This window comes from Xanthomonas sp. NCPPB 901, assembly GCF_056725085.1.
This window is the reverse complement of sequence record NZ_CM161511.1, coordinates 3,086,820-3,201,552: the sequence shown is the minus strand read 5'-3', so window position 1 is coordinate 3,201,552 and position 114,733 is coordinate 3,086,820. Positions and strand designations below refer to the sequence as shown.

Genomic DNA, 114,733 nt, shown 5'->3' with positions numbered 1-114,733 from the left:
GCCGGATCCTTCAGGCTGTCACCAGCCGCCAACGCAGCCTGATCGAACAGCACCTTCGCCAGATCACCGAAGCGCTCCCCATCGGCTTCCGCGTCCAGCTTCTCGATCAGCGGGTGCGACGGGTTGAACTCGAACACCGGCTTGCTCTCCGGCAGCTTCTGGCCGCTGGCTTCCAGGATCTGCCGCATCTGCAGGCCCAGGTCGCCCTGGCCGATGGCGAGGATCGCCGGCGAGTCGGTCAGGCGATGCGAGACGCGCACTTCGGCCACGTCGTCCTTGAGCACGTTCTGGATGCGCTCGACCAGGCCCTGCTTGGCCTTGGCGGCTTCTTCCTTGGCCTGCTTCTCCTCCTCGCTGTCGAGCTTGCCCAGGTCCAGGTCGCCGCGCGCCACGTCGACGAAGGACTTGCCGTCGAACTCGGTGAGGTAGCTCATCAGCCACTCGTCGATGCGGTCGGTGAGCAGCAGCACTTCGATGCCCTTCTTGCGGAACACCTCCAGGTGCGGGCTGTCCTTGATCTGCGCGTAGCTCTCGCCGGTCAGGTAGTACAGCTTGTCCTGGCCGTCCTGCATCCGCGCCACGTAGTCGGCCAGCGACACGTTTTGCGTGCCGTCGCTGCCGTGGGTGGAGGCGAAGCGCAGCAGGCCGGCGATCTTCTCGCGGTTGCCGAAGTCCTCGGCCGGGCCTTCCTTCAGCACCTGGCCGAAGTTCTTCCACACGCCCTGGTAGCGCTCGGCGTCGTCCTTGGCCAGCTTCTCCAGCATGTCCAGGGCGCGCTTGGTCAGCGCCGACTTCATCGAGTCGATCACCGGGCCGGACTGCAGGATCTCGCGCGAGACGTTCAGCGGCAGGTCGCTGGAATCGACGATGCCCTTGATGAAGCGCAGGTACAGCGGCAGGAACTGCTCGGCCTGGTCCATGATGAAGACGCGCTGCACGTACAGCTTGAGCCCGCGCGAGGCGTCGCGCTGGTACAGGTCGAACGGGGCGCGGCCGGGCACGTACAGCAGCGAGGTGTACTCCAGCTTGCCTTCGACCTTGTTATGACTCCACGCCACCGGGTTCTCGTGGTCGTGGGCGATGTGCTTGTACAGCTCCTGGTATTCCTCGTCCTTGATCTCGGTGCGCGGGCGCGTCCACAGCGCGCTGGCGCGATTGACGGTTTCCCACTCGGGGGTTTCCGGCGTGTCCTTGTCCTCGCCGTAGTGCTCCTTGGGCAGTTCGATCGGCAGGGCGATGTGGTCGGAGTACTTGCGCACGATGCCGCGCAGCTTCCAGCCGTCGGCGAAGTCCTTCTCGGCGTCCTTCAGGTGCAGCACGATGCGGGTGCCGCGCTCGGCCTTCTCGACCGTGGCGACCTCGAACTCGCCTTCGCCGCGCGAGGACCAGTGCACGCCTTCGCTGGCGGGCAGGCCGGCGCGGCGGCTGTACACGTCGACCTGGTCGGCGACGATGAAGGCGCTGTAGAAGCCCACGCCGAACTGGCCGATCAGGTGCGAGTCCTTCTTCTGGTCGCCGGACAGGTGCTTGAGGAAGTCGGACGTGCCGGACTTGGCGATGGTGCCCAGGTGCGCGACGATCTCTTCGCGGCTCATGCCGATGCCGTTGTCGTCGATGGTGACGGTGCCGGCCTCCTTGTCGAAGCCGATGCGGATGCGCAGTTGCGCGTCGCCGTCCAGCAGCTCCGGCTTGACCAGCGCCTCGAAGCGCAGCTTGTCGGCGGCGTCGGAGGCGTTGGAGATCAGCTCGCGCAGGAAGATCTCCTTGTTGGAATACAGCGAATGGATCATCAGCTGCAGCAGCTGCTTGACCTCGGTCTGAAAGCCCAGGGTTTCTTTTTGGGTTTCCACGCTCATCGGTAGGTGCTCCATGAAGGATGGGCGGCCGCGCGGAGGAGGGCGCGGCTCTGCCGGCCGACATGGTGGCGGCCGCGGCCGGCTTCAAGCGCCGCGCCGCGCATACGCCGGTCAGCGGGCTGGTCTATGATCCGGACCCCGTTTCCGCCGCCCGCCGCCCATGCCGTCCTTGCGTTCCCCGTCCCGCCTGTCCCGGCCCCCGCGAGGCCGCCGATGAGCCGTCCCGGCGGCGGCCAGGTGCGGATCATCGGCGGGCGTTGGCGCAACACGCGGCTGCCGGTGCCGGAGCTGGCCGGGCTGCGCCCGACCTCCGACCGGGTCCGCGAGACCCTGTTCAACTGGCTGCAGCCGGTGCTGCCCGGGGCGCGCGTGCTGGACCTGTTCGCCGGCAGCGGCGCGCTGGGCCTGGAGGCGGTGTCGCGTGGCGCGGCCGGCGCGGTGCTGGTCGAGCGCGATCCCGGCCAGGCGGCGCAACTGCGCGCCACGGTCGCGCGGCTGCAGGCGCAGGACCAGGTGCAGGTGGTGCAGGGCGATGCGCTGCGCTGGCTGGCCGAGGCGCCGGCCGATGCCGCGGCCGACATCGCCTTCGTCGACCCGCCGTTCGCCGCGGGGCTATGGGACGCGGTGCTGCAGCGCCTGCCGGCGCGGCTGGCGGCCACGGCCTGGTTGTACCTGGAGTCGCCGGCCGGGCAGGCGCCGGCGGTACCGGCGCCCTGGGCGCTGTACCGCGAGGGCGGCAGCCGCGAGGTGCGCGCTGCCCTGTACCGGCGCACCGCTGCTACACTTCCCGGCGACCTTCACGCGGTACCCGACGCATGACCGTGGCCCATAGCCGCATCGCCGTCTATCCCGGCACCTTCGATCCGATCACCAACGGCCATATCGATCTGGTCAACCGTGCCGCGCCGCTGTTCGAGCAGGTGATCGTCGGCGTGGCGCAGAGCCCGTCCAAGGGGCCGACCCTGCCGCTGGAACTGCGCGTGTCGCTGGCCCGCGAGGCGCTGGCCGGGCACCGCAACGTGGAGGTCCTGGGCTTCGACACGCTGCTGGCGCATTTCGTGCGCTCGGTCGGCGGCGGCGTGCTGCTGCGCGGCCTGCGCGCGGTGTCCGATTTCGAGTACGAGTTCCAGATGGCGAGCATGAACCGGCATCTGATCCCGGAGGTGGAGACGCTGTTCCTCACCCCGGCCGAGCAACACAGCTTCATTTCGTCCTCGTTGGTGCGCGAGATCGCGCGCCTGGGCGGGGACGTGTCCGGCTTCGTGCCGCCGTCGGTGGTGCAGGCGCTGGTCCGGGCCCGCCAGGCCGCCGCGCAGCGTTGAGCCGCCCACCATTCACTGACGACACAGAGGGAGCCGTTCCATGAACACCACCGCACGCGCGTTGCTGATCGCTTCGCTGGCCCTGGGCTTCACCGCCTGCAAGAAGGAAGAGGCCGCCAAGCCGGTCGCCGACGCGCAGCCCGCGCTGACCGCCCCGGCCAAGGACGACGACGCCGGCTGGAAGAAGTACCTGCAGGAAGTGGCGATCCAGAACATGGGCAACGTCACCAACAGCCCGTTCCTGTACTACCTGCCGCCGGAATCGGATGCCGATTTCCAGGCCAAGTACGAGCGCCAGGTCGAGAGCGCCACCACCGCCATCGGCCGCGGCATCCAGCCGGGCAACATGCTGGCGTTCGGCTCCTCGGCCTCGGCCAAGATGGCCGACCTGATCGCCGCCGCGTTCGCCAAGGTCGAGCCGAACACCATGAAGGGCGTGCGCGTGGTCTACATCGGCGCCCCGGCCGACAACGCCCGCGTCGAAGCCGTGGTCAAGCCGACCGGCGCCGACTACATCTTCGTCGAAGCCAAGTAAGCCCCGCGCGGACCGGCGCGCCGATGCGCGCCGGTCCGGCGATTCCGCGCCGCCCGCAACGGGCGGTCGCGTCGCGCGGACGCGCTGCCTGCCGTCGCGCGGTTGCGCACTTCCGGGCAGGGCACAGGCGATGCGGATCTTCATCACCGGCCCCACCGGCGCCGGCAAGACCACCCTGGCGCGCCGGCTGGGCCGCCGTCACGGCATTGCCTGCCATGCTCTGGACGATCTGCACTGGGTCCGCAGCGCCGAGGGCGACGTCCGTCGGCCCCTCGAGGACAAGCGGCCGCTGCTGCAGCGCATCGTCGACGGCGAGCGCTGGATCGTCGAAGGCGTGCAGTTCAAATGGGCCGACGCGGCGCTCGCGCGCGCCGACCACATCGTGGTGATCGACGCGGCACCCTGGCGCACCCCCCCTGCAGATCGTGCTGCGCCTCGGCCGGCAGTGGCTGGGCCTGGAGGCCGCCGCCTATCGGCCGACCCTGGCGCGGCTGCCGCGGATGCTGGCCTGGAGCCGCGACTACCACCGCGAGGAGCGCGCGCTGCTGCTGGCCAAGCTCGCGCCGTTCCGCGGCAAGACCCTGCTGATCCGCCACAGTCGCGCGCCGTTGCCGCCGCCGTTGGGTTAGCCGCTGTTTGACCAGTCGGTTGCCGGACCGCTCCATGCGGAGGATGGCGCCAGCAAGGCCTGCCGATGCGCGGCGATCCAGGCGTCGATCGACCCGGGTCGGAACGTCTCCAGTCCAGGCTGTGCCTGCAGCGGCGCGGCGAGCAGCGCATCGGCCTGCTGCGGGAACTCGGCGAAGAAGCGGAACTTCGATGCCACCACGCGTCCATGGCCGGCGCCCAGCGCCGCGTCCACCTCGCGCTCGAACACATCCAGCGGCTGCGCGCGATAGCACACCGGGCGGCCGAGCCCGGCCGTGAGCCGCTGCACCAGTTCCGGGCCGGTCAGGCTCTCGGTGCCGGCGATCCGGTAGCAGTCGCCGTCCGTGCCGTACCGCAGCAGTGCCAGTGCAGCCTCGGCGCAGGCATCTGCCGAGGTCCAGGCGATGCGTTGCGCGGCGGCGATCGGCGGTGCGAAAACGCCGTGTGCCACGATCTCGGTACGCGCCGAGGGCTTCAGCAGGTTGTCCAGGTACAGCGTCGGCCACAGGATCGCGCAGGGCAGGCCGGCGTCGCGCGCCAGCGCCGCGAGGTCGGCGTTGGTGCGCAGACTGGGTTCCGGACACGGCGCCGGCAGCGGCGCGCTGCTCAGCTTCAGCACGAATGAGGTCAGCCGCGCCGCGCGCGCGGCGGCCAATGCATGTCGGGCCCGCGCCAGCGTCGTCTCGCCGGGGCCGGCGGGCAACTGCAGCACCGCGTGGGCGACGCCGCGGCTGGCCGCGTGCACGGCGGCGGGATCGTCCAGGTCGGCTGCGACCACCTCCGCGCCCAGTGCCTGCAGCGCCGCGGTGGCCGCGCCTTCGCGGACCAGGGCGCGGACGGCCAGGCCGTGGCGGCGTGCGGCGCGGACCACGGCGGCGCCCTGCACGCCGTTGCCGAGATAGACGAGGAGGGGACCGGAAAGGGGAATCGGGGACATGCGTTGGCTCCTGCTGGAGGGATCCGCCGCAGCAAGCCCGGTCGAAGGCGGCCCACGGACAGACCCCGGGACGATGGACACGGGGACTGTCGGGGAATCGCGCGGCACGGCGCGAACAGAGCCTCTCCGCCAGCGCGGAGAAGGGCCTGGGCCTACCGAGACCAGGCCAGCCATTTTCGACGCGGCGACTCTAGGCGTGGCCGGCACCGGCGTCAATCGCCACGGGCCGTTCGCTTCGCCGGTCCGGCGCGGCGGCGATACAGCATTCCGTACTGCGGTGCCGCCTTCGCGGGGCCGTCCCGCCCCGATCCGGTAAACTGCCCGGGTCAGTGCCGAATTGCGCCACATGTCCCTCAAGATCAACGAGCTCTGCGTCAACTGCGACGTCTGCGAGCCGGCCTGCCCGAACCAGGCCATCGCCATGGGCGAGACGATCTACGTGATCGACCCGGCCCGCTGCACCGAATGCGTCGGCCATTTCGACGAGCCGCAGTGCGTGGTGGTGTGCCCGGTGGAATGCATCGACCCGGACCCGGCCATCCCGGAAACCCACGCGCAGTTGCTGGCCAAGTTGCAGCGCCTGCAGCGCGATCACCCCGAGTTGTACCCACAGGAGCCCCCCGCCGCATGAGAAGCCTCGTCCGCCGTGTCCTGCTGCTCGCCCTGGTCCTGACGCCGTCGGCGTGGGCCGAGGCCCCGGTCGCCGAAGCGACTGCCACCGCCCCGGCCGCGCATCCGCCCGGCGCCGCCATCGCCAGCGGCCACCGGCTGGCCACCGAGGCGGGCCTGCAGATCCTGCGCGAGGGCGGCAATGCCTTCGACGCCGCGGTGGCGGTGTCCTCGACGCTGTCGGTGGTCGAACCGATCAGCTCCGGCCTCGGCGGCGGCGGTTTCTTCCTGCTGCACGACGCCAAGACCGGCAAGGACGTGATGCTGGACGCGCGCGAGACCGCGCCGGAATCGGCGACGCCGGCCGCGTTCCTGGATGCCAAGGGCGAACTGGACCGCGATCGCTCGATCAACGGCCCGTGGTCGGCCGGCATTCCCGGGCTGCCGGCGGCGCTGGTGGAACTGGCGACCAAGCATGGCCGGCTGCCGCTGCGGCAGTCGCTGGCGCCGGCGATCCGCATCGCCCGCGAGGGCTTCCCGGTGTACGCGCGCATGGCCGAGGGCTACCAGTCGCGGCGCAAGGTGATGGAGCGCTATCCCGGCACCCGCGAGGTCTACCTGCGCAACGGCCGGCCGATCGCCGAGGGCGACCTGTTCAAGCAGCCGGAACTGGCGAACACGCTGCAGTTGCTGGGCGACAAGGGCTTCGACGGCTTCTACCGCGGCGCCACCGCCAGGAAGCTGCTGGCCGGGGTCAAGCAGGCCGGCGGGCGCTGGACCGCGGAGGAACTGGCCGGCTACACGGTCAAGGAACGCACGCCGATCCGCTTCGACTACAAGGGCTGGACCATCACCACCGCGCCGCCGCCGTCCTCCGGCGGCATCGCCCTGGCCAGCATGCTGCAGATCCTGGAGGGCTACGACCTCAAGAGCATGGACCCGGTGCACCGCGTGCACCTGACCGTGGAGGCGATGCGCCGCGCCTACCGCGACCGCACCTTCTTCCTGGGCGACCCGGATTTCACCCACGTGCCGCAGCGCATCCTGCTGAGCAAGGACTACGCGGTGGGTCTGCGTTCGGGCATCAACCCGGAGAAGGCCACGCCCAGCGACCTGCTGTCCGGCCAGCCGACCCCGCTGGAAGACGACGAGACCACGCATTTCTCCATCATCGACGGCGAGGGCAACCGCGTCGGCGCCACCCAGACGGTCAACCTGCTGTACGGCTCGGGCTTGATCCCCAAGGGCACCGGCGTGCTGCTCAACAACGAGATGGACGATTTCGCGCTGCGTCCGGGCACGCCCAACGCCTTCGGCGTGATGGGCTACGCGGCCAACGCGCCCAAGCCGGGCAAGCGCCCGCTCAGCTCGATGTCGCCGACCTTCATGGAGAACGCGGACAAGGCGATCGTGCTCGGCACCCCGGGCGGCAGCCGCATCATCACCATGGTGCTGCTCGGCATCCTCGGCTACGACGACGGCCTCACTGCGCAGCAGGTCGCGGCGTTGCCGCGCTACCACCACCAGTGGCTGCCGGACGTGATCGAAGCCGAGACCGGCACCTTCGACGCGGCCACGGCGAAGGGCCTGGAAGCGATGGGGCATGCGCTCAAGCTGCCCGGCGACACCGCCGAGGACGGCCACGGCTCCAGCCACGTCTGGGGCAACCTGCAGACGGTGGAATGGGACAAGCGCCGCAACGTGCTCAGCGGCGGCAGCGACCCGCGCAACCCCGTTGGCAGCGCCGAAGTGCTGCAGACCGCGCCGGCGCCCTGACGCGCGTTTTGCGAATTTCCCATCCCTAATATCGACTCCCGAATCCCCGCCCATGAAGCTCTGGTCCATCCAAGGCAACGCGCAGAAACTCGATGGCGGCGCGATGTTCGGCAACGCGCCCAAGGCGCTGTGGCAGCAATGGGCCGCGCCCGACGACGGCAACCGCATCGCGCTGGCCTGCCGCGCGCTGCTGGCCAGCCCGCTGGCCGGCAAGACCGTGCTGTTCGAGACCGGCATCGGCGCGTTCTTCGCGCCGGCGCTGCGCGAGCGCTACGGCGTGCAGGAGGCCCGCCACGTGCTGCTGGATTCGCTGCAGGACGCCGGCTTCGCCCACACCGACATCGACGTGGTGGTGCTGAGCCACCTGCACTTCGACCATGCCGGCGGCCTGCTGGCGCCGTGGCGCGAGGGGGCGGCGCCGGAACTGCTGTTCCCCAACGCGCAGTTCCTGGTCGGGGCGGCGCACTGGCAGCGCGCGCTGCAGCCGCATCCGCGCGACCGCGCCAGCTTCATCCCGGAGCTGCCCGGCCTGCTCGAGGCCAGCGGCCGTCTGGAACTGGTCGACGGCGCGTACTCGCGCGCGCTCGGCGAGGCGGTCCGGTTCCGTTTCAGCGACGGCCACACGCCGGGGCTGATGCTGGCCGAGATCGTCGGCCCCCGCCACGGCGAGGACGGCCAGGCGCACGGCGGGGTGGCGTTCTGCGCCGACCTGATCCCGGGCCGTTCGTGGGTGCACGTGCCGATCACCATGGGCTACGACCGCAACGCCGAGCTGCTGATCGACGAGAAGCGCGCGTTCCTGGAGGACGCGCTGGCGCGCGACGTGCGCCTGTTCTTCACCCACGACCCGGACTGCGCGCTGGCGCAAGTGCAACGCGACGCCAAGGGACGGTTCGGCACCGTGCACGAACTGCCGGCGCTGCAGGCGCGGCTGCTGGCGGCCTGAGCGCGATCGCGGCGTGTCCGGCTGATGCACGCCGGGACGCCGCGGGCGCCGCGTCAAGCCTGCCAGCGCAGGGCGGTGTTGGTCGGCGCACCGGCAGCGGTGCCGTCCAGCGCCACCGAAAAGCCGATGGTGGTGATGCCGTCGCGGTGCTGCGCGAACACGCGCCCGCCGTGCATGGTCGCCACCGCCTTGACGATCGCCAATCCCAGGCCGTGGCTTTCGCGGCTGTTGCTGCGGGCGGCGTCGCCGCGGTAGAAGCGGTCGAACAGGCGCTCCAGATGCTCCGGCGCCAGCGCCACGCCGGGGTTGGAGAAGGCGATCTGCGCCTCGCCGCCGCGCTGCGCGATCTCCACCACGATCGGCGCGGCGTTGGCCGAATGCTGGATGGCGTTGTGCAGCAGGTTGGACAGCGCGCGCCGCAGCAGCGACTTCTCGACCTGGGTGACCGCATCGCCGCGCATCTCCACGCGCAGGCCGGCCTCGTCCAGCAGCACCTCGAAGAACTCCACGGTCTTGCCGACTTCCTCGGCCAGCGACGCGTCCTCGCACTGCCGCGCGCGCTGGCCCTGCTCGGCGCGGGCCAGGAACAGCATGTCGGCGACGATCGCGCGCAGCCGCTCCAGTTCCTCCAGGTTGGACTGCAGCACCTGGCGCAACTGCTGCGCGTCGCGCTCGCGGGTCAGCGCCACCTGGGTCTGGCCGATCAGGCTGGCCAGCGGCGTGCGCAGTTCGTGGGCGACGTCGGCATTGAAGCTTTCCTGTTGCGCGTAGGCGGCGTCGAGCCGGTCGAACGCCGCGTTCAGCGAGGCGCCCAGGTCCTCCAGCTCGCGCGGCAGCCGCGGCAGGTCCAGGCGGCGCCGGTCGTGCGGGCCGATGCGCTGGGCGTCGGCCGACAGCCGTTGCACCGGGCGCAGGCCGAGCTTGGCGGTCCAGTAGCCCAGCGCGCCGACCAGCGCGGTGCCGGCCAGTGTGACCAGCGCCAGGGCGATGTCGAAGCGGCGCCGGGTCAGCGCGAACGGGGTGCTGTCCATCGCCGCGATCAACTGCACCGGCGGGCGCACCGGCGTGGCCGGCAGCGCCTGGCCGATGGCCTGCCACGCCTGCGGATGCGCATCGGCGATACCCAGCGCCTGCGCATCGCGGATCTGCACCAGGCCGCTGCGCCCGCGGGTGGCCTGCGCCATCGCCTCGGCGCCGCGTCCGTAGCGGAACGCCGGGTCCTCGCTCCACAGCCAGAAGCGCAGGTCCGGCACGCTGGACACGCTGGCCAGGCGGGTGCGCGCATGCGCGGCCAGGTCCGGCGAGCGGCTGTTGACCAGCATGTACTGCACCGCGTCCATGCGCGAGTGCAGCTCTTCGCGCTGGTGACGGCGCAGCTCGTGTTCCAGCACCTGGTGCAGCACCAGCCCGATCAGGGCGAAGCCGAGCAGCGCGGTGGCCGCGAACAGGCCGGCCAGGCGCAGCGCGATCGAGGGCCGCGGCGGCGCTTGCGCGCGCCCTGCCGCGCTCATCCGGGCGCGTCCTCGCGTTGTTCCAGCACGTAGCCCATGCCGCGCACGGTGTGCAGCAGCGGCGCGCCGAACGGCACGTCGATCTTGGCGCGCAGGCGCTTGATCGCCACTTCCACCACGTTGGTGTTGCTGTCGAAGTTCATGTCCCAGACCATCTCGGCGATCGCGGTCTTGGACAGGATCTCGCCCTGGTGCCGGGCCAGCGCCGCCAGCAGCGCGAACTCCTTGGCGGTCAGGTCCAGCCGCTGCCGGCCACGCACGGCCTTGCGGCTGATCATGTCGATCTGCAGGTCGCCCACGCGCAGCAGCGTGCTTTCCTGGGCGCGGCCGCGCCGCGCCAGCACCTGCAGCCGCGCCAGCAGTTCGATGAAGGAGAACGGCTTGATCAGGTAGTCGTCGGCGCCCTCGCGCAGGCCCTTGACCCGGTCCTCCACGCTGTCGCGCGCGGTCAGCATGATCACCGGCGTGGTCTTGACCGACCGCAGCGAGCGCAGGATAGCGAAGCCGTCCAGGCCCGGCAGCATCGCATCGAGCACGATCACGTCGAAGTCGTAGTGCAGGGCCAGGTGCTGGCCGTCGATGCCGTCGTAGGCCACGTCGACCGTGCAGCCCTGTTCGCTCAGCCCCTGCTGCAGGTAGTCGGCGGTCTTGCGCTCGTCCTCGACGATCAGCACCTTCACGGCTGCAGCGCCTGCGGCGTGATGCGATGCGCGCGCCGTGCCTGGCGGCGCCGCATGTACCAGCCGTGCAGGCGGTCCAGGTACAGGTACACGATCGGCGTGGTGAACAGGGTCAGCAGCTGCGACAGCAGCAGCCCGCCGACCATCGCATAGCCCAGCGGCCGGCGCAGTTCCGAACCGGCGCCGTGGCTGAGCATCAGCGGCAGGCCGCCGAGCAGGGCGCACAGGGTGGTCATCATGATCGGCCGGAAGCGCATCAGGCAGGCCTCGAAGATCGCATCGCGCGAGGACAGCCCGCGTTCGCGTTCGGCATGCAGGGCGAAGTCCACCATCATGATCCCGTTCTTCTTGACGATGCCGATCAGCAGGATGATGCCGATCATCGCGATCACGCTCAAGTCGTAGCCGCCGGCCATCAGGATCAGCAGGGCGCCGACGCCGGCCGAGGGCAGGGTGGAGAGGATGGTCAGCGGATGGATGTAGCTCTCGTAGAGCAGCCCGAGCACGATGTAGACCGCGATCAACGCCGCCAGGATCAGGTACGGCTGGGTCCGCAGCGAGGCGCTGAACGCCTGCGCGGTGCCCTGGAAGCTGCCGCTGAGCGTGGCCGGTACCCGCAGTTGCGCCTGGGCCTGCTGGATCGCGTCCACCGCATCGCCCAGCGCCGCGCCCGGCGCCAGGTTGAAGGAGATGGTCACCGCCGGGAACTGGCCCTGGTGGCTCACCGACAGGTAGCCGGTCTTGCTGGTGTCGAGCGAGGCGAAGGTGGACAGCGGCACCTGCCGGCCGCTCAGCGGCGAGGTCAGGTACAGCCGCTGGAACAGCGACGGATCGCCCTGCAGCGCCGGCGTCACTTCCAGCACCACGTGGTAGCTGTTGAGCTGGGTGAAGTACTGCGCGACCTGGCGCTGGCCGATGGCGTCGTTGATGGTCGCGTCGATCTGCTGCGGGGTGATACCGAAGCTGGCCGCGCGCTGGCGGTCGATGGTGATGCTGGCGATCGGCGCGGCGTTCTGCTGGTCGGAGGCCACGTCGGTGAGCTGCGGCAATGCGCGGAACGCCTTGAGCAGCCGCGGCGCCCAGGTATTGAGCTCGTCGAGGTCGGCGTCGGTCAGGGTGTACTGGTACTGGGTGCGGGCCAGGCGGCCGCCGACGTTGATGTCCTGTCCGGCCTGCATGAACAGGGTGACGCCCTGCACCTGCGCCAGGCGCTTGCGCAGCCGCGCGATCACCTGGTCGGCGCTGGCGGTGCGTCCTGCGTCCTTGGGTCGCAGCGCGATCGAGAAGGTGCCGGAGTTGAAGGTGCTGGCGCCGCTCTGCATGCCGAAGGACAGCACGTCCGGATCGCGGCGGATGATGTCGGCCAGTTGCAGCATGCGCGTGCGCATCGCCGCCGAGGACGAGTCCTGCGCCGAATCGGCGGTGCCGGAGATGAAGCCGGTGTCCTGCTGCGGGAAGAAGCCCTTGGGCATCACCACGAACAGCGCCACGCTGGTGGCCACGGTCAGCAGGAAGCTGGCCAGGGTCAGGCGCGGATGCCGCAGCACCGTCTCCAGGCCGCGCCGGTACGCCGCCAGCATCGCCTCGAAGCCGCGCTCGAACGCGCGCGCCAGGCGTCCCTGCGGCTGCTCGGCGTGCGGTTTGAGCAGGCGCGCGCACAGCATCGGGGTCAGGGTCAGCGACACCAGCAGCGACATCAGGATGGTCAGGCTCACCGTCACCGCGAACTCGCGGAACAGCCGCCCGACGATGCCGCCCATCAGCAGCAGCGGGATGAACACCGCCACCAGCGACACCGAGATCGAGACCAGGGTGAAGCCGATCTCGGCCGCGCCCTGCAGCGCCGCCTGCAGCGGCGCCATGCCGTCCTCGATGTGCCGATAGATGTTCTCCAGCATCACGATGGCGTCGTCGACCACGAAGCCGACTGCGATGGTCAGGCCCATCAGCGACAGGTTGTCCAGGCTGTAGCCGAGCACGTACATCAGCGCGGCGGTGCCGAGGATCGCCAGCGGCACGGTCAGGCTCGGGATCAGGGTGACCACCGCGCTGCGTAGGAACACGAAGATCACCGCCACCACCAGCGCGATCGACAGCAGCAGGGTGAACTCCACGTCCTTCACCGAGGCGCGGATGTTCTGCGTGCGGTCGGCGAGGATCTTGACGCTGACGCTGGGCGGGATCGACGCCATCAGCTTCGGCAGCGCGGCCTTGACCTGTTCCACCGTGTCGATGACGTTGGCGCCGGGCTGCTTGGTGATGGCGATCATGATCGCGCGGCCGTCGACGATGCCGCTGTCGGCGGGCGCGGCGGCACCGGCGTAGCCCCAGGCGGCGATCTTGGCGTTCTCCGGCCCGTCCACCGCGGTGCCGATGTCGCGCACGCGGATCGGCGCGCCGTTGCGCCAGGCCAGCACCGCCTCGTTCCAGGCCGCGCTCTGCAGCAATTGATCGTTGGTGGAGACGGTGAAGGCCTGGCGCGCGCCGTCGATCGAGCCGGTGGCCGCGTTCACCGTGGTGGTGGCGAGCACGGTGCGGACGTCCTCCAGGCTCAGGCCCAGCGCCGCCAGCTTGGCCGGGTCGGCCTGCACGCGCACCGCCGGCTTCTGCGCACCGTACAGGTTGACCAGGCCGACGCCCGAGATACGCGAGATCTGCTGCGCCAGCACGTTGTCGGCGTAGTCGTCGACCTTGGTCAGCGGCAGCACCTGCGATTGCACCGCCAGGATCAGCGCCGGCGATTCGGCCGGGTTGATCTTGCGGAAGCTCGGCGCGCTCGGCAGCGCGCTGGGCAATTGCCCGGACGCGGCGTTGATCGCGGTCTGCACGTCGAGCGCGGCGGCGTCGATGCTGCGGTCCAGGTCGAACTGCAGCGTCACCTGGGTCGAGCCCAGCGCGCTGGTCGAGGTCATCTGGCTCAGGCCCGGGATCAGCGACAGTTGCCGCTCCAGCGGCTGCGCCACGTTCGAGGCCATGGTCTGCGGGCTGGCGCCGGGCAGGTTGGCCGAGACCTGGATGGTGGGAAAGTCGACCTGCGGCAGCGGCGCCACCGGCAGCAGCGGCCAGGCCACCAGGCCCAGCAACAGCAGTGCCGTGGCCAGCAGCGAGGTGCCGATCGGGCGTTTGATGAAGGCCGCCGAGACGCTCACGCCTGCGCTCCAGCCGTGGCCGGCTTGGCGTGCTTGGCCGGCTTGGCTTCGACCACCTTCGCCCCGGGGTGCAGCCGGTACTGCCCGTCCACCACCACCCGCTGGCCGGCCTGCAGGCCCTGGCCGATCACGGTCTGGCCATCGGCCTCGTCCAGCACCTGCACCGGCTGCTCGCGCACGCTGCGGTCGGCACCGACCACGTACACGAACTCGCCGTCCTGGCCGCGCTGCACCGCCGCGCTCGGCACCACCAGCGCGGCGCTGCGCATGCCCAGGGTGATGCGCGCATCCACGGTCTGTCCCGGCCACAGCGTGTGCGCCGGGTTGGCGAAGTGCGCCTTCAGGGCGATGGTGCCGGTGCTGGTGTCGATCTGGTTGTTGAGCAGGGCCAGCGTGCCGTGCGCCAGCACCAGGCCGCTGCCGTGCTCGACCGCGTCCACGCCCACGCCAGACGGCGCAGCCTGCAGCGCGCGGTTGATCTGCTGGAAGGCGCTTTCGGGCAGGGTGAACTGCACCGCGATCGGGTCGATCTGGTTCAGTACCACCAGCCCGCCGGCATCGCTGGCGTGGACGATGTTGCCCGGATCCACCAGCCTTGCGCCGGCGCGGCCGTCGATCGGCGCGCGGATGGTGGTGAAGTCCAGTTGCACCCGCGCGCTGTCGATCGCCGCCTGGTCGCTCTGCAGGGTGGCGCGCAGTTGCGTCACCAGCGCCTTCTGCGTGTCCAGGGTCTGGCGGGTGGTGGCGTTGTCCTGCAGCAGTTGCGTGTAGCGCTGCAGGTCGGCCTGCGCATTGCCCAGTTGCGCCCGGTCCTTGGCCTGCTGCGCGGTGGCCGCGGCCAATTGCGCCTGGTAGGTGCGCGGATCCAACCGCGCCAGCACCTGCCCGGCCTTGACGTCCTGGCCCTCGGCGAAGCCCACGTCGATCAGTTGCCCGTCGATGCGCGAGTGCACGGTCACCGAGGCGATCGGCAGCACGGTGCCGATCCCGGTCTGGCGGATCGGCACATCCTGGCGCAGCACCGGCGCGCTGGTCACCGGGACCGGTGGCGTGGCGGCGGCCGGCGCCTGGCGCGGGCGCAGCCACAGCGCCAGCAGCAACGCGACCAGCAATGCGGCGACGACAAGCGGCCAGCGCCGCCGCGGCGTGGCGCGAGGCGGCGGCGGATCGGCGGGGCGGACGGGAGCGGCGGTCGACATGGGTTACTCCGAGACGACTGGAGCCGGCGTGGCGCCCGGCGAGGCGCCGCGCACGGCGGGGAGACGAGTGCTGTCCCAGTCGCCGCCCAGCGCGACCAGCAGAGCGACCTGGGCGCCGAACTGGCGCGCTTGCACCTGCAGCAAGCTGCGTTGCGCGTCCAGCGCATTGGCCTGGGCGGCGATCACCGCGCTGTACAGCGCGGTACCGGCCTTGTACTGATCCATCAGCACGCGCTCGGCCTGCTGCGCGGCATCGGCGGCGCGGCGCTGTTGCTGCTGTTCGCGGGCCAGTTCGCGGGTGGCGGCGAGTTGGTCTTCCACGCCCTGGAACGCGCTCAACACGGTTTGCCGGTAGCTCGCGGCGGCCGCATCGAAGGTGGCTTGCGCCTGCGCGCGTTGCGCGCGGCGCGCGCCGCCGTCGAACAGCGTGCCGGCCAGCGCCGCGCCCACCGCCCAGACCCGGTTCGGCACGCTCAGCAGCGAGGCCAGCCCGGCGCCGTCGTAGCCGCCGCTGGCGCTCAGCGACAGGGTCGGGAACCACGCCGCCACGGCCATGCCGATGCCGGCATTGGCCGCGGCCATGCGTCGCTCGGCGCCGGCGATGTCCGGGCGCCGCTGCAGCAGGGCCGAGGGCAGGGCCGCCGGGGTCGGCGGCAACGCCGGCAGCGGTGCGTCGCTGGCCGCCAGCGAGAACTCGGAAGGGGTGCGGCCGAGCAGCACCGCCAGGGCGTGGTCCAATTGCCGGCGCGACAGCGCCAGATCGGTCGACGCGGCTTCGGTGCCCTGCAGGGTGGCTTCGGCCGCGGCCACGTCGGCGTCGCTGGCGACCCCGGCGCGCAGCCGCGCCTGGGTCAGCCGCAGCGCGTCGCGATACCCGGCCAGGGTGCGCTGGTACAGCGCCAGGGTCTGGTCGTCGAAGCGCAACTGCAGGTAGTCGGCCACCACCGCGGCTTGCAGCGACAGCCGCGCCTGCGCCAGGTCGGCGGCGCTGGCCTGGGCGTTGTCGCCGGCCTGTTCGACGCTGCGCCGGACCCGGCCCCAGAAGTCCGGCTCCCAGCTGGCGCTCAGCCCCACGGCATCGGTGTCGCGCAGGTCCGGCTTGGGGGTGACGGTGCGCGCGCGTCCGGCCGAGGCCTGCACGCCCAGCGTCGGCGCCTCGGCCGCGCGCGCGCTGCCGAGCAGCGCCTGCGCCTGCCGATAGCGCGCCTCGGCCTGGCGCAGGGTCTGGTTGGCGCGGTCGGCCTGGTCGACCAACGCATCCAGTTGCGGATCGCCGTAGCGCGTCCACCACGCCACCGCCGGGTCGGCCGCGGCCGGCGCGGCGGGCGTCCAGTGGCCGTCGGCTTCCGCGAACGGCTGCTGCGCGGTGGCCGGCGGCGCCGGGCGCACGTAGTCGGGGCCGGCCATGCAGCCGCCGAGCAGCACGCTCAGCAACGGCGCACTCAGCCGCCGCGCGAGCGGCGCCAGGCGACGGGAAGCGGGTGGTGGGGGCAGGGCGATCACGGGGGCGGCGCCGGCAGCGGAAACGGGCCTTCACCGTAGAAGCCGCAGGGCAACCCCACGCTGACGCCGCGCTGACGGCGCTGTCAGCGAGGCCGCCTGCGGCCGTCGCCGGCCGGGCCGCAGGCCGTGCCCGGCATGCCTGCGACGTGGCGCTTGCAGCCGTCATCATGGCCGGCCAGTATCGGCGCATGAAGCTGCCCCATCCCCTGTCCTGCCTGTTCCTCGCCTGCGTGCTGCTGGGCGGCTGCACCTCGCGCGCCGACACCTCCGTGCCATCGCCGATCCGCCTGAATCAGGTCGGTTTCCTGCCTGCCGCGAGCAAGCTGGCGGTGGTGCCCGATGGCCACGGCGAGGCGTTCTCGATCGCGCGCGCCGACAGCGACGAGGTGGTGCTGCGCGGCACGCTCGGCGCCGCCGCGACCTGGCCGCCGGCGCAGCAGACGGTACGCATCGCCGATTTTTCCGCGCTGCGCACGCCGGGCCGCTACCGCCTGCGGGTCGACGGCCTGCCGCCGTCGGACAGCTTCGTCATCGGCGAGGACGCCTACAACGCGCTGTCGCGCGCCGCGCTCAAGGCCTACTACTACAACCGCGCCAGCACCGCGCTGGACGGCGCCTACGCCGGCCGCCACGCGCGTGCCGCCGGGCATCCCGACGACCAGGTGCTGGTGCATGCCTCGGCGGCCTCGCCGGAGCGCCCGGCCGGCACCGTGATCGCCGCTCCCAAGGGCTGGTACGACGCCGGCGACTACAACAAGTACGTGGTCAACTCCGGCATCACCGTCTACACCCTGCTGGCCGCCTACGAGCAGTTCCCGGCGTATTTCGCCGCGCATCCGGAAGGCATTCCCGACAGCGGCGGCGGGGTGCCGGACATCCTGCGCGAGGTCGACTGGAACCTGCAGTGGCTGCTGGCGATGCAGGATCCGCACGACGGCGGCGTGTACCACAAGCTGACCAACCTGGACTTCGCCGGCATGCAGATGCCGGACCAGGCGCGCGCGCCGCGCTACGTGGTGCAGAAGAGCACCGCGGCCACGCTCGACTTCGCCGCGGTGATGGCCCAGGCCAGCCGTGTCTATGCGCCGTTCGATGCGCAGTTCGGCGGCCTCTCCACGCGCATGCTCAAGGCCTCGCGGCGCGCCTGGGCGTGGGCGCAGGCGCACCCGGACGTGGCCTACCGGCAGCCGGACGACGTGCACACCGGCACCTACGGGGACAACCAGTTCGACGACGAATTCGCCTGGGCCGCGACCGAGCTGTACCTGGCCACCGCCGACGACGCGTTCTATGCGGCGGCGATGGCGCGCGACGTGCCGGCCAGCGTGCCGGACTGGCGCCAGGTCGGCGGACTGGCCTGGATGTCGCTGGCGCAGCACCGCGCGCGCTTGACCCCGCGCGCCGACCAGGCGCGCATCGCCAGCGAGATCGAGGGCCTGGCCGATCACCTGGTGCAGGTCTGGCAGGGGTCGGCCTGGCGGGTGACGATGCGCGAGGCCGACTTCCACTGGGGCAGCAACGGCACCGCGATGAACCAGGCGATGATGCTGCTGCAGGCCTACCAGTTGCAGCGCAAGCCCGAATACCTGCAGGCCGCGCAGTCGCAGCTGGACTACGTGCTCGGCCGCAATCCGCTGGGCATGTCCTTCGTCACCGGCATCGGCGCGCGCTCGCCGATGCACATCCACCATCGCATCTCCATCGCCGACGGCGTGGCCACGCCGGTCCCCGGCCTGCTGGTCGGCGGCCCGCAGCCGGGCCAGCAAGATGCCGAGGCCTGCAAGCACGCCTACGTGTCGAAGCTGCCAGCACTGTCGTACCTGGACAAGGAATGCAGCTACGCCACCAACGAAGTGGCGATCAACTGGAACGCGCCGCTGGTGTACGTGAGCGCGGCGCTGCAGAACCTGCAGCGCTGAGCCACCGCCGGCGCGATGGCGCCGCTCACCCCAGGCGGGTGCCGAAGATGCGGTCGCCGGCGTCGCCCAGGCCCGGCAGGATGTAGCCCTTGTCGTTGAGCCGTTCGTCGATCGCGGCGGTGTAGACCTCCACGTCCGGATGCGCCGCTTCCAGCGCCTGCAGGCCTTCCGGGGCGGCGACCAGGAAGATGCCCTTGATCCGCCGCGCGCCGGCGCGCTTGAGCATGTCCACGGTGGCGATGAGGGTGCCGCCGGTGGCCAGCATCGGGTCCAGGATCAGCGCATCGCGCTCTTCCAGGCGGCCGGTGAGGCGTTCGAAGTAGGGCACCGGTTGCAGCGTCTCCTCGTCGCGCTGCAGGCCGACCACGCTGACCCGCGCCGCGGGAATCAACGCCAGCACGCCGGGCAGCATGCCCAGTCCGGCGCGCAGGATCGGCACCAGGGTGATCTTGGCGCCGGCGATGCGCTGCACCTGGGTCGGGCCGGCCCAGCCGTCCATCGTGTGGGTCTCGGTCTCCAGGTCGGCAGTGGCCTCGTAGCCGAGCAGGGTGCCCAGTTCGGTGACCAGCTCGCGGAAGCCCTTGGTGCTCAGCGCCGCGTCGCGCAACAGGCCGATCTTGTGTTGCACCAGCGGGTGGCGGACTTCGACGATCTTCATGGGCGCGCTCGCAAGGGGGAGGCGCACAGTGTGCCGCAGCCGGCTCCGGCGCCGCCAGGTGTCCGATGCCGGCGCATGCCGCGCGCATGGCCTGCGACGCGCCGATCGTGCGCGTCGCAGGCCATGCCGAGGCCGGGCTCAGGCCGCGGGGGCGAGCACTTCGGCGGCGGGCGCCTGGGTGCGCGCCGCGGCGACGCTGCGGGTCACGCCCGGCGCCGCGTGGCCCGTGTCGATCTTGAACAGCGCCACCGCCTGGGCCAGTTGCCCGGCCTGGTCTTCCATCGACCGTGCCGCGGCCGTGGCTTCTTCCACCAGCGCCGCATTCTGCTGGGTGGCTTCGTCCATCTGGGTCACGGTCTGGTTGACCTGCTCGATGCCGGCCGTCTGTTCCTGCGAGGCCGCGGAGATCTCGCCCATGATGTCGGTGACGCGCTGCACCGAACCCACGATCTCCTGCATGGTCTTGCCGGCCTGGTCGACCAGGGCGGAACCCTCGGCAACGCGGCCGACCGAGTCGTCGATCAGCGTCTTGATCTCCTTGGCGGCATTGGCCGAGCGCTGCGCCAATGTCCGCACTTCGGTGGCGACGACCGCAAAACCACGGCCCTGGTCGCCCGCACGCGCGGCTTCCACCGCCGCGTTCAAGGCCAGGATATTGGTCTGGAAGGCGATGCCGTCGATGACGCTGATGATGTCGGCGATCTTCTTCGACGAGGCTTCGATCCCGCTCATGGTCTCGACCACCTGGCCGACCACGCTGCCGCCCTGCGAGGCCACCGAGGCGGCACCGACGGCCAACTGGTTGGCCTGGCGCGCGTGCTCGGCGTTCTGGCGCACGGTGGAGGTCAGTTCCTCCATCGAGGCGGCGGTTTCTTCCAGGCTGGCGGCCTGCTGCTCGGTGCGGCGCGACAGGTCGTCGTTGCCGGTGGCGATCTCGGTGGCGGCGGCGTTGATGCTGACCGCCGCTGTCTGGATGCGGCCGACGATGCCGGTCAACTGGTCGGCGGTGGCGTTGGCGTCGTCGCGCATCTGCGCGAACACGCCCTGGAAGTCGCCGTGCATGCGCGCGGTCAGGTCGCCGGAGGCGATGGACTGCAGCAGGGACGACAGCTTGCCCAGGTTGCGATCGCTGACCTCCATCATCGCGTTGAGGTCCTGCACCATCAGCCGGAAGTCGTGCTGGAAGCGGCCGGCATCGCCGCGGGCGCTGAAATCGCCGGCCGCGGCGGCCGCGGCCAGGCGCTTGATCTCGGTGTTGATCGCCAGCAGGCTGGCCTTGGCCGCATCCATCGATTCGTGCAGCACCGCGCGGCTGCCGGGCAGGCGCTGTGCGTCGCGGCGCAGGTCGCCGTTGGCGTATTCGTTGAGCACGCCGATGGCGTCGACAAAGGCGTCCAGGTGCTCGAACATCATGGTGTTGATGCCCTTGCTCAGCTCGCCGTACACGCCCGGGAAGTCCTGCGGCATGCGGTGGCTCATGTCCTTGTCCGCGTGCAGTTCGATCATCAACGCGGTCTCGTGGGAGAAGCGCTGCAACTGGGTCTGCATGCGGCCCATCGCCAGCAGCAGGCGGCCGGGTTCGTCGCGCGCGTCGGTAGCCACGTCGTTGTCCAGGCGCCCATCGGCGATGGCCTCGGCGGCGCGGGTGGCGCGGGCCAGCGGCACGGTGAGGCTGCGGGTGATCATCCACGCCAGCAGGCTGCTGACCAGCACCACCGCCACGCCGCCGGTGATGAGCAGGATGCGGCCGCGGTCCATTGCCGCGGTGGCGGTGGCATAGGCCTGTTCGCCGTTGTTGCGCTGCCAGACCGCATAGCCGCCGATCGCTTCGCGCCAGCGCTGGGTGGCCGGCGCCGCCTGGTACAGCAGCACCTTCATCGCATCGTCGGACTTGTAGGTCAGCCCCAAGTCCAGCACCTGCTGGTTGAGCTCGGTCGCCTGCGCGTAGGTCCGGTTGATCTGCTCGCGCAGGGCGCGATCGCGCGGGCTGGTAGTGGGGATGGCGAACAGCTTGTCGCAGTACTCGCGATAGCGGCGCAGTTCCTTCACCATGATCTTGGCGAAGGCGATGTTCTCTTCCTGCGTGGTCGGCAGCACGATGTTGCGCAACTGGATGCCGATGTCCGAACTGGCGTCGAGCATTTCGTTGGTGTAGACGATGGTGGAAACCGTGCGGCGGGCGACAGTATCCAGCTGGCTGCGCGCTTGCGAGAGGGTGAGCAGACCACCCACCACCAGCCCACAGGACAGCAGGATGAGCAGGCCGAAGGCGAAGGAGAGACGTCGTGAGACGTTGTAGCGATGCAGAAGAGCGGTCATGCTCTGGTCCTAGCAAGAGGAATGGGAGTACCAGGGGACGGTCGCGGCACTGATTGATACGAAATGCAACGAATATTTCATGCAATCGTGACGGAAGTGCATATTCGTCTACCTCGTCTCTCCGTTAGCGGCCAGTTGATTGAGATCTTTAATTGGATCGATTGAGATGGTCTTTCCATCCCAGTTGTGGCCTTGCGGACGCGCACGGCGCTGGGCCCCGACGAGCGCAGCGCAGGGGGCCATAGAGGCAGAGAAGCGCACCGGGCGACCCGCCGAGAGGCGCGGTCGACGCCGGTGGCGCGATGAAAACGCGCGGTCTCAGTCGCGGTCGTCGCGGGTCCACAGCCCGCCGTGTTCTGACTTCACCGGAAATTTCGGCACCGGGCCATAGGCCGGCGCGCACAGTGCGCGGCCGTCGCGCACATCGAAGCGGGCGCCATGCAGCACGCATTCGATGCTGCCGGCGGCGGCGTCGAAGGTGCCGGGCGACAGCTCGTAGTCCTCGTGGCTGCAGCGGTCTTCCAGCGCATAGAACTGACCGTCGAAGTTGAACACCACGATCGGCGTGGCGGTCACCTCGTCCCACACCGTCTTCATTTCGCCGGGCAGCAGTGCGCCGTCGGCGCAGACGAAGGTCCAGGTCTCGCTCATGCGGCACCGCCCAGCGGCTTTTCCAGCACTTCGAAGCGCAGGTCGTCGCGGCGGGGCAGGCCGAAGCGCGCATCGCCGTAGGGGAACGGCTTCTTGATCCCGGTGCGGCGATAGCCGCGGCGCTCGTAGAAGGCGATCAGTTCGTCGCGCAGGTCGATCACCGTCATTCGCATCAGCGGCAACCGCCATTCCTGCCAGGCGATGCGCTCGGCCTCGGCCAGCACGGTCTTGCCCAGGCCGCCACCCTGCGCCTGCGGCTGCACCGAGAACATGCCGAAGTAGCCGGCACCGTCCTCGTCGGCGACGTGCGCGCAGGCGATCAGCACGCCGTCGCGTTCGGCCAGCAGCACCAGGCTGCGCGGGCGCAGGATGTCCGCGCGCAACACCTCGCGGTCGATGCGGTTGCCGTCGAGCAGGTCGGCTTCGGTGGTCCAGCCAGCGCGGCTGCTGTCGCCGCGATAGGCCGAGGTGACCAGGGCGGCGATGGCGTCGATGTCCTCGACGGTGGCGGTGCGGAAGGTCAGGGTGTGCATGGCGCGATTTTAGGGCGTGCCGCAGGGAATGGGGAATGGAGACTCGGGAATCGAGATGCGCGCGCTCAAGGCGGGAAGGGCGCCTTGAGCACCACTTCTGCCAGGCGAAGTCCGCACGTGCAGTGCTTTGCCGATTCCCGATTCCCGATTCCCTACTCCCGATTCCCGGCTCCAATCACGCCAACAGCGTCCGCACCTTGCGCAAGGCCGCCACGAAGCGCTCGATTTCCTCGTGCGTGTTGTAGAACGCCAGCGAGGCGCGGCAGGTGGCGGCGACGCCGTAGAACTGCAGCAGCGGATGCGCGCAGTGCTGGCCGGAACGCACCGCCACGCCTTCCAGGTCGAGCAGGGTGGCCAGGTCGTGGGCATGCGCGCCCTCGATCAGGAACGAGACCACCGCGGCCTTGCCCGGTGCGGTGCCGAACAGGCGCAGGCCGTCGATCCGCTGCAGCTCCTCGGTGAGGTGGGCCAGCAGTTCGGCCTCGCGCGCTTCCACGTGCTGCAGGCCGAGCGTCTGCAGGTAGTCCACCGCCGCGCCGAGGCCGACGAAGCCGGCGATGTTCGGGGTGCCGGCCTCGAACTTGTGCGGCGGGTCGTTGAACACGGTGCCGTCGAAGCTGACTTCCTTGATCATCTCGCCGCCGCCCAGGAACGGCGGCATCGCCTGCAGGTGCTCGCGCCGCGCCCACAGCGCGCCGGTGCCGGTCGGGCCGCACATCTTGTGGCCGGTGATGGCGTAGAAATCGCAGCCGATCGCGGCCACGTCCAGCGGCCGGTGCGGCGCGGCCTGCGAGCCGTCGATGACGCTGACGATGCCGCGCTTGCGCGCCTCGCGGCAGATCTCGCGGACCGGGTTGACCGTGCCCAGCACGTTGGAGACATGCGTCAGGGCCAGCAGCTTGACGTCGGCGGTCATCGCCGCGCGCAGCGCGTCCAGGTCCAGCGCGCCGTCGGCGGTGATCTCGGCCACCTTGATGGTGGCGCCGGTGCGCTGCGCGACCAGTTGCCACGGCACGATGTTGGCGTGATGCTCCATGCGCGACACCAGGATGGTGTCGCCGGCGCGCAGTCGCGGCAGTGCCCACGAGTACGCCACCAGGTTCAGCGCGAAGGTGGCGCCGCTGCACAGCACCAGTTCGTCGGCGCGCACGTTGAGGAACTGCGCCAGCCGGGTCCGCGCGCCTTCATAGGCCTCGGTGGCCTCGCTGCCGAGCGCGTGCACCGCGCGGCTGACGTTGGCGTTGTGGCGGCGGTAGAAGGCATCGGTCGCGGCGATGACCTGCAGCGGCTTCTGCCCGGTGTTAGCGTTGTCGAAATACACCAGCGGCTTGCCGTGCACCTCGCGCAGCAGCAGCGGGAAGTCGCGCCGGACCGCGTCCCAGTCCGGCGCCAGCGGCGTGGCGGCGTGCGTGGCGGGCCCGTTCATGCCACGCCTGCGGCGCTCAGCGCCCGCTCCAGCCGCGCCAGCAGGAACTCGGCTTGCGCCGGCGCCAGCGCGCGCAGCGGCTCGCGGCAGAACGCGGCGGTCAGCAACTGCTGCGCGCGCTCCTGCGGCAGGCCGCGCGAGCGCAGGTAGAACAGCGCATTGGCGTCGAGCTGGCCGACGGTGGCGCCGTGCGCGGCCTTGACCTCGTCGGCGTCGATCACCAGCACCGGCTGGGTATCGATCTCGGCGTCGGCGGACAGCAGCAGGTTCTTGTTCGACAGCGCCGCGTCGGTGCCGTCGGCACCGTGGCGGATGTGGATGCCGCCATGGAAGGCCACGCGGCTGCGCCCGGTGGCGACGCCGCGCCACAGCAGTTCGCAGGCGGTGTCGCGGGCGATGTGTTCGATGCCCAGGCGGGTGTCGAGCTGGCGCCGGCCGTTGCCGAGCAGCACGCCGTTGGCGACCAGCCGGGCGTTGTCGCCCTCCAGGCGCACGTTCAGTTCGTGCCGGGCCAGCGCGCCGCCCAGTTCCAGGTCCACGCGCCGGTACTGCGCGTCGCGCGCCAGCACCGCGTCGGTGCGCAGCAGCGCGGTGACGCCGGCCGCGTCGTCCTGCACGCGGGCGTGGGTCAGCTGCGCGCCGGCGGCCAGGTGCACGTGCGCCAGGCTGTTGCTCAGGTGCGCGGCGTCGCCGGCATGCAGGTGATGCTCGACCAGCGCCAGCGCCGCGTCCTGGCGCAGTTCGATCAGGTGCCGGTGGTGCCAGGCCAGGTCAGCCCCGGCGGCGGTGGAGACGAACACCAGGTGCAACGGCTGCTCCACGCGCACGCCGGCGTCCACCCGCAGCACGCTGCCTTCGTCGGCGAGGGCGGCGTTGAGCCGGGCGAACACCTCGTCGCTGCGTTCGAAGCGGCGGCCGAGGAAGCGCATGGCATCGTCGCCGCTGCGCAGGATGGTCGACAGGCGCTGCAGCTCCACCCCGGCCGGCAGGCCGGACAGGTCCGACAGCGCGTCGCTGGCGCGGCCGTTGACGAACACCAGGCGCGGCGCCGGGATGCCGTCGAGCAGCGCCGCGTCCACCGGCGCGGCGGCCTGCGGCGCGGGCGCGAAGCTGCGCCGTTCCAGCGCGCGCAGCGAGGTGTATTTCCAGGCTTCGCTGCGCGGGCCGGGCAGGCCGTCGCGCAGCGCCTGCTCCAGCGGCGCGCGGCGCGCGCCATCGCCATGGAACGCGGCGGCCAGCGAGTCGAGCAGGGCGCTCATTGCAGCGCCGCCTCGGGCGCCACGCGCTCCTTCAGCCAAGCATAGCCGTGCGCTTCCAGCTCCAGCGCCAGTTCGGGGCCGCCGGTCTGCACGATGCGGCCGTCGGCCAGCACGTGCACCACGTCCGGCTTGATGTAGTCGAGCAGGCGCTGGTAGTGGGTGATCACCACGAACGCGCGCTCCGGCGAGCGCAGCGCGTTGACGCCTTCGGCCACGGTCTTGAGCGCGTCGATGTCCAGGCCGCTGTCGGTCTCGTCGAGGATCGCCAGCTTCGGCTCCAGCACCGCCAGCTGGAAGATCTCGTTGCGCTTCTTCTCGCCGCCGGAGAAGCCCTCGTTGACGCCGCGATGCAGCAGCTCGTCCTTCAGGTGCAGCACCGCCAGCTTCTGCCGGACCAGCTTGAGGAACTGCATCGAATCCAGCTCGGCCTCGCCGCGCGCCTTGCGCTGCGCATTGAGCGCGGCGCGCAGGAAGTAGGTGTTGTTCACGCCGGGGATTTCCACCGGGTACTGGAAGGCCAGGAACAGGCCGGCGGCGGCGCGTTCCTCCGGTTCCAGCTCGAGCAGGTCGGCGCCCTCGAAGCGCACGCTGCCGTCGGTCACGGTGTAGCCGTCGCGGCCGGCCAGCACGTTGCCCAGGGTGGACTTGCCGGCGCCGTTGGGGCCCATGATGGCGTGCACTTCGCCGGGCTTCACTTGCAGCGAGAGGCCCTTGAGGATGTCCTTGCCGGCGACGGAGGCGTGGAGGTTGTCTATGGTCAGCATGATATTGGGAATCGGGAGTCGAGAATGGGGAATAGGGAAGAGCAGGTAGAGGTGCAGCGGAAAGATGCGGGAAGAGAACCGATTCCCGATTCTCCATTCCCGATTCCCGGCTTCGCAGGCGTCAGCCGACCGAGCCTTCCAGCGACACTTCCAGCAGCTTCTTGGCTTCCACCGCGAACTCCATCGGCAGTTCGCGGAACACCTGCTTGCAGAAGCCGTCGACGATCATCGACACCGCGTTCTCCTGGTCGATGCCGCGGGCGCGGCAATAGAACAGTTGATCGTCGCTGATCTTGGAGGTGGTGGCCTCGTGCTCGACGGTCGCGGTGGGGTGGCGCACCTCGATGTACGGGAAGGTGTGCGCGCCGCACTGCTTGCCGATCAGCAGCGAGTCGCACTGGGTGTAGTTGCGCGCGCCCTCGGCGCTGCGCTCCACCTTGACCAGGCCGCGGTAGGTGTTCTGCCCGCGGCCGGCGCTGATGCCCTTGCTGACGATCTTGCTCTTGGTGCGCTTGCCGATGTGGATCATCTTGGTGCCGGTGTCGGCCTGCTGGCGGTGATGGGTCAGCGCCACCGAGTGGAACTCGCCCACCGAGTCGTCGCCCAGCAGCACGCACGAGGGATACTTCCAGGTGATCGCCGAGCCGGTCTCGACCTGGGTCCAGGTGATCTTGCTGCGCGCGCCGCGGCACTCACCGCGCTTGGTCACGAAGTTGTAGATGCCGCCGCGGCCTTCCTCGTCGCCGGGGTACCAGTTCTGCACGGTGGAATACTTGATCTCGGCGTCTTCCAGCGCCACCAGCTCGACCACCGCCGCGTGCAGCTGGTTCTCGTCGCGCATCGGCGCGGTGCAGCCTTCCAGGTAGGACACGTAGGCCTGGTCCTCGCACACGATCAGGGTGCGCTCGAACTGGCCGGTGTGGCCGGCGTTGATGCGGAAATAGGTGCTCAGCTCCATCGGGCAGCGCACGCCCTTGGGAATGAACACGAAGCTGCCGTCGGAGAACACCGCCGAGTTCAGCGCGGCGAAGAAGTTATCGCCGACCGGCACCACGCTGCCCAGGTACTGCTTGACCAGTTCCGGGTGCTCCTTGATCGCCTCGGACATCGAGCAGAAGATCACGCCCTTCTCGGCCAGTTCCTTGCGGAAGGTGGTGCCGACCGAGACCGAGTCGAACACCGCGTCCACCGCCACGCCGGCCAGCTTGGCGCGCTCGTGCAGCGGCACGCCGAGCTTGTCGTAGGTGTCCAGCAGTTCCTTCGGCACTTCGTCCAGCGAGGCGTACTTGGGCCCCTTGGGCGCGGAGTAGTAGCTCAGCGCCTGGAAGTCGATCGGCGCGATGTCCAGCTTGGCCCAGTGCGGCATCGGCATCTTCAGCCAGTGCCGGTAGGCGGCCAGGCGCCATTCGGTCATCCATTCCGGCTCGTCCTTCTTCACGGACAGGGCGCGCACGACGTCCTCGTTGAGGCCGGGCAGGAACGAATCGGATTCGATGTCGGTGATGAAGCCGGCGTCGTAGCGACGTCCCAGCCGTTCCAGGATTTCAGCGTTTTCGGTGGCCATGGGGCTGCCTACAGGTCAGGTGGTCGCGAACCGCACGGCGATGGAGCGCCGCTTGGGATCGCCGGAAGGGGGGAGGGGGTGGAGCATCTGCGCCAGGGTCACGCCGCGCAGCGCGTCGGCGACCACGTCGTTGATCAGCCGCCAGTTGGAGCGCACGCCGCAGGTCTGGGCGATGCTGCACTGGCTGCCGTGGTGGCTGCATTCGGTGATCGCCAGCGGGCCTTCCATCGCCTCGACGATCTGGATCAGGGTGATGGCGTCGGCCGGGCGCGCCAGCCGGTAGCCGCCGCGCACGCCGCGCAGGCCCTCGACCAGGCCGGCCTGGGCCAGCGGCTTGAGCAGCTTGCTGACCGTGGGCGGCTCCAGCCCGGCCTGTTCGGCCAGTTCGGTCGCGCTCAACACCTCGTTCGGACGCGCGGCGAGCACGGTCAGCACGACGGTGGCGTAATCGGTGAGCTTGGTGACGCGGAGCATGGCGACACGGTGGGAGTTCAATGCGGACCGAAATTGTACTCTTTTGCGCCGCAGCGTCCAACCGGGCCGTTCATCTTTTCTTTCGATCGCTGCGATTCGGACCCGGGCCGGGCAAGGAATGGCCGACCGCCGCCCGCGGGCTTGGGATCGCGGGCGATGTGCGCCAGAATCTGCGCTTTCCTGTCCGGATCGCCGCATGCCCCGCAAGATCGCCGCCCGCAAGTCCCGCATCCATGGCAATGGCGTGTTCGCCGTGCTGCCGCTCAAGAAAGGCGAGCGGATCATCGAATACAAGGGCCGCCGCCGTACCCATGCCGAGGTCGACCGCGACGAGGCCGGCGACGTGGAGACCGGGCACACCTTCCTGTTCACCCTCAGCGACGACTACGTGATCGACGCCAACTACGAGGGCAACGACGCGCGCTGGATCAACCACAGCTGCGCGCCGAACTGCGAGGCGGTGATCGTCGAGGCCGAGGGCGATGACCGGCGCAAGGACAAGGTGGTGATCGAGGCGCTGCGCGACATCAAGCCCGGCGAGGAACTCACCTACAACTACGGCATCACCCTGGCCGAGCGGCACACGCCGCGGCTGAAGAAGATCTGGGAGTGCCGCTGCGGCGCCAGGAATTGCACCGGCACCATGCTGCAGCCCAAGCGCTAGCGCACGGGCCGCCCCATGCACGCCGCGCCGACGCGCGGTTCACGGCACTGCCACCGACGCGCTTCTACGGTGGCACTCCCCTAGTCGAGGAGTGTCCCATGAGCGCAATGCCTTCCCTTGCCGGCAAGCAAGTGGCTGTCCTGGCCACCGACGGTTTCGAACAGTCGGAACTGCAGGAGCCCAAGCGCCTGCTCGAGTCCTGGGGCGCTCAGGTCGACGTGATCGCGCCGGGCGAGGCGAGCAGCATCCGCGGCTGGGACAAGAAGGACTGGGGCGACAGCGTGCCGGTGGACAAGCGCCTGCAGCAGGCCCAGGCCGGCGACTACGACGCGCTGGTGCTGCCGGGCGGGGTGATCAATCCCGACAACCTGCGCACCGAGCCGACCGCGATCGCCTTCATCCAGTCCTTCGCCAGCGCCGGCAAGCCGGTGGCGGCGATCTGCCATGGTCCGTGGCTGCTGGCCGAGAGCGGGCTGGTGCGCGACCGCCAGGTCACCTCGTGGCCGTCGCTGAAGACCGACCTGTCCAATGCCGGCGGGCGCTGGGAGGACCAGGAGGTGGTGGTGGACGGCAACCTGATCACCAGCCGCAAGCCCGACGACATCCCGGCCTTCGCGCAGGCGGTGGCCAAGGCGCTGGGCTGAGTCCGGCGGCGGCATGGCGCCGCCGCGGCGCGGCGAGTGAAACAGACAGACAGCAGAACGGCGGCCGAGGCCGCCGTTTCTGCATGTCTGTCCAGGGCAGGCTCAGGCCGTGCCGGAGCGTGCATCTACTGCGCGGGAAGCGCGCCGGCCGGCACCAGCTTGCTGATGTCCTGGTTGAAGCGCACCACCAGCGTGCCGTTCTCCACGCCGGCCGACTGGATCTGCACGTCGCCGAGCATGGACGTCAGGCGCGGATCGAGTTTGTAGATCGGTTCCTTGCGCGCGTAGTCCTCCAGCCAGGCATTGAGCAACTCGCGGGTATTGGCGTCGAGCTTGCCGCCGCTGGCGGCCGGGCGGAAGTCGTCGATGGTCGGGGACTGCAGGTGGAAGCTCTGGCTCTGCTGGTCGTAGCGCAGGCCGCTGGTCAGCAGCACCTGGCCCAACGGCGTCGGCGTGCCGCCGCCGGTGGCCATGCTGAGGTCGAACTGCATCTTCAGCCGGTCGCCCGGCGGCAGGCTCAGCTTCGGGTCGCGGACGGTCATCTTGATCAGCCCGCCCAGCGCCTTGTGCGTCTGCGGGAAGCTGCCGTCCAGATAGTGCTGCACGTCGGCGGCGCCGACGCTGACCTGGCGGCCCTGGATGGTCGGCTCGGCCTGCGCCTGGGCGGCGGTGGCGAGCAGCAGCAGCGCCGCGGCGCGCAGGGTGAACTGGCGGAGGGTCATCGAGCGGGCCTTGGCAACGGATGAGGATTTCACCATAACCGCGCGCGGTGAATGCGCGATTAGCGGAATCGCTGCGCTGGCGCCGCGCTGCTTACGCGGCAGGCGCAGGCGCCAGCCGCGCCAGCAGCGCGTCCAGCGCCGGCTGCAGCGGCGCCAGCAGCGCGCGCGCCTCGCTGTCGCTGCGCTCGCCCAGGCTGCGCAGCAACTGCGTGCCGACGATCAGCGCGGCACGCTCGTCGCCGCGCAGGCCCGGCTGGCGCTGCGCCGCCTCGAGCAGGCGCATCCAGTCCTGCCGGCAGCGTGCCTCCAGCTCGATGGTGCAGCGGCCCTGGCAGGGCAGGCCGTCGTCCTGGATCGGGGTGACGGTGACGCGGTAACGTTGGGAGGCGGTCATGGCAGTGGCGCACGCGAAGTGTGCCTCCAAGATAGGCGCGGCCGGCCGCCACCACGAGCCTACTGCCCGCGACGCTCTGTTCCAGTGCTTCCGTTCAGCGTGCCGCGCGCAGCAGCGGCAATGGGTCGTAGGCGCCGCCTTCGGCATAGACGCCGTAATGCAGGTGCGGCGGCGTGCCACGCGCGTTGCCGCTGTCGCCTACCGCGCCGAGCGGGTCGCCGGGCTCCACCAGGTCGCCGACCAGCAGCCCCGGCGCCCATGTCTCCAGGTGCGCGTAGTAATGCCGCTGCCGGGCCGGGCCCAGTACCCAGACCTGGCGGCCGCCCAGGCCGCGCTCGGCGATGGCGACGACGATGCCGCGCGTCGCCGACACCACCGGCGTGCCGCGGCTGGCGAAGATGTCCACGCCGGCGTGCTGGCGGTCGCGCCCGCGCGGCGCGCCGAAGGTGGCGGCGACGCGCCGCGGATCCACGCCCTCGACCGGCATGTGAAGCGCGGTCGGCGCCGGTTGCCGCGCCAGCTCCCAGCCGATCCGCAGGCGGTGCGCCCACGGATGCCGCCACGCCCAGGCGGCGGCCACCGCCAGCCCCGCCAGCAGCGCCACGCGCAGCAGCCCGCGGCGCAGACGCTGCGCTGGCGAAGGCGCGGGCGTCGCGGCCATGCGCTCAGTCCGCGTGCAGGGCGGCCGCCTGTTCCTGCAGGCGCTGCTTCAGGGCGTCGTCGATGCCGAGCTGCCGTGCCAGTTCGTCCAGGTAGCTGCGCTCCATGAAGCCCTGCTCGTCGGCAGCGAGCAGGCTGGCCAGATACATTTCCGCGGCCATCTCCGGGGTGGTCGACGCGCGCGCCACTTCGGCCGGATCCAGCGGCTTCTCCAGTTCGGCATGCAGCCACTGCTGCACGTCGGCGTCGTTGCCGTGGAGGCGGGCGAACTCGCCTTCGATCAGGCTGCGTTCGCGTTCGTCCAGGTGGCCGTCCGCCTTGGCCGCGGCGACCAGCGCGCGCAGCACCGCCTGGCTGTGCTGTTCCACTTCCAGCGGCGGCAGCCGGTCCAGCGTCTGCGGCTCGGGTGCGGCGGGGCCGATCTGCTGGCGCCGGTAGTCGCCGTAGGCGCGATAGGCCATCAGCCCCAGCGCGGCCAGGCCGCCGTAGGTGGCCAGCTTGCGCGTGGTGCGGTGCTTGCCGAGCAGCAGGCCCAGCGCGCCGCCGCTGAGAGCTCCCTTGCCGAAGTCGGCGTTGAGCAGGCCGCCCAGGCCGCCGGCGCCCGGTTGCGCCGGTGCGGCGGGAGCGGTGCCGCCGGTCTTGCCCATGGCCTGGCCGGCGGCACCTTGCGCCGATTGCAGCAGTTGGTCGAGGAAGCCCTGGAGTTTCATGCACGCGGTCCTGTCGAAGTGAACCACCGGTATAGCCGCCGCGGCCTTAGCGGCCCGTCAATCCGCCCGCGCGGGCCGCGCAAAAAAAAACGAGACGGCCGGGGCCGTCTCGTCGGTGTGCTTGCCTGGATCAGGCGACGCTGCTCAGAGCGCGGCGTCCTTGAGCTTCTTCAGCGGGCGCACCTTGAGCTTGGTGGTGGCCGGCTTGGCGGCGAACCACTGCTCTTCCTTGGTGAACGGGTTGATGCCCTTGCGCTTCGGCTTGGCCGGCACGCTGACGGCGGTGATCTTCAGCAGGCCCGGCAGGGTGAACGAGCCAGCGCCCTTCTTGCTGACCGAACCGGCCACGGCGTGCTCCAGCGAGGCCATCACGGCGCGCACGTCCTTGGCGATCACGCCGCTGGTCTCGGCGATGTGCGCCACGAGCGCGGACTTGCTCAGCACGTCCTTGATCGGCTTGGGGGCGGCCGGCTTGGCGGCGGCCTTGGTCGCTGTTTTCTTCACTGCCTTCTTCGGGGCAGCCTTTTTCGCGGTCTTTGCCATGATGTCCTGATTCCGTATTTGGTGGTGTTGGGTCGCGCCGACCCCGTCGGCATGGCGAAATGTAGGGCATGTGCTACGCCGCGCCAATAGGCCGGAAGTAAAAAAACGCGAATAACCGCCGCGAGCGTGGACTTTTTCGCCGTTGGCCGGCACCGCCACCGGCACATCCGCGCGGCGGTGCGGGGCATTTGCCGCTGTGCGCGCGGCGAGCGCGATCGTCGCGCGGGAGCACGTCTGCGTCACGCGGCCTGGCCTATGGTCCGCCCTCCACTCACCGACAGGAGCCTCGCATGGGCATTTCGCGTCACGCCACCGCGCATTGGGAAGGCGATCTCAAGACCGGCCAGGGCCGTTTGAACACGCCGCAGAGCGGTCTGCTGCAGAACACCCGCTATGCGTTCAGCAGCCGCTTCGGCGACGAGAAGGGCACCAATCCCGAGGAACTGATCGCCGCCGCGCACGCCGGCTGCTTCACCATGGCGCTGTCGGCCAAGCTGACGGAAGCCGGCTTCCCACCGACCGCGCTGGATACCCGCGCCGACGTCGATCTGTCGATGGAGGGCGGTCCGCAGCTGTCGCAGATCCGCCTGAAGGTCAAGGCCGTGGTGCCGAACATCGATGCCGCGCGCTTCCGCGAACTGGCCGACGACGCCAAGCAGAACTGCCCGGTGTCCAAGGCGCTGAGCGCGGTGCCGATCAGCCTGGAAGCGGAACTGGGCTGAGTCCCGGCGCGGCCCGGCAGCACGCCGGGCCGCGATCGCCTGCGCCGCGCCTGCGGCACCGCCCACCGCCCGCCTGCCACGCAGCGTCTTTGCGGTGTGGTTTCTCTTCCGGCATCGCTCTTCCGGCATCGGCGCCAAGGTCGGCGCGTAGCTGTCGCAACGCTAAACGCGTGCGCCGCAGCGGTCCCAATTCAGTCTGGTTTCACCGCCTCGGATCGAGCATGCAGTCGCGCGATCCACGCGCCTGGAACCATCGCCATGAACAAGCTCTCGACCCGTCTGTTGACCGCTGCGCTCGCTGTCGGTGTCATCGGCTCCGCCGCCGCGCAGGATTACGGTTACACCCGCTACGACGACTACCGCGACCGCGGCTACGCGACCGGCACCTACGACTATGCGCGCGTGGTGCGCGCCGATCCGATCCTGGTGCAGGTCAACGGCCCGCGCGAGACCACCGAGCGCTGCTACGACCGTCCGGCCTCCGGCAGCTACGCCAGCGACTACGGCTACCGTGGCACCGACGGCGGCCGCACCGTCTCGTCGGTGGTCGGCGGCATCGCCGGCGCCGTGCTGGGCAGCCGCGTGGGCGGCGGCGATGGCCGCTTCGTCGGCACCGCGGTCGGCACCATGCTCGGCAGCCTGGCCGGCCGCTCGATCTACGACACCAACACCCGCGCCTACGGCGGTGGCTACGGCGGTGGCGTAGTCCGCGAATGCGACCCGGTGTCCTACCGGACCGAGCGCTACGACCGCGTCGACGGCTACGACGTGACCTACGAATACGGCGGCCGCTACTACCACACCCGCACCGCCTCGCCTCCGGGCGACCGCATCCGCGTCCGCGTCGACGTGCTGCCCGACTGACCTGTTGCCCGATTGACCTGCAGGGCGCCTCGTTGCGAGGCGCCCTTTGTTTTGCGCGGCCGGCCGCGCCTGCGGGGCAGGGCGGCGGCCGCTGGCGATCACGGCCAGTCGATGCGGCCTTCGATCACCGTCTGTACCTGACCGCCCGACCACACCTCGCCGGCCTCGTCCACGCACAGCGTCAGCAGCGCATCGTGGCCGACTTCGCGGCCCTGGCTGGCGACGTAGCGGCCGCCGTGGCCGGGCAGGGCGGCGCTGTGATCCAGCCACGCCGCCAGCACCGCATTGGCCGCGCCGGAGGCGGCGTCCTCGAAGCGCCGGCCGTTGCCGACGAAGGCGCGCACGGCCAGTGCATAGGCTTGGCCGCTGGCACGCGCGTAGGCGAATACGCCCATGCTGGCGGTGCTTTCGGCCAGGGCGGCGATCGCGTCCCAGTCCGGCGCCAGCGCGCGCAATGCCGCTTCGTCGGCCACTTCCACCAACCACCAGCAGCGGCCGCCGTCCATGCGCACCGGCGGCAGCGCGCCCAGCGACCAGCCGCGCAGCGCCGCCTGCAGGCGCGGATCGGCGGCATCGGCGATCTCCGCCACCTGCGCGCGCGGGGTGCGGATGGCGATGCTGCGTACCCCGGCATCCACGTCGACCCGCAACGGCAGCAAGCCGGCGATGCCGTCCTGGGTCAGCACGCCGTCGCGCGGCGTGGCGATGCCCGCTTCCAGCACGACGTGCGCGGTGCCGACGCTGGGATGGCCGGCGAACGGCACCTCCTTCTGCGGGCTGAACATGCGCAGGCCGTAGCTGGCGTCCGGCCGCGTCGGCGCGAACACGAAGGTGGTTTCCGGCAGGCGCGTCCAGCGCGCGATGGCCTGCATCGTGGCGTCGTCCAAGCCATCGGCATCGAGCACCACGGCCAAGGGATTGCCGTTGCCGGCGCGGGCGGAGAAGACATCGACCTGGAAGAAGCGGCGTGCGGCCATGGGGGAACTCCGGACTGCGGTGGGGGAGGCCGGAGCTTAGCAAGCGATCTTGTCAGCGATCACCACTTGCACCAGGCCGCCGATCCACGCCTGCTCCCCGTCCGGTCAGGCACCACGCCCAGCCGATGGTCCAGTCCCGGGCCGGCGGAAAAGACGTCCAGCTGCGGGGAGTCGTGCGCGCTCATCGGCGCTCCGTTGGCAGTAGAATCGGGGGTTGCGCCTGCGCATGCCGGCCTTTTCCCCACATCCTAGACACCCCCACTCCATGCCAGCTTCCTCTCCTGCCGATCGTTGGATCGTCCTCAAGTTCGGCGGCACTTCGGTGTCGCGTCGTCATCGCTGGGACACGATTGGGACGCTGGCGAAAAAACGCGCGGAGGAAACCGGCGCGCGGGTGCTGGTGGTGGTTTCGGCGTTGTCCGGGGTCACCAACGAACTGACCGCGATCGCCGACGGCAGCGCCGACAGCGCGCAACGCGTGGCCGTGCTGGAACAGCGCCACCGCGACTTCCTGGCCGAACTGGACCTCGATGCTGAGGCGGTGTTGGGCGAACGCCTGGCGGCGTTGCGTGGCCTGCTCGCCGATCCGCGCGCGGCCGAGCGCACGCTGGACTGGCAGGCCGAGGTGCTGGGGCAGGGCGAACTGCTGTCCTCGACCCTGGGCGCGGCCTATCTGCGCGCCAACGGCCTGGACATGGGCTGGATGGATGCGCGGCAGTGGCTTGACGCGCTGCCGCCGCAGCCGAACCAGAGCGCCTGGTCGCGGCGCCTGTCGGTGTCCTGCCAGTGGCAGTCCGATCCGCAGTGGCGCGCGCGCTTCGTCGCCCAGCCCACGCGCATGCTGATCACCCAGGGCTTCATCGCCCGGCATGGGGACGGCGGCACCGCGATCCTCGGCCGCGGCGGCTCGGATACCTCGGCGGCGTATTTCGGCGCGCTGCTCGGCGCCAGCCGGGTGGAGATCTGGACCGACGTGCCGGGCATGTTCAGCGCCAATCCGCGCGAGGTGCCGGATGCGCGCCTGCTGACCCGCCTGGACTACTACGAAGCGCAGGAAATCGCCACCACCGGTGCCAAGGTGCTGCACCCGCGCTCGATCAAGCCGTGCCGCGACGGCGGCGTGCCGATGGCGATTCTGGACACCGAGCGCCCGGACCTGCCGGGCACCAGCATCGACGGCAACGCCCGCACCGTGCCCGGGGTCAAGGCGATCAGCCGCCGCAACGGCATCGTGCTGGTGTCGATGGAAGGCATCGGCATGTGGCAGCAGGTCGGCTTCCTCGCCGACGTGTTCGCGTTGTTCAAGAAGCACGGGCTGTCGGTGGACCTGATCGGCTCGGCCGAGACCAACGTCACCGTGTCGCTGGACCCGAGCGAGAACCTGGTCAACACCGACGTGCTGGCGGCGCTGTCGGCCGACCTGGCGGAGATCTGCCGGGTCAAGATCATCGTGCCGTGCGCGGCGATCACCCTGGTCGGGCGCGGCATGCGCTCGCTGCTGCACAAGCTCTCGGACGTGTGGGCCACGTTCGGCAAGGAGCGCGTGCACATGATCTCGCAGTCGTCCAACGACCTGAACCTGACCTTCGTCATCGACGAGACCGACGCCGACGGGCTGCTGCCGATCCTGCATGCCGAACTGATCGACAGCGGTGCGATGCCGGTGGAGGAAACCGAGGTGTTCGGCCCGCGCTGGCGCGAGATCGCGGGCACCGTGCGGCCGCGGCCGGTGCCGTGGTGGCAGGGCGAGCGCGCGCATCTGCTGCGCCTGGCCGAGGCCGGCACGCCGCGCTACGTGTATCACCTGCCGACCCTGCGCGAACGCGCGCGCGCGCTCAAGGCGATCGCCGCGGTGGACCAGCGCTACTACGCGATCAAGGCCAACACGCATCCGGCGATCCTGCAGACCCTGGTCGAGGAGGGCTTCGGCCTGGAGTGCGTCTCCCACGGCGAGCTGCGCCGGGTGTTCGAGATCGTGCCGGAACTGTCGCCGCGGCGCGTGCTGTTCACCCCCAGCTTCGCGCCCCGCGCCGAATACGAAGCCGCGTTCGCGCTGGGCGTGACCGTGACCGTGGACAACGTCGAGGCGCTGCAGCGCTGGCCGGCGCTGTTCCGCGGCCGCAGCCTGTGGCTGCGCATCGACCTGGGCCATGGCGACGGCCACCACGAGAAGGTCAACACCGGCGGCAAGGCCTCCAAGTTCGGGCTGTCGGCGACCCGCGTCGACGAGTTCGTCGAGGCCGCGCGCGCGCTGGACATCCGCATCGTCGGCCTGCATGCGCACCTGGGCAGCGGCGTGGAGACGGTGCAGCACTGGCGGCGCATGTGCGACGAACTGGCCGGCTTCGCGCGGCGCATCGGCAGCGTCGAGGTCATCGACATCGGTGGCGGCCTGCCGATCCCGTACAGCGCCGACGACGAACCGTTCGACCTGGACAGCTTCGCGCAGGGCCTGGCCGAGGCCAAGGCGGTGCATCCGGCGTTCCGCCTGGCGATCGAACCGGGCCGCTACCTGGTCGCCGAATGCGGCGTGCTGCTGGCGCGCGCCACCCAGGTGATCGAGAAGGACGGCATCCGCCGGGTCGGGCTGGACGCCGGCATGAACGCGCTGATCCGCCCGGCGCTGTACGACGCCTGGCACGATGTGGCGAACCTGAGCCGATTGGAGCAGCCGGCCGAGACCGTGTTCGACGTGGTCGGGCCGATCTGCGAGTCCAGCGACGTGTTCGGCAAGCGCCGGCGCCTGCCGGCGGGCACCGCGCCCGACGACGTGATGCTGATCGCCGACGCCGGCGCCTACGGCTACAGCATGGCCAGCACCTACAACCAGCGCGAGTTGCCCCGCGAGGAGGCGATCGATGGGCGCGCAGGCTGAGTTCGTCGCGGGCAGCGCCGCCGCCGGTGCGGTGGCGATGGCCGCGGCCACCGCGCTGGACCAGTCCGGCACGGCGCTGCCGTGGACCGACAGCCTGAAGTGGGCGTTGCCGGCGCTGGTCGCGGCTGCGGCCGGCGCCTGGCTGGCGGTGCGTTGGCAGCGCCGCGGGCCCGCGGCGAGCACCGGCGCGCTGGCCCTGCGCACCTCGTTCCTGGCCGCGCTGGCCTACCTGCCGGCGCTGGCGCTGTATGTGCTGGTGGCCGTCCTGGCCTCTGCCGCGTCGGTGCCAGCCGGACAGCATTGGCAACTGTTGCTGATGGCCTTCGTGTTCGGCTGCCTGCCGCTGCTGTGGGCCGCCTTGCCGTTTTCGATGCTCGAATTTCTTCTGTGCCGCCGCTACCTGCGGCACACCCGTGTGCTTGCAGGACGTCCATGACCGCTTTCGACAAACAGCAGATCGCCACCTTCCGCTTCGTGCGCTGCGGCTTCGACGCCGACAGCGGCGTGGCGCGCCTGGTCTATGCGTTCGACGACGGCCCGGAGCTGGTGGAGACCATCACCGTGCCCGGCGCGCCGTTCGCACTCGACCCGGCGCGCGCGCAGGCGGCGCAGCGCGCCCTGCGCCTGCTGCACCTGATCGCCGGCGTCAGCTACTACAAGGCGGCGGTGCCGCCGCGCATCGTCATCGACGACTACGCCATCGATGCCGAGACCGCCGCGCTGCTGGACAGCGTGTACCTGCATGGCCTGGGCGAATTCGCCTACCGTAACGGCCTGGACCTGCGCGGACGCATCCGTTTCCCGGCCGCGGACGCCGGCGCGGCCGACGCGGCGGCGCTGGGGCTGCGCGCGCAGGCGCTGGTGGCGATCGGCGGCGGCAAGGATTCGCTGGTCAGCATCGAAGCGCTGCGCGCGGCCGGCGTGGCGCAGACGGTGACCTGGATCGGCGGCTCGCAGCTGATCCGCGCCTGCGCCGAACGCACCGGCCTGCCGACCTTGAACATCGGTCGCACGCTGGCGCCGGAACTGTTCGAACTGAACCGGCAGGGCGCGTGGAACGGACATATCCCGGTGACCGCGGTGAACTCGGCGATCCTGGTGTTCGCCGCGGTGCTGCACGACGCCGGCCAGGTGGTGTTCTCCAACGAGCATTCGGCCAGCTACGGCAGCCAGATCGCCGGCACCGGCGAGGTCAACCACCAGTGGTCCAAGGGCTGGGCCTTCGAGCAGGCGTTCGGCGCCCAGGTGCAGCGCTACGTGGCCGCGGACCTGCACTATTACTCGCTGCTGCGCCCGCTGTCGGAGCTGGCGGTGGCGCGGCAGTTCGCCAAGACCGACCACTACGACGCGCATTTCTCCAGCTGCAACCGCAATTTCCACATCCTCGGCGAGCGTCCGGCGCACCGCTGGTGCGGGGTCTGCCCGAAATGCCATTTCGTGTTCCTGGCGCTGGCGCCGTTCATGCCGAAGACGCGGCTGGTGCGGATCTTCGGCCGCAACCTGCTCGACGATGCCGGCCAGGCCGGCGGCTTCGACGCGCTGCTGGAGTTCCAGGACCACAAGCCGTTCGAGTGCGTCGGCGAAGGTCGCGAGTCGCGCGCGGCGATGGCCGCGTTGGCGGCGCGCGCGGAATGGAAGGAGGACGCGCTGGTGGCGCGCTTCATCCGCGAGATCCAGCCGCAGCTCGACCCGGCCGACCTGCGCGTGGAGCCGTTGCTGGAACTGGACGCGCAGCACCGCATCCCGGCCGACCTGTGGGAACGCGTGCGTGCGAATTTCGCAGCTTGAGGCGCGTCGGGTCGCGCTGTGGGGGTGGGGCCGCGAGGGCCGTGCGGCGTATGCGGCGGTGCGTGGGCGGGAATCGGGAATCGGGAATCGGGAATCGGCGGCGCCGCTGCCGCTGACGGTGTTCTGCTCGGCCGAGGAGGCCGCGGAAATCGCCGCACTGCACGATCCCGACCTGCGCGTGGAGACCGAGGCCAGCGCCGAGCGCCTGGCCGCGTTCGACGTCGTGATCAAGTCGCCCGGGATCAGTCCGTATCGGCCCGAGGCGCAGGCCGCGGCCGCGCGCGGCACGCGCTTCGTCGGCGGTACCGCGCTGTGGTTCGCCGAACACGCCGGGGCCGACGGGGTGGTGCCCGGCAGCGTCTGCGTCACCGGTACCAAGGGCAAGAGCACCACCACCGCGCTGCTGGCGCACCTGCTGCGCGCAGGCGGCCACCGCACCGGCCTGGTCGGCAACATCGGCGTGCCGCTGCTGGAAGTGCTGGCGCCGACGCCGGCGCCGCAGTATTGGGCGATCGAACTGTCCAGCTACCAGACCGGCGATGTCGCCCGCAGCGGCGCGCGACCGCAGCTGGCGCTGGTGCTGAACCTGTTTCCCGAGCACCTGGACTGGCACGGCAGCCAGGCGCGCTACATCGCCGACAAGCTCGAGCTGGTCACCCATGCGCGGCCGCGCATCGCGCTGCTCAATGCCGCCGATCCGCAGCTGGCGGCCCTGCAACTGCCCGACAGCGACGTGCGCTGGTTCAACCGCGAGGACGGCTGGCACATGCGCGGCGAGGTGGTCTATCGCGGCGACACCGCGGTGTACGACAGCGCGCAGGCGCCGCTGCCGGGCCGGCACAACCGCGGCAACCTGTGCGCGGTGCTGGCCGCGATCGAGGCGCTGGGGCTGGACGCGGCGGCGCTGGCGCCGTCGGCCGATCGTTTCCGGCCGCTGCCGAACCGGCTGCAGACCCTGGGCACGCGCGACGGCGTGACCTATGTGAACGACTCGATCAGCACCACCCCGCATGCCAGCCTCGCGGCGCTGGAGTGCTTCCGCGGACGGCGTATCGCGCTGCTGGTCGGCGGCCACGACCGCGGCCTGGACTGGCAGGACTTCGCCGGGCACATGCGCGATGGCGGCGCGCCGCTGGAGATTGTCACCCTGGGCGCCAACGGCCCGCGCATCCATGCGCTGCTGGCGCCGCTGGCCGCCGACGCCGGCTTCGGCCTGCATGCCGCGGCCGACCTGGCCGATGCGGTGGCGCTGGCGCGCGCGGCACTGGGCGAGCAGGGTGGCGTGGTGCTGCTGTCGCCCGGCGCGCCCAGTTTCGGCGCGTACCGCGACTACGTGGCGCGCGGCCGCCATTTCGCCGCGTTGGCCGGGTTCGACCCGAACGCGATCAGCGCCATTGCGGGGCTGGGCATCGCCTGAGTCGCAGCGCGGCGTCGGCGCACGCGCTGCGCTGGTGTCGCGCTGGCCGCCGCGCGTGCCGCACGTTGCGATGCGTGGCCCCTGGCCTGGCATGCGTGCTGCGGAAAGAACCTGCGCGGAAGCGACCGCCGGGCCGCCACGCGACGGCGCTGTGCGCCTTGTCCCAGAGCCATCGCCGGCCGCAGTCGCCCTCACCTCGACGTGCATGGCACGCTCTAGACTGCCGCCTGGTTCCCATGGGAGAAGGGCGATGCGCACACGTTCGACGATGCGGTGGGCCGGCGTGCTCGGCCTGGCCTTGGCGCTGCCGCTGCAGGCCTGGGCGGCGATGCAGGCCAAGCCGGTGGAGTGGCAGGTCGGCAAGGACACTTTCAGCGGCGCGCTGGTCTACGACGATGCCGAACACGACACGCGCCCCGGTCTGGTGATGGTGCCGAACTGGCGCGGCGTCAACGACTCCGCGGTGGAAAAGGCCAAGCGCCTGGCCGGCGACGACTACGTGGTGCTGGTGGCCGACGTCTACGGCAAGGGCAAGCGCCCGGCGAACGATACAGAGGCCGGGCAGTTCGCCGGCGCGCTGAAGAAGGACCCGGCCACGCTGCGCGCACGCGCGTTGGCGGCGGTGGCGGCGTTGAAGGCGCAGGCCGGCAAGGCGCCGCTGGATCCGGCCCGGATCGGCGCGGTCGGCTTCTGCTTCGGCGGCACCACGGTGCTGGAACTGGTCCGCGCCGGTGCGCCGCTGGCCGGCGTGGTCAGCCTGCACGGTGGCCTGGCCACCGCGGCGCCGGCGGCCGCAGGCAGCGCCAAGGCACCGGTGTTGGTGCTCAACGGCGCCGACGACAAGAGCGTGAGCCGCGACGACATCGTCGCCTTCGAGCAGGAGATGAACCGCGCCGGCGCCGACTGGCAGTTCGTCAACTTCAGCGGCGCGGTGCATTGCTTCGCCGAAGCCGACGCCAACAGCCCGCCGGGCTGCCAGTACAACCCGCGTGCGGCCAAGCGCGCCTACCGGATGCTCGAGGACTTCTTCGAGGAGCGGTTCGGCCGGGATTAGGGAGGTGCCGCGCGCTGCGCGCTTGGCGGGATTGGGGATTGGTAGAAGCGGTAGACCGCGCTTTGCCAATTCCGCTGCCGTACCCGACGTAGAGCGTGCGCGCCGCTGACCTGGCCGGGGGAGTCCGCAACGCGTCAGGTGTCATTCAAGTCGCGTTTACGAATCCCGATTCCCCAATTCCATCCGGTTTGCGAATCCCCAATCGCGGATTCCCAACCCCGTCCGGCGCGCGCAGCGCGCCGGATAGCGGCCAAGCGGGCCTAATGCACCCTTACGGCGTCTCTGAGCAGCGCTTGAGCGCGTGCGCCTGCGCCGCGGCGATAGCACCATTCATCGCTGCGCGCGCTTGCGGGCTGTTGCGCCAGCAGGTAGAGCCGAGCAGCGCCGCAGCCTGTTCGGTGAGTTGCACCGCATCGCAGGCGGCTAGCGCCTGCAGCGTATGCACACCCAATTGTTCCAGGCGCGCAACGACGGTGGGACCGACGCCTTTCACCGCCAACAGCACGGCGCGGTCCTCGGCGTTAAAGGCGGTCATGTCCGGGGCGGCTCTCAGTGTTTGCGCTCGACCGCGTAGCGCGCCAAGCCACGCAGCGCGGCCACCGCCTCGTTCTCCGGCAGGCCATCCAGGGCGCGCTCGGCGGCGGCGGCGTATTCGGCCGCGCGGCGGCGGCTGTAGTCGATGCCGCCACTGGCCTGGATCGCCGCCAGCACCTCCGGCATCGCGCTGGCCTCGCCCTGTTCGACGATCTGGCGCAGGCGTGCGCGGGTGGCCTCGTCGGCATGCGCCATCGCGTGGATCAGCGGCAGCGTGGCCTTGCCTTCGGCCAGGTCGTCGCCCAGGTTCTTGCCCAGGTCGGCGGCGTCGGCGGTGTAGTCGAGCACGTCGTCGGCGATCTGGAACGCATAGCCCAACTGCATGCCGTAGTCGTACAGCCGCTCCTGCACCGCCTCGCTGGCGCCGGAGGCCAGCGCGCCCAGGCGGGTGCCGGCGGCGAACAGCACCGCGGTCTTGCGCTCGATCACGCGCAGGTAGGCGGCCTCGTCGGTGTCCGGGTTGTGCACGTGCAACAGCTGCAGTACCTCGCCCTCGGCGATGCGGTTGGTGGTGTCGGCGAGCAGGCGCATCACCGCCATGCTGTCCAGCTCCACCATCAACTGGAAACTGCGCGAGTACAGGAAGTCGCCGACCAGCACGCTGGGCGCGTTGCCCCACAGCGCATTGGCGGTGCTGCGGCCGCGGCGCAGGTCCGATTCGTCCACCACGTCGTCGTGCAGCAGGGTCGAGGTATGGATGAATTCGATGATCGCCGCCAACTGGTGCTGCATCGGCCCACCGGCGCCGCAGGCGCGGCCGGCCAGCACCACCAGCATCGGCCGCAGGCGCTTGCCGCCGGCGGAGACGATGTGGTCGGCGATCTGGTTGATCAGCACGACGTCCGACGCCAGGCGGCGGCGGATCAGGGCGTCCACCGCGGCCATGTCCGGCGCGGCGAGCATCTGGATCTGGGGCAGGCCCAGGGCGGGGCTGAGGGATTCGGCGATGCTCATGCGGACAGGACTGGAAACGTGCGCAAAGTATAGGCTGCGCGGCCACATCCGTCCCGCGGTGGGCGCGCGCCGGGGCCGGAGGGCTTGCCGCGCCTGGGTTAGCCGCGCCAGGCGGGCCATGTGCCGGCAGGATTCCGACAGGCCAATGCGGCGTTTTCCGGGGTGCCCGCGGGCGCCTGGCGCAGGCCGGTCCAGCCCGGCGATGTTAGGATTGCTCCCCGAATCTTCTTTACCGCTCTGCGTGCCCCCCCGGCCGCGGAGACCCCAGACGGAAGCAGCTCATGGCCCGCGGCATCAACAAAGTCATCCTCGTCGGCAACCTCGGCAACGATCCCGACACCAAGTACACCCAGGCCGGCATGGCCATCACCCGGATCAGCCTGGCCACCACCAGCGTGCGCAAGGACCGCGACGGCAACCAGCAGGAACGCACCGAATGGCATCGCGTGGTGTTCTTCGGAAAGCTGGGCGAAATCGCCGGCGAGTACCTGCGCAAGGGCAGCTCGGTCTACGTCGAAGGCTCGATCCGCTACGACAAGTACACCGGCCAGGACGGCGTGGAGAAGTACTCCACCGATATCGTCGCCGACGAGATGCAGATGCTCGGCGGCCGCGGTGAAGGCGGCGGCGGCATGGGCGGTGGCGACCGTCCGCAGCGCTCGGCGCCGCCGCGCCAGGAGCGTTCCGGCATGGGCGGTGGCGGTGGTGGCGGGCAGGACTATGCCCCGCGCCGGCAGCAGCCGGCGCCGCAGCAGTCCGCGCCGATGGACGACTTCGCGGACGACGATATTCCGTTCTGAGTTTTCGCCGCCGACCCTGGCGAAATGGCGGGAACCGCAGGCCTGGCCGCGCTCCCGCCGGCATACCTTCATTGGTCTTGGATCCGGCCTGCACCGGGCGATGGTGAGCAGGGTGGAAGAGTTGAAATCGATCGAGAGGTTGGTCCAGTCGGGGGCAGGGCTGGAGCACGCCTTGGGGCGGACCTAACAGCGCGTGTGCGATGCATATGGCATGGGGTCGACGCTTGCCGGTATCTCGGCCAGGCAGTTCGGGGAGTAGGCGCGGGATCTGGCGGCAACGTGCGCCTGGCTCCAATGTGGCTGAATCATTGCCGGGCCTGGTACCTGTCTGCAATCGTCCTCTGAGACTGCGTCCGCTCGGACGCCTGATTGCCCTGAGCCTGACGCCACACCATGTCCGTTTCCCCTGCGGACATCGTTGGCTTCCAGTGTGCGCCACCTCAACTGACTGCCCGCAACGGGCGACAACGACAGTGCGTGCTGCAACCTGTGCGGCCATGGTACCGACCTGACGCAAAGGCGGGGCGTCAACCATCCCGCACTGAATCAGGCTTTCTCGCTATGGATCGGCCCGCAGCTTCTCCGCCTTGACCCTAGGCGAGCTGCGGAGATTGACGTGCGTGCGAATGCGTAGTTGCGATAGCGATGGATACGGCGCCTTTTACCGTCGTCGGATCGCCTTTCCGTAGCGCGTGTCCCTGGGGCGCAGGAGTGGCGTCGGGTCAGTGGTACCGCGCCAAGTTCAGTGGCGGATCAATGGAAGCGGCCACATTGATGCCTTCATCTCAATTGTGACTTTCATCACAATTTTTGTGATTGACTCTAAATTTGTGTCACACAATGTCGATACGTGATCGTTTTGTAGACAAATTATTTGGTTTTTGTCACGAAATAGCGTTAAGCCAATGTCAATGTCGGATCGATGCGATTAGCAGGAGGTTGGCTTACGGCAAGCCCTCTGTTTTGCGTCAAGTCGCTTTCGCCCTCGGTGAGGAGGGCGAACTGCATATGAATCCAGGATCACAGGGGGCGTCATCAATGAACAAAATTTTCCGCATCGTCTGGAACCGTGCGCTCGGCCAGATGGTGGTCACATCCGAACATGCCAGATCCACCTCGCGTGGCGGCCGGTCTGCTGTGCGCGGCCGGGACGGTACGCCATTTGTCCTGAATGGTATGAGCAGTCTGGCACTGGCACTGGCATTCACATTGCCCGCGCACGCCGCCAATCTCGCCATGCCGACCGGCGCGCTCCTGGACATCAATAACGGCTCGGCGTCCAACAGCGCCAGCAATACGCCAAACCAGTTCCAGGTGTACTCCGTCAATTACACCGCAACCAGCAGCGGCAACAATTACGTGCTGTTCGCGTTTCGCCAGGATCCGTCCTACTGGACCTTCGGCAATGTCGGCCTCTACGAGATCAACAGTTCCACCAACCTCTTCGATAATCCGCTTTTCGTGCGCGGCGGCGCGGCGAATGCGCAAAGCGGACTGCAGGCGCCTGCCGGCTGGGGCATCGTCTATCAGACCGGTACGACGCCGGAAGCAGCGGGTGTCTGGCATGCTCCAGGCACGTCCGGTCCGTCGACCACGAACGTGAACCAGGCGGGCGTCGCGGGCTCTTGGTACGACGGCGCGGTCGGCAGCTTCGATGGCATCTACCAGGGCATCAGCCTTGCCGCCGGCACGACCTACACCATCAGGTTCACGGCTTCCACCACCGGATTTGCGAATACCGCGGGCGCTGGCAACAACGACATCGAGCTTGGCGTCTACGCCGGCCAATGCGTCAGCCTCACCGGTCCTGCGGCCGACTGTACTCCCAACAATCCTTATTTCACGTCCCTGGCTTCCCCGTCGCAGACGCAGAATGCGGGTGGTCCCGCCTTAACGGTCATCAATCAGCCGACCACCACGACCACGCTCGGCAGCAACAACGGCAAGTTCGACGGCGGTACGTTGTTGCCGACCCAGGACACTACCCTCAACCAGACCTTCACCATCACCGACCATGGCGGCACGATCGACCAGGCCGGCCACCAGACGACGCTGACCGGTGCCATTTCGGACGATAGCGCAGGTACCCCTGGTGCGCTCACCATCGCCAACAGCGGCCAGGGCGGTGCGGTAACACTGACCGGCCAAAACGCCTATACCGGCCAGACCACGGTCAACACCGGTGCGACCCTCGCCATCGGCGGCGCGGGCAGCATCGCCTCGTCCAGTGGCGTGACCAACAACGGCACGCTCGATCTTTCCGGCGCAGGCGGCAACGTGACGGTTCGCAATATCGGCGGTCTGGGCGATGTCGCGCTTGGCAGCCACGATCTGGTGGTGTCGCAGGCCAATGGCGGCAGCATCGCAGGTACGGTCTCCGGCAGCGGAGGCGTCGACGTCAATGGCGGCACCCAATTGCTCGGCGGCAACAACACCTACACCGGCGGCACCCGCGTTACCAATGCGACGGTGCAGGTCTCCAGCGATCACAACCTCGGTGACGCGTCGGGCGGTCTGGCGCTGAACAACGGCACCCTGCACACCATGGGCAGCGTGGCTACCGCGCGCAATGTCGTGGTGACGGGCAACGGTACGTTCAATACCGATGCCGGCACCACCACCACCAGCACCGGTACGGTGTCCGGCAGCGGCGGCCTGGTGAAGAACGGCGCGGGCACGTTGGACATCGAAGGCGTGGCCGCGCACAGCGGCGGCACCACGGTCAACGGCGGCACGCTGGTGCTCGGCGGTGCCAACACCTACACCGGCGGCAACACGCTCAACGGCGGGACCCTGCAGATCTCCTCCGACGCCAATCTCGGCGATGCCTCCAATGGCATCGTCTTCAATGGCGGTGCGCTGCATACCACCGGCAACTTCGCCACCGGCCGCGCGCTGACGCTCAACGGCAATGGCGCGATCGCCACGGATGCGGGCACGACGCTGACCGCCAACAGTCCCGTGTCCGGCAGCGGCGGCCTGGTGAAGAACGGCGCGGGCACGTTGGACATCGAAGGCGTGGCCGCGCACAGAGGCGGCACCACGGTCAACGGCGGCACGCTGGTGCTCGGCGGTGCCAACACCTACACCGGCGGCAACACGCTCAACGGCGGGACCCTGCAGATCTCCTCCGACGCCAATCTCGGCGATGCCTCCAATGGCATCGTCTTCAATGGCGGTGCGCTGCATACCACCGGCAACTTCGCCACCGGCCGCGCGCTGACGCTCAACGGCAATGGCGCGATCGCCACGGATGCGGGCACGACGCTGACCGCCAACAGTCCCGTGTCCGGCAGCGGCGGCCTGGTGAAGAACGGCGCGGGCACGTTGGACATCGAAGGCGTGGCCGCGCACAGCGGCGGCACCACGGTCAACGGCGGCACGCTGGTGCTTGGCGGTGCCAATACCTACACCGGCGGCAATACGCTCAACGGCGGGATCCTGCAGATCTCCTCCGACGCCAATCTCGGCGATGCCTCCAATGGCATCGCCTTCAATGGCGGTGCGCTGCATACCACCGGCAACTTCGCCACCGGTCGCGCGCTGACGCTCAACGGCAATGGCGCGATCGCCACGGATGCGGGCACGACGCTGACCGCCAACGGTCCCGTGTCCGGCAGCGGCGGCTTGGTGAAGAACGGCGCGGGCACGCTGGACATCGAAGGCGTGGCTGCGCACAGCGGTGGCACCACGGTCAACGGCGGCACGCTGGTGCTCGGCGGTGCCAATACCTACACCGGCGGCAACACGCTCAACGGCGGGACCCTGCAGATCTCATCCGATGCCAATCTCGGCGATGCTTCCAATGGGGTGACCTTCAATGGCGGCAACCTCACCGTGACCAACACGATGAGCACGACGCGCGGTTTCAGCTTCGGTCCGCAGGGTGCGAGCATCACCACGCTCGACGGCGCCACGCTGTCCCAGCAGGGCGAGATGAGCGGCAGCGGCGGCCTGACCAAGCTTGGCGGCGGCACGCTGGTGGTGAGCGGCAAAAACACCTTCAGCGGCGGTACCCTCATCCAGGGCGGCGTGGTCCGTATCGACAGTGGCTCTTCGCTGGGCACGGGGCAGATCCTGCTGCAAGGCGGCATGTTGCAGACGGTGGCGACGCTGGGCACGAATCAGCAGGTTTTGCTCAGCGGCAACGCGGGCGTCGATGTGGCCACCGGCACTTCCACCGAACTGTCCGGCACCATCGCCGAGGCGTCCGGCAATGGCTGTTTCGTGAAATCCGGTGCCGGACGCCTGAACCTTTCGGGTAACGCGATCCTCGGCAGCGGAACCTGCGTGGCGGAGGGCATGCTCGCGGCGAACGGTGTGCTGGCGAGCAGCTTCGTGCAGGTCAACCAAGGCGCGACGCTGCGTGGCATTGGGGCGATCAGCGGCCCGGTGACCGTCGATGGCAAGCTGGCGCCGGGTGCCTCGCCCGGTACGCTCGTCGTCAGCGGCGATGTGAGGATGAGCGCCGCCAGTACCATGCAGATGGACATCGACGGTCTGGGAACCGCGCATGGTGTCGGCAACTATTCGCGTCTCCTGGTAGTCGGCGCCGGGCATCGCTTCTTCGCCAACGGCGTGTTGCAGCCTTTGTTGCGCGGCATGACCGGCAGCGCAAGCAATACCTATACGCCGGTTCTGGGCACGACCTTCCGCATCGTCACCGCCGATGGCGGCGTCGTCGGTCGCTTCAGCTCGATCGCTCCGTCCGATGGTCTGCCGACCAATGCGCGTTTCGTCGCCTTCTATGGTGTCAACAATGGCAATAGCATCGATCTGCGCGTCGCGCCGTTGTCCTATGCGCCGTTGCTGGGCGACGCCGCGAACCGCAACGCCCTCAACGTCGCCGGTGCGCTCGACAGCACCCTGAACGCGCAAGTGGCCGGATCGGCCACCGCTGCCCAGACCGGACTGCTGTATGCGGTGTCGTCGTTGGGCGCGACGCAAGTCGCGCCGATGGTCGCCAGTCTCGGCGGCGAAGTGCATGCCGATCAGGCCGCTGCCGCGCGCGTGGCGGGCCTCGGCATCCAGCGCGACGTCGCCGATCATCTCGGCACCGATGCGCAGGCCGCGGCCGGGCACCAGGCCTGGGCCAATGTGACCCGCGACGGCAACCGCACCGTCGCCGACGGACAGGGCTCGGGCTTCGATACCGGAACTGACCGCACCAGCGCCGGCATCGATCTGTATGCGGATGGCGGGACTGTCGTCGGCGTGGGCGCCAGTCACCACGACACCAGCGTGATGTCGCACGGCGGCCGTGGCAATGTCCGCGGCAACGCGGGCATGCTCTACGCGCAGCAGCAGGCGGGTCGTGTCGTGCTAGATGGCATCGTCGCCTACGGCTCCACGGATTGGCTGACGCACCGTGCCGATCCGCTGGGCGGCGCATCGATCGAAAGCCGGACATCGGGCAAGGACCTGATGGCTTCGACCGGCATGCGTTTCCCGATCCAGACGGCGGCGGGTAACCGCGTGGAGCCCTATGCCAGCGTGATCTGGCAGAAGGTCGAGCGCGACGCGATCAGCGAGCGCGGCGGTTCGCTGGCGGCGCTTTCGCTCGACGCCCTGTCGCAGACCGGCACACGGATCCTCGCGGGCGTGGCGTTGGGTTCGAAGGATGCCGATCCGCTCGCCGCCGAGCAGACCTGGCGTGCTGGTGTCGCGGTGGGCGCCGACACCGGCGACCTGCTGGATCCGACGGTGCACAACACCCTGGCCGGCCAGCGCTTCGAGACGGCGGCGCCCGAGATCGGCCGCGGCTTCGTGCAGTTGAACGCCAATGGCACGGTAAGGCTGGCCCAGAGAACCTATGTCTACGTCGGCCTGAACGCGGAAGTCGGAAAGAACCGCTCGGCGTACGGCATCACTGGTGGCCTGCGCGTCGCGTTCTGATCCAACGCAGGCGGTGGCAAGGGGAGGGCGGCCGTAAGGTCGCCCTTTTCGTTTTCGGCAGGCAGCGGCGATCGTGGCCCGTTGTTGCGCGCAGTGCCATCTGCGCGGCCCACGTGCGCGGTGCCGGAAGTCGCAGCGCCGCAGGCTGTGACGGATTACACTTCACGCGTACGTCACGCCACTAGGAAACTGGGGAACAAGGAATGAAGAAGGGGATGCGCGCAGTCGCGTTGTTGTGTCTGCTGGGAGCGGGGAATGCATGGGCGCAGGTGGATCTGGCGCCTTATCTGGTCAAAGAGCAGGTCGAAACATTGAAGCTGTCGCCGACCGGCGAGTATTACGCGGCGACGGTGCCGCTGGAGGATCGGACCGCGCTGGCGATCATGCGCCGTTCCGACAACAAGATCGTCGGCAGCTTCTCGATGGAGAAGAACACGCACGTCTCCGATTTCGTGTGGGTCAACGACACGCGCGTGCTGTTCAACATGGTCCAGAAGATTGGGCAGCGGGATGAGCCGTGGGGGACCGGAGAACTGTTCGCGATCAACGCCGACGGCGGGGCGGCGGAGCTGTTGGTGGGCCAGCGCGTCACCGGCAACGGGCCGGGCACGCTGATCCAGACCAAGAAGGTGGAAAAAGTTGCCGCGTATTTCGTTGGCCTGCTGCCCGGCGACGACCGCAACGTCATCATTCAGGCGGAGCCGTTCAGCACCAGCCAGGACCCTTACAGCCGCACCGAGATCATGGACGTCTATAGCGGCCGCCGGCGGTTGCTGACCGGTTCGCCCAAGGTGCGCGGTGCCAATTTCTACAGCGATGAGCAAGGCAAGGTGCGCTTCGCCTTGGGGGCGGATGCCGACAACGCCAAGAAGCTGTTCTATCGCGATACGCAGGGCAGCGACTGGAAACTGGTCAACGACGAAAACGTCAGTCACCACGTGGAGGCGCCGATCGGGTTCTCCGAGGATGGACATACCGCCTATCTCCTGGTCCAGCAGGCCAAGGGCAGCGACGTGATCGAGTCCTGGAATGTGGACAACGGGGAACGCAAGGTGGTGGCGCGCGATGCCCTGGCCGATCCCTACGCGATCATCTATCGCCATGGCACCCGCGTCCCGGTGGGTGTCCAGGTGCTGGGCGACACGCCGCGCAGCCTGTTCTTCGATAGCGCCTCGCCCGAAGCCAAGACCCAGCGTTCGCTGGAGGCGGCATTCCCGGGGCAGGCGGTGTACGTCACCTCCAGCACCCGCGACGGCCGGCTCAACTTGGTCAACGTGCAGTCCGGTCGTAACCCGGGCGAGTTCTACCTGTTCGACACCGTTGCCAAGAAGGCCGATTTCGTGTTCGCGCGTCGTGCCGCGCTGCAGCCGCCGAAGCTGGCGGAAGTGCGGCCGATCGCGTTGCAGGCGCGTGATGGTCTTGCGCTGCACGGCTTCGTGACGCTGCCGGCGGCGGCCAAGTCCGGCAAGGTGCCGATGGTGGTGATGCCGCATGGCGGTCCGTTCGGCGAGTCCGACAAGGGCATGTTCGATGAGGATGCGCAGATCCTGGCCAGTGCCGGTTACGCGGTGCTGCAGGTCAATTATCGCGGCTCGGGCAATTACGGGCGTGCGTTCAAGCAGGCGGGCGCCGGCCAGTGGGGCGGCAAGATGCAGGACGACGTCACCGACGCCACGCGCTGGGCGATCGACCAGGGCATCGCCGACCCGCAGCGCATCTGCATGTACGGTGCCAGTTATGGCGCCTATGCATCGTTGATGGGTGTGGCCAAGGAGCCGTCGCTGTATCGCTGCGCCGCTGGTTATATCGGTGTTTACGATCTACCAATGCTGTACGTCAAAGGTGATACTCAGCAGCGCGATTCAGGCAAGACCTACCTGAGCGAATGGGTGGGCTCTCCCAGCGAGCTGGCCGTGGTGTCGCCGGTGAATCTCGCCGACAAGATCAAGGTGCCGGTGTTCCTGGCGGCTGGCGGCGAGGACGAGCGCGCGCCCATCCAGCACTCCAAGAAGATGGAAGCCGCACTGAAGAAGGCCGGTGTGCCGGTGGAAACACTGTATGTCCCGACCGAGGGCCACGGCTTCTACACCGAGGAGCATCGCCGCGAGTTCTACACCCGGCTGCTGGCGTTCCTGAGCAAGTCGTTGGGTGGTGCGCAGGCGGCGCCGGCGGCAGCGAAGCAGTAGGCGGCTGTCGCCTGAAGAGGGCGCCGAGGCGCCATGCGCTACAGCTCTGCAGCATCAGAGCGGCCCGGTGCTTTCCGGGCCGCACTGATGCCGGTTGGACTCAGTAGCTCAGCGTGACCAACTGGCATTTGGAGGTCTTGCCGCCATCGTAGTCGTAGATGACGCGCAGATTCGCGCCCTTCGAATTGACCAGCGGCAGCAGGATCTGCCAGCGATTGGGTGTGCCCTCGGGGCCTTCGCTGACTTTCTTTAGGATTTCCGACTCCAGATCCGACGGCGTGTTGATGCCATCGGCCGGACCGCGATCGCGGACCCGGCTGTAGAAATGGAAGCCGTTGTCGGTCCATTGCGGCGGCAACATCTTGTTCCACGCCGAATTGGTTACCTGTTTCCATGGCTGGTCGATCTTGCCGCTCAGCCGGAACGGGTAGGGGCATGCGGCCTGAACCGACGCGCAGGTGCCGCAGAGCAATGCAAGTCCGGCCAGGCCGCGCGCCGCGACGCGTTTCCAGTGTGTTTTCATGCGATCTCCCTGAGTGAGCTTGTGTGTGATGGGCCTGGTCCTGATCGGACCGGGCGCCTGCAGGTTGCACCTGCCATTGCATGACGCGGAGAAGGCATCGGTTGTGAAGCCCTGGCGTTGCGGGGCCAGGCCGCGATCCTTGCCGGCAACCCGCTAAGCGCGCCTCGTGCATCATCCGCAGCAGTGGCGGCGCGGCAAGGAAGGCCAGGGGCGCGCGACCCGCGCCGGTCCAGGCAGCAGCCAGAACCGGTACACGGACCTGGCCGCCGCCTCGGCGACGTCGAGGAACTGGCCGTAGCGCGCGCTTTCCCAAGGCGAATGCCGCCGGCTGCCTGGCAGGTAGAACTGGCGTTGCCTCACATGCCGCCGGCCGTTTCGGCGTCGTCGTGCAGCCAGAGCTGCGTACGCTGGGACAGCGGCCTCGATGCCTGCTGACTGCGATTGTCAGGCAAACTGTCGAACGAAGCGCTCCAGCCAAAGGAACGAGATCAGCGGCGCCGTCAGCGGGCGTGCGCGCGTCGCCACCAACTCGTCCAGCAACTGAAGGGCAGCGTCTCGGTTGACCAGGCCCAAGTCGGCAAGGGCGCACTCGTTCAGTTGCAGGGTGATCGTCTTTGCCTGATGTGCGATCAGTCCAGGAAGCACATGGGCGAACGTTTCCTTGCAATAGTTTCGTGGAAATACGTCGCCTACGTTGGCGCGCAAGTACCGCCACATCGTTTCTCGATCTTTACGGCTCTGCAGAGGCAGGAGCCGACAAAAAGAAACCAAGTGTGGATCGCTCAACGGATTGACCGGCCAAAGGCCTCGCCGAAGCAGATGGGGAGCCTGGCACGCGCTCGACGCCAATACGGATGCAGACAACAGGCCGGCGGGAGCATCAAATCCGCTGATCGAACGTGATGCATTGAGCGCTCGGGGCGTCAACAACAGGTTCGCGCGACGCTTGGCTTCTGCGACCACCCTGTCGCCAGGACTGGCAGTGGGATGGTCCTCGTCACGGTATGTTGGGAACAGCTGGTCTCCGCCAATCCCGGTGAAAAGCCATTCGCTGCCCTGTGATTGAGCGCTGTCCCATAGATTTTCGAACGCTTCGAGATAGAACTCGGCAAGGGGATAGTTCGGTCGATCCGCACTGGGTTGCAGATCGAGCGTTGGCGGAAATGAATCGATAGGGATGCGCGTGTCGCGAAGGCCCAGCCTTTCAACAAGCATGCGGCGGCGTTCGGCCTGGGTTTGACTATGTCCCTCGTCGAGCAAGATTCCCAAGCTCACGAGGTTGTCATGCGATCGAGTCAGGGCGCACGCAACGGTCGCCGAGTCCATGCCTCCACTCAACTCCGCGGCCACCTGCTTCGATGCGGGTCGAATCGAAATCGCACGATGCAACAGTTGCTCGAATCGCTCTATGCCGTAGTCGATCAGTGCTTCTTCGGAAGGCGATAGGGTTTCAGCAGGCGAAGGATAGACGTAACGCGTCTTGCCCGGCTCCGCGTAAAGCGCGGCGCGTTCTGTCAGCATCACAACGCCCGAGCACAATTGCCTGGCGGAGTAGTCTGCGCTGAGTGCGAGACGCCGGCTGGTCATCTCCAGGTCGATGGTGGTGGGCCGGGAAAAAAAGTCGGCCAGATCGTAGGAGATTTCCACTGCGTCATCGGTGACCCGGCAGTAGACCGGCGCCGATCCGAGAAGGCCGGCGCGCAACTTCAGTCGGCATCCGGCCTGGGCCACTTCGATCATGAGATAATCAAGCGGCCATAGAAGGGCTTCTTTGTAAAGTTGGTTGAATCGATCGGCGTCGACCAACGCGCCCGTCTCGGTGTTTTCCCATGCGACATCCCTGCAACGCTCGCGTACCGTCGCGAACCATTGTCCCTGCGTGCGAACCACGACGGTTTCCACAGCGGAGTGACGGTAGGGCGCGATCTGGCTTTTGCCGAGACACAGGGTACTGTCCTGCCACACCGGGGGATGCTCGAGGTCGGGAAAAGCGATATTGGCCTTGATCATGGCGACTCGGCTGCCTGCGATCGGCGTTGTGTGGTCATCGCGCTTTCGGACAGAAGAACGCCGCCTGATGGCGGCGTTCTTTATCGTGGCGTCTTGATGGAATCGCCGTCGTTTTAGCTACCGGGTTTCGTGGAGAACCCGCGAGAATCTTCACCAAGATAGGGCTTCATCTCGCAGACGCCCGGCGCCGCGATGTTTTGCATGGGCTCGTCGAGCTGGATGGCGAACGGGTTGGAGTGAGAATCCTGTTTTTCGAGTTTGGCATCTTGAATTTTCATCGCGAAGCTCCTTTTCCTAATCGCATCGTCTTGATGGAATCGCCGTCGTTTTAGCCGCCCGGTTTGGTGGAATACCAGCGAGAATCTTCACCGGGATAGGGTTTCATCTCGCAGACGCCCGGCGCCGCAATATTTTGCATGGGCTCGTCGAGCTGGATGGCGAACGGGTTGGGATGGGAATCCTGTTTCTCGAGTTTGGAATCTTGAATCTTCATCACGAAGCTCCTTTTCCTTATGTCGTCATGCGGCGACGGATGGAACCTAGCACTGTGCTCATGGCATGACAAGTTAAGATGGATTAATCAAGGTTTCATTTGAAACTTTTAAATCAAGCCTGTTGAGCGCCGCTCTGCATCCATCGTGTCAACTGTTGCCTATGCATCAGGCGATGGCTGTGGCCAAGGAGCCTTCGCTGTATCGCTGCGCGGCAGGCCATGTCGGTGTGGATGAACCGCCGCTGATGTGTGTGAAGGGCGACGTCCAGCAGCGCGCCCATCGGAGCGATCGCCGTGAATGGTTGGGGCAGAGCAGCGACCTGCTTGCGGTGTCGCCGCTCATTCTGGCCGACTTGTGTCCTGGCCGCGGGCGCTCCAGCGGTCGCTATCGCGACTGCACTGGCGCCGGTCGGGTTCGGTGGCTCAGTGTGGCTGGCGGCGGGGATCGCCGTCCTCGTCATCGGCCACGCAACATGCGTCCGCGTCGACATGTGGACCGGTTGCGCCGCCGCGCGGGCGACGCCGCGGCTCAGCGCACCCCGTGCATCATCCGCCGCAGCAATGGCGCGGCAAGGAAGGCAAGGACGCCGCACCCCACACCGATCCACAGCAGCAGCCAGAACAGGTGCGCGTACTTGGCCGCGGCGTCTGCGATGTTGAGGGTCTGGCCGTCCGGCACCTCGATCGCGGCGAGCTTGCCGAACAGCGCCGCCAGGGCCTCGGAGAACGCGGTGGCCAGGAACCAGGTGCCCATCATCAGGCTGACCACGCGCGGCACCGCGAGCTGGGTCACCGCCGACAGGCCGACCGGCGACAGGCACATCTCGCCGGCCTCCAGCACGAAGTAGGCCAGCACCAGCCACCACACGCTGGCCATCTGTCCGGTGGCGCCGACCTGTTGCGCGGCCAGCGCCAGCGGCACGAAGGACAGGCCCGCCAGTAGAAGCCCCAGCGCCGACTTGGCAGGCTTGGACGGCTCGCGTCCGCGCCGCGCCAGCCACGCCCACAGCGCGGCGAACAACGGCGCCAGCAGGACCAGGAACAGCGCGCCCAGGTAGGTCAGCGAGCCGGCGGTCTGCGGCAGCACCAGGCAGTCGCGGACCAGGAACAGCAGCATCAGCGCGCTGACCGCGACGAACAGCCGCCGCGGTGCCGACGAGCCGGGGCGGCGGTCGGACAGCGAGGCCGCCAGCACGAAGCCCAGTGGCGCCAGCAGCAGCGAGGCGATCGACCAGGGCAGGGGAGTGCCGCCGCGGATCACCAGCGACGGCACGATGTCCTTGGTCATCAGCCGGTCGGTGAAGGTGACCCACGAGCCGTAGGTCTGCTCGTACAGGGTGAAGTACACCAGCGCCATCGCGATCAGCACCATCAGCGCGATCATCTGCTGGCGCTGCACCGGGGTGCACTGGGTGCCGGTGAACCAGGCGAACCACAGCAGCACCGCGCCCAGCACCAGCAGCATCAGCAGCAGGGCCAGGGAGATTTCCCCGCCGAGGCTGAAGGCGCCGTTGGCCGCGGCCCACATCAAGGCGGCTACCGGCAGCACGCCCAGCACCGCGCTCCCGTAGATCGCCCATTCGCGCGGTACGCCGAGCACGCGCTCGCGCAGCAGCGCGGGTTGCGCAGGCTCGGCGTGGCCGTGCAGGTATTTCTGGCCCCACAGGAACATGCCCAGGCCGAGCAGCATGCCGATGCCGGCGGCGCCGAAGCCGTAGCGCCAGCCGTAGGCTTCGCCGAGGAAGCCGCAGACCAGCGAGGCGAACAGCGCGCCGAGGTTGATGCCGGCGTAGAACAGCGAGAAGCCGGCGTCGCGGCGCGGGTCGTCGGCGGGGTACAGCTTGCCGACGATGGTGGAGATGTTGGGCTTGAGGAAGCCCACGCCCATGATGATCAGCGCCAGCGACAGGTAGGTCACGCCCAGGGACGCGGTGTCGCGGACCACCTCGCCGTTGATCCGGGTGGCGGCGTGGCCTTCGAAGGCCATGCCGATGTGGCCGAGCACCAGCAACAGGCCGCCGAACACCACCGCCTTGCGCATGCCCAGCCAGCGGTCGGCGAGCAGCCCACCGAGCACCGGCACGCAGTACACCAGGCCGCCGTAGGCGCCTAGCAGGTCGAGCCCGGCGTCGTCGCCGAACAGGTGGTACTTGGTCAGGTAGAGCAGCAACAGCGCCTTCATGCCGTAGAAGGAGAAGCGCTCCCACATCTCGGTGAAGAAGCAGACGTAGACGCCCTTGGGATGGCCGAGGAAATCGTCGCGCACGTCGCGCAGCGGCAGGGAGGACACGGACACGGCGACTCTCGGCGCAGGAAGGCAGCGGCGGAGTATAGGGGCGCTGGCGCCGGCCCGAATGGCGGTGCGCGGCATGGGCGGTGCGGAGGGAGGTCGGACCCTCACCCCAACCCCTCTCCCGGTTGGAGAGGGGCTGCTCTTCGTTCCTTCTCCCGGCGGGAGAGGGGCGACCATCTCCCGCTGCCTCTACGAATCCCCAATCCCCAATCCCCGCTCCCCAGGCATGTGCCACAAGCTGGGCGGCAGGAGGCTGGACTTGCCTCGCCCCAGACGCTAGCGTGCAGAGCGTTTTTGTCGTTTCAGGGGTAACCATGAACAACGCTGCCGCGCCGCGCCAGCTCACGTTCCGTGCCGTGGTGCTGGCGATCGTGCTGGCCGTGGTGCTGTCCGCCGCCAATGCCTACCTCGGGCTGTTCGCCGGCCTGACCATCGCCACCGCGATTCCGGCGGCGGTGGTGTCGATGGGGGTGCTGCGCCTGCTCGGCGGCGGCACCATCCTCGAGAACAACATCGTGCAGACCGGCGCCTCGGCCGGTTCCTCGATCGCGGCGGGGGTGATCTTCACCATCCCGGCGCTGGTGATCATGGGCTACTGGCCGGACTTCAAATACTGGTGGGTGCTGGGCATCGCCGGCATGGGCGGCCTGCTCGGGGTGCTGTTCTCGGTGCCGCTGCGGCGCTCGATGATCGTCGAGGATCCGCTGCCGTTCCCGGAGGGCAAGGCCGCCGCGGAAGTGCTCAAGGCCGGCGAGAATCCCGGGCCGGGGCTGAAGATCCTCGGCCTGTCGGCGGCGATCGGCGGGCTGGTCAAGCTCGGTGCGGCCAGCGGCCTGAAGGTGATCCCGGATACCTGGGCGCAGGCCACCTACATCGGCAGCAGCAAGATGGTCGGCTACGTCGGCACCAACCTGTCGCCGGCGCTGCTGGGCGTGGGCTACATCGTCGGGCTCAACGTCGGCATCGTGGTGCTGTCCGGCTCGATCCTGTCCTGGCACCTCGCCATCCCGCTGTACCAGCAGTTCTTCATGGGCTCCGACCCGGCGCTGGCGCAGAGCCTGGCCAATGCGCCGGCGGCCGAGGCCGCGTTCGGCATCTGGGCGGCCAAGGTGCGCTACCTGGGCGTGGGCGCGATGCTGATCGGCGGGGTGTGGACCCTGTTCTCGCTGCGCAAGTCGCTGCTGTCGGGCGTCAAGAGCGGGTTCGCCGCCGCGCGCAAGAGCACCGGCGGCGGCGTGGTGGCCGATACCGATCGCGACCTGCCGATGAAGTGGATGCTGGTGGCGCTGCTGCTGTGCACGCTGCCGCTGCTGGGCCTGTACCAGGCCATCGTCGGCCAGTGGCACGTCAGCGTGCCGATGACCCTCATCATGATCGTCGCCGGCTTCCTGTTCGTGTCGGTGTCCGGCTACCTGGCCGGCCTGATCGGCTCGTCGAACAACCCGGTCTCCGGCATCACCATCTCCACCATCCTGTTCGCCTCGGCGGTGCTGGTGCTGCTGCTCGGGCGCGATTCGCCGATCGGCGCGGTCGCCGCGATCATGATCGGCGCGGTGGTGTGCTGCGCCGCCGCGGTGGGCGGCGACAACCTGCAGGACCTGAAGGCCGGTTACCTGGTCGGCGCCACGCCGTGGAAGCAGCAGCTGATGCTGGCGATCGGTGCGTTCTCGTGCGCGCTGATCATGGCGCCGGTGTTGAACCTGCTCGCCCAGGCCTACGGCATCGGCGCGGCCACGCCGCAGCACCCCAATGCGCTGGCGGCGCCGCAGGCCACGCTGATGGCGTCGGTGGCCAAGGGCCTGTTCGGCGGCGAGCTGCCGTGGAGCATGATCGCCATCGGCGCCGGCGTCGGCGCGGCGATCATCGCCCTGGACGAGTGGCTGAAGAAGACCGGCAAGCGCTTCCGCGTGCCGGTGCTGGCCGCGGCGATCGGCATCTACCTGCCGCTGGAGCTGATGGTGCCGATCTTCCTCGGCGGCCTGCTGACCCATCTGGTCGAGCGCTTCCACAAGATCCGCGCCGACGACGAAGAGGGCCGCGACCGCGTGCACCGTCCGGGCACGCTGTTCGCCGCGGGCCTGATCACCGGCGAGGCACTGATGGGCATCGCCATCGCGGTGCCGATCGTGGCCTCCGGCCGCGCCGACGTGCTGGCATTGCCGGAGGCGTTCCACCTCAACCAGTGGTACGGCCTGGCCCTGCTGGCCTTCGTCGGCTGGCTGCTGTACCGCACCGGCCGCAAGGGCGACGCCGCGGCCGCACCGCGCGCGTAATCGGCGCAACGGCCTGCCGCAACGCAACATCCGAAGCCCGGCCCCGCGCCGGGCTTCGTGTTTGCGGCCGCGCCAGCGCGCCGCGTGCCGCCTCCGTTTCTCGCCGGCTGATCCGCACCGCGTGCATCGCTTGGTCCAAGAGCGAATCGCGCCCAGCCGCGTGCGCTTGCCGATGTCGCTCTCACCACCAAGGCCAGCTCCGGCACCGGCTTCCTGCGCTTGGCCAAGCCGGCGCATCGCGCTATCACTGCCGATCCCCCTCTCATCCAGCCGCGCGCAGGGCCGCGGTCCGCCCGCTCTCCACCACCTGGCCGGTGCGGATCTTCGTAGCCCCAGCCGAGCCAGCGCCTCGCGCTTACCAATCCCCAATCCCGATTCCCCATTCCCGGCCCCTCCATGACTTCAGTCCTTTGCACCACGCCCACCACGGCCCCTACCATCGACGTTTTGCCGTGTTCCGGAGATACCCGATGACCCTGCGCTACGCCTTGCTGCCCCTGGCCCTGCTGACCGCGCTACCCGCGCTGGCCGCCACCCGCGGTTTCGATGTCCGCGACATGGTCGCGCTGGACCGGGTGTCCTCGCCGCTGCTGACGCCCGACGGCGGCACGGTGGTCTTCGCCAAGCGGCAGATGGACAAGGCGCTGGAGAAATCCAGCACCAGCCTGTGGCTGCGCGACCTGCGTACCCGCGATGCGGCGCCGCCGAAGCGGCTGACCCCGGACGGCTGGAACGTCAACTCGCCGGAGCTGTCGGCCGACGGCAAGACCGTGTACTTCCTCAGCGCCAAGTCCGGCCGCCAGCAGCTGTACGCGCTGCCGCTGGCCGGCGGCGCGCCGCGCCAGCTCACCGATTTCGCGCTGGACGTGGACACCTACCGCATCGCGCCGCAGGGCGACCGCGTGGCCTTCAGTGCCAGCGTGTTCCAGGAGTGCGGTTCGGACCTGGACTGCACGCGCAAGCGCGTGGAGGAGAAAAAGCACGCCAAGAGCAGCGGCGAGGTCTTCGATCACCTGTTCGTCCGGCATTGGGACGCCTGGAACGACGGCCGCCGCAACAGCCTGTTCGTTGCGCCGCTGCCGACCGGCGCCAAGGCCAAGCCGGTCGTCGGCGCCTCGGCGCTCAGCGTGACCCTGGCCGGCGACATTCCCTCCAAGCCGTTCGGCGGCAACGAGGACTACATCTGGGCGCCGGACGGGCAATCCCTGGTTGCCAGCGTGCGCGTGGCCGGCCGCAAGGAACCGTGGTCGACCAACTTCGACCTGTACCGCCTGGACGCCGCCGGCAAGGCCGCGCCGGTCAACCTGACCGCGTCCAATCCGGCCTGGGACGCCGGCCCGGTGTTCTCCGCCGACGGCAAGACCCTGTTCTACCGCGCGATGAAGCGCCCCGGCTTCGAGGCCGACCGCTTCGGCCTGATGGCGATGGACGTGGCCAGCGGCAAGACCCGCGAGATCGCCCCGCAGTGGGATCGCTCGGCTGGCGACATCGTGCTGTCGGCCGACGGCGCCACCGTGTACACCACCGCCGACGACATGGGCCAGCATCCGCTGTTCGCGGTCGACGTGGCCACCGGCAAGGTCCGCACCGTGGCCGCCGATGGCAGCGTCGGCGCGCCGGTGCTGGCCGGCAACACCCTGGCCTTCACCCGCAACAGCCTCAAGAGCGGCGACCAGATCGTGGTCGCCGATGCCGACGGCCAGCAGCCGCGCGCCATCACCCCCAGCGCCGGCGAGATGCTGCCCGATGTGAAGTTCGGCGACTACGAGCAGTTCTCGTTCAAGGGCTGGAACAACGACACGGTGCACGGCTACGTGGTCAAGCCCTACAACTACCAGGAAGGCAAGACCTATCCGGTCGCGTTCCTGATCCACGGCGGCCCGCAGGGCAGCTTCGGCAACGGCTGGAGCTACCGCTGGAACCCGCAGACCTATGCGGGGCAGGGCTATGCGGTGGTGATGATCGACTTCCACGGCTCCACCGGCTACGGCCAGGCCTTCACCGACGCGATCAGCCAGCACTGGGGCGACCGCCCGCTGGAAGACCTGCAGAAGGGCTGGGCCGCGGCGCAGAAGCAGTACGGCTTCCTCAACGGCGACAAGGCCTGCGCGCTGGGCGCCAGCTACGGCGGTTACATGGTCTATTGGATGGCCGGCAACTGGAACCAGCCGTGGAAGTGCCTGGTCGACCACGACGGCGTGTTCGACAACCGCATGATGGGCTACGCCACCGAGGAGCTGTGGTTCAGCGAGTGGGAGAACGGCGGCACGCCGTGGCAGAACCCGGCCGGCTACGAGAAGTTCAACCCGATCCTGCACGTGGACAAGTGGAAGGTGCCGATGCTGGTGATCCATGGCCAGCAGGATTTCCGCATTCCGATGGAGCAGGGCCTGGCCGCGTTCGGCGCGCTGCAGAGCAAGGGCATCGAGTCCAAGTTCCTGTACTTCCCGGACGAGAACCACTGGGTGCTCAAGCCGCAGAACAGTCTCATGTGGCACGACACGGTCAATGGCTGGCTGAAGCAGCATATCGGCCAGTGAGGAACCTGGGGCCCGGGTTTCCCGGGCTCCTTTCTGGGGCATGGCCCAGGTCCCGGGATTGGGCATTCGGGATTGGGCATTGGGGATTGGGGAGCTTTCCCGCGATCGCAGCAATCCGATAGCCGTTATGGGAGGGGCTTCAGCTCCGACGCTTTAGCGGTAAGGCGTCGGGGCTGAAGCCCCTCCCACAAAAAGCAGGGGGCTTGCGGCGCGTCCGCTTCGCGAACGCGCGCGCATTGGCTGCTTTTTTGATCCTTGTCTCACCGCCAACCGCCAACCGCCAACCGCCAACCGCCAATCCCGAATCCCGAATCCCGAATCCCGAACCCCAGCCCACCGCCTAATGCCCTCGACGCCCCTGATCACCAACGACATCGTCATCTTCGGTCTGATCGCCGCCACCTTGGGGGCGGTGTTCTGGAGCGCGGCGCGGCCGTCGGGATTCTGGAAGCGCTTCTACGGCATCGTGCCGGCGCTGCTGCTGTGTTACCTGATTCCCGGCATCTACAACACCGTCGGCCTGATCGACGGACAACACAATTCGCTCTACAACCCGGTTGCGCGCGACGTGCTGCTGCCGGCGGCGCTGGTGCTGCTCACCCTGACCGTCGATCTCAAGGGCATCCTGCGGCTGGGACCCAAGCTGGTGGCGATGTACCTGGGCGCGTCCTTCAGCATCATGCTCGGCGCGGTGGCGGCGTTCCAGATCATGAAGTGGCTGCATCCGGTCACCGTGGCCGGCGACACCTGGGCCGGCATGGCCGCGCTGGCCGGCAGCTGGATCGGCGGCGGCGCCAACATGCTGGCGATGCGCGAGGTGTTCCAGGTCGATGCCACCACCTTCGGCCAGTTCGCGGTGGTCGACGTCGGCGTCGGCTACGTGTGGATGGCGCTGCTGATCTTCCTGGCGCCGCGGGCGCCGGCCATCGACGCGCGCAGCGGGGCCGACACCCGCGGCATCGACGACCTCAAGCAGCGCATCGCGCGCTTCCAGGCCCAGCACGAACGCGTGGCCAGCCTTACCGACCTGATGCTGATCGTCGGCGTCGCCTTCGGCGCGGTCGGCCTGGCCCATGCGATCGCCACGCCGACGGCCGCCTGGTTCGACGCCAACGTCAGCTGGGCCAAGCAGTTCAGCCTGGGCTCGCCGTTCGTCTGGGTGGTGGTGCTGGCGACCACCTTCGGCCTGCTGCTCAGCTTCACCCGCGCGCGCACCCTCGAGGGCGCCGGCGCCTCGCGCATCGGCACGCTGTTGCTGTACTTCCTGATCGCCTGCATCGGCATGCAGATGGATCTGCTGGCGCTGTTCGACCGGCCCTGGATCTTCGCGCTCGGCCTGATCTGGCTGGTCGTGCACATCCTGTTGCTGCTGGCGTTGGGCAAGCTGCTGCGGGTGCCGTTCTTCTACTTCGCGATCGGCTCGCAGAGCAACGTCGGCGGCCCGGCCTCGGCGCCGGTGGTGGCCGCCGCCTTCCATCCTGCGCTGGCCCCGGTCGGGGTGTTGCTGGGCACCATGGGCTACGCCACCGGTACCTACCTGGCCTATCTGGTCGGGATCGTGTTGCGGGCGATGGCCGGGGCGGGGTGAGGCGCCTCACCCCGCTGTAGCGGCCGGAGCCGCCGCGACGAAGGCGTTCCGGAGACCTCCGTCGCGGTGCTGCTTGCAAGGGCGCCGCAGCGCCGCTGCGGGGCGATCGCTAGTGCTGCATCGCGACGCTGCGCTGCCGCTCTTCCTGCTGTTGCGGCGGCGCCTGCACGTTCTGCTGCTGCAACTGGCCGACGTTGGCCTGCGACGGCTCGTGGGCCGCGGCTGCGGTCTGCACCTGGCTGCGCAGGTGCGCCGGGTTCTCCGGCTGTCCCTGGACCGCGAACAGGCGGTCGCCATCGCGGCTGGGCAGCACCTGGTCGATACGCTGCAGGCCATCCCGGCCGGCGTGCGCGGCGACGCTGGCGGCGGTGTTGAGGAAGGCCGCGTCGTCGTGCAGGCCGAGCCGGTCGCGTTGCCCGTCCAACTGCACCACCGCGTCGTTGAACAGGCGGCTGCCGGTGGACAGCGTGCCCGGTTGCGCCTGGGCCTGACTCTGATTCTGCGCCAGGTCCTCGGCCTTCATCACCGAATCGATGCCGTGCAGGTCCAGGCGGTGCTTGAGCATCATGCCGGGGATCAGGCGCTGACCGAACGACAGCGGGTCCGGTTCCGGCAGCTGGATCTGGCGGCCGGCGGCGTCGGGCATCAGGCCGCGGGTGAGCAGGTTGTCTTCCTGCAGGTAGGTCAGCAGTTCGTTCTTGACGTGATAGCCGCGGATCAGCCCGTCGGCGGCGTAAGCCTTGGCGGCCTCGGCGTTCAGGCCTTCGCGTTCCAGGGTCTTGTTGTTCACGCCGGCGGCGTTGAAGGTCACCGCTGGCACGTCGTTGACCATCGACGAGGCCGCGGCCAGGCCGCCGCCCAGCGAGTGCCCGGAGATCAGCAGGTTGTCGCCGAAGGCCTGCTTGGCCTGGCTGCCGAGCTGGATCGCCGAGGCGTACTGCGCGTCGGAAAAGCCCAGGCCCTGGCCGAGGTTGTGTTTCCAGTCCTTCAGTTCGTCGGTGCCGCAGAACCCCAGTACCACGTTGCCCTGCGGATTGCGGTAGAACGCGGCGTCGAAGCCGCTCTTGGCGTCGTGCTGCAGGCGGGGATCGATGCCGGCGCGCTGCAGCGCGGCGTCGTCCATGCGCGACCAGCCATCGGGCAGCGCGGCGAAGGTCTCGGCGCCGCCGGCGCGGCGCTCGGCGGCGGTGTGGTAGAGGTCCTGCAGCAGCGGCGGCAGTTGCCGGTCCACCGCCTGCGGCTGCTGGCCGCGGGCCGCTTCGGAGAAGGAGGTGGACGGGTCGGACGGGGAAAGATCGCTCTGGTTCATGCGCGGCTCCGTGCGAGTGTGGCGACCGACCGCATCAGCGGGTCGCTTCCAGGGGGATGGCGTGGGCGCTCAGCCAGTCGCGCACGGCGTTGCGGGTCTGTTGCGCGCTGGCGTTGAGCAGGCGCTCGGGCGTGTTGAAGAAGTACGCCTGGAAGGTCTTGCCCTGCGCGTTGCGCAGGCTCGGATCGACCCCGGCCTGCAGCAGCTTGGGCACCCAGGGATTGCCGGCGCTGCTCTGCGCGGCCAGGTGCAGCAGCGAGTTGCCGGTGGCGTCGACCCGCTTGGGATCGGCGCCGGCCTTGAGCAGCATCTCGATCTGCGCGTCGCGCTTGCTCTGCACGGCGCGAAACAGCGGCGTCCAGTTCGCGCGCGCGCTCACCGGGTCGACCGGGGCGCCGTGCTGCAGCAGGAGTTGCAGGTATTGCGGATCCTTGGCCATGGCCGCCATGTGCACCACGGTTTCCTGGTCCATGCCCGGCAGCGACGGGTCGGCGCCGGCGTCGAGCAGCGCCGCCAGTGCGCGTGGCTGTTCGTTCCAGATGGCCCATTCGAGCAGGGTGAGGTGCTGGTCGCCGTGCGCGGACAGGTCCGTGCTGGGCGCCAGGGCGGCGATGCGGGCGACGTCGCCGCGCGCGATGGCGGCGGCGATGTCGGCGAGTGCGGGGTCGCGGAAGGCGACCGAATGGTCCTGCAGCGTGGCTGACATGGCGGAATGCTCCTTGGCGCCGGGCTGTGCGGCGCAACTGACCGAGAAGAACAGCGAGGTCGCGAGTGCGATCAGGGCGGGGACGGGCTTACGCATGCAAGGCTCCTTTCCTGTTCGCGGTCCTGGATGACGGCGCGCGTCCTGGCGCCGTTGCCGATGCTAGCAGCCGATGGCCGCGCGGTTGCGGCGGTTTTGTGACGATTTCCCCGGATTGCGGGCGACATCTCCACGGGGCGCAGGCGGTTTAACGGGAAACCAACGGAAACGGGGAGCGCCGGGCAGGCCGTCGCGGACGGGCGGGCGTGCAGGCATCGCGCTGCGTGCGCGTGTGTAGTGCGGGCACGTGGCAGCTGCGCGCGCGCAGCCGCAGGTACAGCATCGCGCCGCGTGTGCCGGCGTGGCGCGCGTCTGCTGCCCGTGCGCGATCGCGCGTGGCACCGCTGCTGCAGGCGGCTGCACAGGCCAGGGACATGTGCAGGGCGGCATAATGACGGTTTTCCCCAAGGAGCGCGCGATGACGGCGACCCCCTTCGACCTGTTGATCAGCGATTGCGACGGCGTGCTCGTCGACAGCGAGGTGCTGGCCGACCGAGTGATGCTCGACGCGCTGGGCGCCTACGTGCCGCGGGCCGAACTGGAGCGCTTCCTTGCCGGCAGCTTCGGCCTCACCGCGCAGGAGATCGTGCTGCGCGTGCAACGGCACTATGCGCTGGACCTGCCGCCGGGCCTGTGCCAGGAGATCCGCGCGCGCTCGGAGGCGCTGATCGCCGCCGAGGTGCAGCCGATCGACGGGGTGCGCGAGGCCTTGCTGGCGTTGCCGCTGCCGCTGGCGGTCGCCTCCAACAGCGTGCGCGAGAGCGTGGTCGCGTCGGTGGCGCGCGCCGGCCTGCGCGAGCGTGTCGGCGAGCGCATCTTCAGCGCCGACATGGTGGCGCGGCCCAAGCCCGCGCCGGACGTGTACCTGCTGGCGGCACAGACGCTGGGCGCGGCGCCGGAACGCTGCCTGGTGATCGAGGACAGCGCCACCGGCGCCAGCGCCGCGCTGGCCGCGGGCATGACCGTGATCGGCTTCACCGGCGCCGCGCACATTCCCGCCGGGCATGCCGCGACCCTGCGCCAGCTCGGCGTGGCCGCGGTGATGGAACACATGCGCGAGTTGCCGCAGACCTATGCGGAACTGGTGCGGGCCGCGGCGGCCTGAAGCGCCGGGATTCGGGAATCGGGATTGGGGAATGGGAGGTTTCCGCGAGCGCCCGGCATCGTGGAATGTCGTTCTGTTCGTAGGAGCGGCTCCCGCCGCACCGCGCTATCGGGAAGGCCTCGCGGCTGAAGCGACTCCCACAACAGCGACGCTGGCACTGCTCTCCGAGCGTTGGCGGCCGTCTGTGATCAGCTCAGAACTCTGATTGTCCGAAGGCGGCACGCGACGAATCCCCAATCCCGCTCCAATCCCGGCGCTCAACAGCGAAACGGCGATGCCTGTCCCAGGCATCGCCGCGTTCTTCAGCACTTTGGCCGCCGTGTGATCCGGTCGAATGGTCAAGCGCCTTCAGGCGCCGGCCACCAATCCCCAATCCCGACTCCCCAATCCCGGCCTTTCAACAACACCGAAACCCGCTCTTGCCGCCGTAGCGCGCCTCCTGGCGCTCGCGGAAGAAGGTCTTGTAGTCCATCGGCTGCCGGTCCGGGTGCTTCTCCAGCACGTGCCGCACGTAGTTGTCGTAGTCGGGGATGCCGCAGCACAGCCGCGCGGTCTGCACCAGGCGCCGCCACAGCCGGCGGTGCGCCTGGTACTGCCCGACCGGAACCAGCGCGCCGCCCATTACAGGTCCGCCATCTGGTGCGGCTGCAAGGCCACGTACGCGGTCTCGCGGTCGCTGCGCTGCGGGTTGCGGCGCGCGGCCAGGATGGTCTTGATCGCGTAGACCAGCACCGCGAACACGACGAACAGGAACAGCACGGTCAGCCCGGTGTTGACGTAGGCGTTGGTGACGATCTGCTGCATCTGCGCCACCGACTTGGCCGGCGCGGTGACGGTGCCGCTGGCGATGGCGTCCTGGAACTTGTGCGCCTGCGCCAGGAAGCCCTGCGACGGATTGGCGTCGAAGATCTTGATCAGGCCGGCGTAGGTGGTGCAGATCAGCAGCCACACCGCCGGCACCGCGGTCACCCAGGCGTAGCGGTCGCGCTTCATCTTGAACAGCACCACCGTGCCCAGCATCAGCGCGATGCCGGCCAGCATCTGGTTGGAGATGCCGAACAGCGGCCACAGCGTCTGGATGCCGCCGAACGGATCGACCACGCCGGTGTACAGCAGGTAGCCCCACAGCGCCACGCAGCCGGCGGTGCCGACGATGTTGGCGGTCCACGACTCGGTCTTCTTCAGCGCCGGCACGAAGTTGCCGAGCAGGTCCTGCAGCATGAAGCGGCCGGCGCGGGTGCCGGCATCCACCGCGGTGAGGATGAACAGCGCCTCGAACAGGATCGCGAAGTGGTACCAGAAGGCCATCATCGCGTCGCTGCTGTTGGGGATGGCCTGGTGCAGGATCTGCGCGATGCCCACCGCCAGCGTCGGCGCGCCGCCGGCGCGATGCAGGATGGTCGGCTCGCCGATCGCCGCGGCGGTGGCGGTCAGTTGCTCCGGGGTGATGGCGAAGCCCCAGGTGGTGCTGATGTGGTGCGCGGCGGAGGCGACGTCGGCGCCGATCACCGCGGCCGGGCTGTTCATCGCGAAGTACACGCCCGGGTCGATGATCGAGGCCGCCACCAGCGCCATCACCGCCACGAACGATTCCATCAGCATGCCGCCGTAGCCGATGTAGCGCATGTGCGACTCGTTGGCGAGCAGCTTGGGCGTGGTGCCCGAGGAGATCAGCGCATGGAAGCCGGACACCGCGCCGCAGGCGATGGTGATGAACAGGAACGGGAACAGGCCGCCCTTCCACACCGGGCCGTCGCCGCTGGCGGCGAACTGGGTCAGCGCCGGCATCTTCAGTTCCGGCATCACCACCAGGATGCCGATCGCCAGGGCGATGATGGTGCCGATCTTGAGGAAGGTGGACAGGTAGTCGCGCGGCGCCAGCAGCAGCCACACCGGCAGCACCGAGGCGACGAAGCCGTAGCCGATCAGCATCCAGGTGATCTGCGTGCCGGTGAAGGTGAAGGCCGGGCCCCAGGTCGGGTCGGCGGCGACCTTGCCGCCGAACCAGATCGCCGCCAGCAGCAGGATCAGCCCGACCACCGAGATCTCGCCGATCTTGCCGGGGCGGATGTAGCGCATGTACACGCCCATCATGATCGCGATGGGCATGGTCGCGATCACCGTGAACATGCCCCAGGGGCTTTCCGCCAGGGCCTTGACCACCACCATCGCCAGCACCGCCAGGATGATGATCATGATCAGGAACGCGCCGAACAGGGCGATGGTGCCGGGCACCTGGCCCATTTCCTCGCGCACCAGGTCGCCGAGCGAGCGGCCGTTGCGGCGGCTGGACAGGAACAGCACCATGAAGTCCTGCACCGCGCCGGCGACCACCACGCCGACCACCAGCCACAGCAGACCGGGCAGGTAGCCCATCTGCGCGGCCAGCACCGGCCCGACCAGCGGCCCGGCGCCGGCGATGGCGGCGAAGTGGTGGCCGAACAGCACGTGCTTGTTGGTCGGCACGTAGTCCAGGCCGTCGTTGTTGAGCACCGCCGGCGTGGCCCGGGTGGGGTCGAGCTGCATCACCTTGTCGGCGATGAACAGGCTGTAGAAGCGGTAGGCGATCAGGTAGATCGACACCGCGGCCACCACGATCCACAGCGCGTTGATATGTTCGCCGCGGCGCAGGGCGATGGTGCCGAGACAGAACGCCGCGACCACGGCCAGTGCGGCCCAGGCCAGCTTGGAAAACCCTTTCATCAGAACACTCCCCCACAAGGTGCGTGCAAGGGTCGCCTCGATGGCCTGGGGGGTCAATGGCGGGGAGGGCCGCCGGCCTAGTACTTTGGTCGTAGACAGTGGCCTCGCGCCTACGGGGAGGGGGTTGGGGTGAGGGTGCGGGGCGAAGATCTCGCAAAACTTGCCTGCACTGTCGGATGCTGCACGAGGCTGCGCCCGTACCCTCATCCGCCCCTGCGGGGCACCTTCTCCCGGGGGAGAAGGGACGTCATGGCTTCGAACGGGAGAAGGCGCCACCGCACGCGCTTTAGCCCCTCTCCCCCCGGGAGAGGGGTTGGGGTGAGGGTAGGGGGCGAAGCCCCTCGTAAACCCAGGCTTGCGCTGCCGGACGCTGCACCAGGCTGCGCCCGGACCCTCATCCGCCCCTGCGGGGCACCTTCTCCCGGGGGGAGAAGGGAGCAGCGGTCGCTCCGCCGCAGGCGATGGAACGATGGGTTGCGCCGGTCGCGGTTGGGCGCGCTGGCGGCGGCACCCATGGTGGGAATCTCATCAGGAGATCGCTCACCATGACCGCTTCCACCACCGTCGCCTCCGCGCGCATCCTGCGCGCCATCCGCGGCCACGCCACCGCCGACGGCGATGGGGTCAAGCTGACCCGCGTCATCGGCGGCGCTGCGCTGCCCGAGCTGGATCCGTTCCTGCTGCTCGACGAGTTCGGCACCGACCGTGCCGAGGACTATATCGGCGGCTTTCCCAGCCATCCGCATCGCGGCTTCGAGACCGTCACCTACATGCTCGACGGGCGCATGCGGCACAAGGACAACCACGGCAACGAGGGCCTGCTGACCCCGGGCAGCGTGCAGTGGATGACCGCCGGCCGCGGCCTGGTGCATTCGGAGATGCCGGAGCAGGAAGCAGGGCGCATGCGCGGCTTCCAGCTGTGGGTGAACCTGCCGGCGCGCGACAAGATGACCGCGCCGCGCTACCAGGAGTTCGCGCCCGAGCGCATTCCGGTGGCGCAGCCGGCGCCCGGAGTGACGGTCAAAGTGATCGCCGGCCAGGTCGGCGAGGTGCATGGCCCGATCGCGCAGCCGGCCACCGATCCGCTGTATCTGGACATCGCACTGGACGCGGGCGCGCGCTGGGCGTTCGAGTTGCCGGCCGGGCACAACGCCTTCGCCTACATGTTCGAGGGCGACGCGGCGCTGGGCGAGGGCGAGGCGGCGCGGGTGCTGCCGGCGCAGACGCTGGCGGTGCTCGGTGGCGGCGACCTGCTGCAGCTGCAGGCCGGCGCGCAGGGCGCGCGGCTGATCCTGGTCGCCGGCCGGCCGTTGCGCGAGCCGGTGGCGCGGCACGGGCCGTTCGTGATGAACACGCGCCAGGAACTGATGCAGGCCTTCGTCGATTTCCAGGAAGGGCGCTTCTGAGGGGCACGTTGCGCACCCGCTGTCTGTGCGCTATGCCGTCGTAGGAGCGGCTGACGCCGCTCCCACGTCGTATCGCGGACCGCCGGCCTCAGCGCTCCAGCGCCAGGCTCGACTGGCGCATGTCCAGGCCCTGCACCAGCGATTGCAGGGTCTGCAGTTCCTGGGTGTCGGCCGCGTCGATCCACACCTGGGCGAACTGGCCTTTCTTCAGTTCCGCGACCGCGATCCGGCGCGAGGCCAGGCCCGGCAGCTCGGCACCGCCGAGGTCCGGCCGGTACCAGTACACCTGCTCGCCGGCGATGGCGCCCTTTTCCTCGCGCAGATTGCGCTGCAGCGGAATGTTCGGATCGCGTGCGGTGAGCATCATGCCCAGCACCTGACGTCCGTCGGCGTCGCTGGCGCGGCAGACGATGAATCCCGTGTCGCTACGCTCGCTCCACTGCAGTTTGCTCTGCGGCGGCAGCGGCGGGCAGTTCTGCGCCTGTTGCGCGGTGGCGGCAGCGGCGGGCAACGCCGCCGCAGCGGTCAGCAGCGCCTTGCGCAAGAGTGTCTTCATTCGCGATGTTCCCCATACGCCGCGTTGCGACGCGTTCGATCCATACGCACGCCCGTGGCGTCGTCTGCGGGAGCGCCCATCCTGTGTGGGATCCCGGCAGTGCATCCCCCGACGCAGTGCGTGTCCCGTGTGCGGCCACGCGAGCAGCGCCGCGCCTGCACCATAGCCCAGCGCGGCTGCGCTGACAATTGGGATGCGGATTCCGGGATTTCCGCACGCACGGTACGGCGTGGCGGCACTGCGCGGGCGGTGGCGTACAAAGGCGGACGCGGCCGGCGGCATCTCGCGTGTAGGGCTGCACGGCCCAAGACGGGCCTGCCGCGGCCTCAGCGGCCCGGTTCGGGCAGCGGGATGAATTCCTGATCGTCGCCGGGGATGGTCCCGAAGCGGCCCTCGCGCCAGTCCTGCTTGGCCTGTTCGATGCGTTCGACCGAACTGGACACGAAGTTCCACCACAGGTGGCGCGGGCCATCCAGCGGTTCGCCGCCCATCAGCATCGCCTTGAGCGGGGTCTTGGCGCGCAGCCGCCCGCGCGCGCCCGGCTCGGGCAGGATCAGGTGCCGCGCCGGGATGTCCACGCCGTCCAGCTGCGCCTCACCCTCCAGAATGTACAGCGAGCGCTCGGCGTGCCGGGCGTCCAGGTCGAGTTCCGCGTCCGCCTCCAGGTCCAGGGCCACGTTGAGCGTGTCGGCGAACACCGTCACCGGCGATTCCTCGCCGTAGGCGCGACCGGCGATCACCCGCAGCCACGCGCCGTCGCGGCGTTGCTGCGGCAGGCTGGCGGCGGCATGGTGGTAGAACGCCGGTGCGGTCTCTTCCGCCGATTTCGGCAGCGCCACCCAGGTCTGCATGCCGTGCAGCGGGTGCGCATGTTCGCGCAACGCCGTCGGCGTGCGCTCTGAGTGGGAGATGCCGCGGCCGGCGGTCATCCAGTTGACGTCGCCGGCGCGGATCACCTGGTCGGAGCCGAGCGAATCGCGGTGGCCGATCTCGCCGGACCACAGGAAGGTGACCGTGGCCAGGCCGATATGCGGATGCGGGCGCACGTCCACGCCGTGGCCCGGCTCGAACACTGCCGGCCCGATGTGGTCGATGAAGACGAAGGGGCCGACGCTGCGCGCCTGCACACTGGGGACGGCGCGGCGCACTTCGAGGCCGCCGATATCGTGGACGCGGGGGGCGATCAGGGTGGGCATGCCGGCGCTCGCGGTGGCAGGGACGGAAGCGAAGCTTCGCATGCGCGGCGGCCGGGGTGCGGCGCCACCACAAGATGGACTGTCCCGCATGCGCTGTTGCGCGCCGGCACGACCTATCCTGCGCCATGCCGGGGTATGTCGCACGGTGATGCCGCTGCGCCGGAATTGCATAGTGTGAATTGCGCAAGCTGCTTGTCTGCGACGGTGCCGTGCGCCTGTGAATAATCGGGTCGCGCCACACCGGCCGCGCAGAGCGCAGGCGTGCACGGCGCGGCATCGATTCCTCTTCCCACAAGGAGCTAGCGCAATGAAATCCGCATCCAGCGTCTGCCGTCGGCGCCCCCTCCCATCGTGCCTCGGTGCCGCCCTCGTCGCCTGCGCCGCGTTCTCGGCCCAGGCGCAAGGCGTGCCGGACATGAACGTGCCCACCGAGATCATCAACGATCTGTGGGATGCGAAGGCCTTGCTGGTCAGCGGCGGACAGGGCAGTGGCTGCTACCCGGTCGCCGACGGCCATCGCGTCGCCGGCCCGACTCTGCGCACCAATGTCCGCTATACGGCGATCGGCATGGCGACCGCCGATTGCGCCGCCGGCAGCGGCATGGCCAGCGTCAATGTCCAGTTCTTCGCGCGCCCGCGTCCGGCGGGCATGTCCCTCCACATCGTCGACAACGGCATCGTCGTCAGCAACCGATGATCGACGCGGCCGCCGGCCGCGGCGCCCGGTTCAGAACAACGATCCGGTGTCCGCGGCCGGTGCTGGCATCGCGCCGCGGCGCGATGCCAGCCGGTCGGCCAGGCGGGTCGGTTCCGGCAGGCGGTAGCCGCGCAGGTAGCGCTGGGTCCACTGCCGCGCGCTGTCCACCGCCACGCGGTGCCCGGGCGAGACGATCAGCGGATTGCAGCGCAGCTTGCTGCGCAGCGCCCAGCCGACGATCTCGCCACGGTGCACGATGGGGCTGTGGTCGCCGGGCTGCGGCCCGGGTTCGTCGAAGCGGCCGGCCAGCAGGGTCTTGGCCACGCCGATGCTGGGCAGCCCGGTGACCACGCCGAAGTGCGCGGCGATGCCGAGCCGGCGCGGATGGGCGATGCCCTGGCCGTCGACGAACACCAGGTCCGGACGCTGCCGCAGCAGGTCCAGCGCGGCCAGCAGCGCCGGCAGTTCGCGGAAGCTGAGCAGGCCGGGCACGTAGGCCATCGCGGTGGGCACGCGGGCGACCTCGGCCTGGTGCAGCTGCAGGGTTTGCGCATCGAGCAGCACCGCGGCGGCGCGGGTGACCTGGCCATCGTCCTCGAAGCCCACGTCGAAACCGGCCAGCCAGCGCGGCGGGTCGGGGACGTCGTCCTGCAGGCTGACCTGGTGCGCCAGCGTCGCCTGCAGCGCGCGCGCCTGCACGATGCTGCCGTCCCAGTCGCCGAATACGGGGTGCGAAGAAGTCTCCATGCGCCGATGATCGTGCCATGTTCGTGGCTGGGGTGTGGAGGGGGCGGGAATGGGGAGTCGGGAACGGGGAATCGGGGAAGCCGGTTCCGAGTGGCGGCTGGCGATCAGGGCGCGCCCGGGTGCCCGACTTGCTGGGGACTCCGCCGTTGCGATTCCCCATTCCCGATTCCCCATTCCCAGCCACGAGCTACAATCCAGGGCCGCACGACCCACGCATTCCCCAACGGAGACCGTCGCAGTGACCCGCAAACTCGTACTGTTGCGCCATGGCCAGAGCCAGTGGAACCTGGATAACCGCTTCACCGGCTGGGTCGATGTCGACCTGACCGAGCAGGGCCGCCAGGAAGCCGTGGCCGCCGGCCGGCTGATGCGCGAGGAGGGGCTGCAGTTCGACGTCGCGCATACCTCGGTGCTCAAGCGCGCCATCCACACCCTGCAGGGCGCGCTGAAGGAACTGGACCAGGACTGGCTGCCGGTGCACAAGAGCTGGCGCCTCAACGAACGCCACTACGGCGGTCTGCAGGGTTTGGACAAGGCCGAGACCGCGGCCAAGCACGGCGAGGACCAGGTCAAGATCTGGCGCCGTTCCTACGACATCCCGCCGCCGCCGATGGACGCGCAGGATCCGGGCCATCCGCTGCACGACCGCCGCTACGCCACCCTGGACCGCAACGCGCTGCCGGCCACCGAGTCGCTGGCGACCACGCTCGAGCGCGTGCTGCCGTACTGGCACGACGCCATCGCGCCGCAGCTCAAGGCCGGGCAGACCGTGCTGGTCACCGCCCATGGCAACTCGCTGCGCGCGCTGTACAAATACTTGAACGACGTGTCGCGCGAAGAGATCCTCGAACTCAACATTCCCACCGGCATCCCGCTGCTGTTCGAACTGGACGACGACCTGCAGGTGCAGTCCTACCGCTACCTGGGCGATCCGGAAGCGGCGAAGAAGGCGGCCGAAGCGGTGGCCAACCAGGGCAAGGCGAAGTAAGCGCCAGGATCGGCACGCCGCCGGCAGGAGCACGCGATGGGTGGATTCAGCATCTGGCACTGGCTCGTATTGCTGGTCGTGCTCGCGTTCCCGCTGCTGATCGGCGTGGTGGTGTGGCTGGCGATCCGCGCCCAGCGGCACCGGCCGCCGGCCGCGGCGCCGCCGCCGTTGCCGCCCACCGACTCGGTCGAGCAGCGCCTGCGCGTGCTGGAGCAGCTGAAGGCGCAGGGACTGATCGACACGGCCGAGTACGCGCGTCGGCGCGAGCAGATCCTGTCCACGGTGTGAGTGCGTGAGGCGGCGGCTGGCGGCGGCGCGTCGTCGCGGCCGGCCACGACACGACGCGACGCGACACGACGCGACACGACACGACACGACACGACACGACACGAAACCATGCGCCGCTGGTAGCCGTACTGCACGGCGTGTCGCGTGCAGTGCGGGTTGCCGCCTCTGTACGGCCCAGGCCCTAAGTCGGAACGTCCTACCCGTCTGCTGGGAGCGGACGGACGGCTGCATGGCACCTCGCATCACCGGCTTTCGCCACACGCAAGCCGGCTGCAGCTTGTCCTGTAGGAGCGGCTTCAGCCGCGACGGGGCATTCCCGGAAGGCCGTCGCGGCTGAAGCCGCTCCTACGGGAGATGTCCCGACGTGATGAGCGCTGCGCTTCAGCCGTCGCTGGCGTCCACCCACACCCGCATTTCGCCCTCGCCGCGGTTGGCCCAGGCGAAGTAGGGCACGAAGGTCAGGAGCTGCGGTTGCCGCGCCGGCGGCGGCGCATCGTAGCGGTACAGCGGCGCGGTGGCCGCGTCGACGTCGCCATGCAGGCGCTCGCCCGTGGCCTGCAGCAGCACCTGGCCGGCCAATGCGCCGGTGCCGGGCACGGCCCGCAGCGCGGCGCTGGCGGGCAAGCGCAACTGGTGCAGGTCGGCGCCGTTGTCGGCCTGCTCCAGGCAGTACACCAGCGGCCCGCGCTGCACCGCGACCTTGCCGGCCAAGTGGCGCACGCGCGGGTGTCCGCTGACCCGCATCGGCGGCATCGGCAGGCGCAACTGCAGGGTGTCGCCGGACTGCCAGCGCCGCCGCAGCACGCAGTAGCCGTGCTGGCGGTACGCATCGATCGCCACGGGGTCGCCGTTGAGTCGCAACTGCGGCGCCTGGCACCAGTCCGGCAAGCGCAGGGCCAGCGCCGCGTCCACCGGCGCGCTGCAGTCCATGTCGAAGGCGATCCGGTCCTGCCACGGATACTCGCCGCGCTGGCGCAGGCTCAGGGTCTGCCCGCCGACCTCGAACCGCGCATCGCTGCCGACGTAGAGGTTCACGTACAGGGTGTCGTCGCGGCGGGTGTAGATGTAGTGGCCGAGCGAGGTCAGCACGCGGGCGATGTTGGGCGGGCAGCAGGCGCAGCCGAACCAGCGCTGGCGCACCGGCTTGACGTGGTCGAAGGTGTGGTTGCCGTGCACCGTGGGCGGGTGCACGTCCAGCGGATTGACGTAGAAGAAATGGCGCCCGTCCAGGGCCATGCCGCCGAGCACGGTGTTGTACAGCGCCCGCTCCATCACGTCGGCGTAGCGGCCGTCCGGCGCCAGCTGCAGCATGCGGTTGGCGAACATCATCAGCCCGATCGAGGCGCAGCTCTCGTTGTAGGCGGTGTCGTTGGGCAAGTCGTAGTCGACGCTGAAGGCCTCGCCGTAGCTCTGCGCGCCGATCGCGCCGGTCAGGTACATCTGCCGCTGGGTGGCGTTGTTCCACAGGCGTTCGCAGGCCGCGCGCAGGGTGGCGTCGCCGCTGTGCCGGGCCAGGTGCGCCACGCCGGCGTACAGGTAGACGAAGCGCACCGCATGGCCGACCGCGGTGTCCTGCAGCGCCACCGGCAGGTGCGCCTGGCTGTAGGCCTTGTCCTGGATCATCCAGGCCGGGCCGTGCCCGCCCCAGAAGAAGGTGTGGCCGCGCTTGGCGTATTCGGCGTCGTAGTAGTGCGGCGCGGTACCGCGCTGTTCGACGAAGTAGCGCGCCAGCGCCAGGTAGCGGGCCTCGCCCGTCGCTTCGTACAGGCGCATCAGCGCCAGCTCGATCTCCGGATGCCCGGGATAGCCGTGCAACTGGGTCGGGCCGGGGCCGAAGGTGGCGTCGATGTTGTCGGCGAGCCGGCACACGATGTCGAGCAGGGCGCGCTTGCCGGTGGCCTGGCAATAGGCCACGCCGGCCTCGATCATGTGCCCGGCGCAGTACAGCTCGTGGCACTCGGCCAGGTTGCTCCAGCGCTCCTGCGGCGCCTTCACGGTGAAGTAGGTGTTGAGGTAGCCGTCGGCCTGTTGCGCGGCGCCGATCAGCTCGATGGTGGCGTCGGCATCGCGCTCCAGTGCCGGATCCGGATGCTGCGCCAGCAGGTAGGCCACCGCTTCCAGCCATTTGGCCACGTCGCTGTCCTGGAACACCATGCCGTAGAACGCGCCGTCGCTGCGGCCGGCGGCGATGCGGAAGTTCTCGATGGCGTGGCTGGGTTCGGCATCGGCGACGTTGTCGTTGAGCGCGTCCCACTGATAGGGCAGCACCACCTCCTGCACCAGGCGCTGGTAGCGCTGCCAGAACGGGTCGGCGATGCGCAGGTCGGAAAGCGGCAGTTCCGGAGACGGCACGGGCGAATGCGGCATGGAGCGAAGATCCTGAAGGGTGGGGGAGGTCAGTGCACCGGGCGGGCGGCCAGGTCGGCGGCGATCTTGGCCAGCAGCGGCCGGCGCAGCCGGCAGCGCACGATCACCGCGGCCAGCAGCAGGTGCAAGCCGGCGGGGATCAGGGTTTCCAGCAGGGTGATGGCCTGCAGCGAGGCCGGACTCTGCCGGGCGGTGCCGGCGCGGTAGCCGGCGTAGACGAACAGCGCGCTGATCACCACCGCGCTCGAGGCCCAGGCCAGCTTGATGCAGAACAGGTTGAAGGCGAAGTTGATGCCCGAGGAGCGCACCCGGTTCTTCCAGGCGCCGTAGTCGTCGGCGAAGGCCATCAGCGAGAAGTGCAGCGGCAGCGCGAAGCCCAGCACCAGGCAGTGCACGAAGATCACCCCCAGCCACAGCGCCTGCTGCGCCGGCCCGCTCGGCAGCCACCACTGCGCCACGCCGAACGCGGCCAGCGCCAGGTTGGTGTGCAGGTATAGCGCCAGCGGGTCGAAGCGGCGGCACAGCGCGTTGACCACGATCGCGCCGAGCACCGTGGCCAGCGCCACCATCGCGAAGAACAGCGAGGCGTAGCCGCTGCCGCCGCCGAGCACGTAGGTGATGAAGTACAGATAGCCGCCGCCGCGGATGTTGTACACGTTGATCAGCAGGAACGACATCAGCAGCACCAGCCGCAACTGGTCGTTGCGCAGCAGGCCGCGCAGGTGCGCGCCGATGCCGGCGCCGCCGAGCAGGCTGGCCGGCACGCGTTCGCGCACGGCGAAGAAACAGCACAGGAACATCGCCACCGCCAGCGCCGCCAGCACGCCCACGCCGCGCTGGTAGCCGCGTGCGGCATCGCCGTTGCCCAGTTCCCGCACCAGCCACGGCAACCCGACCGACACCAGGAAGCCGGCGATGCCGCACAGCACGAAGCGCCAGGACTGCGCCGAGACCACGTCGCGGTGGTCGCCGGTCATGCTGTTGATCAGCGCGCAGTAGGGCACGTTGATCGCGGTGTAGCACAGCGACAGCAGGAAGTAGCTGGCGAAGGCATAGGCGATCTTGGCGTCGGCGCTGAGCTGCGGCGCGCTGAAGGTCAGCACGCAGGCGATGCCGATCGGTGCCGCCACCCACAGTTGCCAGGCGCGGAAGCGGCCCCAGCGGCTGCGGGTGCGGTCGGCGATCAGGCCCATCACCGGATCGGACACCGCGTCGGCCACGCGCAGCACGGTGAACAGGGTGCCGACCAGCGCCGGGGTCAGGCCGAACACGTCGGTGTAGAAGAAGGTGAGGAAATTGGCGATCAGGCAGGTGACCACCGTGCCGCCGGCATCGCCGAGGCCGTAGCCGAATTTCTCCAGGCGCGACAGGCGCGGCGTGGTCGTGGCCGGTGCGGCGTCTGCGGCGGCATGGCCGATGGCGGTCGCAGTCAACGGGGCGGCTCCTGGCGCGCGCAATCCGGCGCCAGCGCAAAGTGGCATGGCACTGCAACCGCGACAAGAGTCTGTGCGGTATAAAACCGGTACGATTCCGACCACGGTTGCCGCGCCGTCCATGCGCGGGGCCTTTTTTCAATTGCTGCAGTGCAGCGTCACGCAGGCACGGGGAGACGTTTCCGACATGCTCGAGTTCACCGTCGCCTATCCGATCCGGGTCCAGAACGGAGGCCTGTTCATCTCCCGCGGGGTGGGCGCGCATCCGGCGCGGGTGATCCAGTCCTACGAGCTGATCTTTGTCGAGCGCGGCATCCTCTCCATTCGCGAACAGGACAACGACTTCCACGTCGGCCCCGGCGAGACGCTGCTGCTGTGGCCGGGCCGCGCGCACGCCGGCCTGGGCCAGTTCCCGGATGACCTGCGGTTCTACTGGGTGCATTTCGAACTGGAACCGGGCGTGGCGCAGGCGGACCACGCGGTGCCGTTGTCGATGCCGCAGCGCACCGCGATCCGCGATCCGGAACGCTTCGTCGGCCTGTTCCGCTGGTTCCTGGCCGAGCAGGAGGAACGGCGCACGCTGCCGATGCTCGAGCCGATCGTGCTGTCGATGCTGCAATGCGTGGCCGGCGCCTGGCCGGATCCGCACGCGTCCGAGCGCGCCGGGGCGGCGCTGGCGTACCGCGCCAAGCAGTTGATCGGCACCCAGTTCCACACCGCGCTCACCGCCTCGTCGCTGGCCGCGCAACTGCACTGCAATCCGGATTATCTGGGCCGCATCTACCGGCGCAGCTTCGGCACCACGCTGACCGAGGCGATCCACCGCCAGCGCATCGCCTTCGCCGAGAAGCTGCTGCTGGTCAACACCTGCGCGGTGGACGATGTCGCGCAGCGCGCCGGCTTCAGCGACAGCGGTTACTTCCGGCGTGTGTTCCGCCAGCGCTTGGGCATGACCCCCAGCGCCTACCGGCGCCTGTACTGCAAGGAGCACATCAACTCGGGCTGAGGCGGCTGCGGGCGCAGGCGCGTCGCCGCCTGCCGGAAACGTGCTTGCGGCACTGCGCGTGCCGTCGGGTGCGCGGCAGGGGCAGGGCCTGGCCTGCCCGCGTTTGCAGGAGCGGCTTCAACCGCGACCGGCATTCATGGGAATGCTCCGTCGCGGCTGAAGCCGCTCCTACGGGAAAAGCCGCCTTTGCGCTGCGCTAGCTCAACTGCTGGCCGATCTCGCGTGCCATCGCGCTCAGCGGCAGGATCCTCTCCGCGCCGCCGCGCTTGATCGCTTCCTTGGGCATGCCGAACACGACGCTGCTCTGTTCGTCCTGGGCCACGGTGCGCGCGCCGGCCTGGCGCATTTCCAGCAGGCCGACCGCGCCGTCGTCGCCCATGCCGGTCATGATGATGCCCAACGCGTTGCCGCCGGCCGCGCGCGCGGCCGAACGGAACAGCACGTCCACCGACGGCCGGTGCCGATTCACCGGCGGCCCGTCCAGCACCTCGACGAAATACTGCGCGCCGCTGCGACGCAGCAGCATGTGCTTGCCGCCGGGCGCGATCAGCGCGCGTCCGGGCACCACGCGGTCGTTGTTGGCCGCTTCCTTCACCGCGATCTGGCACAGCGTGTCCAGGCGCGCGGCGAAGGCCGCGGTGAACTTCTCCGGCATGTGCTGGACGATGACGATGCCCGGGCTGACCCGCGGCAGCGCGGTCAGCACTTCCTCCAGCGCCTGGGTGCCGCCGGTGGAGGTGCCGATCGCCACCACCCGTTCGGTGGTCTGCGACAGCGCGCGCCCACCCTGCGCCGGCAAGATCACGTCGGCGGTGTGCTTGATCTCCGGCTCCGCCGGCGCCACTGCCGGGCGCGACGCCAGACGCTTGACGTTGGCGCGCGCGGCGCTCTTCACCGTGGCGATCATCTCCTCGGCCGATTCGGTGAGGAACTGCTTCAGGCCCAGCTTGGGCTTGGTCACCACCGCCACCGCGCCGGCGGCCAGCGCGTCCATGGTCACCCGCGCGCCCTTCTCGGTGAGCGTGGAGCAGATCACTACCGGAGTGGGGCGCTCGCTCATGATCTTGCGCAGGAAGGTGATGCCGTCCATCTTCGGCATCTCCACGTCCAGCACGATCACGTCCGGCCACTGCTGGCGCATCTTGTCCATCGCCAGCAGCGGGTCGGCGGCGGCGGCGATGACCTCGATGCCGGGCGCGTCGTTGAGCACGGCGACCAGCACCTGGCGGACCACCGCCGAGTCGTCGATCACCATGGCCTTGATCGTGGTCATGCGGGGTTCTCTCCTGGCGCGTCGGCGTTCATGGTTTGCGGTAGACCGACGGCGCGATCTGGACGACCTCGCCGTTGACCTCGTTGAGGCTCTCGGAGTGGCCGATGCAGAAGATGCCGCCACGCTTGAGCGTGCCCAGCACCCGCGTCACCACTTCGCGCTTGGTCTGTCCGTTGAAGTAGATCATCACGTTGCGCAGGAACACCACGTCGAACTGGCCCAGGTTGGGCAGCGGCGCGTTGAGGTTGGCGTGCAGGAAGCGCACGTGGTCGCGGATGCGGCGGTCGATCAGCATGCTGCCTTCGTACTCGCCGCGGCCCTTGAGGCAGTAGCGCTTGAGCATGGCCTGCGGCATGTGTTCGATGCGCAGCAGCGGGTAGTGGCCGGTGCGCGCCTTGGCCAGCACGCGGGTGCTGATGTCGGTGCCGACCACCTCGTAGGGGCGGCCCTGCAGGGTGTCGTCCAGCACCATGGCCATGCTGTAGGCCTCCTCGCCGCTGGAACTGGCCGCGCTCCAGCAGCGGAACGGCGCACTGCCGGTATGCGCGGCGGCGACGCTGCGCAGCAGCTCGAAGTGCTTGGGCTCGCGGAAGAAATAGGTTTCGTTGGTGGTCAGCAGGTCGATCGCGGTCTGCACCTCGCCGCTGCCCTCGCGGCTTTCCAGCAGCTTGAGGTACTGGGTATAGGTCTGCAGCGAATGCGCCTTCAGGCGCTTGCCCAGGCGTCCGCACAGCATGGCCTTCTTGGCCGGGGAGATGGTGATGCCGGTCGCGTCGAAGATGAAACGCTGGAACCGGCCGAATTCCTGCTCGGTGATGGTGTCGGTGCTGGTCATGGTCGTGCCGGTCAGTGGGTGACGCCCGAGGCGGAGGCGGGGCCGTGTTCGTGCAGCAGGCGGTGGTGTTCCAGCAGCCAGGCGTGCAGCGCGCCGCCGCCCAGCGGACGCGCCAGCAGGTAGCCCTGGCCGAAGTCGCAACCCAGCGCCTGCAGCAGATTCCAGTCCTCCACCGTCTCGATGCCCTCGGCGACGGTGCGCAGTCCCAGCCGCTGGGCCATGCCCAGGGCCGACTCGAGGACGGTGCGCAGGTTGCGGCTGCGGTGCGCGTCGTGGACGAAGAGGCGGTCGATCTTCAGTTCGGTGAAGGGAATGCGGGTGAGTTGCTGCAGCGAGGAGAAGCCGGTGCCGTAGTCGTCCAGCGACAGGCCGAAGCCCTGCAGCCGCAGCCGCGCCAGCATGCCCAGCGCGCTGCCGAACACCAGCGAGCTTTCGGTGATCTCCAGCACCAGGTCGGACGGGACCAGGCCGTGCCGGCGCAGTTGCGCCAGCAATTCGTCGAGCAGGTTCGGATCCTGCAACAGGCTCGGCGACAGGTTCAGCGCCAGGGTCAACGGGAAGCCTTCCTGTTTCCAGGCCGCCAGCCGCGCCATCGCCTGGTCGGCGACGCTGGCGGTGAGCGCATGGATCAATCCCTCGCGCTCGGCCAAGGCGATGAAGCGGTCCGGCGCGATCGGTCCGGCGCTGGGATGGCGCCAGCGCGCCAACGCTTCCACGCCGCCGACCTTGCCGCTGCGCATGTCGACCTTGGGCTGGTAGGCCACCTCGATGTCGCCGCGCTGCAAAGCCTGCCGCAGTTGCGCCGCATCGATCGCGCTGTCCGCCGCGGCGGATTCCTCGCGCGCATGCGGCGCCTGCGGGTGCGGCCGGGCTTGCAGGGCCGCCCCCAGTTCCTGCGCACGCAACGGTTTCTCCAGCCCGGCCAGCATGTTCAATCCGCTGGCACGCCCGACCTGCAGGGTCGATTCGATCAAGGCCGCGCCGCGTTGCGAGGCCACCACGATCGGCATCTGCACCTTGCAGCGCGCCAGCGCGTCGAGCAATTGCACCCCGTCCATGCCGGGCATCTCCAGGTCCAGGATCAGCAGGCCCAGGGCCGGCGCGCGGAGGCAGCGCGCCAGCGCCGCATGCCCGTCCCCGGCCTCTTCCACCGCCGTCGCCCCCAGCCGCAGGCACAGCGACAACGCGTGTTCCCGCTGCACCTGGCTGTCGTCCACGACCAGGATGGTGCCGAAGTCACTCAGGATGGCGGTGTCGTGGAAGGGAGGCATGCGCATGTCCAGCGGCAGCGGTTGGCGGGGCGAAGACGCAGCGCGCGCTGCGCTGCGTGGGTCACGCCGCCATGGTTTCCTCGGCCCCCGTTTCGATGCCGGCCATGGCGACGAACTCCTGGGTCGACAATACCGCATCGGCATCGAGCAGGATCACGAAGCGTTCGCCGACCTTGCCCATACCGTGAATGAAATCACGGCGGATGCCGGCGCCGAACGCCGGCGGCGGGGCGATGTCGCTGCCGGCGATCTCCAGCACCTCGCTGACCGCGTCCACCAGCAGGCCGAGCACCTGGCGCTCGTCGCCGTTGGCCACTTCGATGATGACGATGCAGGTGCGCTTGCTGATCTCGCTGGGCGCGCGGCCGAAGCGTTGCTGCAGGTCGACCACCGGCACCACCGCGCCGCGCAGGTTGATCACCCCGCGCAGCGCGGGGGGCATCATCGGCACGTCGGTCGGCGTGCGGTACTCGATGATCTCCTTGATGCCGAGGATGCCCACGCCGAACATTTCCTTGCCGAGCAGGAAGGTCAGGAACTGGTCCGTCGCCAGCTCGCCGGCGTCGGAGGGTGAGAGGGAAGCGGGAGCGTTCATGGCCGGGCCTCAGAAGGTTTCGAAATGGGCTTCGTCCAACGTGTCGGCCAGGACCAGCTGGCCGTTGGCCACCCGCGCGATCGGCTTGGAGGGCTGGCCGACGCGACCGCGGACACCAGGACGCCGTGCGGCGCCCTTGGCGATCGGGGCGGCCTGCAGCTTGAAGAAGCTCATCAGCTGCTGCAGCTGCTCGGCCTGCGCGCTCATTTCCTCGGCGGTGGCGGCCAGTTCCTCGGAGTTGGACGCGGCCTGCTGGGTGGTCTGGTTGAGCTGGCCGACCGCGGCGTTGATCTGGCCGACGCCGGAGGTCTGTTCCTCGGAGGCGGCGGTGATCTCCTGCACCAGGTCGGAGGTGCGCTTGATCGACGGCACCATTTCGTCCAGCAGCTTGCCGGCATTCTCCGCCAGCTCCACGCTGGAGCTGGCCACGTCGCCGATTTCCTGCGCCGCGACCTGGCTGCGTTCGGCCAGCTTGCGCACTTCCGCGGCAACCACCGCGAAGCCCTTGCCGTGCTCGCCGGCGCGCGCGGCTTCGATGGCCGCGTTCAACGCCAGCAGGTTGGTCTGGTAGGCGATGTCGTCGATGATGCCGATCTTCTGCGCGATCTGCTTCATCGCCTGCACCGTCGCGCGCACCGACTCGCCGCCATCCAGCGCCTGGTTGGAGGCCTTGCTGGCCATGCCGTCGGTGATCTTGGCGTTTTCGGTGTTCTGCGAGATCGAGGCGGTCATCTGCTCCAGCGAGGCGCTGGTTTCCTCGACGCCGGCGGCCTGCTCGCTGGCCGCCTGGCTCAGCGATTGCGCGGTGGCGCTGACTTCCTCCGAGGCGCTGGCCAGCGCTTCGGCACTGCCGTTGACCTCGGCGACCACCTGCGACAGGCGCGCGATGGTGTCGTTGACGTAGTTCTTCATCTCCGCGTAGGCGCCGTCGTAGTGCTTGTCGATGCTCTGGGTCAGGTCGCCTTCGGCCAGGCCGCCCATCACCCGCACCACGTCCTGGATGCTGCCGCCGGTGGTGGTGGCCAGCTCGTTCAGGCCCTGGCCCATCTCGCGCTGGAACCCGGCCAGTCCATCGAGCGCGACGCGCTCGGAAAAATCACCGCGGTTGGCGGCCGCGACCACGCGGCGCTGGCCGTCGATGACCAGCTTCAGCCGCTCGACCATGCTGCGCATCGCAGACAGCGCGCTGCCGCTGTCGTTGGCGCGCACCGCCACGACCAGGTTCAGGTCGCCCTGGGCGACCTTGTTGGCGATCTCCGCCACGTACGCCGGCTCGCCGCCCAGCAGACGGGTGAGGATGCGCACGATGAAGAACGCCACGACGACGCCGAGCAGCAACGAGGCGACGATGGTGGTGATGATCAGCGCGCGCGCGGAGGCATACAGATCGTCGCCGCGATCGCTGGCGTCCATCCCGCCCTTGACGTTCAGATCCACCAGCTTGTCGATCGCATCGGCGGTGCCGCGGAACAGTTGCCGCTGCTCGCCGTTCAGCACGGCCAGCGCTTCCTGCGTCTTCGCCTGCGCGTTGAGCGTCAGCAGCTGCTTGTGCAGTTCGTTGTAGCGGTCGAACTTCTTGGCGAAATCCTCGTACAGGGCGTGCTCTTCCGGCGAGGAGATCAGCGGCACGTAGGTCTTGCGGTTGTTCTCGAAGGCCTCGAGGGTCTTCGTCATGCGGGTGTCGTAGTCCTGCATCTCCGCCGGGTCGGTGGCGATGACCCGCTGCACTTCCAGCAGGCGCAGCTTGTTGAAGTTGGCGCTCATTTCCTCGATGTTGCGGATGCTGGGCATCCAGTTGCCGGCCATCTCCGTGGACGAGCCGTTGATCCTGGCCATCTGCAACGTGGCGAAGATGCCGCTTGCCAGCATCAGCAGCAGCACCAGGCCGAAGCCGATGCCGATGCGTGTTCCGATTTTCATGTTCTTGAACATTGTGCATTCCCCCTGTGGATGCGTGTGTGGTGACTGCGGGTATCAGAAACTGTCGAAATGCAGTTCGTTTGGCGGCGCCAGCGCGAGCGCGCCGTCGCTGTGGCCGAAGCTGCGCGAGCGCGGCGGCGACCTCCTGATCGGGGCGACGCGCGGTGTTTCGACCGGACGTCGCGGCGCGACCGCCTGGTTGGTGTGGAAGAAACTCATCAGTTGTTGCAACTGCTCGGCTTGCCCGCTCATCTCCTCGGCGGTAGCGGCCAGTTCCTCGGAGTTGGCCGCGGCCTGCTGGGTGGTCTGGTTGAGCTGGCCGACCGCGGCGTTGATCTGGCCGACGCCGGAGGTCTGTTCCTCGGAGGCGGCGGTGATCTCCTGCACCAGGTCGGAGGTGCGGCGGATCGACGGCACCATCTGGTCGAGCAGCTTGCCGGCGTTTTCCGCCAGGCCGACGCTGGATTCGGCGACTTCGCCGATCTCCTGCGCCGCGACCTGGCTGCGTTCGGCCAGCTTGCGCACTTCCGCGGCGACCACCGCGAAGCCCTTGCCGTGCTCGCCGGCGCGCGCGGCTTCGATGGCCGCGTTCAGCGCCAGCAGGTTGGTCTGGTAGGCGATGTCGTCGATGATGCCGATCTTCTGCGCGATCTGCTTCATCGCCGCGACCGTGGAGCGCACCGCATCGCCGCCCTCGGCGGCTTCGCGCGCGGCCTTGGTGGCCATGCCGTCGGTGATCTTGGCGTTTTCGGTGTTCTGCGAGATCGAGGCGGTCATCTGCTCCAGCGAGGCGCTGGTTTCCTCGACGCCGGCGGCCTGCTCGCTGGCCGCCTGGCTCAGCGACTGCGCGGTGGCGCTGACTTCCTCCGAGGCGCTGGCCAGCGCTTCGGCGTTGATGTTGACCTCGCCCACCACCTGCGCCAGGCGCGTCACGGTGGCATTGAGGCTGTCGCACAGCTCCTTCAGCTGGCCTTCGCACTGCACGTTGGCCTGCCGGGTCAGATCGCCGTCCTCGATCGCCTTGAGCACCACGCGCGCTTCGTCCAGCGGGCCGATCACCGCGTCCAGGGTCTGGTTGATGCCATCGACGATGCGGCGGAAATCGCCCTGGTGCAGGCCGGCGTCGGCGCGCACTTCCAGGCGCCCGGCGCTCGCCGCCGCGACCAGCAGGCTGGTGTCGCGGATCAGCGCCCGCAGGTTGGCGCGCACCTGTTCGATGGTGTCGTTGATGAACACCTTCTTGCCCGGGAACGTCTCCAGCGGCGCGTCGAAGTTGCCGCGGCCGAACTCGGCGATGCAGGCCATCGCCTTCTTCTTCACCGCGATGTGGCCGACCACCATGCTGTTGATGCCCTCGGCCATGCTGCGGAAGTCGCCCTCGAACAGGCTGCTGTCGATGACCACGTCGATATCGCCGGCGTCGTGTTCGGCGGACATGTGGTTCATCTGCGCGATCAGGCCCAGCAGGTTGCGGCGCACCTGTTCGACGGTGTCGTTGATGAACGCCTTCTTGCCCGGGAACGTCTCCAGCGGCGCCTTGAAGTTGCCGCGGCCGAACTCGGCGACGCAGGCGATGGCCTTCTTCTTCACCGCGATGTGGCCGTTGACCATGCGGTTGATCCCCTCGGCCAGGGTGCGGAAGTCGCCGTCGAAGCGATGGCTGTCGATGACCACGTCGATGTCGCCGGCATCGTGCTCGGCGGACATGTGGTTGATCTGCGCGATCAGTTCCAGCAGGTTGCGGCGCACCTGTTCGATGGTCTCGTTGATGAAGGCCTTCTTGCCGGGGAAGGTCTCCAGCGGCGCGCGGAAGTTGCCGCGGCCGAACTCGGCGACGCAGGCCATGGCCTTCTTCTTCACCGCGACATGGCCGGCCACCGCGCGGTTGACGCCATCGGCGATGTCGCGGAACTCGCCATGCAGCGTGCTGGGGTCGATCGCCGCGTCGATGTCGCCGGCCTCATGGGCGAGGACCATCTGCTTGATGCCCTCGTTGGCGCGGCGCACGTTGCCCTGCACCTCGCGCAACCCCACCACCAGCTCGCAGGCCTGTTCGCTGCCGACCTGCGGCAGCACCGCGTCGAACTTGCCGCGCGAGAAATCGTAGAGGGTTGCGGCGGTGACGCGGACCGAGCGTGCCGCGCTGCTCACGGTCCATCCGAGCACGAGCGCGGCCACTGCGCTGGCCGCGGCGCTCAGGGTCAGCGTCGTGGCCGCCGGCAGCGAGAGCGTGTAGGCGGCGAGGGCGGCCGTCAGCGGCAACGCAACGGCGATCGCGCTGGCGGTCCAGAGTTTGGAAGCGATGCTGAACTTGGTGGACATGGAGGCAGTTCCCGGACGGTCGGAGTGGATGGAACGATGGAGAGCGACAGGACACACACCAACGATGGCGGGCGGCGCCCCGGAGCGGAACGCCGCGTCAATGCGAGTTACGCCCTCGAGGGCGTGGTGCGACCCCGAGGGAAATGCACAGGCGTGGCCGCGTTGCCGGACGCGGCCGCCGCCGGATCAGGCCGCGAGCGCCTCGTGCGCCGGCTCGACCTGTTGCAGCAGCGAGGGCACGTCCAGAATCAGGGCGACGCCGCCGCTGCCGAGAATGCTCGAGCCGCTGATGCCCTTGACCCCGGCGAACACCTTGGACAATGGCTTGATCACCGTCTGCCATTCGCCCAGCAGGGTGTCCACCACCAGGCCGAAGCGCTGCGCACCCTGGCGGATCACCACGATGCTCTCGCGCGCCGGGCGTTCGCCGGCGATGGCGAACAGCGAACGCAGGCGCACGTAGGGCAGGATGCCGCCGCGCAGGTCGATGTAGTCGCTCTGGTAGGTGGCCTCGAACTCCACGCATTCCTCGACCGCGTCCAGCGGCACCACGAACACCGATTTGCCGACGCCGACCTGGAAGCCGTTGATGATCGCCAGGGTCAGCGGCAAGCGCACCGAGATGGTGGTGCCCACGTCCTGCTGGCTGCTGATGTCGACGCTGCCGCTCAGCGCGGTGATGTTGCGCTTGACCACGTCCATGCCGACGCCGCGGCCGGACAGGTTGGTGACCTTCTCGGCGGTGGAGAAGCCCGGCTCGAAGATCAGCGCGAATACCTCGCGGTCGGAGAGCTGGCGGCCGGGCTCGATCAGCCCGCGCTCCAGTGCCTTGGCCAGGATCTTGTCGCGGTTGAGGCCGCCGCCGTCGTCGCTGATCTGGATGACGATGCTGCCGGAATCGTGGAAGGCGTTGAGCCGTACCGTGCCGCGTACCGGCTTGCCGCGCGCCTGGCGCACCTCGGCCGGTTCGATGCCGTGGTCCATGGCGTTGCGGACCAGGTGGGTCAGTGGATCGGCGATCTTCTCCACCACCGACTTGTCCAGCTCGGTGTCCTCGCCGTTGACCACCAGCGCGATGTCCTTGCCCAGCTCGCGGGCGACGTCGTGGACCACGCGGTGGAAGCGGTTGAAGGTGCCGCCGATCTTGACCATGCGCAGCTGCAGCGCGCTTTCGCGCACTTCCTCGACCAGCCCGGCGAGGATCGAGGTGGACTCCAGCAACTGCGCGTCGCCGGTGCGCTGCGCGTTGGCGCCGGTGCTGGCGACGGCGATGATCAGTTCGCCGACCAGGTCGATCATGCGGTCGAGCTTGTCGGCGTCCACGCGGATCGAGCCGCCTTCGCCGCGGGCGCCCGCTGCCTTGGCGTTGCCGGCGGCAACGCTGCTGGCGGCCGGTGCCGCCGCCGCGGGCGTGGCTGCCGGCGCCGCCGCGGTCTCGAACCCGGCGAAGTCGTCGGCGCTGGCCTGGCTGCCGGCCTCGGCCACCAGCAGCGGCAGCGCCAGGTTGGCGGCGTCGCCGTCCGGGTCCACCGCCAGCACCTGCAGGTCGCAGTCGTCGCGCACGAACTCGAAGATGTCCTCGATCGCGGCCTGCGAGGCGTCCGAGCGCAGCAGGATCTCGAAGCCCAGGTAGCAGGCTTCCGGATCCAGGTCCGGCAGTGCCGGCACGTCGTGGTGATGCGTCCGCACCGCCTCCAGCGTGCCGAGCCTGCCCAGGCAGCGGATCAGATGCAGCGGCGAATTGCCGAAGCGCAGCGCGTCGGCGAACGGCCGCAGCGCGATCCGCCAGTAGCCGGTCTGCGCCGGCGCCGCCGCGACGGCGGCCGCCACGGCGACGGGCGCCGCAGTCGGTTGCAGATAGGTCTGCAGGCGATCCAGCAGCGGCGCGCCGTCGGCGGCCAGGGCGGCCTCGTCGGCCTCGGCGCCGGCCGCCGCTTCCACCAGCGCGCGGATGTGGTCGCAGCAGGCCAGCATCAGCTGGATCAGTTCCGAATCCAGCGCGACCGCATGTTCGCGCACCAGGTCCAGCACGCTCTCCACCACATGGGTGAAGCCGACCAGTTGCGCCAGGTCGAACAGGCCGCCGGAGCCCTTGATGGTGTGGGCGGCGCGGAAGATCGCGTTGACCGCGTCCGGGCCGGCTTCGCCGCGCTCGGCTTCCAGCAGGTTGCGTTCCATGTCCTCGAGCAGATCGCGGCTCTCGGCGATGAAGGTCTTCAGCAGATGGTCGAGGTTCATGGCCATGGGTCGAGTCGGTGGAGAAGTCAGTGGACGCTGCCGCCGGCGGGCGCCAGCGTGTCGTACAGGCCAAGCACGGCGAGCGCCTCGGCGACCGGTGCGCTGCAGTTCTGCAGATGGAATGGCCGTCCCAGTGCGCGCAAGGCCACTTGCGTGGCGAGCAGCAGCTGCACACCGGTGGCGTCGATCTCGGTCACCTCGCGCAGCTGCAGGCACACCCCGCCCGGATGCTCCAGCGCCGGCAGCAGCAAGGGCTTGAGTTCGCTGGCGCGGCGGATGGTCATTTCGCCGTCCAGGTGCACCTGCAGCGGCGAATCGTCTGATGTGGAACCCATGCGTGTACTCCTTAGGCGGGGCGGCAGGGCGTGTGTGCTCGATGAGAATAAAAATCATCGAGGCGTCGCAACGTTCTCCGTGGGCTAGGTATCGGCGTGTGCGGCGGAATAATTAGCGTCCAAGACACTTTTTTTTCCGATCGCTGCAATCGATGTCATAGGGCAGCGTGTTTTGCGCCCCGCGGCGGTTTTCCGGCGCGATGTTGCGAGTGCGATAGTATTTTTATGAATTAAAAACGCCGCGCTGCCGACGCGTTTTCCAGGTGTGACTTTGTAACTTCACACACCTAAATCGTTTTGGTTTCGATCGATCAATACACGGGATTACGGCAGGCGCTGCGCTTGCGCAGGAGCGCGATCAATAAAACGCGGGTACATCCATGAAATCATGAGGCACGGGCCGACCGGCGCGACATCGGCGCGCCGGTGCTCCTGTTCGCGCAGCCTCAGCGCGGCGACAGCGCCGCGAGCAGGCCGCGCGCGGCATTGAAGCGATCGGCCGCCTCCGGCAGCGGCAGCTTGAGCTTCAGCTTGTCCGGGCCGTCCATCGTGTACAGCCTGGGCTGCTTCTGGATCATCTGGATGATGGTCATCGGGTCCACGTTGGGCTTGGCCTCGAACACCAGGCGCCCGCCATGCTCGCCCAGTTCCAGCTTGCGGATGCCCAGCGCGTTGGCCTGCAGCTTCAGTTCGGCGATCGCGAACAGGTGCTTCACCGGATCCGGCAGCAGGCCGAAGCGGTCGATCATCTCCACCTGCAGTTCGCGCAGGCCGTCGCTGTCGCGGGCGCTGGAGATGCGCTTGTACAGGGTCAGGCGGGTATGCACGTCGGGCAGGTAGTCGTCGGGGATCAGCGCCGGCACGTGCAGTTCCACCTCGGCACCGCGCGCTTCCTCGCCGGCGTCCAGGTCCGGCAGCTTGCCCTGGCGGATGCTGCGTACCGCGCGTTCCAGCAGTTCGGTGTACAGGCTGAAGCCGACTTCGGCCATCTGTCCGCTCTGGTCCTCGCCGAGCAGTTCGCCGGCGCCGCGGATCTCCAGGTCGTGGGTGGCCAGGGTGAAGCCGGCGCCCAGTTCGTCCATCGAGGCAATCGCGTCCAGGCGCTTCTGCGCGTCCGGGGTGATGCTGCGCCGGTCCGGCACCAGCAGGTAGGCGTAGGCGCGGTGGTGCGAGCGGCCGACGCGGCCGCGCAGCTGGTGCAGCTGCGCCAGGCCGAAGCGGTCGGCGCGGTTGATGACGATGGTGTTGGCGTTGGGGATGTCGATGCCCGATTCGATGATCGTGGTCGACAGCAGCACGTTGAAGCGCTGCTTCTGGAAATCCAGCATCACCTTTTCCAGCTCGCGCTCGGGCATCTGTCCGTGGGCGATGCCGATGCGCGCCTCCGGCACCAGCTCGCTCAGCTCGCGCTGCATGCGGCCGATGCTCTCCACGTCGTTGTGCAGGAAATACAGCTGGCCGCCGCGCGCCAGCTCGCGCTGGAAGGCTTCGCGCAGCAGCGCGTTGTCCCACTGGGTGACGAAGGTCTGCACCGCCAGCCGGTTCGGCGGCGGGGTGGCGATGATCGACAGGTCGCGCAGGCCGGCCATGGCCATGTTCAAGGTGCGCGGGATCGGCGTGGCGGTCAGCGTCAGCAGGTGCACGTTGGCGCGCAGCGCCTTCAGCGCTTCCTTCTGGCGCACGCCGAAGCGCTGCTCCTCGTCGACGATGACCAGGCCCAGGTCCTTGAACTTCACGTCCGGCTGCAGCAGGCGGTGGGTGCCGACGATCACGTCGATGCTGCCGGCGGCGACCTTCTCCAGCTCGGCCTTGATCTCCTTGCTGCTCTTGAAGCGCGACAGCACCTCGACCTTGAGCGGGTAGTCGGCGAAGCGGTCGCGGAAGTTGCGGTAATGCTGTTCGGCCAGCAGCGTGGTCGGCACCAGCACCGCCACCTGCTTGCCGGCGCTGGCCGCGGCGAAGGCCGCGCGCACCGCCACCTCGGTCTTGCCGAAGCCGACGTCGCCGCAGACCACGCGGTCCATCGGCTGGCTGCTGGCCAGATCGCGCAGGGTGGCGTCGATCGCCGCCAACTGGTCGGGGGTTTCCTCGAACGGGAAGCCGGCGGCGAACGGCTCGTACATCGCGCGGTCCACCTGCAGCGCGAGCCCGGCGCGGGCCTGGCGGCGCGCCTGGATTTCCAGCAGTTCCGCGGCCACGTCGCGCACCTTCTCGGCGGCCTTGCGCTTGGCCTTGGTCCACTGCTCGCCGCCCAGCGAATGCAGCGGCGCGGTCTCGGCCGAGGCGCCGGAGTAGCGGCTGATCAGGTGCAACTGCGCGACCGGCACGTACAGGCGGTCGCCCTTGGCGTATTCGATTTCCAGGAACTCGCCGGGCATGCCGCCGGCATCGAGCACGATCAGCCCGCGGTAGCGGCCGACGCCGTGGTCCTCGTGCACGATCGGCGCGCCCTCGGACAGTTCGCCCAGGTCGCGGATGATCGCTTCCGGTTCGCGCCCGACGCGGCGGCTGCGCCGCGGCTGGCTGGCGCGCTCGGGGAACAGCTGGCGCTCGGTCAGCACCGCGATGCGCGGCTCCTCCAGCGCGAAACCGTCGTCCAGCGGCGCCACCGCAATGGCGAACCGCGCAGCGATAAGCCCCTCTCCCCCCGGGAGAGGGGTTGGGGTGAGGGTCCGACCGCTAGTGGAGTTCGTCTGCGCAGCCGTGGAACTTGCCGAAGCACCCGCCTTCTTCACTCCAGCCCGCGTAAGCGCCGCCCCCTCTTCCGGCGCTTCGCGCCAGCGTCTCCCGCTGGGAGAAGGGAGGAAGGCCGCGAAATTCGGCAGCACCTCCGGCTTCAACTCCGCGGCGGCCAACACCTCCAGCAGCGCCTCGCGGCGGCCGGGCGAGTCGGCCGCGATCAGCACCCGGCCCGGGTAGTGGTCGAGGAAACTCTTCAGCGCCGCGGCCGGCGCGGCGTCCTTGGCCGCCACCGGCAACGGCGGCAGCGGTTGGTCGCCCAGCGCCTGCGCCTCGTCGATGCGCGGGTGGTCGGCGGCCCACACGTCGATGCGCGGCAGGCCGTTGAGGCGCTCGCGCAGCGCGTCCGGCGCCTGGTACAGCTCTTCCGGCGCCAGCAGCGGACGCTCCACGTCGTGGCGGCGTTGCTCGTAGCGGGCCTGGGTCTGCGTCCAGAACGCGTCGGCGGCGGCGCCCACGCCCGGTGCGATCAGCGGCAGCACGCGCTCGCCCAGGTAGTCGAACAGGGTTGCGGTGGTGTCGCGCGCACCGCTGCTGCCGCGCGCGTCCTGGAAGAACAGCGGCAGGTAGTACTCGATGCCCGACGGCGCCAGACCGGCCTTCAGATCCTGGTACAGCGCACTGCGCCGGGTGTCCACGTCGAAGCGCTCGCGCAGCGCGGTCAAGACCCGCTCCACGCTGACGTCGTCCATCGGCACTTCGCGCCCGGGCAGCATGTGCACCGCCTGCACATGGTCCAGCGAGCGTTGCGATTCGGGGTCGAAGGCGCGGATCGAGTCGATGTCCTCGTCCAGCAGCTCGATCCGCAGCGGCGCGTCGGTGCCCATCGGGTACACGTCGAGCAGGCCGCCGCGCACGGCGAAATCGCCCGGGTCCATCACCTGCGGCACGTTGCGGTAGCCGGCGCTTTCCAGCCGGCGCTTCTCCGCATCCAGGTCCAGGCGCTGGCCCACGTGCAGGTCGAAGCTGCCGCCGACGATGTAGCGCAATGGCGCCAACCGCTGCATCAGCGTCTGCACCGGCACCACCACGATGCCCTGGGTCAGCGTCGGCAGCCGGTGCAGCGCGGCCAGGCGCTGGCTGACGATGTCCGGGTGCGGACTGAACTGGTCGTAGGGCAGGGTTTCCCAATCCGGGAACGGCACCACCGGCAGGCTGGGATCGTCGCCGAGCAGGCTATGCAGGTCGGCTTCGAGCTGATGCGCGCTCTGGTTGTCGCGGGCCACCACCAGCAACGGTCCGCGATGCGCGGACGCGGCGCAGGCGATGTGCCAGGCCAATGCGGTGGAGGACGCGGGAGCGCGCCAGTGCGCGCGGAGCTGGCCGGACTTGGGCAGCGGCGGAACGGGGAAGGAATGGGGCGGCATGGACCAACTAGTTTAGCAAGGTCGGGACCGGGGACCCGGAAGCGCAGGAGCCAGGGGCGCCGACGGAGCTCTGGCTTTCCCGGGTCCCGGGCCCCGAGTTTTCAGTTGCCCAGTTCCAGCACCACCCGCACCAGGTCCGGATTGTCCGGGTGCGGCATGCGCTGGAAGCCCAGCGACTCGGCCAGCTGCAGCATCGGCACGTTGCGTTCGAGCACGTCGCCGTAGAGCCGGTCCAGGTACTTGCGGCGCGCCCACTTGACCAGCTTGCGCATCAGTTGCCGGCCCAGGCCCTGGCCGGAGACGAAGCTGCTGACCAGGATCGCGTACTGCGCCTCGCGGGTGCCCGGGGTGATCGCCGCGCGCGCCACCGCGCCGACCACGGCCTCGCCCGGCGGCAGCGGTTCGGCCGCGACCAGGATCAGCTCCGACTTCGGATTGGGATGGGTGAGGCGTTGCGCCATTTCCTCGGTCAGCTCCTGCATCGAATGCAGGAAGCGCTCGCGGATCTCGGTCGGCCCGAGCAGGCCGAACGCGCCCTGCAGCGGCGCGCTGTCTTCCGGCCGGATCGGCCGGATCAGCAATTCGCGCCCACTGGGCAGGGTGAAGGTTTCATGCCACGGAGGCATGCGGTTGCGGGTAGCCATGGCCGTATGATCCTGGACGAAGCCTGGATTCTCGCATTACCCGACGCCCGCGCCCGTGAACGCAGCGTCCTGCGCATGTGCTGGTGCGGCGGTCTGGCGACAGTGGCGCTTCGTCCAAGGAAATGGGCGACGGTGACGACTTCGCATGCCGTCGCGTGTCCGCGGCGATCGGGCTCGGCCTGGCGGTATTGCTGGCGGTGTGCTGCTGGGGGCGCGCCTCGGCAACTCACCCCTCGCGCTTGAGCCATTCCAGGCGCGTGCTGGCGCCGCCTTCGCCCAGGTGTGCCTTCAGCGGCGGCAGCGCTTGCGCCAGCGTCTGCTCGAACTGCCAGGGCGGATTGAGCAGCAGCATGCCGCTGCCGTTGAGTCGCAGCGGCGAGTCGTCCGGACGCACCTGCAGTTCGGCGACCAGTGCCGACGCCACCGGCAGGGCCGCGGCCTTGCGGAAGAACGGCTGCAGGCTGCGGCGCTGCTTGATCGGGTACCACACCGCGCATACCGCCTGCGGCCAGCGCCCCAGGGTCTCGCGCAGCGCGGCCACGATCAGCGGATATTCGGCGTCCTGCGCCTCGTAGGGCGGGTCGATCAGCACCAGCCCGCGGCCGATCCGGTTGGCCCCGGATTTCGGCGGCAGGAACGCCTTGATCGCCGCATAGCCATCGCCGGCGTGCACCTGCACGCGGCGGTCGTGGGCGAACAGTGCCTTCAGTTCCGCGGCTTCCTCGGCCTGCAGCTCGCAGGCGGCGAGCCGGTCCTGCGCGCGCATGGCCTGCGCCACCAGCAGCGGCGAGCCCGGATACGCGACCAGGGCGCCTACCGGATTGTCGGCCTGCACCGCGCGCAGGTAGCGTTCCACCACCTCCGGCAGGGTTGGCTGGCCCATCAGTCGCAGCACGCCGGCGGCGGCCTCGCCGGTCTTGCGCGCCTCGTTGGCGGCGAACAGGTAGCGGCCACGCCCGGCGTGGGTGTCGAGCACGAAGAACGGGCTGTCCTTGCGCTTGAACGCATCGAGCAGCGCCAACAGCACGATGTGCTTGAGGACGTCGGCATGGTTGCCGGCGTGGAAGGCGTGGCGGTAATTCATCCGCGCAGTGTACGGGGCGCCACGCCAGCCGGCCATGCTTGGCGGCGATGCCGGCCCGGGGCCGGTTCGCGGGCACGGTACACTAGCCCGGCGACCGCCGCTGGCGGCCGCGCGGTGCCTCCCGGGCATGGTGGGGAGGTGCGGACGATGGGCCTGTGCATCCGGGCGCAGGCGTCGTCGCAGCGTTCGGGTGCGCAGTGCCAGTGCCGCGTGGGGCGGCCGGCGAGTGCCACGGTTTGCATGTCCATGTCTTCTTCCCTGTTGTTCGGTGTGCTGGCGCTGTCGTTTGCCGCATTCGGCGCCTCCCGTTCCGAGGCGTCCACTCCCCGCGCGGCGCAAGCCGCGGCGTTCGATGCACTGATCGAGGACGTCGGTGCGCACGGCAAGGACATGGCCGCCGACGAGCAGGCCTACCGCGTCGCGCACGCGCGCCTGCAGGCATTGCTGCCCGCCGACGACCCGGTGCGGCGCGCGCGCCTGGACGCCTTCGACTGCCAGCATTTTCCGCAGGGGCCGGCCGCGGCGGTGGAGCAGGCGCGGCGCGGCGAGCGCGGCGCGGTCGCGCGCGCGCATGTGCAGGTACGCCTGGAGTACCTGTTGTGCGAGACCTACGCGTTGTACAACGACGGGCAGCGTCCGGCCTATCTGCGGCCCGCCACCACGATCCTGGCGTTGACCAGCGCGCAGCGGTTCCCGCGCCTGCGCGCGGCGGCCTTGCGCATGCGCGCCTTCGCCGAGCGCGATGCCGGCCATTACGCGCAGTCGCTGCGCACGTTGCAGGAACTGCGCCGGCTCGACGCGCAGCGCGATGGCGGCTGGGTAGCGCTGCTGACCCTGATCGGCGTCGCCGACGCCTACCTGGACATGGGCCTGCCGGACCTGTCGCACGAGGTCGTCGCCGAGGTCCTGCAGCGGGCCAGGCACGGCGATGGCGGCTACATGCAGGCGCTGGCGGTGGAGCGCGAAGGCGCCATCGCCGAGCAGCGCGGCGACCTGCCGGCGGCGCTGGCCGCCTACCTGCGCGCGGCGGAGCTGCATGGCCGGCATCCGCAGGAGGGCTCGCAGGCGTCGTTGCTGCTGCGTGCGGCCCGGGTCAACGCCTTGCTGGGCCAGCTGCCGCAGGCGCGAGCGCAGCGGCAGCAGGCCGAGGCGCAACTGGTCGCGATGGGCGCCACGCGGCTGATGCGCGCGCGGCGCGACTACGTGGATGCGCTGATCGCCGCGCGCAGCGGCGACGCGCGAACCGCCCTGGCGCTGGCCGCGCAGGCCGAGCAGGGCTACCGCGCCAACGGCGACCTGCGCAGCCTCAGCGACGTGCTGGACCTGAAGGCCACCGCGCTGCGCGCGCTCGGTGCATGGCGGCAGGCGCTGGATGCGCGCGAGGCGCAGATGCGCGTGCAGCAGGAACTGGATACGCGCATGCAGCGCGAGCAATCGCAGTTCCTGATCGCCGAGTCGGAAAGCCGCGAGCGCGACCTGGCGGCACTGCAACTGGCGCAGAAGGCCGAAACCCAGCGCAACCAGCTGCGCGCGATGGAGCGCGAGGCGACCCTGCGCCGCGCGCTGCTGGGGGTGTTGCTGCTGTTGCTGGCGGTGCTCGGCGGCGTGCTGTTCCTGACCCTCGGGCGCCTGCGTGGCGCCCGCCGCGAAGCGCGCATCGACAGCCTCACCGGCGTGGCGTCGCGGCGCCAGGTCCTGGGCGAACTGGACGCCGCGCTGGCGGCGCTGCCGCGCGGCGGCCGCATGCCGCTGTCGGTGCTGGCGCTGGACGTGGACCACTTCAAGCGCATCAACGACGAGCACGGCCATGCGGCGGGCGACCAGGTGCTGCGGCTGGTCGCCACGACCCTGCGCCAGAGCCTGCGCAGGAGCGACAGCTTCGGCCGCACCGGCGGCGAGGAGTTCCTGGCCTTGCTGCCGGGCGTGGCCCGCGCCGAGGCGCAGGAGCTGGCCGGGCTGCTGCGCGAGGTGCTGGAACGGCAGTCGTTCGATGCGATCGTGCCGGGCCTGCGCCTGACCGTCAGCATCGGCCTCGCCGAGGCCGGCGCCGGCGAGAGCAGCCAGGCACTGCTGGCGCGCGCCGATGCCGCGCTGTACCGGGCCAAGCACGGCGGCCGCAATCGGGTGGAGCTGGCGACGCCGCCGGACGCGGCGGGCACGCGCGGCGGCCGCGGCGCCTGACGCGCCGGGTCCACTTGCGCCAGGCACGTGGCCGCGACGGGCGGGTCCGGTCGCCGACGTCAGATTCGCTTAAGAACCGTCGATCACCCTGCCGCATGGCGCCGCCCTGGCGGGTGCGGACTGCCGATGCCGGCCTGGTACGGCGCGGTTCCTGCACGCCCTTCATCCCCGCCCGGCGACGGCACGCAAGGTCGCGTCGTCGGCCACTCCACGCCTCTTTCGCTATGGTGACCCCATGCGCATCCTCCTGGTAGAAGACGATCTCTCGCTCGGCGACACCCTGCGTGCATGGCTGAAGCTCGATGGCTACACCGTGGACTGGCTGACCCGCGGCGACGAGGCGCGCGCCGCGCTGCGGGCGCAGCCCTACCAGTGCGTGCTGCTGGATCGCGGCCTGCCCGGGGTCGAGGGCGATGCCGTGCTGCGCGCGCTGCGTGCCGCGCGGGTGAGGACGCCGGTGCTGCTGATCACCGCGCGCGATGCGCTGGAGGATCGCGTGCAGGGCTTGGACCTGGGGGCCGACGATTACCTGGTCAAGCCGTTCGACCTGGAGGAGCTGTCGGCGCGGGTGCGCGCGGCGTTGCGCCGCGGCAGCGGCGGTGATCCGTGCGTGCTGCTGCGCCACGGCGCGGTGACGCTGGATCCGGTGGCCAAGCGTGTCACCCGCGATGGCGAGGTGGTGGCGCTGACCGCGCGCGAGTATGCGCTCCTGCATGCGCTGCTGGCGCGCAAGGGCCACATCGTCGCGCGCGGCGAGCTTGAGGATGCGCTGTACGGCTGGGGCGAGGAGGTGGAAAGCAACGCGATCGAGGTGCATATCTCGCACTTGCGCAAGAAGCTCGGCAGCACGCTGATCGCCACTGTCCGGCGCCAGGGCTATTGCCTGGGAGGATCGGCGTGATCCGTTGGTGGCGCGGCCGGGGCCGCGCCAACGCCGCCGCCGCCGCTGATCGGCGCTACTCGCTGCGCCGGCGCTTGATCGCCACCACGCTGGGTTCCAGCGTCGCGTGCTGGCTGGTCAGCCTGGCGATCATCGTCGGCGTGGCCTGGAACGAGACCAGCGACGTGTTCGACGATGCCCTGGAGGAAAGCGCGCGCCTGCTCGCCGCGTTCGGCCCCGGACTGCTGCAGGGGGCTGCGCAGGACGACGACGCTGCGGCGTCGCCGATCGGCGGGGGGCGGCTGTACTACCAGATCGTCGATCGCCACGGCACGGTCCTGCGACGTTCGCAGGAGGTGCCGTCGCGGCCGTTCGTGGCGCCGCACCAGGTGCACGGCGAGGACGCCACGCGCACCGTGCTGCACGTGCAGCGGCTGTGGCGCGTATACGTGCTGCATGCGCCCCGGCAGGACGTGTACGTGCAGGTCGCGCAGCCGCTGGAGGAGCGCAGCGAGTTGCTGGAGGACATGGCCGAGAACCTGGTCTGGCCGGCGCTGGCCTTGCTGGCGTTGCTGGCCGCGCTCAACGGGTGGGTCATCCGCCGGCAGCTGCAGCCGCTGGACCGGCTGATGCGGGAGATCGGCCGGCAGTCGCCGCAGGCGCTGGGGACGGTGTCGGCGCACGGGCAGCCCGACGAGGTGCGTCCGATCGTGGACGCGCTCAACGGCGTGCTGGCGCGGCTCGGCGAGGCGTTGCAGTCCGAGCGTCGCTTCACCGCCGACGCCGCGCACGAGCTGCGTACGCCGTTGTCGGCACTGCGCATGAAGATCCAGTTGATCCAGCGCACCCTCGGCGACGCGCCGGACCCGGCGCAAGCGCAGCCCCTGGCGATGCTGCGCGCCGACGTGGACCGGGCTACCGCGCTGGTGGAGAACCTGCTGATGCTGGCGCGACTGGAACCGCGCCAAGCCGGCAGCCTGGCATGCGAGACGGTGGCATTGGCGCCGTTGCTCGAGACCCTGCTGGCCGAACTGGCGCCGGCGGCCGCGGCCAAGGGCATGCGCCTGGAGGTGGCGCTGGCCGTCGACAGCGTGTGGGCGCATGGCGAACTGTTGCGCAGCGCGCTGCGCAATCTGCTCGACAACGCGGTGCGCTACGGCCGCCAGGGTGGGCAGGTGCACATCGACGCCGGCGCGCTGCGCGATGCCGCCGGCACGGTCACGGCCGTGCGCCTGGTCGTGCGCGACGACGGGCCCGGCGTCGCCCCGGCCGATCTGGCGCGCATCACCCAGCGCTTCTTCCGGGTCCTGGGTACCGCCACGCAGGGCAGCGGACTGGGCCTGTCGCTGGTCGAACGCATCGTCGCCCTGCATGGCGGGACCCTGCGGTTCGCATCGGGCGAGGGCGCCGGCATGACGGTGGCAGCGACCTTGCCGCAGGGCAGGGCGGCCTGACCTGCGTCGGCAGCGGCCGGCATCAGATTCGCTTCAGCTTCGCGTGGTCCCATGGCCTCCGTGGCGATTGGCCATGATCTTTCAGTGGAGTCCCCCATGCGCAAGCCCATCCTGCCTGCACGCGTCCTTGCCGTCCTCGCCGTCCTTGTCGCGCTGCCCGCCGGCCAGGCCATGGCCCAGTACACCGGCCCCAGCAGCGTGCAGCTGACCACGGTCAAGCAGTTGCTCGATCAGGGCAAGGACGACCAGCAGGTCGTGCTGCGCGGGCGCATCGTCTCGCACGACGGCGGCGACCGCTATACCTTCCGCGACGCCACCGGCAGCATCAAGGTCGAGATCGACGCGCATCGCCTGCCTGCCGGGCGCCCGTTCGACGACAAGGTCCAGGTCGAGCTGCTGGGCGAACTCGACAAGGACCTGCGTTCGCTCGAAGTCGACGTGGACGAAGTGCGCTTCCTGCGCTGAGCCGTCGCGGCCCGCCGCACGCGCCGGGCCCCGCTGCGCAGCGGGGGGCGCTGCGGCTATGCTGCGCGGCATGTCCACGCCCGCCGCCGCCTGTGTCCTCGTGGTCGAGGACGAACCCGCCATCGCCGACACCGTGCTGTACGCGTTGCGCAGCGAGGGCTACCAAGTGCGCCACTGCCAGCTCGGGCGCGAGGCCCTGGCGCAGTTGCGCGAGGGCGGCATCGACGTGGTGGTGCTGGACGTGGGCCTGCCGGACCTGAGCGGGTTCGAGGTCTGCCGCACGCTGCGCGGTTTCAGCCAGGTGCCGGTGCTGTTCCTGACCGCACGCAACGACGAGATCGACCGCGTGCTCGGCCTGGAGCTGGGCGCCGACGACTACGTGGCCAAGCCGTTCTCGCCGCGCGAACTGGTCGCGCGGGTGCGCGCAAGGCTGCGGCGCCCGGCGGCGGTCGTCGGCGATGCCGAGGCCGGCTGGCAGCAGCATGGCGATTTCGCCATCGACCGCGACGGCCGCCGCATCCGCTGGCGCGGCGCACCGCTGGACCTGACCCGCTACGAGTACGCGCTGCTGGCGGCGTTGCTGCAGCGGCCCGGCGCCATCCTCAGCCGCGCGCAACTGATGGACCGCGGCTGGGACAGCAGCGCCGACAGCGCCGACCGGACCGTCGACACCCATATCAAGACCCTGCGCGCCAAGCTGCGCGCGGCTGGCGCCGCGCGCGACCCGATCCGCACCCACCGCGGGCTCGGCTACGCGCTGGAGGCCTGAGGTGCGGCTGGGGCTGAAGCTGTTCCTGGGGTTCTTCCTGATCGTCGGCGTGGCCGCGTTCTTCGTGATGCGGGTGTTCGTCAATGAGGTCAAGCCGGGGGTGCGCCAGGCGATGGAGTCGACCCTGGTGGACGCGGCCAACGTGCTGGCGCAGATGGCCGCGCAGGATCTCAAGGACGGGCGCATCGGCAGCGGCGGTTTCGCCCGCGACCTGGCCGCCGCGCAACGGCGCGATCCGCGCGCGATGGTCTGGCGCTTCCCCAAGCACAGCGTCGACTACCGCGTGACCATCACCGATGCGGCGGGCATCGTGGTGTTCGACTCGCGCGGGCAGGACATCGGCCGCGACAACGCGCGCTGGAACGACGTGTACCGCACCCTGCGCGGCGAGTACGGCGCCCGCTCCAGCCCCGAGGCCGACGGCGACCCCAACCACACGGTGATGCACGTGGCCGCGCCGGTCTACGACCCGGCCGACCCGCGGCGGTTGATCGGCGTGCTGACCCTGTCCCAGCCCAACCGCAGCATCGAACCCTTCATCGTCGCCAGCCAGCGTAGCATCCTGTTGCGCGGCGCCTGGCTGATCGGCATCTCCGCGTTGATCGGGATCCTGATGACCTGGGGCCTGCTGCGCGGGATCGGCCGGCTCAACCGCTACGCGCAAGCGGTCAGCGCCGGCGCGCCGGTGCCACCGCCGCCGCCGCGCCGCGACGAGATCGGCGATCTCGGCCGCGCGCTGGAAACCATGCGCCGCAAGCTCGAGGGCAAGCAGTACGTCGAGCAGTACGTGCAGTCGCTGACCCACGAGATGAAGAGTCCGCTGGCGGCGATCCGCGGCGCCGCGGAACTGCTGCAGGAGCCGCTACCGGAGCCGGAGCGGCAACGCTTCGTGCGTAACATCGCCGAGCAGCAGCAGCGCCTCACCGAGACCATCGACAAGCTGCTGGCGCTGGCCGAGGTGGAGCAGCACGGCTGGCTGCAGCGACGCGAGCCGGTGGCGCTGGCGCCGCTGTGCGCGGACCTGGCCGAAGCGCTGGCGCCGCAACTGCAGGCGCGCGGGCTGCAGCTGCAGCTGCAGGCGCTGGACCCGGCGTTGGCGGTGTCGGGCGATCCCTACCTGCTGCGCCAGGCGCTGCACAACCTGCTCGACAACGCCATCGCCTTCTCGCCGGAGGGCGCGCTCATCGTGCTGCGTGCCGAACGCGGCGCCGATGCACGCGTGCTGCTGTCGGTGGAGGACGAGGGCCCGGGCGTTCCCGACTACGCGCTGGAGCGGGTGTTCGAGCGCTTCTACTCGCTGCCGCGTCCGGCCACCGGCCAGCGCAGCTCCGGCCTCGGCCTGCCGTTCGTGCGCGAGGTGGCGCGCCTGCACGGCGGCGACGCCAGCCTGCGCAACCGCGACGGTGGCGGTGCGGTGGCCTGCCTGGCGTTGCCGCTGGCCTGAGCAGGATCGATTCGCGCGAGGGCACGCTGGATGTGGGGTGCCGGCGTTCCCGCGTCGGGACTGAAGTCCCTCCCACAGTGGGGCGCGCGCCGCGTCGCAAGTACGCCGGCGTTCCAATCCCCAATCCCCAATCCCGAATCCCGAATCCCGAATCCCGAATCCTCCCACTTCACACCCACTTCACACCCACTTCAAATTCGCCTCAAACCCTGCCCACGCAGCGGCAGCATCCTGGCGCCCTCCCAACATGCGAGGCGGCCATGACGTCCCTGAAACTGCTCCTGCGATTCGCCACCATCGGCGGATTGATCCTGTTGTTGCTGATCCCGTTGCTGATGATTCGCGGCACCGTGCAAGACCGCCAGCACTACCGCGAGGAGGCGGTGCAGCGGGTGTCGCAGAGCAAGGCCGGCGAACAGCGTCTGCTCGGCCCGCTGCGGGTGATCCCGTGGACCCAGGAGCGCGACGTCGCGGTGCTCGATGCCGACGGCAAGCGCGTGACCAAGCGCGAGACCGAGAGCGGCTACGTGCTGCAGGCGCCGCGGCGGCTGCAGGTCGAAGGCGAACTGAAACCGTCGCAACGCCGCATCGGCCTGTTCAAGGTGCAGGTCTACAGCTGGCATGCGCGGCTGAAGGCCGAGTTCGACGATCTCGACTACGCCGCCGCCGACCGCCGCCGCTATGGCACGCCGTACCTGGTGATCGGCCTGCAGGACGTGCGCGGGCTGGTCGGCACGCCGAACCTGCGCGCCGATGGCCGCGCGCTGCCGCTGCAGCCGGGCTCGGAAGGATTGGCCAACCTTTCCAAGGGCGTGCACGCCTTGTTGCCGGCCTTGCACGATGCGCAGCAGGGGCGGCTCGCCGACCTGCACGACGTGCAGATGGAGTTCGTGCTCGACGGCACCCAGGCGCTGTCGATCGTGCCGGTCGGCGACGACAACCAGATCGCGCTGAGTTCGCCGTGGCCGCATCCGCTGTTCGGCGGCCGCTTCCTGCCCAACGAGCGCCGCATCGGCGCGCAGGGGTTCCAGGCGAGCTGGGCGCTGTCGTCGCTGGCGACCGGGGCGCAGGCGCAGCTGCAGTCCGCGCTGGAGACCCGCGCGCCGTCGCCGCTTCCGGAATCCGGCGGCCAGGACCTGGACGCGCTGCGCGTGGACCTGGTCGACCCGGTGGACGTGTATACCCAGGCCGAGCGCGCCAGCAAGTACGGCCTGCTGTTCGTGGTGCTGACCTTCGTCGCCTTCGGCCTGTTCGAACTGATCAAGCGCTTGCCGATCCATCCGCTGCAGTACCTGCTGGTCGGCCTGGCGCTGGCGATCTTCTTCCTGCTGCTGCTCAGCCTGTCCGAGCACATCCCGTTCTGGCAGGCGTATCTGGTCTCGGCGGCGGCCTGTATCGGGCTGCAGTTCTTCTATCTGTCCGGGGTGTTGCGCAGCCGCCTGCGCGCGGCCGGCTTCGCCGCCATGCTGACCGCGCTGTACGGCGCGCTGTACGGCCTGCTGGCCTCGGAAGACAACGCCTTGCTGATGGGCTCGCTGCTGCTGTTCGGCGTCCTCGGCGCGATCATGTGGATCACCCGCCGGATCGACTGGTACGCGCTCGGCGCGGCGCTGCGCTGAGCCGCCGCGAGGAGCGCCGGACATGCTCGCGCACCGTCATCTGCACCGCCGTCTGCAGGCGCTGTTGCCGGCCGCCCTGGAGACCCAGGGCCTGCACCCCGGCAACCTGCCGGCGCTGCTGGCGCGCAGCGCGCAGGCCGCGCTGGTCACCGCCGCCGACCGCGGCGGGGCCCTCTGGCTGCGCTTGAGCGAACGCAGTTGCGCCGCCCTGGCCGGCGACGCGGCAACGTTGTTGGCCAGCGCACTGCAGGCGCGTGCGGCCTTGCCTGGCGACGCCGCGCCATGGCGTTATCGCCGCTGGCGCCCGCTACGCCGCGATGTGCCCTGGGCCGCGGGCCAGGGCGCGCAGGACGCCGCCGATGCGTCCACAGCGGGCTTCGTCACCTGGGAGGCGCAGGGCCGTGCGCGGCTGCTGGTGCTTCCGGCGCAGGCGGCGCTGCTGTGCCGCTGGTGGCGCTGAGGCCGGGCGCCCGCGTCGACCGCGACCATGGCCGGCCCGATGGCCATCGGCGACAGCCATGCCGGTGGTGGCAGGACGCCATCGTCGGTCACGGGACGGGCAGGACGCGGGTGCAGGGAAGCGGCAAGGGCGTGCGCACTCGCATCGCCAGGCAGGCAGTGCAAGAGGCGCATGCGGCACAGGACAGGCAGGGCGCCCAAGCAGGGAAGTGGCAAGGCCGCGCACGCAAGGACATCGCCGGACAGGCAGCGCAAGGAAACGCATGCGTCACGGGATGGGCAGGACGCCCGCGCAGGGGCGCGGCAAGGAGGGACATGCAAGGACATCGCCAGGCAGGCAGCGCAAGGAAGCGCGTGCGTCACGGGATGGGCAGGACGCCCGCGCAGGGACGCGGCAAGGAGGGACATGCAAGGGCATCGCCAGGCAGGCAGCGCCAGGGAAACGCTTGCGGTAGAGTGCACGGATGCACTCTCCGCTCTCCATTCAGCGCCTGCGCGGCGCCGGGATCGTGCCGTTCCTGGACGCGGTCGCACAGTTGCGCATCGCGGTGTTCCGCGACTGGCCCTACCTCTACGACGGCGACCTCGGCTACGAACGCGACTACCTGGCCGCCTATGCCGCCTCGCCGGACAGCGTGTTCGTGCTGGCCAGCGACGGCGAGCGGGTGGTCGGCGTCTCCACCGGGCTGCCGCTGGCCGACGACGCCGAGGCCTTCGCCGCGGCCTTCGCCGGCAGCGGTATCGACCCGGCCGAGGTGTTCTATTTCGGCGAATCGGTGTTGTTGCCGCAGTACCGCGGTCGCGGCGTCGGCCACGCCTTCTTCGACGGGCGCGAGGCGCACGCGCGCGATCTCGGCCGCTTCCGCCTGACCGCGTTCTGTTCGGTGGAGCGGGCGCCCGACGATCCGCGGCGGCCGCCGGACTATCGCGGCAACGATGCGTTCTGGCGCAAGCGCGGCTACCAGCCGCAGCCGGCCTTGCGCATGCACCTGCCGTGGAACGAGGTCGACCGCGGCGAAACGCCGCATACCCTGGGTTTCTGGACCCGTGCGCTGGAGCCTGCCGCATGAAAGTCGCCGTCGCCAAGTATCCGATCGGCGCGCCCGCCGATTTCGCCGCCTTCGCCGACAAGCAGGCCGTGCTGCTCGGCGAGGCCGCGCAGGCCGGCGCGCAGCTGGCGGTGCTGCCCGAGTACCTGTCGCTGGAACTGGCCGCGACCTTCGGCACGGCCGTGTCGGCGCGGCTGCCGGCCTCGCTCGCCGCGATCCAGGCGCTGCATGCGCCGTACATGGCCTTGTTCGCCGACCTGGCGCGGCGCCACCGCCTGCACTTGGTCGCCGGCAGCTTCCTGCTGGACGGCGGGCAGGGGCGCTACCGCAATCGCGCCTACTGGTTCACCCCCGACGGCGGCCACGGCTGGCAGGACAAGCTGCAGTTGACCGGCTTCGAAAAGGCCACCGGCCTGATCGACGGCGGCGAGGCGCTGAAGGTGTTCGAGGCCGAGGGCGTGCGTGCCGGCGTGGCGGTCTGCTACGACAGCGAGTTCCCGCTGCCGGTGCGCGCGCAGTACGAAGCCGGCGCGCGCCTGCTGGTGGTGCCCAGTTGCACCGACACCGAGGCCGGCGCCACCCGCGTGCGCGTGGGGTGCCTGGCGCGGGCGCTGGAGAACCGCATCTTCGTGGCCCAGTCGGTGACCGCCGGCGTCGCCGAATGGAGCCCGGCGCTGGACGTGAACACCGGCGAGGCGACGCTGTACGCACCGATGGACGCCGGCTTCCCCGCCGACGGCATCGTCGCGCAGACCCGCGGCGAGCAGGTCTGGGCGATCGCCGAGCTGGATTTCGCCGCGTTCGAGGCCAGCCGCGGCAACGCCCAGGTGGCCAACGACCGCGACTGGCGCGGGCAACTGGCCCCGGCCGTGGTGCGCGCGGAGCTGAGCCGCTTCGCGTAGCGGGAAGTCCCCTGCGACTGCGCAGACGGCTCGCCAGGACCTGTCCCCCCGGCACCAAGCCGCTTGCACCACTGCCGAATCCCCACTCCCGAATCCCGCGGCGCCAGCAGGCGCCGCCACGGCAAGGTAAAATCGCCCGATTCCCGTCGTTTCGAGCGTTCCATGGCCTGCCGCACCCGTTTCGCCCCCAGTCCCACCGGTTACCTGCACATCGGCGGCGCGCGCACCGCGCTGTACTGCTGGCTGGAGGCACGCCACCGCGGCGGCGAATTCGTGCTGCGGATCGAGGACACCGACCGCGAGCGCAGCACCCAGGCGGCGATCGACGCGATCCTGGAGGCGATGGAGTGGCTGGGCCTGGACTACGACGAAGGCCCGATCTACCAGACCCGGCGCCTGGACCGGTATCGCGAGGTCGCCGAGCAGTTGCTGGCGCAGGGCAAGGCCTACTATGCCTACGAGACCCGCGAGGAACTGGACGCCATGCGCGAAGCGGCGATGGCGCGGCAGGAGAAGCCGCGCTACAACGGCGCCGCGCGCGAACTGAACCTGCCGCACCGCGACGATCCCAACCGGGTGATCCGCTTCAAGAACCCGACCGAGGGCGTGGTGGCGTTCGACGACCTGATCAAGGGCCGCATCGAGATCGCCAATAGCGAACTGGACGACATGGTGATCTTCCGTCCCGACGGCTACCCCACCTACAACTTCGCGGTGGTGGTGGACGACTGGGACATGGGCATCACCGAGGTGATCCGCGGCGACGACCACATCAACAACACCCCGCGGCAGATCAACATCTACCAGGCGCTGGGCGCGCCGGTGCCCAAGTTCGCGCACATGCCGATGATCCTCGACGAGCAGGGCGCCAAGCTGTCCAAGCGCACCGGCGCGGCCGACGTTATGCAGTACAAGGATGCCGGCTACCTGCCGCACGCGCTGATCAACTACCTGGCGCGGCTGGGCTGGTCGCACGGCGACCAGGAACTGTTCGGGCGCCATGAGCTGATCGACCTGTTCGACGTCAAGGACGTCAATTCCAAGGCCGCGCGCCTGGACATGGCCAAGCTCGGCTGGGTCAACCAGCACTACCTCAAGAGCGACGACCCGGCCACGATCGCGCCGCAGCTGGAGTATCAGTTGCGCAAGCTCGGCATCGACCCGGCCGCCGGCCCGGCCGCGGCCGAGGTAGTGGTGGCGCTGCGCGAGCGCGTGCAGACCCTGAAGGAAATGGCCGAGAAGGCCGAGGTCTGGTACCGCCCGCTGACCCGCTACGACGACGCGGCGGTGGCCAAGCATCTCAAGCCGGGCGCCGAGCTGGCGCTGGGCAAGGCCCGGGAGCTGCTGGCGGCGCTGCCGCAGTGGAGCCTGGAGGGCGTCGCCGCCGCACTGCACGACACCGCCGCGGCGCTGGAGATCGGTATGGGCAAGGTGGCGCAGCCGCTGCGCGTGGCCATCACCGGCACCCAGGTCAGCCCGGACATCTCGCAGACCGTCTACCTGGCCGGCCGCGACGAGGCCTTGAAACGCATCGACGCCGCGCTCATCAAGATCCCAGCGGGAAGCTGATTCCCGGGAGACCGCCATGTCCAGCAAGAAGACCGCCTGCACCGAGCCGCACCACCACGTCCACGACGCTGCCGACTTCGTCAAGGTGGTGGAGCGGGTGAGCCGCGAGCGCGGTCTGCGCCTGACCCCGATCCGTGCCAACGTGCTGCGGCTGATCGCCGAGGCCGGGCGCCCGGTGAAGGCCTACGACCTGCTGGAATGGGTGCGCGAAGGCAAGGGCGTGGGCGCCGACGCCCCGCCCACCGTGTACCGCGCGCTGGACTTCCTGATGGCCAACGGCTTCGTGCACAAGCTCGAGTCGGTCAACGCCTTCGTCGCCTGCCACCACCCGAGCAGCGCCCAGCATTCGGTGCCGTTCCTGATCTGCGACCGCTGCCACAGCGCGGTGGAGCTGGAGGACCGCGAGGTGGTCGCGCAGCTGGAGCAGCGCGCCAAGGCGCTGGGGTTCCAGCCGCAGGCGCAGACCCTGGAAGTGCACGGCCTGTGCGCGAAGTGCGCGGGCTGAGCCGGCGCACGTTGCTGGGCGTTGCGTGGCGACCGGGCAGACAGGGCAGGGCGTTCGATTGATCTGAGCCTGGCTGTCGCACGCGCGGGGTCTGCGTGTTGCGCCGCCGCGGGTAGGGCGGTTCCGTCACTGCGTTTTCTTGGCCAGCCCGGTTGCGGCCCTTTCGTGTCTCGCAGGGTCGCACGCCCGATCGCGTGAGGTGGTCGGGCGATCACTCAGTCCTGCACCGCGGCGCGCCCGCCCTCGCGCACCTGCTCCCAGTCCAGGCCGAACCGCGCCAGGTACTTGCGCAGGCGGTCGGCGTCGTTGGTGCTGGCGCGCTGTGTGCGCGACACGGCAAACAGTTCACGTCCTGCCTGCGATAGCGACTTTGCCGTCGCGCAGACCCGGACCACGTCTTCTAGTTGTACGCGGTCGAAGCGGTCCAGTTGCGCCGCCGCCTCGCCAAGCAGGGTATCCAGCGGCGAGGGTGGGGTGCCGTCGCGCCATTGCCGGCGTAGGCACTCGATTTCCTCCTCCACCAGCTCGAGTTGGATGCGTCCGGCATTGGCCAGCGTCGCCAGGCGCATCACCGAGGCGCTGAGGTCGCGGAAGTTGCCGTGCCAGCGCGCCTCGGCGCCGGTGGCGAAGGCGAGGTAGCGGCTACGCGCCTCGCGATTGAAGGTCACCCGCTGGTGCTGTTCGCGCGACCAGCGTTCCAGTTCGAAGTCCAGGTTCGGCTCGATGTCCTCGCGGCGTTCGGCCAGGCCGGGCAGGTGGTAGGTCCACAGGTTCAGGCGCGCCAGCAGGTCCTCGCGGAAGCGGCCTTGCGCGACGTGCTGGTGCAGGTCGCGGTTGGTGCCGGCGATCAGCTGGAATTCGCTCTCCACCTCGCGATCGCTGCCGACCGGCAGGAAGCGCTTCTCCTCCAGTGCCCGCAGCAGCATGGCCTGCTCGTCCAGGCCGAGCTCGCCGATCTCGTCGAGGAACAGCAGGCCCTGGTGGGCCGAGCGCAGCAGCCCCGGGCGGTCGCTGACCGCGCCGGTGTAGGCGCCCTTGGTGTGGCCGAATAGCGCGCTCATGGCGCCGTCGCCGCGCAGGGTGGCGCAGTTGACCTCGACGAAGCGCCCCGGCAACTGGTGCTTGAGCTTCTTCAGTTCGAACACGCGCTTGGCCAGCTGGCTCTTGCCGGCGCCGGTCGGTCCCATCAGCAGCATCGGCGCCCTGGAGCGCGTGGCCACGGTCTCGATCTGTTCGATCATGCGGTTGAACGCCGCATTGCGCGTGGCGATGCCGCTCTTCAGCAGCGCACGGTCCTGCAGTTGTTGCTGCTGGAAGCGCTGCGCGATGCGGTCGTAGCGCGACAGGTCCAGGTCGATCACGGTGTAGGCGCCGGCCTCGCCGCTGCCCTGTTTGCGCGGCGGCGAGGTCTGCAGCAGGCGTCCGGGGAAGTGCCGGCTCTCGGTCAGCAGGAAGCCGCAGATCTGGCTGACGTGGCTGCCGGTGGTGATGTGCAGGTAGTAGTCCTCTTCGTCCGGGCGGAACGTATAGCCAGCAAAGAAGTCGTGCAGGGTGGCGTACACCCCTTCGAAGTCCCAGGGGTCGGCGAGGTAGGTGTCGTGCAGCTGCACCTGCGTCTCCGGCGAGACCTGGCCCAGGTCCTCGCTCACCAGCTGCGCCAGCTTCTGGTAGCGGCGCAGGTCGGTCAGCAGCTCCAGGCGGCTGAGCAGGAAGTCCTCGTGCATCCCCAGCGCCACCGTCGGGCGCCACTTCTCCCAGCGTCCGGGGCCGCTGCCTGCATCCAGTTGGGTGCCAAGCATCCCGAAGACGACCTGTGGCTTGTTCATATCTATCCTTATAAGAATGCAGCCGAAATTATAGAAATATTCGGCATCGGACAAGCGCCTGTGTATCGTGAATCCGGTATTTTTCTTTACTTATCAATGAATTGGTGGGGCTTCTGGAAAGTTGGCACGGCCATTGCGACACCTGGGCATTACCAACGCGGGCCGTTCCCGCCAGGAGCCTGACATGGCCAATCTCACTTTGTTTTCGTCCTCGCGTGGCGCGCTGTTGCCGCCGGCGACCGTGCACAACGACGCGGGCGGCGCCGCCTATGCGCGTTCGCCGCGGGCGGCGCTGGCGCTGTACGCGGCCACCGGCTGCTTGAACGGCACCTTCCATGCCGGCGCCGAGCTGCAGCTGCAGCAGGTGCTCGGGCTGTGCGCGCAGGTCGATCCGGCCTTCGTCGCGCAGACCGCGATTTACGCACGTCAGGTCGCGCACATGAAGGACATGCCGGCATTGTTGTTGGCCACGCTGACCACCCGCGATCCGGACCTGTTCGCACGGGCCTTCCCGCGGGTGATCGACAACGGCCGCCTGCTGCGCAACTTCGTGCAGATCGTGCGCAGCGGGCAACTGGGGCGCAAGTCGCTGGGGTCGCGGCCCAAGCGCCTGGTTCGGCAGTGGCTGCAGCAGGCCTCGGCGCAGACCATCGTGCAGGCGGCGATCGGCCAGCAGCCGTCGTTGGCCGACGTGATCCGCATGGTCCACCCGAAGCCGGCCGACGCCGAGCGCGAGGCGCTGTACGCGTGGGTCGTGGGCAAGCCGTATCGCGAGGACGCGCTGCCGGCGATGCTGCAGGCGTACGAGGCGTTCAAGCGCGCCCCCTCGGGGGCGTTGCCGGAGTTGCCGTTCCAGTACTACACCGCCTTGCCGCTGACCGCGGCGCATTGGGCGGCGCTGGCACGGAACGCCTCGTGGCAGACCTTGCGCATGAACCTCAACACCTTCGCGCGGCATGGAGTGTTCGAGGATCCGGCGATGGTGGCGCAGGTGGCGGCACGCTTGCGCGATCCGGCGCAGATCCAGCGCGCCCGGGTGTTTCCGTACCAGTTGCTGGTGGCCAGCACCGCGGCCAGCCAGTTGCCGCCGCAGATCGGCCAGGCGCTGCGCGACGCGATGGAGATCGCGACGCGGCAGGTGCCGCGGTTGGACGGCAAGGTGGTGGTCGCGGTGGACGTGTCCGGGTCGATGGCCGCACCGGTGACCGGCTTCCGCCGTGGCGCCAGCAGCAGCGTGCGCTGCGTGGATGTCGCCGCGCTGATCGCGGCCTGCGTGCAGCGGGTCAATCCGCGCGCCACGGTGTTGCCGTTCGACACCCAGGTGCGGTCGCTGCGCTTGCGGCAACGCCAGGACGTGATCGCCCAGGCGCAGCAACTTGCCGCCCTGTGCGGTGGCGGGACCAGCGTCAGCGCGCCGTTGCTGCAGTTGAACGCGCAACGCGCGCCGGTCGACCTGCTGGTGCTGGTGTCGGACAACGAGAGTTGGCGCGACACCCGTAGCGGCGCGACTGCGACCATGCAGGCCTGGGCCGAGTTGAAGGCGCGGTGTCCGCAGGCGCGCATGGTCTGCATCGATCTGCAGCCGGTGGCCACCAGTCAGACGGTCGAGCGCGACGACATCCTGCATGTCGGCGGCTTCAGCGACGCGGTGTTCGACCTGCTGGCCACGTTCGCGGCCGAAGGCGCAGGCGCCAAGCGCTGGGTCGAGCGGATCGGGTCGATCGTGGTGTGAGGCAGGCCGAAAGCAAGGTTTACCCGGCGGGCAATGGGGCCCGCCGGGCTGCAGGAGACGCAGGATTTCAGTTGATGGAGGCGGCAGTTGCCGCTTCCCGGTTTCGCCGCCGGCGTCCACGAATGCCGATGGAACTACAGCCTTTTAAGCTCCAGGTCGCGGGTTCGAGTCCCGTCCACCCTTCGATGGGGTGGTAGCTCAGTTGGATAGAGCGGGAACGTTCCATCTCTCT

At 69.5% G+C, this 114,733-nt stretch carries 92 protein-coding genes and 1 pseudogene (1 of these 93 running past the window's edge); 43 read left to right on the top strand and 50 right to left on the bottom strand.

Annotated elements, in window-relative coordinates; all coding sequences use genetic code 11:
• Positions 1-1,856: the 5' portion of a molecular chaperone HtpG gene (gene htpG, locus AC1PME_RS13430; protein ID WP_307551284.1), read on the bottom strand. Its footprint begins 49 nt before the window's first position; only the first 1,856 of its 1,905 coding nucleotides appear in the window; its start codon is at positions 1,854-1,856; its stop codon lies off the left edge, out of view.
• Positions 1,857-1,982: 126 nt separating this feature from the next.
• On the opposite strand from htpG, the gene rsmD reads away from it, so the two are divergent.
• The 5 genes and pseudogenes from rsmD (at position 1,983) to AC1PME_RS13405 (ending at position 4,342) form a co-directional block, all read left to right on the top strand.
• Positions 1,983-2,675 (top strand): 16S rRNA (guanine(966)-N(2))-methyltransferase RsmD, encoded by a 693-nt coding sequence (rsmD, locus tag AC1PME_RS13425; RefSeq protein WP_481096127.1) that lies wholly within the window; start codon positions 1,983-1,985, stop codon positions 2,673-2,675.
• A complete protein-coding gene (gene coaD, locus AC1PME_RS13420; RefSeq protein WP_254458490.1) occupies positions 2,672-3,178 on the top strand; it encodes a pantetheine-phosphate adenylyltransferase in 507 nt (168 codons plus the stop codon). The genes rsmD and coaD overlap by 4 nt, the downstream gene beginning before the upstream one ends.
• 40 nt (positions 3,179-3,218) lie before the next feature.
• Positions 3,219-3,713 (top strand): hypothetical protein, encoded by a 495-nt coding sequence (locus AC1PME_RS13415; protein WP_254458489.1) that lies wholly within the window; start codon positions 3,219-3,221, stop codon positions 3,711-3,713.
• A 130-nt stretch (positions 3,714-3,843) separates the two neighbouring features.
• Positions 3,844-4,023: pseudogene (locus AC1PME_RS13410) on the top strand (AAA family ATPase); the annotation flags it as partial.
• Between the two features lie 115 nt (positions 4,024-4,138).
• Positions 4,139-4,342, top strand: coding sequence for a hypothetical protein (locus AC1PME_RS13405; RefSeq protein WP_481098171.1), 204 nt, complete (start codon positions 4,139-4,141; stop codon positions 4,340-4,342).
• Here AC1PME_RS13405 and AC1PME_RS13400 read toward each other — a convergent pair.
• On the bottom strand, positions 4,339-5,298 hold the full coding sequence (locus AC1PME_RS13400; protein WP_481096126.1) for an NmrA family NAD(P)-binding protein: 960 nt from the start codon (positions 5,296-5,298) through the stop codon (positions 4,339-4,341). The genes AC1PME_RS13405 and AC1PME_RS13400 overlap by 4 nt on opposite strands.
• A gap of 346 nt (positions 5,299-5,644) precedes the next feature.
• Between AC1PME_RS13400 and AC1PME_RS13395 the strand changes: the two genes are divergently transcribed.
• Genes AC1PME_RS13395 through AC1PME_RS13385 form a run of 3 tightly spaced genes read left to right on the top strand, consistent with a single transcriptional unit; the run spans position 5,645 to position 8,629 of the window.
• Positions 5,645-5,929: a YfhL family 4Fe-4S dicluster ferredoxin gene (locus AC1PME_RS13395; protein ID WP_017908325.1), complete on the top strand. Its 285-nt coding sequence runs from the start codon at positions 5,645-5,647 to the stop codon at positions 5,927-5,929.
• Positions 5,926-7,683 (top strand): gamma-glutamyltransferase, encoded by a 1,758-nt coding sequence (gene ggt / locus AC1PME_RS13390; RefSeq protein ID WP_481096125.1) that lies wholly within the window; start codon positions 5,926-5,928, stop codon positions 7,681-7,683. The genes AC1PME_RS13395 and ggt overlap by 4 nt, the downstream gene beginning before the upstream one ends.
• Positions 7,684-7,735: 52 nt before the next feature.
• On the top strand, positions 7,736-8,629 hold the full coding sequence (locus AC1PME_RS13385; RefSeq protein ID WP_254458485.1) for an MBL fold metallo-hydrolase: 894 nt from the start codon (positions 7,736-7,738) through the stop codon (positions 8,627-8,629).
• Between the two features lie 53 nt (positions 8,630-8,682).
• Here the strand turns inward: AC1PME_RS13385 and AC1PME_RS13380 are convergent, their stop codons facing one another.
• Genes AC1PME_RS13380 through AC1PME_RS13360 form a run of 5 tightly spaced genes read right to left on the bottom strand, consistent with a single transcriptional unit; the run spans position 8,683 to position 16,671 of the window.
• Positions 8,683-10,140, bottom strand: coding sequence for a heavy metal sensor histidine kinase (locus AC1PME_RS13380; protein ID WP_481096124.1), 1,458 nt, complete (start codon positions 10,138-10,140; stop codon positions 8,683-8,685).
• On the bottom strand, positions 10,137-10,820 hold the full coding sequence (locus AC1PME_RS13375) for a heavy metal response regulator transcription factor (protein WP_254458483.1): 684 nt from the start codon (positions 10,818-10,820) through the stop codon (positions 10,137-10,139). Before AC1PME_RS13375 ends, AC1PME_RS13380 begins: the two co-directional genes overlap by 4 nt.
• Positions 10,817-13,969, bottom strand: a complete 3,153-nt coding sequence (locus AC1PME_RS13370; RefSeq protein ID WP_481096123.1) for an efflux RND transporter permease subunit — start codon at positions 13,967-13,969, stop codon at positions 10,817-10,819. The genes AC1PME_RS13375 and AC1PME_RS13370 overlap by 4 nt, the downstream gene beginning before the upstream one ends.
• The gene (locus tag AC1PME_RS13365) at positions 13,966-15,168 is read right to left on the bottom strand and encodes an efflux RND transporter periplasmic adaptor subunit (protein WP_254458481.1); all 1,203 of its coding nucleotides are present in this window, start codon (positions 15,166-15,168) and stop codon (positions 13,966-13,968) included. Before AC1PME_RS13365 ends, AC1PME_RS13370 begins: the two co-directional genes overlap by 4 nt.
• A 3-nt stretch (positions 15,169-15,171) precedes the next feature.
• On the bottom strand, positions 15,172-16,671 hold the full coding sequence (locus tag AC1PME_RS13360; RefSeq protein WP_481096122.1) for an efflux transporter outer membrane subunit: 1,500 nt from the start codon (positions 16,669-16,671) through the stop codon (positions 15,172-15,174).
• A gap of 188 nt (positions 16,672-16,859) precedes the next feature.
• Here AC1PME_RS13360 and AC1PME_RS13355 point away from each other — a divergent pair, with 188 nt between their 5' ends.
• Positions 16,860-18,590 carry a glycoside hydrolase family 9 protein gene (locus tag AC1PME_RS13355; protein ID WP_307551263.1) on the top strand — a complete coding sequence of 577 codons (1,731 nt, stop codon included), beginning with the start codon at positions 16,860-16,862 and terminating at the stop codon, positions 18,588-18,590.
• A gap of 25 nt (positions 18,591-18,615) precedes the next feature.
• On the opposite strand, the gene upp is transcribed toward AC1PME_RS13355, so the two are convergent.
• From upp to AC1PME_RS13310, 9 genes are all read right to left on the bottom strand, one after another.
• Positions 18,616-19,248 (bottom strand): uracil phosphoribosyltransferase, encoded by a 633-nt coding sequence (upp, locus tag AC1PME_RS13350; protein ID WP_010342021.1) that lies wholly within the window; start codon positions 19,246-19,248, stop codon positions 18,616-18,618.
• Positions 19,249-19,386: 138 nt separating this feature from the next.
• The gene (locus AC1PME_RS13345) at positions 19,387-21,567 is read right to left on the bottom strand and encodes a methyl-accepting chemotaxis protein (protein ID WP_481096121.1); all 2,181 of its coding nucleotides are present in this window, start codon (positions 21,565-21,567) and stop codon (positions 19,387-19,389) included.
• A gap of 318 nt (positions 21,568-21,885) precedes the next feature.
• Positions 21,886-22,218 (bottom strand): non-heme iron oxygenase ferredoxin subunit, encoded by a 333-nt coding sequence (locus AC1PME_RS13340; RefSeq protein WP_307551257.1) that lies wholly within the window; start codon positions 22,216-22,218, stop codon positions 21,886-21,888.
• Positions 22,215-22,751: a GNAT family N-acetyltransferase gene (locus AC1PME_RS13335; protein ID WP_254458476.1), complete on the bottom strand. Its 537-nt coding sequence runs from the start codon at positions 22,749-22,751 to the stop codon at positions 22,215-22,217. The genes AC1PME_RS13340 and AC1PME_RS13335 overlap by 4 nt, the downstream gene beginning before the upstream one ends.
• Before the next feature lie 175 nt (positions 22,752-22,926).
• Positions 22,927-24,177 carry a cysteine desulfurase gene (locus tag AC1PME_RS13330; protein WP_481096120.1) on the bottom strand — a complete coding sequence of 417 codons (1,251 nt, stop codon included), beginning with the start codon at positions 24,175-24,177 and terminating at the stop codon, positions 22,927-22,929.
• Positions 24,174-25,436, bottom strand: coding sequence for a Fe-S cluster assembly protein SufD (gene sufD / locus AC1PME_RS13325; RefSeq protein WP_481096119.1), 1,263 nt, complete (start codon positions 25,434-25,436; stop codon positions 24,174-24,176). The genes AC1PME_RS13330 and sufD overlap by 4 nt, the downstream gene beginning before the upstream one ends.
• On the bottom strand, positions 25,433-26,200 hold the full coding sequence (sufC, locus tag AC1PME_RS13320; protein WP_307551253.1) for a Fe-S cluster assembly ATPase SufC: 768 nt from the start codon (positions 26,198-26,200) through the stop codon (positions 25,433-25,435). Before sufC ends, sufD begins: the two co-directional genes overlap by 4 nt.
• Before the next feature lie 121 nt (positions 26,201-26,321).
• Entirely contained in the window at positions 26,322-27,764 is a 1,443-nt protein-coding gene (gene sufB, locus AC1PME_RS13315; RefSeq protein WP_307551251.1) for a Fe-S cluster assembly protein SufB, read from the bottom strand.
• Between the two features lie 15 nt (positions 27,765-27,779).
• Entirely contained in the window at positions 27,780-28,238 is a 459-nt protein-coding gene (locus tag AC1PME_RS13310; protein ID WP_017909662.1) for an SUF system Fe-S cluster assembly regulator, read from the bottom strand.
• Between the two features lie 196 nt (positions 28,239-28,434).
• On the opposite strand from AC1PME_RS13310, the gene AC1PME_RS13305 reads away from it, so the two are divergent.
• Positions 28,435-28,902, top strand: a complete 468-nt coding sequence (locus tag AC1PME_RS13305; protein WP_307551248.1) for an SET domain-containing protein — start codon at positions 28,435-28,437, stop codon at positions 28,900-28,902.
• A 98-nt stretch (positions 28,903-29,000) separates the two neighbouring features.
• Entirely contained in the window at positions 29,001-29,546 is a 546-nt protein-coding gene (locus tag AC1PME_RS13300) for a type 1 glutamine amidotransferase domain-containing protein (RefSeq protein WP_481096118.1), read from the top strand.
• Positions 29,547-29,671: 125 nt separating this feature from the next.
• Here the strand turns inward: AC1PME_RS13300 and AC1PME_RS13295 are convergent, their stop codons facing one another.
• The 5 genes from AC1PME_RS13295 to AC1PME_RS13275 form a co-directional block, all read right to left on the bottom strand.
• The gene (locus tag AC1PME_RS13295; protein ID WP_307551244.1) at positions 29,672-30,268 is read right to left on the bottom strand and encodes a DUF1439 domain-containing protein; all 597 of its coding nucleotides are present in this window, start codon (positions 30,266-30,268) and stop codon (positions 29,672-29,674) included.
• A gap of 91 nt (positions 30,269-30,359) precedes the next feature.
• Positions 30,360-30,662 carry a DUF3861 family protein gene (locus AC1PME_RS13290; RefSeq protein ID WP_254458468.1) on the bottom strand — a complete coding sequence of 101 codons (303 nt, stop codon included), beginning with the start codon at positions 30,660-30,662 and terminating at the stop codon, positions 30,360-30,362.
• A 94-nt stretch (positions 30,663-30,756) separates the two neighbouring features.
• Positions 30,757-31,323 (bottom strand): M23 family metallopeptidase, encoded by a 567-nt coding sequence (locus AC1PME_RS13285; RefSeq protein ID WP_481096117.1) that lies wholly within the window; start codon positions 31,321-31,323, stop codon positions 30,757-30,759.
• A 4-nt stretch (positions 31,324-31,327) separates the two neighbouring features.
• Positions 31,328-32,032, bottom strand: coding sequence for a tellurite resistance TerB family protein (locus tag AC1PME_RS13280; RefSeq protein WP_254458466.1), 705 nt, complete (start codon positions 32,030-32,032; stop codon positions 31,328-31,330).
• A gap of 144 nt (positions 32,033-32,176) precedes the next feature.
• Positions 32,177-32,575 (bottom strand): HU family DNA-binding protein, encoded by a 399-nt coding sequence (locus AC1PME_RS13275; protein WP_254458465.1) that lies wholly within the window; start codon positions 32,573-32,575, stop codon positions 32,177-32,179.
• A 290-nt stretch (positions 32,576-32,865) separates the two neighbouring features.
• Here AC1PME_RS13275 and AC1PME_RS13270 point away from each other — a divergent pair, with 290 nt between their 5' ends.
• Positions 32,866-33,297, top strand: a complete 432-nt coding sequence (locus AC1PME_RS13270; RefSeq protein WP_481096116.1) for an OsmC family protein — start codon at positions 32,866-32,868, stop codon at positions 33,295-33,297.
• A gap of 258 nt (positions 33,298-33,555) precedes the next feature.
• Entirely contained in the window at positions 33,556-34,161 is a 606-nt protein-coding gene (locus tag AC1PME_RS13265) for a glycine zipper 2TM domain-containing protein (protein WP_481096115.1), read from the top strand.
• A gap of 98 nt (positions 34,162-34,259) precedes the next feature.
• On the opposite strand, the gene AC1PME_RS13260 is transcribed toward AC1PME_RS13265, so the two are convergent.
• Positions 34,260-35,138 carry a PhzF family phenazine biosynthesis protein gene (locus AC1PME_RS13260; protein WP_481096114.1) on the bottom strand — a complete coding sequence of 293 codons (879 nt, stop codon included), beginning with the start codon at positions 35,136-35,138 and terminating at the stop codon, positions 34,260-34,262.
• A 265-nt stretch (positions 35,139-35,403) separates the two neighbouring features.
• Between AC1PME_RS13260 and AC1PME_RS13255 the strand changes: the two genes are divergently transcribed.
• From AC1PME_RS13255 to AC1PME_RS13235, 5 genes are all read left to right on the top strand, one after another.
• Positions 35,404-38,013 carry a bifunctional aspartate kinase/diaminopimelate decarboxylase gene (locus AC1PME_RS13255; RefSeq protein WP_481096113.1) on the top strand — a complete coding sequence of 870 codons (2,610 nt, stop codon included), beginning with the start codon at positions 35,404-35,406 and terminating at the stop codon, positions 38,011-38,013.
• Complete coding sequence (locus tag AC1PME_RS13250; protein ID WP_481096112.1) at positions 37,997-38,449, top strand: hypothetical protein; 453 nt, start codon at positions 37,997-37,999, stop codon at positions 38,447-38,449. Before AC1PME_RS13255 ends, AC1PME_RS13250 begins: the two co-directional genes overlap by 17 nt.
• Positions 38,446-39,801: a UDP-N-acetyl-alpha-D-muramoyl-L-alanyl-L-glutamate epimerase gene (murL, locus tag AC1PME_RS13245; RefSeq protein ID WP_481096111.1), complete on the top strand. Its 1,356-nt coding sequence runs from the start codon at positions 38,446-38,448 to the stop codon at positions 39,799-39,801. The genes AC1PME_RS13250 and murL overlap by 4 nt, the downstream gene beginning before the upstream one ends.
• Positions 39,782-41,218, top strand: a complete 1,437-nt coding sequence (gene murD, locus AC1PME_RS13240; protein ID WP_481096110.1) for a UDP-N-acetylmuramoyl-L-alanine--D-glutamate ligase — start codon at positions 39,782-39,784, stop codon at positions 41,216-41,218. The genes murL and murD overlap by 20 nt, the downstream gene beginning before the upstream one ends.
• A gap of 268 nt (positions 41,219-41,486) precedes the next feature.
• Positions 41,487-42,272 (top strand): dienelactone hydrolase family protein, encoded by a 786-nt coding sequence (locus tag AC1PME_RS13235; protein WP_481098117.1) that lies wholly within the window; start codon positions 41,487-41,489, stop codon positions 42,270-42,272.
• A gap of 271 nt (positions 42,273-42,543) precedes the next feature.
• Here the strand turns inward: AC1PME_RS13235 and AC1PME_RS13230 are convergent, their stop codons facing one another.
• A complete protein-coding gene (locus AC1PME_RS13230) occupies positions 42,544-42,807 on the bottom strand; it encodes a helix-hairpin-helix domain-containing protein (RefSeq protein ID WP_481096109.1) in 264 nt (87 codons plus the stop codon).
• Positions 42,808-42,821: 14 nt separating this feature from the next.
• Positions 42,822-43,820, bottom strand: a complete 999-nt coding sequence (locus tag AC1PME_RS13225; protein ID WP_481096108.1) for a polyprenyl synthetase family protein — start codon at positions 43,818-43,820, stop codon at positions 42,822-42,824.
• 281 nt (positions 43,821-44,101) lie between these two features.
• Here AC1PME_RS13225 and AC1PME_RS13220 point away from each other — a divergent pair, with 281 nt between their 5' ends.
• The 3 genes from AC1PME_RS13220 to AC1PME_RS13210 all read left to right on the top strand — a co-directional run bounded on the left by AC1PME_RS13220 (position 44,102) and on the right by AC1PME_RS13210 (position 52,701).
• On the top strand, positions 44,102-44,620 hold the full coding sequence (locus tag AC1PME_RS13220; RefSeq protein ID WP_481096107.1) for a single-stranded DNA-binding protein: 519 nt from the start codon (positions 44,102-44,104) through the stop codon (positions 44,618-44,620).
• Between the two features lie 1,038 nt (positions 44,621-45,658).
• Positions 45,659-50,515: an autotransporter-associated beta strand repeat-containing protein gene (locus AC1PME_RS13215; protein ID WP_481096106.1), complete on the top strand. Its 4,857-nt coding sequence runs from the start codon at positions 45,659-45,661 to the stop codon at positions 50,513-50,515.
• A 422-nt stretch (positions 50,516-50,937) separates the two neighbouring features.
• Positions 50,938-52,701 carry an alpha/beta hydrolase family protein gene (locus AC1PME_RS13210; RefSeq protein WP_430543968.1) on the top strand — a complete coding sequence of 588 codons (1,764 nt, stop codon included), beginning with the start codon at positions 50,938-50,940 and terminating at the stop codon, positions 52,699-52,701.
• A gap of 100 nt (positions 52,702-52,801) precedes the next feature.
• Here the strand turns inward: AC1PME_RS13210 and AC1PME_RS13205 are convergent, their stop codons facing one another.
• The 5 genes from AC1PME_RS13205 to AC1PME_RS13185 form a co-directional block, all read right to left on the bottom strand.
• Positions 52,802-53,224 carry a hypothetical protein gene (locus AC1PME_RS13205; RefSeq protein WP_481096105.1) on the bottom strand — a complete coding sequence of 141 codons (423 nt, stop codon included), beginning with the start codon at positions 53,222-53,224 and terminating at the stop codon, positions 52,802-52,804.
• Between the two features lie 444 nt (positions 53,225-53,668).
• Complete coding sequence (locus AC1PME_RS13200; protein ID WP_481096104.1) at positions 53,669-55,234, bottom strand: asparagine synthase-related protein; 1,566 nt, start codon at positions 55,232-55,234, stop codon at positions 53,669-53,671.
• A gap of 113 nt (positions 55,235-55,347) precedes the next feature.
• Positions 55,348-55,512, bottom strand: a complete 165-nt coding sequence (locus AC1PME_RS13195; RefSeq protein WP_254458449.1) for a hypothetical protein — start codon at positions 55,510-55,512, stop codon at positions 55,348-55,350.
• Between the two features lie 50 nt (positions 55,513-55,562).
• The gene (locus tag AC1PME_RS13190; RefSeq protein WP_254458448.1) at positions 55,563-55,727 is read right to left on the bottom strand and encodes a hypothetical protein; all 165 of its coding nucleotides are present in this window, start codon (positions 55,725-55,727) and stop codon (positions 55,563-55,565) included.
• A 529-nt stretch (positions 55,728-56,256) separates the two neighbouring features.
• The gene (locus AC1PME_RS13185) at positions 56,257-58,023 is read right to left on the bottom strand and encodes a peptide MFS transporter (RefSeq protein WP_481096103.1); all 1,767 of its coding nucleotides are present in this window, start codon (positions 58,021-58,023) and stop codon (positions 56,257-56,259) included.
• A gap of 311 nt (positions 58,024-58,334) precedes the next feature.
• Here AC1PME_RS13185 and AC1PME_RS13180 point away from each other — a divergent pair, with 311 nt between their 5' ends.
• From AC1PME_RS13180 to AC1PME_RS13170, 3 genes are all read left to right on the top strand, one after another.
• Positions 58,335-60,293 (top strand): OPT family oligopeptide transporter, encoded by a 1,959-nt coding sequence (locus tag AC1PME_RS13180; protein WP_481096102.1) that lies wholly within the window; start codon positions 58,335-58,337, stop codon positions 60,291-60,293.
• Between the two features lie 470 nt (positions 60,294-60,763).
• Positions 60,764-62,833, top strand: coding sequence for a S9 family peptidase (locus AC1PME_RS13175; RefSeq protein WP_481096101.1), 2,070 nt, complete (start codon positions 60,764-60,766; stop codon positions 62,831-62,833).
• Between the two features lie 343 nt (positions 62,834-63,176).
• Entirely contained in the window at positions 63,177-64,421 is a 1,245-nt protein-coding gene (locus AC1PME_RS13170; RefSeq protein ID WP_307551210.1) for a DUF819 family protein, read from the top strand.
• 109 nt (positions 64,422-64,530) lie between these two features.
• On the opposite strand, the gene AC1PME_RS13165 is transcribed toward AC1PME_RS13170, so the two are convergent.
• A complete protein-coding gene (locus tag AC1PME_RS13165; protein WP_307551208.1) occupies positions 64,531-65,730 on the bottom strand; it encodes a Tle-like phospholipase domain-containing protein in 1,200 nt (399 codons plus the stop codon).
• A 34-nt stretch (positions 65,731-65,764) separates the two neighbouring features.
• Positions 65,765-66,532: an ankyrin repeat domain-containing protein gene (locus AC1PME_RS13160; RefSeq protein WP_481096100.1), complete on the bottom strand. Its 768-nt coding sequence runs from the start codon at positions 66,530-66,532 to the stop codon at positions 65,765-65,767.
• 418 nt (positions 66,533-66,950) lie between these two features.
• Between AC1PME_RS13160 and AC1PME_RS13155 the strand changes: the two genes are divergently transcribed.
• Positions 66,951-67,637 carry an HAD-IA family hydrolase gene (locus AC1PME_RS13155; protein ID WP_481096099.1) on the top strand — a complete coding sequence of 229 codons (687 nt, stop codon included), beginning with the start codon at positions 66,951-66,953 and terminating at the stop codon, positions 67,635-67,637.
• Positions 67,638-68,034: 397 nt separating this feature from the next.
• Here AC1PME_RS13155 and AC1PME_RS13150 read toward each other — a convergent pair whose 3' ends face one another.
• Positions 68,035-68,259 carry a YbdD/YjiX family protein gene (locus AC1PME_RS13150; RefSeq protein WP_254458441.1) on the bottom strand — a complete coding sequence of 75 codons (225 nt, stop codon included), beginning with the start codon at positions 68,257-68,259 and terminating at the stop codon, positions 68,035-68,037.
• Positions 68,259-70,340 (bottom strand): carbon starvation CstA family protein, encoded by a 2,082-nt coding sequence (locus AC1PME_RS13145; RefSeq protein WP_254458440.1) that lies wholly within the window; start codon positions 70,338-70,340, stop codon positions 68,259-68,261. The genes AC1PME_RS13150 and AC1PME_RS13145 overlap by 1 nt, the downstream gene beginning before the upstream one ends.
• Positions 70,341-70,885: 545 nt before the next feature.
• On the opposite strand from AC1PME_RS13145, the gene AC1PME_RS13140 reads away from it, so the two are divergent.
• On the top strand, positions 70,886-71,746 hold the full coding sequence (locus AC1PME_RS13140) for a pirin family protein (protein ID WP_307551203.1): 861 nt from the start codon (positions 70,886-70,888) through the stop codon (positions 71,744-71,746).
• A gap of 88 nt (positions 71,747-71,834) precedes the next feature.
• Here AC1PME_RS13140 and AC1PME_RS13135 read toward each other — a convergent pair whose 3' ends face one another.
• A complete protein-coding gene (locus tag AC1PME_RS13135) occupies positions 71,835-72,302 on the bottom strand; it encodes a hypothetical protein (protein ID WP_254458438.1) in 468 nt (155 codons plus the stop codon).
• 326 nt (positions 72,303-72,628) lie between these two features.
• A complete protein-coding gene (locus AC1PME_RS13130; RefSeq protein WP_481096098.1) occupies positions 72,629-73,498 on the bottom strand; it encodes a pirin family protein in 870 nt (289 codons plus the stop codon).
• Positions 73,499-73,805: 307 nt separating this feature from the next.
• Between AC1PME_RS13130 and AC1PME_RS13125 the strand changes: the two genes are divergently transcribed.
• Positions 73,806-74,195, top strand: coding sequence for a hypothetical protein (locus tag AC1PME_RS13125; RefSeq protein WP_307551198.1), 390 nt, complete (start codon positions 73,806-73,808; stop codon positions 74,193-74,195).
• A 30-nt stretch (positions 74,196-74,225) separates the two neighbouring features.
• Here AC1PME_RS13125 and nfi read toward each other — a convergent pair whose 3' ends face one another.
• Positions 74,226-74,942: a deoxyribonuclease V gene (nfi, locus tag AC1PME_RS13120; protein WP_254458435.1), complete on the bottom strand. Its 717-nt coding sequence runs from the start codon at positions 74,940-74,942 to the stop codon at positions 74,226-74,228.
• 238 nt (positions 74,943-75,180) lie between these two features.
• Between nfi and gpmA the strand changes: the two genes are divergently transcribed.
• Complete coding sequence (gene gpmA / locus AC1PME_RS13115) at positions 75,181-75,930, top strand: 2,3-diphosphoglycerate-dependent phosphoglycerate mutase (protein ID WP_481096097.1); 750 nt, start codon at positions 75,181-75,183, stop codon at positions 75,928-75,930.
• 36 nt (positions 75,931-75,966) lie between these two features.
• Complete coding sequence (locus tag AC1PME_RS13110) at positions 75,967-76,218, top strand: SHOCT domain-containing protein (RefSeq protein WP_481096096.1); 252 nt, start codon at positions 75,967-75,969, stop codon at positions 76,216-76,218.
• Positions 76,219-76,599: 381 nt separating this feature from the next.
• On the opposite strand, the gene AC1PME_RS13105 is transcribed toward AC1PME_RS13110, so the two are convergent.
• Complete coding sequence (locus AC1PME_RS13105; RefSeq protein ID WP_481096095.1) at positions 76,600-78,585, bottom strand: glycoside hydrolase family 127 protein; 1,986 nt, start codon at positions 78,583-78,585, stop codon at positions 76,600-76,602.
• 29 nt (positions 78,586-78,614) lie between these two features.
• Positions 78,615-80,018 (bottom strand): MFS transporter, encoded by a 1,404-nt coding sequence (locus tag AC1PME_RS13100; RefSeq protein WP_481096094.1) that lies wholly within the window; start codon positions 80,016-80,018, stop codon positions 78,615-78,617.
• Between the two features lie 187 nt (positions 80,019-80,205).
• On the opposite strand from AC1PME_RS13100, the gene AC1PME_RS13095 reads away from it, so the two are divergent.
• Positions 80,206-81,024, top strand: a complete 819-nt coding sequence (locus AC1PME_RS13095; RefSeq protein ID WP_254458430.1) for a helix-turn-helix transcriptional regulator — start codon at positions 80,206-80,208, stop codon at positions 81,022-81,024.
• Between the two features lie 196 nt (positions 81,025-81,220).
• Here AC1PME_RS13095 and AC1PME_RS13090 read toward each other — a convergent pair whose 3' ends face one another.
• The 11 genes from AC1PME_RS13090 to AC1PME_RS13040 all read right to left on the bottom strand — a co-directional run bounded on the left by AC1PME_RS13090 (position 81,221) and on the right by AC1PME_RS13040 (position 97,647).
• Positions 81,221-82,297: a protein-glutamate methylesterase/protein-glutamine glutaminase gene (locus AC1PME_RS13090; RefSeq protein ID WP_254458429.1), complete on the bottom strand. Its 1,077-nt coding sequence runs from the start codon at positions 82,295-82,297 to the stop codon at positions 81,221-81,223.
• Between the two features lie 28 nt (positions 82,298-82,325).
• Complete coding sequence (locus tag AC1PME_RS13085) at positions 82,326-83,132, bottom strand: CheR family methyltransferase (RefSeq protein ID WP_254458428.1); 807 nt, start codon at positions 83,130-83,132, stop codon at positions 82,326-82,328.
• 11 nt (positions 83,133-83,143) lie between these two features.
• Complete coding sequence (locus tag AC1PME_RS13080) at positions 83,144-84,403, bottom strand: EAL domain-containing response regulator (protein ID WP_307551184.1); 1,260 nt, start codon at positions 84,401-84,403, stop codon at positions 83,144-83,146.
• 61 nt (positions 84,404-84,464) lie between these two features.
• Positions 84,465-84,998 (bottom strand): chemotaxis protein CheW, encoded by a 534-nt coding sequence (locus AC1PME_RS13075; RefSeq protein ID WP_254458426.1) that lies wholly within the window; start codon positions 84,996-84,998, stop codon positions 84,465-84,467.
• 9 nt (positions 84,999-85,007) lie between these two features.
• Positions 85,008-86,930 carry a methyl-accepting chemotaxis protein gene (locus tag AC1PME_RS13070; protein WP_481096093.1) on the bottom strand — a complete coding sequence of 641 codons (1,923 nt, stop codon included), beginning with the start codon at positions 86,928-86,930 and terminating at the stop codon, positions 85,008-85,010.
• 42 nt (positions 86,931-86,972) lie between these two features.
• Positions 86,973-89,240, bottom strand: a complete 2,268-nt coding sequence (locus tag AC1PME_RS13065; protein WP_481096092.1) for a methyl-accepting chemotaxis protein — start codon at positions 89,238-89,240, stop codon at positions 86,973-86,975.
• A gap of 186 nt (positions 89,241-89,426) precedes the next feature.
• Positions 89,427-91,478 carry a chemotaxis protein CheA gene (locus AC1PME_RS13060; protein ID WP_481096091.1) on the bottom strand — a complete coding sequence of 684 codons (2,052 nt, stop codon included), beginning with the start codon at positions 91,476-91,478 and terminating at the stop codon, positions 89,427-89,429.
• A gap of 26 nt (positions 91,479-91,504) precedes the next feature.
• The gene (locus AC1PME_RS13055; protein ID WP_481096090.1) at positions 91,505-91,813 is read right to left on the bottom strand and encodes an STAS domain-containing protein; all 309 of its coding nucleotides are present in this window, start codon (positions 91,811-91,813) and stop codon (positions 91,505-91,507) included.
• 446 nt (positions 91,814-92,259) lie between these two features.
• A complete protein-coding gene (gene mfd, locus AC1PME_RS13050) occupies positions 92,260-95,919 on the bottom strand; it encodes a transcription-repair coupling factor (protein WP_481096089.1) in 3,660 nt (1,219 codons plus the stop codon).
• A gap of 101 nt (positions 95,920-96,020) precedes the next feature.
• Positions 96,021-96,563: a GNAT family N-acetyltransferase gene (locus AC1PME_RS13045; RefSeq protein WP_254458420.1), complete on the bottom strand. Its 543-nt coding sequence runs from the start codon at positions 96,561-96,563 to the stop codon at positions 96,021-96,023.
• 226 nt (positions 96,564-96,789) lie between these two features.
• Positions 96,790-97,647 carry a 23S rRNA (adenine(2030)-N(6))-methyltransferase RlmJ gene (locus tag AC1PME_RS13040; protein ID WP_254458419.1) on the bottom strand — a complete coding sequence of 286 codons (858 nt, stop codon included), beginning with the start codon at positions 97,645-97,647 and terminating at the stop codon, positions 96,790-96,792.
• 246 nt (positions 97,648-97,893) lie between these two features.
• On the opposite strand from AC1PME_RS13040, the gene AC1PME_RS13035 reads away from it, so the two are divergent.
• The 12 genes from AC1PME_RS13035 to AC1PME_RS12980 all read left to right on the top strand — a co-directional run bounded on the left by AC1PME_RS13035 (position 97,894) and on the right by AC1PME_RS12980 (position 110,943).
• Entirely contained in the window at positions 97,894-99,828 is a 1,935-nt protein-coding gene (locus tag AC1PME_RS13035; protein ID WP_481096088.1) for a diguanylate cyclase, read from the top strand.
• 235 nt (positions 99,829-100,063) lie between these two features.
• On the top strand, positions 100,064-100,729 hold the full coding sequence (locus tag AC1PME_RS13030; protein ID WP_481096087.1) for a response regulator transcription factor: 666 nt from the start codon (positions 100,064-100,066) through the stop codon (positions 100,727-100,729).
• Complete coding sequence (locus tag AC1PME_RS13025) at positions 100,726-102,162, top strand: ATP-binding protein (protein ID WP_481096086.1); 1,437 nt, start codon at positions 100,726-100,728, stop codon at positions 102,160-102,162. Before AC1PME_RS13030 ends, AC1PME_RS13025 begins: the two co-directional genes overlap by 4 nt.
• 96 nt (positions 102,163-102,258) lie before the next feature.
• Entirely contained in the window at positions 102,259-102,627 is a 369-nt protein-coding gene (locus AC1PME_RS13020; protein ID WP_254458415.1) for a YgiW/YdeI family stress tolerance OB fold protein, read from the top strand.
• 58 nt (positions 102,628-102,685) lie between these two features.
• Positions 102,686-103,396: a two-component system response regulator CreB gene (gene creB / locus AC1PME_RS13015; RefSeq protein WP_254458414.1), complete on the top strand. Its 711-nt coding sequence runs from the start codon at positions 102,686-102,688 to the stop codon at positions 103,394-103,396.
• A 1-nt stretch (position 103,397) separates the two neighbouring features.
• Positions 103,398-104,840, top strand: a complete 1,443-nt coding sequence (gene creC, locus AC1PME_RS13010; RefSeq protein WP_481096085.1) for a two-component system sensor histidine kinase CreC — start codon at positions 103,398-103,400, stop codon at positions 104,838-104,840.
• A gap of 260 nt (positions 104,841-105,100) precedes the next feature.
• The gene (gene creD / locus AC1PME_RS13005) at positions 105,101-106,459 is read left to right on the top strand and encodes a cell envelope integrity protein CreD (RefSeq protein ID WP_481096084.1); all 1,359 of its coding nucleotides are present in this window, start codon (positions 105,101-105,103) and stop codon (positions 106,457-106,459) included.
• Between the two features lie 22 nt (positions 106,460-106,481).
• A complete protein-coding gene (locus AC1PME_RS13000) occupies positions 106,482-106,919 on the top strand; it encodes a hypothetical protein (RefSeq protein WP_481096083.1) in 438 nt (145 codons plus the stop codon).
• Between the two features lie 463 nt (positions 106,920-107,382).
• Complete coding sequence (locus AC1PME_RS12995; RefSeq protein WP_481096082.1) at positions 107,383-107,988, top strand: GNAT family N-acetyltransferase; 606 nt, start codon at positions 107,383-107,385, stop codon at positions 107,986-107,988.
• Positions 107,985-108,869, top strand: a complete 885-nt coding sequence (locus AC1PME_RS12990; protein ID WP_481096081.1) for a carbon-nitrogen hydrolase family protein — start codon at positions 107,985-107,987, stop codon at positions 108,867-108,869. The genes AC1PME_RS12995 and AC1PME_RS12990 overlap by 4 nt, the downstream gene beginning before the upstream one ends.
• 162 nt (positions 108,870-109,031) lie before the next feature.
• Positions 109,032-110,438: a glutamate--tRNA ligase gene (gltX, locus tag AC1PME_RS12985; protein ID WP_481096080.1), complete on the top strand. Its 1,407-nt coding sequence runs from the start codon at positions 109,032-109,034 to the stop codon at positions 110,436-110,438.
• Positions 110,439-110,454: 16 nt separating this feature from the next.
• Positions 110,455-110,943, top strand: a complete 489-nt coding sequence (locus tag AC1PME_RS12980) for a transcriptional repressor (protein ID WP_254458407.1) — start codon at positions 110,455-110,457, stop codon at positions 110,941-110,943.
• 215 nt (positions 110,944-111,158) lie between these two features.
• Here the strand turns inward: AC1PME_RS12980 and rtcR are convergent, their stop codons facing one another.
• Positions 111,159-112,769 carry an RNA repair transcriptional activator RtcR gene (gene rtcR / locus AC1PME_RS12975; RefSeq protein ID WP_481096079.1) on the bottom strand — a complete coding sequence of 537 codons (1,611 nt, stop codon included), beginning with the start codon at positions 112,767-112,769 and terminating at the stop codon, positions 111,159-111,161.
• A gap of 184 nt (positions 112,770-112,953) precedes the next feature.
• Between rtcR and AC1PME_RS12970 the strand changes: the two genes are divergently transcribed.
• The gene (locus AC1PME_RS12970) at positions 112,954-114,501 is read left to right on the top strand and encodes an RNA-binding protein (protein ID WP_481096078.1); all 1,548 of its coding nucleotides are present in this window, start codon (positions 112,954-112,956) and stop codon (positions 114,499-114,501) included.
• Positions 114,502-114,733 lie beyond the last annotated feature (232 nt).

Bases quoted from the DNA above. Each gene is read 5' to 3' on its own strand.
- AC1PME_RS13395 (WP_017908325.1), top strand. From the start codon at position 5,645: ATGTCCCTCAAGATCAACGAGCTCTGCGTCAACTGCGACGTCTGCGAG.
- upp (WP_010342021.1), bottom strand. From the start codon at position 19,248: ATGAAGATCGTCGAAGTCCGCCACCCGCTGGTGCAACACAAGATCGGC.
- AC1PME_RS13205 (WP_481096105.1), bottom strand. From the start codon at position 53,224: ATGAAAACACACTGGAAACGCGTCGCGGCGCGCGGCCTGGCCGGACTT.
- sufC (WP_307551253.1), bottom strand. From the start codon at position 26,200: ATGCTGACCATAGACAACCTCCACGCCTCCGTCGCCGGCAAGGACATC.
- AC1PME_RS13135 (WP_254458438.1), bottom strand. From the start codon at position 72,302: ATGAAGACACTCTTGCGCAAGGCGCTGCTGACCGCTGCGGCGGCGTTG.
- AC1PME_RS13175 (WP_481096101.1), top strand. From the start codon at position 60,764: ATGACCCTGCGCTACGCCTTGCTGCCCCTGGCCCTGCTGACCGCGCTA.
- AC1PME_RS13150 (WP_254458441.1), bottom strand. From the start codon at position 68,259: ATGGGCGGCGCGCTGGTTCCGGTCGGGCAGTACCAGGCGCACCGCCGG.
- creD (WP_481096084.1), top strand. From the start codon at position 105,101: ATGACGTCCCTGAAACTGCTCCTGCGATTCGCCACCATCGGCGGATTG.
- AC1PME_RS13280 (WP_254458466.1), bottom strand. From the start codon at position 32,032: ATGAAACTCCAGGGCTTCCTCGACCAACTGCTGCAATCGGCGCAAGGT.
- AC1PME_RS13065 (WP_481096092.1), bottom strand. From the start codon at position 89,240: ATGTCCACCAAGTTCAGCATCGCTTCCAAACTCTGGACCGCCAGCGCG.
- AC1PME_RS13200 (WP_481096104.1), bottom strand. From the start codon at position 55,234: ATGATCAAGGCCAATATCGCTTTTCCCGACCTCGAGCATCCCCCGGTG.
- AC1PME_RS13030 (WP_481096087.1), top strand. From the start codon at position 100,064: ATGCGCATCCTCCTGGTAGAAGACGATCTCTCGCTCGGCGACACCCTG.
- AC1PME_RS13060 (WP_481096091.1), bottom strand. From the start codon at position 91,478: ATGAACCTCGACCATCTGCTGAAGACCTTCATCGCCGAGAGCCGCGAT.
- AC1PME_RS13335 (WP_254458476.1), bottom strand. From the start codon at position 22,751: ATGCACACCCTGACCTTCCGCACCGCCACCGTCGAGGACATCGACGCC.
- AC1PME_RS13210 (WP_430543968.1), top strand. From the start codon at position 50,938: ATGGAGAAGAACACGCACGTCTCCGATTTCGTGTGGGTCAACGACACG.
- AC1PME_RS13140 (WP_307551203.1), top strand. From the start codon at position 70,886: ATGACCGCTTCCACCACCGTCGCCTCCGCGCGCATCCTGCGCGCCATC.
- AC1PME_RS13330 (WP_481096120.1), bottom strand. From the start codon at position 24,177: ATGAACGGGCCCGCCACGCACGCCGCCACGCCGCTGGCGCCGGACTGG.
- AC1PME_RS13170 (WP_307551210.1), top strand. From the start codon at position 63,177: ATGCCCTCGACGCCCCTGATCACCAACGACATCGTCATCTTCGGTCTG.
- AC1PME_RS13020 (WP_254458415.1), top strand. From the start codon at position 102,259: ATGCGCAAGCCCATCCTGCCTGCACGCGTCCTTGCCGTCCTCGCCGTC.
- AC1PME_RS13235 (WP_481098117.1), top strand. From the start codon at position 41,487: ATGCGGTGGGCCGGCGTGCTCGGCCTGGCCTTGGCGCTGCCGCTGCAG.
- AC1PME_RS13260 (WP_481096114.1), bottom strand. From the start codon at position 35,138: ATGGCCGCACGCCGCTTCTTCCAGGTCGATGTCTTCTCCGCCCGCGCC.
- AC1PME_RS13045 (WP_254458420.1), bottom strand. From the start codon at position 96,563: ATGGCTACCCGCAACCGCATGCCTCCGTGGCATGAAACCTTCACCCTG.
- AC1PME_RS13415 (WP_254458489.1), top strand. From the start codon at position 3,219: ATGAACACCACCGCACGCGCGTTGCTGATCGCTTCGCTGGCCCTGGGC.
- AC1PME_RS13070 (WP_481096093.1), bottom strand. From the start codon at position 86,930: ATGTTCAAGAACATGAAAATCGGAACACGCATCGGCATCGGCTTCGGC.
- AC1PME_RS13180 (WP_481096102.1), top strand. From the start codon at position 58,335: ATGAACAACGCTGCCGCGCCGCGCCAGCTCACGTTCCGTGCCGTGGTG.
- AC1PME_RS13125 (WP_307551198.1), top strand. From the start codon at position 73,806: ATGAAATCCGCATCCAGCGTCTGCCGTCGGCGCCCCCTCCCATCGTGC.
- AC1PME_RS13195 (WP_254458449.1), bottom strand. From the start codon at position 55,512: ATGAAAATTCAAGATGCCAAACTCGAAAAACAGGATTCTCACTCCAAC.
- AC1PME_RS13265 (WP_481096115.1), top strand. From the start codon at position 33,556: ATGAACAAGCTCTCGACCCGTCTGTTGACCGCTGCGCTCGCTGTCGGT.
- sufB (WP_307551251.1), bottom strand. From the start codon at position 27,764: ATGGCCACCGAAAACGCTGAAATCCTGGAACGGCTGGGACGTCGCTAC.
- AC1PME_RS13075 (WP_254458426.1), bottom strand. From the start codon at position 84,998: ATGAACGCTCCCGCTTCCCTCTCACCCTCCGACGCCGGCGAGCTGGCG.
- AC1PME_RS12980 (WP_254458407.1), top strand. From the start codon at position 110,455: ATGTCCAGCAAGAAGACCGCCTGCACCGAGCCGCACCACCACGTCCAC.
- AC1PME_RS13290 (WP_254458468.1), bottom strand. From the start codon at position 30,662: ATGACCGCCTCCCAACGTTACCGCGTCACCGTCACCCCGATCCAGGAC.
- AC1PME_RS12970 (WP_481096078.1), top strand. From the start codon at position 112,954: ATGGCCAATCTCACTTTGTTTTCGTCCTCGCGTGGCGCGCTGTTGCCG.
- AC1PME_RS13055 (WP_481096090.1), bottom strand. From the start codon at position 91,813: ATGGGTTCCACATCAGACGATTCGCCGCTGCAGGTGCACCTGGACGGC.
- murL (WP_481096111.1), top strand. From the start codon at position 38,446: ATGACCGCTTTCGACAAACAGCAGATCGCCACCTTCCGCTTCGTGCGC.
- rtcR (WP_481096079.1), bottom strand. From the start codon at position 112,769: ATGAACAAGCCACAGGTCGTCTTCGGGATGCTTGGCACCCAACTGGAT.
- AC1PME_RS13340 (WP_307551257.1), bottom strand. From the start codon at position 22,218: ATGAGCGAGACCTGGACCTTCGTCTGCGCCGACGGCGCACTGCTGCCC.
- AC1PME_RS13220 (WP_481096107.1), top strand. From the start codon at position 44,102: ATGGCCCGCGGCATCAACAAAGTCATCCTCGTCGGCAACCTCGGCAAC.
- AC1PME_RS13040 (WP_254458419.1), bottom strand. From the start codon at position 97,647: ATGAATTACCGCCACGCCTTCCACGCCGGCAACCATGCCGACGTCCTC.
- AC1PME_RS13295 (WP_307551244.1), bottom strand. From the start codon at position 30,268: ATGACCCTCCGCCAGTTCACCCTGCGCGCCGCGGCGCTGCTGCTGCTC.
- rsmD (WP_481096127.1), top strand. From the start codon at position 1,983: ATGATCCGGACCCCGTTTCCGCCGCCCGCCGCCCATGCCGTCCTTGCG.
- AC1PME_RS13165 (WP_307551208.1), bottom strand. From the start codon at position 65,730: ATGAACCAGAGCGATCTTTCCCCGTCCGACCCGTCCACCTCCTTCTCC.
- coaD (WP_254458490.1), top strand. From the start codon at position 2,672: ATGACCGTGGCCCATAGCCGCATCGCCGTCTATCCCGGCACCTTCGAT.
- AC1PME_RS13305 (WP_307551248.1), top strand. From the start codon at position 28,435: ATGCCCCGCAAGATCGCCGCCCGCAAGTCCCGCATCCATGGCAATGGC.
- AC1PME_RS13080 (WP_307551184.1), bottom strand. From the start codon at position 84,403: ATGCCTCCCTTCCACGACACCGCCATCCTGAGTGACTTCGGCACCATC.
- AC1PME_RS13365 (WP_254458481.1), bottom strand. From the start codon at position 15,168: ATGTCGACCGCCGCTCCCGTCCGCCCCGCCGATCCGCCGCCGCCTCGC.
- AC1PME_RS13000 (WP_481096083.1), top strand. From the start codon at position 106,482: ATGCTCGCGCACCGTCATCTGCACCGCCGTCTGCAGGCGCTGTTGCCG.
- AC1PME_RS13225 (WP_481096108.1), bottom strand. From the start codon at position 43,820: ATGAGCATCGCCGAATCCCTCAGCCCCGCCCTGGGCCTGCCCCAGATC.
- ggt (WP_481096125.1), top strand. From the start codon at position 5,926: ATGAGAAGCCTCGTCCGCCGTGTCCTGCTGCTCGCCCTGGTCCTGACG.
- AC1PME_RS13400 (WP_481096126.1), bottom strand. From the start codon at position 5,298: ATGTCCCCGATTCCCCTTTCCGGTCCCCTCCTCGTCTATCTCGGCAAC.
- AC1PME_RS13385 (WP_254458485.1), top strand. From the start codon at position 7,736: ATGAAGCTCTGGTCCATCCAAGGCAACGCGCAGAAACTCGATGGCGGC.
- nfi (WP_254458435.1), bottom strand. From the start codon at position 74,942: ATGGAGACTTCTTCGCACCCCGTATTCGGCGACTGGGACGGCAGCATC.
- AC1PME_RS13035 (WP_481096088.1), top strand. From the start codon at position 97,894: ATGTCTTCTTCCCTGTTGTTCGGTGTGCTGGCGCTGTCGTTTGCCGCA.
- AC1PME_RS13095 (WP_254458430.1), top strand. From the start codon at position 80,206: ATGCTCGAGTTCACCGTCGCCTATCCGATCCGGGTCCAGAACGGAGGC.
- AC1PME_RS13285 (WP_481096117.1), bottom strand. From the start codon at position 31,323: ATGGCCGCGACGCCCGCGCCTTCGCCAGCGCAGCGTCTGCGCCGCGGG.
- AC1PME_RS13255 (WP_481096113.1), top strand. From the start codon at position 35,404: ATGCCAGCTTCCTCTCCTGCCGATCGTTGGATCGTCCTCAAGTTCGGC.
- AC1PME_RS13105 (WP_481096095.1), bottom strand. From the start codon at position 78,585: ATGCCGCATTCGCCCGTGCCGTCTCCGGAACTGCCGCTTTCCGACCTG.
- sufD (WP_481096119.1), bottom strand. From the start codon at position 25,436: ATGAGCGCCCTGCTCGACTCGCTGGCCGCCGCGTTCCATGGCGATGGC.
- AC1PME_RS13215 (WP_481096106.1), top strand. From the start codon at position 45,659: ATGAACAAAATTTTCCGCATCGTCTGGAACCGTGCGCTCGGCCAGATG.
- AC1PME_RS13130 (WP_481096098.1), bottom strand. From the start codon at position 73,498: ATGCCCACCCTGATCGCCCCCCGCGTCCACGATATCGGCGGCCTCGAA.
- AC1PME_RS13270 (WP_481096116.1), top strand. From the start codon at position 32,866: ATGGGCATTTCGCGTCACGCCACCGCGCATTGGGAAGGCGATCTCAAG.
- AC1PME_RS13160 (WP_481096100.1), bottom strand. From the start codon at position 66,532: ATGCGTAAGCCCGTCCCCGCCCTGATCGCACTCGCGACCTCGCTGTTC.
- AC1PME_RS13090 (WP_254458429.1), bottom strand. From the start codon at position 82,297: ATGACCACGATCAAGGCCATGGTGATCGACGACTCGGCGGTGGTCCGC.
- AC1PME_RS13355 (WP_307551263.1), top strand. From the start codon at position 16,860: ATGAAGCTGCCCCATCCCCTGTCCTGCCTGTTCCTCGCCTGCGTGCTG.
- AC1PME_RS13230 (WP_481096109.1), bottom strand. From the start codon at position 42,807: ATGACCGCCTTTAACGCCGAGGACCGCGCCGTGCTGTTGGCGGTGAAA.
- AC1PME_RS13275 (WP_254458465.1), bottom strand. From the start codon at position 32,575: ATGGCAAAGACCGCGAAAAAGGCTGCCCCGAAGAAGGCAGTGAAGAAA.
- AC1PME_RS13345 (WP_481096121.1), bottom strand. From the start codon at position 21,567: ATGACCGCTCTTCTGCATCGCTACAACGTCTCACGACGTCTCTCCTTC.
- gltX (WP_481096080.1), top strand. From the start codon at position 109,032: ATGGCCTGCCGCACCCGTTTCGCCCCCAGTCCCACCGGTTACCTGCAC.
- AC1PME_RS12990 (WP_481096081.1), top strand. From the start codon at position 107,985: ATGAAAGTCGCCGTCGCCAAGTATCCGATCGGCGCGCCCGCCGATTTC.
- AC1PME_RS13300 (WP_481096118.1), top strand. From the start codon at position 29,001: ATGAGCGCAATGCCTTCCCTTGCCGGCAAGCAAGTGGCTGTCCTGGCC.
- AC1PME_RS13250 (WP_481096112.1), top strand. From the start codon at position 37,997: ATGGGCGCGCAGGCTGAGTTCGTCGCGGGCAGCGCCGCCGCCGGTGCG.
- AC1PME_RS13380 (WP_481096124.1), bottom strand. From the start codon at position 10,140: ATGAGCGCGGCAGGGCGCGCGCAAGCGCCGCCGCGGCCCTCGATCGCG.
- AC1PME_RS13145 (WP_254458440.1), bottom strand. From the start codon at position 70,340: ATGAAAGGGTTTTCCAAGCTGGCCTGGGCCGCACTGGCCGTGGTCGCG.
- mfd (WP_481096089.1), bottom strand. From the start codon at position 95,919: ATGCCGCCCCATTCCTTCCCCGTTCCGCCGCTGCCCAAGTCCGGCCAG.
- AC1PME_RS13190 (WP_254458448.1), bottom strand. From the start codon at position 55,727: ATGAAGATTCAAGATTCCAAACTCGAGAAACAGGATTCCCATCCCAAC.
- AC1PME_RS13155 (WP_481096099.1), top strand. From the start codon at position 66,951: ATGACGGCGACCCCCTTCGACCTGTTGATCAGCGATTGCGACGGCGTG.
- creB (WP_254458414.1), top strand. From the start codon at position 102,686: ATGCTGCGCGGCATGTCCACGCCCGCCGCCGCCTGTGTCCTCGTGGTC.
- AC1PME_RS13310 (WP_017909662.1), bottom strand. From the start codon at position 28,238: ATGCTCCGCGTCACCAAGCTCACCGATTACGCCACCGTCGTGCTGACC.
- AC1PME_RS12995 (WP_481096082.1), top strand. From the start codon at position 107,383: ATGCACTCTCCGCTCTCCATTCAGCGCCTGCGCGGCGCCGGGATCGTG.
- AC1PME_RS13085 (WP_254458428.1), bottom strand. From the start codon at position 83,132: ATGACCAGCACCGACACCATCACCGAGCAGGAATTCGGCCGGTTCCAG.
- AC1PME_RS13110 (WP_481096096.1), top strand. From the start codon at position 75,967: ATGGGTGGATTCAGCATCTGGCACTGGCTCGTATTGCTGGTCGTGCTC.